The organism is Streptomyces sp. DT190 (genome assembly GCF_049846985.1).
Taxonomy (GTDB): domain Bacteria; phylum Actinomycetota; class Actinomycetes; order Streptomycetales; family Streptomycetaceae; genus Streptomyces.
The window spans coordinates 1-115343 of the sequence record NZ_JBNCNM010000023.1 but is presented as its reverse complement, the minus strand read 5'-3'; the positions used below and the strand labels follow the sequence as shown (position 1 = coordinate 115343).

Below are 115343 nucleotides of genomic sequence, written 5' to 3'. Positions count from 1 at the left end.
GGGCAGCAGGACGGTGGTGCCGCGCCGGGTGGTGGTGTTGTCCACCAGCAGGGCCGTGGCGGTGCCGTCGCCCTTGGTGTCGTGCAGGTGGACGACGATCACGTCCCGCTTCTGGGCGCCCGCGGCCGTGGCCGTGCCGGTCGCGGAGTCGTCGGAGGACAGGCCGGGCAGCTTCCCCGCGTACCAGAGGTAGCCGACGCCGCCGGCCGCGGCGAGCGCGAGGACGACGACCAGGGCGACGATCCGGCTGCGGGCGCGGCGGCGGGCCTCCTCGCGGCGCTCGGTGCGGTTCTCGGTGAACTTCAGCCAGTCGATGACGTCTTCGGAGTTGTCGTCCGGTTCCTCGACGAAGGCGAACTGCTCGGTGTGGTACTCCCGGTCGGTGTCCTGCTCCCCCTCGGCGGGGCCGGCCTGCTGCGGGATGTGCGCCGTCTGCAGGCCGGTCTGCCCGGCCACGCGCGCCTGCCCGGTCGCGCCGCCCGCCGGGGCCTGCCCGTAGGGGTCGTGGCCGCTGTCCTGCGCCGGGCCGCCCTGGTGGGTCCCGGAGGCGTACGGGTCGTAGCCGTAGGGGGCGGACTGCTGCTGCCCGGTGCCGTAGTCGTAGGCGGGCGGCTGCTGCTGCCCGCCCGTGGCGTACGGGTCGTATCCGTAACCCTGCTGGTGCTGCTGGTGCTGCTGTGCGTACGGGTCGTAGGCCTGCTGCTGGGTCTGCTGGGGCGGGACCTGCCGGTAGACAGGCTGTCCGTACTCGTCGTAGCCGACGAGTTCGTACGGGTCGGCGCCGTAGCCCGCGGCCCCCGCGTCGTATCGGTCGTTCACCGGTGCCCCTCTCGGTTCACTCGCCGCGGTACAGCTCGCGCTTGTCGATATAGCGCACGACTCCGTCCGGCACCAGGTACCAGATGGGGTCGCCCTTGGCGACTCTCGCACGGCAGTCCGTGGAGGAGATGGCCAGGGCAGGGACCTCCACGAGCGAGACGCCGCCCTCGGGAAGGCCGGTGTCGTCGAGGTGGTGGCCGGGCCGGGTCACCCCGATGAAGTGCGCGAGGGAGAACAGCTCCGCCGAGTCACGCCAGGTCAGGATCTGGGCGAGGGCGTCGGCTCCGGTGATGAAGAACAGGTCCGTGTCCGGGTTGAGCGCGCGCAGGTCGCGCAGGGTGTCCACGGTGTAGGTGGGTCCGCCGCGGTCGATGTCGATGCGGCTGACGGAGAACTGCGGGTTCTCGGCGGTCGCGATGACCGTCATCAGGTAGCGGTCCTCGGCCGGGGAGACGCTGCGGTGGCTCTTCTGCCAGGGCTGGCCGGTCGGCACGAAGACCACCTCGTCGAGGTGGAACGCCGCGGCGACCTCGCTGGCGGCCACCAGGTGCCCGTGGTGGATCGGGTCGAAGGTGCCGCCCATGACGCCCAGGCGACGCTTGCCCGGCTGCGCCGGGCTCTTTCCGGGGCCGTCGATCTGACGCCCCGCCGTGGCGGCACGGCGGGGCGCCCGGTCGCGCTCGGTGCCGCTCGCCGTGTCCGGTTCCGGGTCGTGCGGCGTCTCGCTCGCCGGACCGGTAGGCATGTCCTGCTCTCCCATGCGTGCAGACCCTACCGGCCCCGCCTGAGGGCTCCGGCCGCCCCCGTGGTCCCCGGGGCACCCCGCGCGGGGTGCCCTGCCGGGCTCAGCGGTCGCGGTTGAAGCGGGTCGTGATCCACAGCAGGAGCAGCAGGATGAAGAGGGCGGCGCCGCCGGTGAGGTAGGGGCTGAGGCTCTCGTGGTTTCCGCCGTGCTCCTCGCCCTCGGCGGCGAGGGTGACCAACTGGGCAGCGGTGCTGTGGAAGCTCATCTTCGGCAGGACCTATCGCGTGTGGGCGGGATAAAGACGTCGGCTCATCGTAAGCGGGCGCCCCCGCCGCGATCACCCCGACTCCGCCTGTTCGTGCCGCGGGCGCCCCGCGGCACCGGCACGCGCACCCGCCACCGGCCCGGTCCCGGGGCCCGACGGGGGAACCTTCGCGCCGGCTCAGTCGTCCTTCCGTCTGTAGCCGCGCAGCAGGAACCACGCGGTCACCGCACAGCCCACGATCATCACGAGGAGAACGATCCGGAGGATCCCCGGCCCCCCTTGCCGGTCGGCGGCGCTCGCGGCCTCGGCGAGCCAGGCGGCGGGGTGGTGCTCCATGTCGGTGGTTCCCTTCGCTGTACTGCCCGACCACCGTAACTCCGCCTAGGCTGGGCCCGGCCTCGGGGGAGCAAAGGGCCGCACAAGGGGCCGTAAAGGTCATCCAGACGCACCTGGGGGAAGACATGTCCGACGGCCACGACCAGGACGGGCACGAGCACGTGCCGAGCAGGCAGCGCAGGCGCTTCCCCGGGATCTCCTCGCGGACGTACGAGCACCCTGCCGACCGCTCCGCCCTGGTGGCGCTGCGCAAGCTGAGCGGTTTCGACACGGTGTTCAAGGCGCTCAGCGGCCTGCTGCCCGAGCGCAGTCTGCGGCTGCTGTTCCTGTCCGACTCGGTGCGGGTCTCCGACCAGCAGTTCGCCCACCTGAACGTGATGCTGCGCGACGCCTGCTACATCCTGGACCTGGAGAAGGTCCCGCCGATGTACGTGAACCAGGACCCGCAGCCCAACGCGATGTGCATCGGCCTGGACGAGCCGATCATCGTCGTGACGACGGGCCTGGTCGAGCTGCTCGACGAGGAGGAGATGCGGGCGGTCGTCGGCCACGAGGTGGGGCACGCGCTGTCCGGCCACTCGGTCTACCGGACGATCCTGCTCTTCCTGACGAGCCTGGCCGTCCGGGTGGCCTGGATCCCGCTGGGCAACCTCGCGATCATGGCGATCGTCACCGGGCTGCGCGAGTGGTTCCGCAAGTCGGAGCTGTCCGCGGACCGGGCGGGACTGCTGGTCGGGCAGGACCTCCAGGCGTCCATGCGGGGCCTGATGAAGATCGCGGGCGGCAACCACCTGCACGAGATGAACGTGGACGCGTTCCTCGCCCAGGCCGAGGAGTACGAGGCCGGCGGCGACCTGCGCGACTCCGTGCTGAAGATCCTGAACGTGCTGCCCCGCTCCCACCCGTTCACGACCGTCCGGGCGGCCGAGCTGAAGAAGTGGGCCGAGTCGCGGGACTACCAGCGGATCATGGACGGCCACTACCCGCGCCGCGACGAGGACAAGGACACCTCGGTCCGCGACTCCTGGCGCGATTCGGCGAACCACTACAGCACGCACGTCAAGAGCTCCAAGGACCCGCTGATGAAGCTGGTCACGGACCTGGCCGGCGGCGCGGGCGACCTGGGCGACCGGGTGCGCCGGGGATTCGGCGGCTTCACGAACTCCGCCCCGAAGCCGCCCGGGGGCTCTCAGTCGCCGGGTTCCTCGGACACCCCGGGGGACGAGGCGCCGCCGCGCGACGAGCGGTGAGAAGCGTGCCCGGGGCCGCGGAGCGCGTCCGAGCCCCGCGGGTGCGCGTCCGAGGCCGGCGGGCCCGCCCTCACACCTTCGGCTGCGCGCTCGTCGCCAGGGAGCCGCACAGGGCCGTGACGCTGCCCGTGGCGTAGGGGTCGGTGCCGGCGGGGCCGCCCTCCTTGGCGGTCTGGCCGGCGAGGAGGGGCCGCAGGTGGTGCGTGGAGTCCTCGGCGCAGGACAGCGGGCCCGCCTGGACGTAGGAGACGACCAGCTGGGCCTGGTGCAGACGCAGGTCGTCGCGGTCGAAGCGGAACTGCAGCTCGCGCCGGACGGTGAACAGGGACACCTGCGCCCCGTCCCCGGCCCCGGCGGGCCGCAGCGCGTACACGAACGTGTGATCGGCCGTGACCTCCAGCGTGGACGCGTCGGTCTCGGCGGCCTGGAGCGTGCCGTGGACCCGCACCCGCCGGTCGGCCAGCTCGGCCCGGGAGGGGTCGAGCCGCACCAGCCAGCCGGTGGGCGCGTGGCGTCCGTCCGCGGTGGGGCGGGCGAAGCTCTGGTCGAACTGGTCCAGCTGGTCGGAGTCGAGCAGCACCCGCACGGCGCGGATCTCACCACCCGTGATCACCTCGGGGTCGAGGGCGGACCGGACCACGTAGTCCTTGGCCGTGGACAGCGCGGTCACGACCTGGCTGTCCGAGAAGTGCGCGGTACGCCGCGAGGCGGGCAGCGGCACGCCCTCCGCGCCGGTCTTGAACTGCGCGGCCGGGCTGTGCGCGTACAGGTGGGCCGGGTCGGCGGCGCCGGGCACCTTGCCCTCGGGGACGAGCGGGATGACGGTCATCCGCAGCGGCTCGGCCGGCTCCCGGGCGGCGGGGGTCTGGTAGGGGTGCCGCACGCCCATGTAGATGGCGGTGCCGAAGGCGACGGCGATCAGCAGGACCAGGACCAGTGCCTGCCGGGACAGGCCCCGGCGCAGGGGCGGGCGGCGGCGCACGGCGGGCGCGTGGTCGGCCATGCGCTCCTGCGCGGAGTACTCCTGGAGGCGGGCAGCACGGACGAACGACTCGTCGAAGACGACGGATCGGTACTCGTCCTCGCCACCTCCGGGAGCGCCCTCGGGTGTCCCCTCAGGTGGGTCTCCAGGCCCGCCCATATCTTCAGGGTAGGTTGCCGGAAGCCCGGGTAAACGCTGAGCTGCTCCACAAGTTCTGACAGCTCCTCACCCGGACGGCGGCTTCCGGTCAGGGGCTGCGGGGGATCACCGAGACGGCCGGCTGGGAGTAGTCGGCGGAGGCGGAGGGGGCCACCCCGCCGCCCTGTTCCAGCCCGGTCGAGGCGGGCGGCGGCACGGGGCCCTCGCGGTGGGAGGACGCGCCGCGGTAGACCGCCGTGAAGGCGAGCGCGACCATGCCGATCCCCATCACCAGGGCGAGCAGCCAGGCGACCGGGCGGTGCCAGCGCACCTGTTTGGAGTACGGCCCCGTGTCGCCGTAGTGGTCCTCCAGGAGGTCGGGCTCGTCCAGGTCGTCGAGGTCCGGATCACGGCCGAAGGCGCTGGGGCCGTCGGGGCCGTACCCGTCGTCGTACCGCTCGCCCCTGAGGTGGGCGCGGCGGGCGGCCTCCGCCTCGGAGGCCTCGGCTCTGGCCTGCGCGGCGGCCAGGAGGCGCTCCACGGCGGTCGGCTCGTGCACCACGGCCGCGCTGACGAAGGCCTCGTCGAAGACCACGGAGGCGAACTCTTCGTCCGACACCCCGCGGTCGTGGTCGTCGTCGGGCTCCCGGCCGTCCGGAAACGGCGTGCCCCCCACGTCCTCCGGCACGGATCCAGAGTAGACCTGGGGGGTCATTTTGGGCAGACGGTATGGAAATTCATCCACCGGTCGAGACGGCTCGCGCGCCCGGGCGCGCGGTCAGCGGCGGATGTGCCCGTCCCCGGTCACGATGTACTTCGTGCTGGTCAGCTCCGGCAGGCCCATGGGGCCGCGGGCGTGCAGCTTCTGCGTGGAGATGCCGATCTCCGCGCCGAAGCCGAACTGGCCGCCGTCGGTGAAGCGGGTGGAGGCGTTGACGGCGACGGTGGTCGAATCGACCAGTCGGGTGAAGCGGCGGGCCGCCTGCTGGGAGGTCGTGACGATGGCCTCGGTGTGGCCGGACGTCCACAGCCGGATGTGCTCGACGGCCTTGTCCAGGGAGTCGACCACGGCGGCGGCGATGTCGTACGAGAGGTACTCGGTCTCCCAGTCCTCGGCCGTCGCCTCGACCACGGTGGCCTTGGACTCCTTGGCGTAGGCCTGCACGCGCTCGTCGGCGTGGACGGTGACCCCGGCCTCCGCGAGGGCGTCCAGGGCGCGCGGCAGGAACGCGGCGGCGATGTCCTGGTGGACCAGGAGGGTCTCGGCGGCGTTGCAGACGCCGACCCGCTGGGCCTTGGAGTTGATCAGGATCTCGACGGCCATGTCGAGGTCGGCCTCCGCGTCGACGTAGACGTGGCAGTTGCCGGTGCCGGTCTCGATGACCGGGACGACGGACTCCTGGACGACCGTGTTGATCAGGGAGGCGCCGCCGCGCGGGATGAGCACGTCGACCAGGCCCCGGGCGCGCATCAGCTCGCGCACGCTGTCGCGGCTCTCGCCGGGGACGAGCTGGATGGCGTCGGCGGGCAGCCCGGCCCCGCCCACGGCGTCGCGCAGGACGCGCACCAGGGCGGTGTTCGACCGGTACGCCGAGGAGGAGCCGCGCAGCAGGACGGCGTTGCCGGACTTCAGGCAGAGGGCGGCGGCGTCGACGGTGACGTTGGGCCGGCCCTCGTAGATGATGCCGACGACGCCGAGCGGCACCCGGACCTGGCGCAGGTCGATGCCGTTGGGCAGCGTGGAGCCGCGGACCACCTCGCCGACCGGGTCGGGCAGGGCGGCGACGTCGCGCACGTCGGAGGCGATGGCGCGGATCCGCTCGGGGGTGAGCGTGAGCCGGTCGATCATGCCCTCGCTGATGCCGGCCTCACGGGCCTTGGCGACGTCCTGGGCGTTGGCCTCGACGATCTCGCTCGTGCGGACCTCCAGCGCGTCCGCGATGGCGAGCAGCGCGTCGTCCTTCTCGGCCCGCGGCAGCGGCGCGAGGCTCGCGGCGGCGGCCTTGGCGCGGTAGGCGGCCTCGGTGACCGGGGACATGGAGTCGTACGGCGAAAGCGTGGTCATGAGGGAAGCGTAGTCCGCCGGGCCGGCGGGTTCCTCGCGCGTTTCACACCCCGAGACACCCCGGGACACCGCGCGAGACCGCCCCCGGCCGGGTCAGAACGGGTGGACGCCGACGGGCGAGGCCGGGGGCGGCCCGTACCCCTCGGCGATGCGCTGGTGGTAGGTCGCGCGGTCGATGACCTCCAGGCCGACGATCTCCCAGGGCGGCAGTCCGGCGGTCTGCCGGTGCTCGCCCCACAGCCGGAGGGCGACGGCAGCCGCGTCGTGCAGGTCGCGGGCCTCCTCCCAGTAGCGGATCTCGGCGTGGTCGACGGCGTAGCGGCTGGTGAGCAGGAAGGGGTGGTCGTGGGCCAGCTGCTCCAGGGCGCGCCGGACCTCGGGGAGCGGCGCCTCCTTGCCGGAGACGCTGAGGGTGACGTGCCACAGGCGCGGAGTGTCCGCGGGTTGCTCGCCCTCGAAGCGGTCGCCGGCCGCCACGCTGCTCAGGGCCCGCTCCTCACCGGCCGCGCGGGAGCCGGTACCACCACGGGACGCGGGCGTCCCAGGGCGCACTCGTCTCACGACGGCCTCCTTCGTTCAGTGGCGCCGCTTGTGGCGCTGCTGCGGAACAGTTCCCCGAGACAAAGTTGAGCAGGCCGCAAGGGATCGTGGGGCGGTTTTGCGGAACGTCCACCACCGAGGGCGGACGTTTCGGCCCATTACGGATGCAGGACCACCAGGTCGTCCCTGTGTACGACCTCGCGTTCGTACGCGGGTCCGAGGTCGCGGGCGAGCTCCCGGGTGGAGCGGCCGATCAGCCGCGGGATCTCCTTGGAGTCGAAGTTGACCAGCCCGCGGGCCACCGCGTGCCCGGTGCCGTCCCGCAGCTCGACCGGGTCGCCGGCGCTGAACTCGCCCTCCACGCCGGCGATCCCGGCGGGCAGCAGCGACTTACGGCGGTCCACGACGGCCTGGACGGCGCCGTCGTCGAGGGTCAGGGCGCCCTGCGGGGTGGAGGCGTGCTGGAGCCACAGCAGCCGGTCGGCGGAGCGCCGGCCGGTGGGGTGGAAGAAGGTGCCGGTGTCCTGGCCGGTCAGGGCGTCGGCGGCGTGCACCGCGCTGGTGAGCACGACGGGGACGCCGGCGGCGGCCGCGATCCGGGCGGCCTCGACCTTGGTGACCATGCCGCCGGTGCCGACGCCGGCCTTGCCCGCGCTGCCGATCTCGACGTGGGCGAGGTCGGCAGGGTCGCGCACCTCGGCGATGCGGGAGGTGCCCGGCCGGCCCGGGTCGCCGTCGTAGACGCCGTCCACGTCGGACAGCAGGACCAGCAGGTCGGCGTGGACGAGGTGGGCGACCAGGGCGGCGAGCCGGTCGTTGTCGCCGAAGCGGATCTCGTCCGTGGCGACGGTGTCGTTCTCGTTGACGATCGGGAAGGCGCCCATCGCCAGCAGCTTGTCGAGGGTGCGCGAGGCGTTGCGGTGGTGCGCCCGGCGGCTCATGTCGTCGCTGGTCAGCAGCACCTGCCCGACGCGGACGCCGTAGCGGGCGAAGGAGGCGGTGTAGCGGGCGACCAGCAGGCCCTGGCCGACGCTGGCGGCGGCCTGCTGACGGGCCAGGTCCCTGGGGCGGCGGCGCAGGCCCAGCGGGGCGAGACCGGCGGCGATGGCGCCCGAGGAGACCAGGACGATCTCGCGCTCCCCGCCGCCCTCCCGTCTCCCGCCACCACCCTCAACCGAGGCCCTACGGGCCGCCCCCTGGTTTCGTACCTTGGCGAGCACGTCGACCAGCGCGTCCACGCGGTCCGCGTCCAGGCCGCCCGAGGCGGTGGTCAGCGAGGAGGACCCGACCTTGACGACGATCCTGCGGGCCTCGCCCACGGCCTGCCTTGCCCCTGCCACGTCGCCGTCCGTCCCCTCGCTGCGTTCCGGTCGCTCACCGGGAAATCTACGGGACGCGCGGGGACGGCGCCGAGCCGGTCCACGCTACGGACGGTGCGGGCGGCGTCACGGGAGGACGACCGCGATGCCTCCGGCCGGCCTCCTGACCACCCGCCCCACGACAGGAACGCGATATTCCGCTACCGTCCGACGGCGCGACGGGGCGTCCTCGCCCACCGCGGCCCGAGGACACGCGCGTGTCGTCCGGAGGTCGCCACGCGTTAACCCGGACGGCCGACCTGCGCCGAACCGACGCCCTGGAGTGACCGCAGTGCCCGTACCTCTTCCCCGCCCGCCGGCCCTTCTGAAGGGGCTGGTCACCGTCGTCCTGGCCGCCGCGTCCGCCGCCCAGGCGGTCGCGGCGCTGCTGCCCCACGTCCCGCTGCTGCTCGCGGCGACCGCCGTGTCCCTGGCCGTCGAGGGCGTCCTGTACCGGTGGCAGCGCGGTGTGCTGTCGCTGTTCGCCAAGTCGCACGCGGACATCACCGTGCGCCACGTCCTGCGGGACCTGCTGCTGGTCGTGGCGCTGCTGCGGATCGGCGAGCAGGACCGGGAGACGGTGTACGCCCCGCTGGTGGGCGGGCTGCTCGGGTTCTACGTGCTGCACTGCGCGATCCAGGCGGTCTCCGTGCTGGTGCGCCGCACCCGCACGCTGCCGGTGGTGACCCGCAACATCGACGCCTCCGAGCTGCGGCTCTCCCCGGCCCCGGCGGTGCTGCTGCGCCGCCCCGGGCTGCGGCTGCTGGTGTTCGGCCTGCCGGCCACGGCCGGGCTGCTGGCCGGGGCGGCGGGCGACCGGCCGGTCCTCGCGGCCGCGGGCATCGGGCTGTCCCTGCTGCTCGCCCTGGGCGGCCTGGGCGCGCTGCTGCTGCGGCTGCTGCCGGGGCGCCGGCCGGCCGACGAGCAGCGGGTGCTGGAGTGGTTCGACGCCTGGCTGGCCTCCTACCGGCCCACGGTCGGCCTGTACTTCTCCGGCGGCGCCTCCTCGGCCTACCAGGCGAACATGTGGCTGGAGCCGCTCGCCCAGCTGGACGGCAGGCCGGTGATCGTGCTGCGCGAGCGGTTCATGGTGCAGAAGATCGCAGCGACGGACGTGCCGATCGTGTGCCTGCCGAAGGTGTCCACGCTGATGCGCCTGGAGCACTCCACGCTCCAGGTCCTCATCCACCCCTCGAACTCCGGCAAGACCTCCCAGGTGCTGCGCATCCCCACGATCAAGCACACCTTCGTCAACCACGGCGAGAGCGACAAGCTCTCCTCGTGCAACCCCTACGCGAAGGCGTACGACGAGGTGTGGGTGGCCGGGCCGGCCGCGCGCGAGCGGTACGCGCTGGCCGAGGTCGGCGTCGAGGACAAGGACGTGGTGGAGACGGGCCGCCCGCAGCTCGACGGTGTGCTGCCGTACGCGGGGCCGCCGGCCGGGGCGTGCACGACCGTCCTGTACGCGCCGACCTGGGAGGGCTGGGACGGCAACCCCGGCAACACGTCGGTGATCGCGGCGGGCGAGAACCTGGTGCGGGCGCTGCTCGCGGACCCGGCGGTGCGGGTGCTGTACAAGCCGCATCCGCTGACGGGGTCGGTGGACCCGCGCGCGGGCGCCGCCGACCTGCGCATCCGGGAGCTGATCCGCGCGGCGAACCGGGAGCGGGCGGGTGCGCGCGGGCCGGCCGGAGCCGAACTGGCCCTGCGCACCGCCGAGCTGGACCGGCTCACCACGTCCGACTTCCGGTCCGGGGCGGACACGGTGGAGCGCATGCTGGTGCAGTCGGCGCCGGAGCCGGGCCGCGCGCGGGCGGTGGCACGGGCGACGGCCGCCTGGGAGGAGGCCTACTGGGCGTCCCTGCCGGAGGGCGAGCACCAGATCATCACGGACGTCCGGCCCGCGCTGTACTCCTGCTTCAACGTCGCCGACCTGCTGATCAGCGATGTGTCCAGCGTGATCAGCGACTTCCTGGCCAGTGAGAAGCCGTACGCGGTGGCCAACACCAGCGGGCTGCCCGAGGACGCCTTCCGCGCGGCGTTCCCGACGGTGGCGGCGGCGACCGTGCTGACGCCGGACGCGGCCGGGGTGCCGGCCCTGCTGGAGGCGGTACGGCACCCGGAGAAGGACGAACTCGCCGAGGCCCGGGCCGAGCTGAAGCTGCGTCTGCTGGGCCCGGCCGAGCCGTCGTCGCAGGAGCGTTTCAACGAGGCCGTGCGGGCGCTGTGCGCGAGGGCCCGGGACCACCGGGCGCGGGTGGCGGAGCGGCTGGCCGCGGAGCTGCCCGGCCAGCGCACGGAGACGGCGGTCCCGGCCGCGCCGCGCTGACGGCAGCGCGGGACGCGCGACGAGGCGGGGCCGGGGGGAGCCCGGCCCCGCCTCCGTTCAGGCCGCCGTCCGCACCTCACGGGACGTCAGCACACGCCGCGCCTTGCGCACGGCCCGCCGCACCAACGTGTCGACGCCGCCCTCGCGGTAGCCCGGGAACGTGCGGGCCTCGCGTGGCCCGGCGAGATAGACCGCGTCCGGGACGCCCGCCGCCCGGTCGCGGAAGTGCGGATAGGCCAGGTAGACGCGGCGGCCCCTCTTCTCCAGCAGGGCGGGTGCCTGCTTCTTGGCCTTCACGAACCGCACCACGTCCAGGAGCAGGTCCGGGCGCTGCTCGGCGACCAGGTGCAGCCGCAGCCGCTCGTGGACCTTCAGGCGCTCGGCGACGCCCTCCGTCCAGTAGGTGTCCATCAGGGGCTTGGCCAGCTCCAGCTTGTGGCGGCGGACCTCCTCGCTGTCGGTGGCGAACTTCGGGCCGAACTGCGGCAGCAGCGTGACCAGGAAGGGCCGGAGCATGAGCTGGTCGCGCCGGCCGCCCGCCGGGACGAGCTCGGCGATGAGCTCCATCAGGGCCCGCGCCGAGTCGAAACGCAGCGTGTAACTGCCGCTCTTGGTCACGTGCTTGCCGTCGTCGCGGCCGACCAGGTAGTAGCAGGTGTGGTCGGCGACCACCGAGACGCCGTTCGCGCGGAGGTAGGCCTCCATCGTGAACAGCGCGTCCTCGCCGGTGAACAGCGACTCGTCGAACCGCATGCCGTGCCGGTCCAGCAGCTCGCGGCGGAACAGCTTCTGCGCGCTGAGCGTGAACTTGATGTTGGAGGAGAAGACGTCCGTCCGCTCCACCGTCTTCCCCCACATGGACTTCGGGGCCGAGCGGTTGACGCCCTCGACCTTGCCGAGGACGACGTCCGTGCCGGCGCGGTCGGCCATGGCGACCATCCGCTCCAGCGCCTCGGGGCCCAGCCGGTCGTCGGCGTCGAGGAAGAAGACGTAGCGCCCGCTCGCCTTGCCCAGGCCGACGTTGCGCGGGCCGCTGGGGCCGCCCGAGTTCTCCTGGCGTATCACCAGGACGTGCATCGGAGCCCGCTCGGCGAACTCCTCCAGGTACTCCCCCGTGCCGTCCGTCGATCCGTCGTCCACCGCGATGACCTCGATGCGCCGCGGATCGATGGTCTGTGCCTCGACGGACGAGAGGCACTCGATCAGATACGGCATCGCTTCGTACGCCCCGATGATCACGCTCACATCAGGCTGCGCCACGGTCACGTTTCCCCCTAGTCAATGGGATATTCCCCCCGTATCGCCTCATTCGCTACTTGGTAGACGGGTGATCGAGGCAAGCGGTTGCCTCGCACACCGGTGTTAGTGGGACACGTCACATGGTGAACGGACCGGAAACGGGAGCATAAAAGGGCTCGGCCCCCGAGGGACTCCTCGGGGGCCGAACTCTCAAATGATGGGCGGCAGTTCAGCCCGTGCCGACACCGTCCGTGTCACCGGCCGTGGACACCCGCTGCCCCGGCACGGCGTTCGCCAGCTCCGGGTCCGCACCGGCGGCCGCGGCCCGTGTCTGCTGGCCGAGGTTGCGCGTCTCGGCCTTGAGCGCGAGGTTCGCGACGGCGGTGTTGAACTGCTCCAGCGAGGTCGGCTCGTCCGGGCCCAGCAGGTACTGCTTGAGCTCCTTGCGGTCCTCGGCCAGCGGGTCGGCGGCCGGGTCGCGCACGGCGCCCAGCAGCTCGCCCAGCTCGTGCGCGCTGTTGGAGAGGATCACCGCGGCGCGCACCGCCGTGTTGTTCCGCTTGAACTCCTCGACACCCACCTCGGCGGAGTCCGTCACCGCGTACGGCTTGCCGCTGGCGATGAAGTCGGAGACCACGCTGGAGATGTCGGAGACCATCGCGTCGGAGACGTTGAAGCAGTCGTACAGCCGCGGCTCGGCGCCGGTGATGACCCGGTGCTCCCAGCTGGGGAAGGAACGCCAGTAGGCGTCGTTCCACTCGGCGCGCAGCCGGGCGGCCTCCTCGTGCCGGGCGACGTCGACCAGCCCCTCACGGGTCGCCTCGGCCTCGTCGCCGCGGTCGCCGCCGGAGCCGGACAACTGCGCCAGCCGGGCCTCGATCCGGGCCAGTTCGTCCTTGGCCTGCGCCTGCACGGCGGTGTCGGCGACGAAGCGCGGGTCGAGGGCGCGCTCGGCCGCGGCCTTGCGGACCAGGGCGGTGATGCGCTGGTGCGCGGCGCCGGCCTCCTTGCTGACCGTGCCCGTGAAGGGGTGCGGCTTGTACAGCACGCGCACGGGCGGGTCCGCCGCGACCAGCTTCCGCACGATGTTCTCGCCGGCCAGCACGATCGAGGTGTTGCCCGGGTTGCCGTCCCAGCCCTCCCAGGTGGGGGCGTACAGCACCGTGGGGATACGGCCCTCCGGCACGCCCTGCCAGGTCTGGATGGGGGCGAGCTGGGGGCGGCCGACCTCGACGATGTCGTCGTCGCGGACACCGACGTCGGCGATGGCGTAGCGGTCGCGGCCCGCGCGGCCGGCCGTCCACACCTCGTCGTAGACCTTGCTGTACGGGTTGACGCTGGCGAGCTTGTCGCTGTCGCCGTGGCCGATGAAGACGTGCTTCATGGTGGGCACGCGCAGCAGGTGGATGTTCTTGCCGACGTTGGCCGCGTACAGCGCGACGCGCACCGTGGACAGGTCCAGGTTCATCAGGTGCACCCCTCCGGGCACGCAGATGACGGGGACCGTGGTGGGCGCCAGGTTGTTCAGGATGACCCGCTCACGCAGGATGATCAGCGGCTTGGAGTCCAGCTTCTCCATGGTGTCGAGCCACATGTTGACCTGGTACGCGGAGTCCTTCGAGCCGGAGAAGTACAGCACCGTCTCCGGCTTGTACTCGCCCAGCCAGTCGTCGACGGCGGCCAGCACGCGCTCGGCGTTCGGCGGGATCCTCCGGCCGCGCACGTACGGCATCAGCGCCAGGACGTACAGGGTGGCGAGGGCCACCGTGAGGCCGATGCCGGCGAAGCCGATCAGGGAGGACTCCAGCTGCGCGGCGAGCAGGATGCCGACGACCGCCGCGAGGTCGAGGTGGAGCATCTTCTCGGCGGAGCGGTGCAGCAGCCGGCGCGGCGGGGCGTCGGGGATGCGGATGCGGGACTTCAGGTCGACGTTGCGCGTGGCGACCGGCATGCGGCGGCGGTTGCGGATGAGCTGCACCAGCGCGCCGTGCGGGGCCTGCAGGCCGTAGAAGGCGATGAAGCAGGCGATCGCGCCGTAGTAGATCAGGTTGTCCGCGAGGGACAGCCGGGCCAGCAGCAGGACCAGGAGCAGCTGCCGGATCAGGAAGCGGATCGACAGCCCGGCCCGGACCTTGCCGAGGCGGTTGATCAGGTAGCTGCCCTTGCGGTGCAGATAGTGGTCCGCCAGGTACGTCACGGCGGCCGCTGCCGCGAAGGCGGGAACGCTCGGGACGAGCGCGGCCAGCATGAGGGCGGGGAAGCCCGCCACCATGAGGACCGCCGCGGCCAGCTCGGCCGCGCTGCCCACCCGGGCGACGCGAATAGCGGTGGATATCACGGAGAAACCTGCTCTTGGGAGGGGTGTGCCGGTCTTGGTTCTGAATGCGGCTGGTCTGTGAATATTCGCGGGACTGTATGGATTCAGGCCCCTGCGAACACTCCTGATGACGGATCCCCGTGAACAGGAGGGCGCAGAGGCCTGAATTACCGAAGTCTAATTGGCGCCAATTATTACACGCCGTCCTGCCGGTCCAGCACCGAGGCCAGCGCCTGCTCGAAGCCGGACGCACGGGCCGCGCCGGCCGTCGGGTCCTGCTGGCGGACGTCGATGACGTGCCCGGTCAGCTCGGACAGCAGCACGTCGAGCGACGTACGGGCGACCGCCTCGGAGGACAGCAGGGAGCCCGCGGGCTCCTGGCCGAAGGCCTTGGTGCGCATGGGGGTCGCGGTGCGCTCGGGGTTGATGCAGTTGACGCGGACGCCGTCGCCGGCCCACTCGTCGGACAGGGCCTGGGTGAGGTTCACCATCGCGGCCTTGGTCGAGGAGTACAGGCTGTACTCGGCACGGCCGCGGGTGTAGCTGCTGGAGGTGTAGAGCAGCAGCTGGCCCTTGGTCTCGGACAGGTACTTGTACGACGAGCGCGCGATCTGCACCGGGGCCAGGTAGTTGACCTTCAGCGCCTCCTCGATGGTGGCGTTGTCGGTCTCGGCGAGCTTGCCGATGCGCAGCACGCCCGCGGTGTTCACCACGTAGTCGATCCGGCCGGTCTCGGCGTACGCCTTGGACAGCGCGTCGTCGACCTCCTCCGGGTTCTCCACGTGGGTGCCGGTGGTGGAGCGACCCAGGGCGTAGACCGTGGCGCCGTAGGACCCGGCGAGCTCGGCGATGTCCTTGCCGATGCCGTAGGAACCGCCGAAGACGACGATCGTCTTGCCGGTCAGCAGCTCGCGGTAGGCCTCCTCGGAGACCTGCTCGGGCGCGGCCGTGGAGGCGAGCTGGAAGAGCTTGTCGGCGATGAAGACGTCGACGGGCTGGGTGACCTTCATGTTGTACTCGTCACCGGCGACGACGTGGATCGGCACGTCCGGCAGGTACTTGAGCACGACGGAGCAGTCGTCGGTGGCCTGGAAGTTGGGGTCGCCCGCGGCGACCTCGTAGGCCCGCTTGATCGTGGACAGCTTGAAGGCCTGCGGCGTCTGGCCGCGGCGCAGCCGGGAGCGGTCCGGGATCTCGGTGATGAACTCACCGTCCTGGCCGTGCGTGCGCGTGACGATGATGGTGTCGGCGGACGGGATGGCCACGTCGACGGCCTGGTAGCGCTCCAGCGCGGCGACGCAGTCGTCGATGACGCGCTGCGACAGCAGGGGGCGCACGGCGTCGTGGAAGAGGACGTTGACGTCCTCGCCCTCGGCGAGACCCTCACCGAGGGCCGCGATGGCGCGCTCGGTGGTCTCGTTCCGCGTGGAACCGCCCTCGATGACCTTCGAGACCTTCTTGAAACCGGCCTTCGCGACGATCTTCTCGATGTCGGGCACGTAGCCCTGCGCCATCAGCACGATGATGTCGTCGATCGAGTCGGCGTTCTCGAAGGTGGTCAGCGTGTGCTCGATGACTGCCTTGCCGGCGATCTTCAGCAGCTGCTTGGGGATCGACAGACCCACCCGCTGACCGGTGCCACCGGCCAGGATCACTGCGGTGGTACGGGGCTTGGCTATGTGCTGGGACACAGGTGACCTACCTTGGGGCGACAGGGAACTTCGAAATGGTCCCACTCTTGGTTACCGCAGTGCAAGGTGAGCGCCCTCCACCGCATATGTGCGCGCAACCTGTCATTCACCTGGCACTGCTGGTGATTGGCGAGACGGTTCCCACGGCGCCCCGGGCGCCTCGACAATTGCTGTGAGTAACTCCACAAGGAGTTCCGGGTCAAGATTCCGCAGCATTTCGATCTCGGTGCGGGCAAGGCATCCGGGCACTCACGGCCGGGTGGCCCTCCCGCACGGCAGGAGCCCGGGACTCCGAAGAGTCCCGGGCTCCTGTGTGCCGCCGGTGTACGGGTGTTGTGGTCAGACGACCTCCACGCCCGGCCGGCCGGCCTCGACCCGCAGGCGGGCCAGCGTGCTCGGCGTGGCCTGCGGCTGCCGGACCGTGTCGACCACCCGCACCTGGGCGTCGATGGCGGCCCGGCGGATGTCGAAGAGGTGGTAGCCGCGGTGCGCGTCGAGCAGCTTCCAGTGCGGGTTGTCCGGCCGCCGCGGGTCCCACTCCCGCCGGAAGGCCTCCTGGTCCTGGTCGCCGTTGCTGGAGATGGAGGTGCCGACGAACTCGGCGCCGACGACCGCGGAGTCCGGGTCGGCGTAGTCCTCCTTGAGGTCGCTGATCATCGTCAGATGCCGGTCGCCGGAGAGCACCACCGGGTTGCGGACCTGCTTGAACTCCTGCAGGAACCGGTTGCGTTCGGCCTGGTAGCCGTCCCAGGCGTCGTAGAACCAGAGCTTGCCCTCACCGACCTTGAGGTCCGTCTCGGCCATCATGATCTGGGACGCGACGAGGTTCCAGCGGGCGGGCGAGTCCTGCAGGCCGTTCAGCAGCCACTGCCTCTGGCGCGCGCCCAGCATGGTCAGCGACGGGTCCTGGGCGCCTTCCTGGCTGGTGGCCTGGTCGCTGCGGTACTGCCGGGTGTCCAGGACGTTGAGCCGGGCCAGGCGGCCGAACTCCAGGCGGCGGTACATCCGGATGTGGGGGCCGTTCGGCACGGCGGTGGCGCGGACCGGCATGTGCTCGTAGAACGCCTGGTAGGCCGCGGTCAGCCGGGCCACGAACGCGTCGTGCGGCTGCTTGTCGGGGTCCTGCGGGATCTCACCGGCGAAGTCGTTGTCCACCTCGTGGTCGTCGAAGCTCACCACGAAGGGCGCGTTCGCGTGCATCGCCGCGAGGTCGGGGTCGGTGCGGTACTGGGCGTACCGGTTGCGGTACTGGACGAGGCTGAACGGCTCGCCGGTGCCCTCGTGCCGGCGCAGGGCCGTCGCCGAGGGCGTGGACTCGTAGATGTAGTCGCCGACGAACACCACGACGTCCGGGTCCTGGTCGAGCATGTCCGCGTATGGCGTGAAGTAGCCGTGCTGCCAGTTCTGGCAGGAGGCGAGGGCCACGCGCAGGGAGCCACCGGCGCTGAAGGGGTGGGGCGCGGTGCGGGTGCGGCCGACGGGCGAGAGCTGGCCGCCGGTGCGGAAGCGGTACCAGTGGGTGCGGTCCGCGCGCAGTCCGCGTACGTCCACGTGAACGCTGTGCCCGTACTCGGGCCGGGCCTGGGCGGTGCCGCGGCGGACGACCCTTCTGAAGCGGTGGTCCTCCGCGATCTGCCACTCCACGGGCACCACCCGGTCCGGCATGCCGCCACCGTTCAGCGGGTCCGGAGCGAGCCTGGTCCACAGCACGATGCCGTCCGGGAGCGGGTCCCCGGAGGCGACGCCGAGGCTGAACACCCCGTCCGGCAGCGGCGTTTCGGCCGCGTGCGCGGCGGCCGGGAGCCACAGCTGGGCGGAGGCCGCGGCACCGAGCACCGCGGCGCCCCCGGTCAGAAAGCGGCGTCGGTCGGGGGATACTGCTCCGGTCATCGGCTGACTCCCTTACCTCGCTGACCACTTGGACAGGGGAAGCTTCACGCTCGCGGGCGGCCCGCCCGCTGAACGCCGGGGTTCGCGTACATGACAACTAAGCAGACAAAAGAAGACCCGCCGCCAGCGCTGGAACAAGCCGTTGCCGGGGCGGGTCTGACAGGTGATCGGTCAGAGCCGGTGAGCGGTGCTCAGAAGGGCTTGAAGTCGTCGAACTCCTGCTGCGCCTCGTCGCGTTCGGCCTGCCGGTCCCTGCGGCGCTGCGCGGCCGGACGCGACTCCTCGAAGCGGTGGTCCTCACCGCGGCGGCCGAGCATCTCGGCGCCGGCCGTCACGGACGGCTCCCAGTCGAAGACGACCGCGTTCTCCTCGGGGCCGATGGCGACGCCGTCGCCACCGCGGGCGCCGGCCTTCATCAACGCCTCCTCGACACCGAGCCGGTTGAGCCGGTCCGCGAGGTAGCCGACCGCCTCGTCGTTGTTGAAGTCGGTCTGCCGCACCCAGCGTTCGGGCTTCTCGCCGCGCACCCGGAACACGTCGTCCTCGCGGGTGACGGTGAAGCCGGTGTCGTCCACGGCCTTGGGCCGGATGACGATGCGCGTGGCCTCTTCCTTCGGCTTCGCGGCGCGCGCCGCGGCCACGAGCTCGGCGAGCGCGAACGACAGCTCCTTGAGCCCCAGGTGCGCCACGGCCGACACCTCGAACACGCGGTAGCCGCGCGCCTCCAGGTCGGGCCGCACCATCTCGGCCAGGTCCTTGCCGTCCGGTACGTCGATCTTGTTCAGGACGACCAGCCGCGGCCGGTTGTCCAGCCCGCCGTACTGCCGCAGCTCCTCCTCGATGATGTCGAGGTCGGAGAGCGGGTCGCGGTCCGACTCCAGCGTGGCGGTGTCCAGGACGTGCACGAGCACGCTGCACCGCTCCACGTGGCGCAGGAACTCAAGACCCAGGCCCCTGCCCTGGCTGGCGCCGGGGATCAGGCCGGGCACGTCGGCGATCGTGTAGACCGTCGAGCCGGCCGTGACGACGCCGAGGTTGGGCACCAGCGTGGTGAAGGGGTAGTCGGCGATCTTCGGCTTGGCGGCGCTCAGCACCGAGATCAGGGACGACTTGCCCGCGCTCGGGTAACCGACGAGCGCCACGTCGGCGACCGTCTTCAGCTCCAGGACGATGTCCTGCATGTCCCCCGGCTCGCCGAGCAGCGCGAACCCGGGCGCCTTGCGCCGGGCGGAGGCCAGGGCCGCGTTGCCGAGCCCGCCCCGGCCGCCCTGCGCGGCGACGTACGAGGTGCCGTGGCCGACCAGGTCGGCGAGGACGTTGCCCGCCCCGTCCAGCACGACCGTGCCGTCCGGCACCGGCAGGACGAGGTCCTGCCCGTCCTTGCCGGAACGGTTGCCGCCCTCACCGGGCTTGCCGTTGGTGGCCTTGCGGTGCGGGGAGTGGTGGTAGTCGAGCAGCGTGGTGACGGACTGGTCGACGGTGAGGATCACGTCCCCGCCGCGACCGCCGTTGCCGCCGTCGGGCCCGCCCAGCGGCTTGAACTTCTCACGGTGGACGGAGGCACAGCCGTGGCCTCCGCTACCCGCGGCGACGTGCAGCTCGACGCGGTCCACGAAGGTGGTCATGGTGGGTGCCTCCAGAAGTACGAACGAGATTTACTTGTTCAACAAGCGAAAGGCGGACCCGCCTTCCCGCACGGGAAGTGAGGTCCGCCTCGCGAGAGTGTCCGATCAGGCGACCGGAACGATGTTCACGACCTTGCGGCCACGGTGCGTGCCGAACTGCACCGAACCGGCCTGCAGCGCGAACAGCGTGTCGTCGCCGCCACGGCCGACGCCCGCACCCGGGTGGAAGTGGGTGCCACGCTGACGGACCAGGATCTCACCAGCGTTGACGACCTGACCGCCGAAGCGCTTCACGCCGAGCCGCTGGGCATTGGAGTCGCGACCGTTCCGAGTGGACGATGCGCCCTTCTTGTGTGCCATTTCTCCTCAGTCCCTTACTTCGCAGCCGTGGGGATCTCGGTGACCTTGATCGCCGTGTACTGCTGGCGGTGGCCCTGGCGACGGCGGTAACCGGTCTTGTTCTTGTAGCGCAGAATGTCGATCTTCTGCCCCTTGTGGTGGTCCACGACCTCGGCCTGGACCTTGATGCCGGCCAGCACCCACGGGTCGCTGGTCACGGCGTCGCCGTCGACAACGAGCAGGGTCGAGAGCTCGACCGTGTCGCCAACCTTGGCAGTGGAAATCTTGTCAACCTCAACGATGTCGCCGACAGCAACCTTGTGCTGGCGACCACCGCTGCGCACGATGGCGTACACGCGGAACTCACTCTCTCGCTCGGGAAACGGCACCCCCGCAGGCCAGCCACCCGGCAGAGCAGGCGGCCTCTCCTGGGCGCCCGGCGCCCGGAGGATGAGGTTTACGGGGATGTGACGCGTCAGGGGACACGCCGACGGTCAAGGTTACGGGGCCGCGGTCGAGGGGGTCAAACCGAGCCGGGCCCCCGGCCTGTGCGTCCGGTCACTCGGACCCACGGGCCGGCGCCCCGGGGCGTACGCGTCGCCGCGCACGCCCCGGGGGACGCCGTACGGGTCAGCCCTCGTCGGTGGAGGCCGTGACGGAGGAGAGCGTCTGCTCGGCCGCCGCGGTCTTCTTCGACGTGGTCTTCTTGGCGGCCGTCTTGGTGGTCTTCGCCGCCTTCTTGGCCGTCGTCTTCTTGGCCGCGGTCTTCTTCGCCGCGGTCTTCTTGGTGGCGGCCTTCTTCGCGGTGGCCTTCTTGGCCGTCTTGCGGGCCGTCTTCTTGGCCGCGGCGGGCTCCTCGCCCGTCCCGGCCGTCCCATCCGCGTCGTCACCCGCGCCGGCGGCCGGAGCACCGGTCTCCGCCGCGGGCTCCTCCGCCGGGGCCGACGGGACGACCACGACGGCCGCCTCCTCGGACGCGGTGGGCGCCGTGGACTTGCGCACGGCCCGGCGCCGCGGACGGGCCGGGGCCGCGGCCTCGGCGGGCGCCTCGGCGCCCTGCTCCGCGACCGGCTCGGGCTGTCCGGCCTGCCCGGCCGCCTCGGTCTGCGGGGCCTCGGACACCGCGGGCGCGGTCTCGGCCACCGTCACCACGGCCGCCTCGGCACCCGCCGGGGAACCGGCCGGAGCGGACACCTTGCGGGTGGCCCGCCGCCGGGTGCGGCCCTTCGGCGCGGCCTCCTCGGCCGGCGCGGTCTCGACCACCGGGTCCTCCACGGCCATCGGCTCGGCCTGCGCCTCGGCGGCCGGCTCCGGCTGCACGGGACGCGCGACCTCCTCAGCCGCGGTCACGTCCTGGGCGGTGGGCGCCCCGGCCTGCTCGGCCACGTCCGTGTCCGCGTCCGCGACGGGCTCGGCCGTCCTGCGCTCCGCCCGCGCGGACTCGCCGCGCGGCGCGCCCGCCGGGGCCGACGCCCGCCGGCTCGCCCGGCGCCGCGAACGGCCCCGGGTGGCCGCGGCCTCCGCCTCGGCGGCGCTGCTGTACAGCTCCTCGTCGGGTTCGAAGGCCGGCTCGGGCAGCGCGATCGGCTCTGCGGCCTCGGCACCGACCTCGGCCTCGGTCTCCGCCTCCTGCTCGGCCGTCTCGACCGCCGCCTCGTGGACGTGCGGCTGCTCGGCGGCACCGGCCCGCGCGCGCTTCTTGCGCTTGCCGCCGCCCCCGACGGAGGTCGGCTGCTCCATGTGGACGATGACGCCGCGGCCGTTGCAGTGGACGCAGGTCTCGGAGAAGGACTCCAGCAGGCCCTGGCCCACCCGCTTGCGGGTCATCTGCACGAGGCCCAGCGAGGTCACCTCGGCGACCTGGTGCTTCGTACGGTCCCGGCCCAGGCATTCCAGCAGGCGCCGCAGCACCAGGTCCCGGTTGGACTCCAGCACCATGTCGATGAAGTCGATGACGATGATGCCGCCGAGGTCGCGCAGCCGCAGCTGGCGGACGATCTCCTCGGCCGCCTCCAGGTTGTTCCTGGTGACGGTCTCCTCGAGGTTGCCGCCCTGGCCGGTGAACTTGCCGGTGTTGACGTCGACGACGACCATCGCCTCGGTCCGGTCGATCACCAGCGAACCGCCGCTGGGCAGCCAGACCTTGCGGTCCAGGGCCTTGGCGAGCTGCTCGTCGATCCGGTACGTGGCGAAGACGTCGACCTCGGAGGTCCACTTCTGCAGCCGCTCGGCGAGGTCCGGCGCGACGTGCGAGACGTAGCCGTGGATCGTCGACCACGCCTCGTCGCCGCTGACGACGACCTTGGAGAAGTCCTCGTTGAAGATGTCGCGCACGACCCGGACGGTCATGTCCGGCTCGCCGTACAGCAGCGTCGGCGCGTTGCCGTTCTTGGCCTTCTTCTGGATGTCCTCCCACTGCTGCTGCAGCCGCTCGACGTCCCGGCGCAGCTCGTCCTCGCTCGCACCCTCGGCGGCGGTGCGCACGATGACGCCCGCGTCCTCGGGGACGATCTTTTTGAGGATGGTCTTCAGCCGGGCCCGCTCGGTGTCGGGCAGCTTGCGGCTGATGCCGGTCATGGAGCCCTCGGGCACGTACACGAGGTAGCGGCCCGGCAGGGAGACCTGGCTGGTCAGACGGGCGCCCTTGTGGCCGATCGGGTCCTTCGTCACCTGGACGAGCACCGACTGGCCGGACTTGAGGGCGGACTCGATGCGCCGCGGCCCGTGGGCCATGCCCAGCGCCTCGAAGTTGACCTCGCCGGCGTACAGCACGGCGTTGCGGCCCTTGCCGATGTCGATGAACGCGGCCTCCATCGACGGCAGCACGTTCTGCACCTTGCCGAGGTAGACGTTGCCGACGTACGAGACCGCCTGCTCCTTGTTGACGTAGTGCTCGACGAGCACGTCGTCCTCGAGGACGCCGATCTGCGTGCGGTCGCCGTGCTGGCGGACGACCATCACGCGCTCGACGGCCTCCCGGCGGGCCAGGAACTCGGCCTCGGTGATGATCGGCACGCGGCGGCGGCCCTGCTCACGGCCTTCGCGGCGGCGCTGCTTCTTGGCCTCCAGACGGGTCGAGCCCTTGATGGACTGCACCTCGTCGGACGGCTCGGAGCCCTTCTCACGGGCGGGCCGGGGCTCGCGGACCTTGACGACCGTGCGCTCGGGGTCGTCGTCGGTGGGCTCGGGGTCGAGGCCGGAGTCACCGGCGCGGCGACGGCGGCGACGGCGCCGGCGGCTGCTGCTGGAGCCACCCCCGCCGGACGAGTCGTCCCGGTCGGAGGCCTCGTCGGCGTCCTCCTGGTCCTCCTCGGTCTGCTCGGCGGTGTCCTCGGCGTCCTGCTCGGCCTGGGCGGCGGCGATGTCGTCGGAGTCGTCCGCGCCCTCGCCATCGTTCTCGGCGGACTCGCCGCGCCGGCGGCGGCGACCGCCCCGGCGGCGGCGCCGGCGCGAACCGGGCTCCTCGGCGTCGTCCTGGTCGTCGCCCTCGGCCTGGTCCTCGGCGGCGTCCTCGGCCTCCTCCGGCTCCTCGGCGGACTGGGCCTCGGGCTCCTCGCCGCCCCGGCGCCTGCGACGGCGGCGGGATCCGGAGGTCTGCTCGTCCCGGTCGGACCGATCCTCGCGTGCGTCCGGCGCGTCCGGCGCGGGCTGCGCGTCCTGCGTGAGGTCCTCGGGCTCCTCGGCTTCCCCGACCGCCTCGGCGGCGGCCGCGGCGGCGGCCCGCTCCGGGGTCTGGAACTGCGGCTCGGTGAAGACCGGCGGCTGGAAGAGGGCGACGGCGGGGCGCGCGGGGCGCGAAGGTCCCTCGCTCTCGGCGGCGGCACCGGCGGCGCGCCGGGCGGGCTGGGCGGGCTCGGCGAATCCGCCGGCGGCCCGGCGCACGACCCGGCGGCGACGCCGCGGGGCGCCGTCCTCGGCGGGCTCGGCGGCGGGGGCCTGGGCGGCGGTTTCGGCGGGGGCCTCGGACGCGGCAGGGGTCTGGTCGGCGGCGGCCTGCGCGGCAGGCGCGGCCTCGGCGGCCTCGGCGGGCGCGGCCGGCTCGGCGGCGGCCTTGGCGCGGGACCGGGACCTGGACTTGCGGGCCGGTTCGGGAGCGGGGTTCTCGGTCACAGGGGCCTTCGCCTCCTCGGGCGATTCCGCGGGCGCCTCGGCGGACGCGGCGGTGGAGCCGGACGGACCGGCGTCGACACCGGAGTCGGCCGCTTCGGCGGCCGCGGGCGCCCCGGCGGGCGCGGACACGCGCCGCGTGGCACGCCGGCGGGTGCGGCGCGGAGCGGCGTCGTCCTCGGTGGTCCCGGCACCGGCGGTACCGGGGGTGCCGGCCTCGACGGGCTCGGTGGCGGCCGGCGCGGCGTCGACCGGCGCGGTCTGCGCTGCCTGGCCGGACTGCGCGGGCTGGTCGGTCTGCGGGACGGCCTGCGCGGAGGCGGCGGTCGGCGAGGTGACGCTGCGGGTCGCCCGGCGCCGGGTGCGGCGCGGAGCGGCGTCCTCGGCGGGAGCGGGGGTCTTGGCCTGCTCCGGCGCCTCGGGGGCGGGAGCGGCAACGGTCGCGGGCACCACGGTCTCGGCGGCGGCCTCGGCGGCGGCCGGCCCGGCCGGGGCGGAGGCGCGGCGCACCACACGGCGCCGCTTGCGCCCGGCGGACGCGGCGTCCTCGGCGGGCTCCGCCGCCTCGGTGACGGCCTCGGCGGCGGTCTCCTCCGCGGCGGTCTCCTCGGTCCCCTCGGCGTCGGCCGCGAGTTCCTCGGCCTCGGCGGCCGGTATGGCCGGCGCGACGGTCTCCGCCGCCGCGTCGGCCGCACCGGCGGGCGGACCCGCCGGGCGGGACGCGGCACGGCGCCGCCGGCGGGGCGGCAGGGTGTCGCTGGGGGTGTTCTGTTCTGAGCCCTGCGAGGACTCCGTGGGTTCGGTCGGTTCGAGCATGCGGGCTTTTCTCCCGTCAGGCTCCCGGGCGCCGCGCCTGGTCCGGCTGTGCCGGTGACGTCCGCGGCTCGCGCTGTGCGCGTCGCCGCCGTCCGGGGCGCGGGCGCCGCACGGGAGCTTTCCGTGTCCTGTCTCGCCGGTTCCGTACGCCGAATGCGCACGGCCTGGCGAAAGTCTTCTGGTCGGTACGCTGCCCGACCCAGGTGGCTCCCGAGTCCGAGGGCGGCGCTACGACGTCCGTCCCTACGCGGGACCTTCCTTACGCCGGCGCCGTCGCGGTGGCAGGCGATGCGGCCGTTGAGTGGGCCTGCGCTGCCTCGCGGTCGGGCGCGAGCGGGTCGGTCACCGTGCCGGTCTCTTCATCGAACAGCCCCTGCGCCAGCCTGGTCACCGCTGCGGGGACCGGCGGCGCCAGGTCGGCCACGGCGCGGAGACCGGACAGGACGTCGTCGGGTCGTACGGCAGGCGTCACGTGCCGAACAACCAGCCGCAGTATCGCACAGGGCTGGTCGGTCGGCCTATCAGCCTGCGAACTCCGCGTTTCTGCGAGGTCGCCGCTCTCCAGGCTCACGACGGCGGAGCGGGCGTCGAAGGTGCGCACGCCGTTCTTGGCGAGGCGCTGGACCTCGACGGTCTCGGCCGCGGTGAAGGCGTCCACCGCACGGCGGGCCTCCTCCGGCGACACGCCGTCCAGGCGCAGCTCCCACACGGAAGCCGTCAGCCGGTCGGCGAGGCCCGGGGTGCGGGCCTCGACCGCCTCGACGATGTCGAGCCCGGCGGGCATCGACGCGTCGAGGAGGACCCTGAGCTGCTCCGGGTCGCGGGGCGCGGTGAGCGCGATCTCCAGGTACTCCGCCTCACTGCCCGTGCCGGTGGGTGCGGCATTGGCGTACGACACCTTCGGGTGCGGCGTGAATCCGGCCGAGTAGGCCATCGGCACCTCGGCACGGCGCAACGCACGCTCGAAGGCGCGCTGGAAGTCACGGTGGCTGGTGAACCGGAGGCGGCCGCGCTTGGTGTAGCGCAGTCGGATGCGCTGCACCGCGGGTGCGGGCGGCGGGCCTTCGGGCTGTCGCTTGCCCAGTGTCGTTCAGTCCTTCGTGAGAGCGGTCGTACTGCTACCAAGAGTACGTGCCTCGCGGCCGGAAGGTTCCCTCCGGGCAACCGGAGCGGGCCGCCCCGGCTCCCCGAAGAGCATCCGCCGCACGTCGGCGCGGGTCTGCCGGACGGTGTCGCGGGCGGCGGCCAGGGCCTGCCGGGTGGCGCGTCCGGCGCTGCGGGCGGCCTCGGCGGCGGGCCGCAGGAGGGTGTCGCGCAGGACGTGCCCGACGGGCGTCAGCACGCTGCGGTACGCCCAGCGCACCGGCTCGACGAAGATCCACCGCAGGAGCGTGCCGAGGAACCGCCCGACGGCGAGCGAGACGTGGCCGGCGACGCGCCAGGCGTGGCCGAGGGCGTCCCGCACCTCCCGTCCGACGACGGCGAGGACGCGTCCGACGGGGGCGAGGATCCACCGCCACAGGGCGAGCGCGGGCAGGACGAGCAGGATCCGCGCGATCCAGTACAGGGCCGTTCCGACGCCAGTGACGATCGTGCCCACCAGCCACACCAGCCCCTTGCCGCACCACAGCAGGGCGCGTCCGACGGGCGCGAGCACCCAGGTGTACAGCAGGACGGCCGGTACGACGACCAGGTACCGGGCGAGCCACGCCACGGCCGTCCAGACGCCGAGCCCCAGCGCGGCGAGCCCGGCCCCGATCCCCCTCAGGACCCACGTCACGGCGTGCCCGACGGGGGTGAGCAGGTGCGCGTACACCCAGCCGAGCGCGGCGCCGACGCCCCGCCCGGCCCAGGCGATCGCGTGTCCCAGCGGCGTCAGCACGGACCGGTGGAACCACACCAGCGGCACGACGACGAGGACGTGCGCGAGCCGGGCGAGGGCCGTGCCGAGCGGCACCGCGACGTACCGCCACAGTCCCACGAACGGCCAGACGAAGACCGCCCGCCCCAGCCACAGCAGGGCCCGTCCGAGGGGCCGGAGCAGGGTGTCGTTCAGGAACCGGCCGGTGACGACGAGCGCGTCCCAGACCATCCGTACGGGGACGACCAGCACGAGCACGACGATCCGCACCGGGATCCGGATCGCGACGGCGAGGCATCCCTCGGGTGCCTCCGGCTGCCGCCGCACGGCCGGTCCGGCCGGTCCGGCCGCTCGCCTGCCCGGTTCGACCCGCTGCTCGGAACCCTCACGGGGCGGTTTCTCCAGATCCATACCGGCGAAGACGCATCGGCGCCCCGTCCGGATCCCGCCCCGCGCAGTCCCGGTCCGTTCTCCCGCGGATCCGCCGCCCGGGCCGAGGATGATCCGCTCCGGACCGGATGACGCCGCCGCCCCGGACGAGCACCGGACGGTGGAGCCCTCCGGCGTCGCCCGGCGAGCGCGCTCAGATCTCGGGCCCCTCCCCGTCCGTCTCGAAGCGCAGCAGGTCGCCCGGCTGACACTCCAGCACCTCGCAGAGCGCGGCGAGGGTGGAGAAGCGGACCGCCTTGGCGCGGCCGTTCTTGAGGACGGCCAGGTTGGCCGGGGTGATGCCGACCCGGTCCGCGAGTTCCCCCACGGACATCTTCCGCTTCGCCAGCATCACGTCGATGTCGACGGCGATCGGCATCAGATGACCTCTTCCAGCTCGGCCCGCATCCGGGCCGCCTCGATGTCGCGGGCGACGGCCTGCGCCAGCAGCATCCGCAGCACCAGCACGACGAGCGCGACCCCGAGCACCGCCAGAGCGACCCCGCCCAGCAGCAGCACCACCCCCGGAGCGACGGCCTCACCCGGCGCGAGCACCACCCCGAGCGCGAACACGAGACAGGCGGCGGACACGAAGGCGCCGATCACGATGTGCACGTACCGGAAGGCGCCCGGGGAGAACACGGTCCCCCGCCGCACCATCGTCACCAGCCGCCACACGCAGACCAGCACCACCTGGGCCGATACGACACCCAGCACCAGGATCACCAGGATCGGCGTGCGCAGATACGCGTACTCGGGCTTGAGCCCGTTCATGTCGACGGCCAGCAGCGGGACCATCACGCCCTGCACGAACAACGAACCGGCGAGCAGCACCACAAGCACCGCACGCAACGCGGCCACGGCCAGCTTTCCCATCCCCGACGCCCCATTCCCTCGATCGAACTACGATGGAAATCTATCGACATTCGATAGGGTCGGCAAGTGGGCAGGCATGCCCGGCCCCACACCGGGCAGGTGAGGGAGGCATGAGAGGTGGGGGCATGACAGCGGAACGGCAGAACGGCTCCCCCAGCACACAGTCTGAACTGAGGGAGCCTGGCGGGGCCGATCCCCCAGGGGAGCGTCACCGACTCCGCCTCCTGAGCGGGTCCCCCAGGACCGCGGTGTCTCACCCCCCGGCCCCGCCCCGAGGCCGCCGGCTAGCGGTGGATCACCGAACCGTCGTACACGTGGTCCGGGGTGGCGACCGCCGTGACCGCCCGGGCGAGCGACGTGGACGGCTCCTGCCCCTCGGCCACGACATCCGTGTTGATCATGATGACCAGGGTGGCCCGCCGCTGCGGCAGATACACCGTCACGGTCTCGTAGCCCGGGATCGAGCCGTTGTGCCCGATCCACCCGTCGGTCTCGAAGATGCCCAGGCCGTACGTCGTACCGGGGTAGCCCGTCGGCAGCGTCCTGAGCCGCTGCGCCTGGGTCTCGGGGCTGAGCAGCCGGCCCGTGGCGAGGATCGGGGCCCAGCGGCGCAGGTCGTGCAGGCCGGAGATCATCGCCCCGGCCGCCCACGCCCAGCTGGGGTTCCAGTCGGTGGCGTCCTCCACCTCCCCGCTCAGCGTCTGGTTCGTGTAGCCGCGCGGATGCGGCTCAGGGAACTCGCCGCCCTGCGGGAAGAGGGTGTGGTGCAGTCCGGCCGGGCGGAGCACGCGCTCGTGGATGAAGTCGGCGAGCCGCCATCCGCTGACCTTCTCGATCACCAGCCCGAGCAGGACGAGGTTCGTGTTGGAGTACTCGAACTCCTGCCCCGGCGCGAAGGTGTTCGCGTGCCGGAAGCCGTACGCGAGGACCTGGCGCGGGGTGAAGGAGCGCTGCGGGTGGCTCAGCAGTTCCCGGATGAAGTCGGGGTCCGCGGTGTACGGGAAGAGCCCGCTGCGCATCCCGGCGAGGTGCCGCAGCGTGATCCGGTGCCCGTTGGGCACGCCCGTGACGTACCGGGAGATCGGGTCGTCCAGCCCGATCCGGCCGTCGTCCACGAGCATGAGCAGCGCGGTGACGGTGAAGGTCTTGGTCTCACTGCCGATCCGGACGTACGAGTCGACCGCCATCGGTTCCCCGGTCCGGGTGTCGGCCACCCCGAAGGCACGGACGTAACACCCCCGGCCCGGGATCCACAGCCCGACGACGGCCCCGGGAATGCCCGCCTCCCGCCGGGTGTCCTCGACGGCCTCGTCCAGCCGGGCGGTGAGCTCCCGCCCGAACCCGTGGGGCGGACAGTCGGAGTCGTGCCGGTCGAGGGCCGCGGCACGGCCGGCCAGGGCGGGCGTCGCCGCCAGGGCGGCCAGCGCCGCGGCGAACGTTCGGCGGGACGGAGTACGTCGAGCAGGTCGCATGGGGGCGCCTCTTCCGGAGGGGGTGGCGAACCCGAGGATCATCACCACTCACCCCTCGCCCGCGGCCTGCTGCCGACCCGGCCGGAGGGGAGTCCACTCGTTCGGGGGCAGCAATGAGCCCCCTCCGCGCCGGGAGGGGGCTCGACCGGCTCTCCGTCAGTGGGCGTGCCCGCTGGGCGCGGGTGCCGCGTTCTTGACCGTCAGCGGCAGCAGCTTCTTGCCCGTCGGGCCGATCTGGATGTGGGTGTCCATCTGCGGGCACACGCCGCAGTCGAAGCACGGCGTCCAGCGGCAGTCCTCGACCTCCGTCTCGTCGAGGGCGTCCTGCCAGTCCTCCCAGAGCCAGTCCTTGTCCAGGCCCGAGTCGAGGTGGTCCCAGGGCAGGACCTCCTCGTAGGTGCGCTCGCGGGTGGTGTACCAGTCGACGTCCACGCCGAACGGCTCCAGGGCCTTGTCCGCGCACGCCATCCAGCGGTCGTAGGAGAAGTGCTCGCGCCAGCCGTCGAAGCGGCCGCCGTCCTCGTAGACCGCGCGGATGACCGCGCCGATGCGGCGGTCGCCGCGGGAGAGCAGGCCCTCGACGATGCCGGGCTTGCCGTCGTGGTAGCGGAAGCCGATGGAGCGGCCGTACTTCTTGTCGCCGCGGATCTTGTCCCGGAGCTTGGCCAGGCGCGCGTCGGTCTCCTCGGCGGACAGCTGCGGGGCCCACTGGAAGGGCGTGTGCGGCTTGGGGACGAAGCCGCCGATCGAGACCGTGCAGCGGATGTCGTTCGAGCGGGAGACCTCACGGCCCTTGGCGATGACCTTGGTCGCCATGTCCGCGATCTGCAGCACGTCCTCGTCGGTCTCGGTGGGCAGGCCGCACATGAAGTACAGCTTCACCTGCCGCCAGCCGTTGCCGTACGCGGTCGCGACCGTGCGGATCAGGTCCTCTTCCGAGACCATCTTGTTGATGACCTTGCGGATGCGCTCCGAGCCGCCCTCGGGGGCGAAGGTCAGGCCCGAGCGCCGGCCGTTGCGGGTCAGCTCGTTGGCCAGGTCGATGTTGAACGCGTCCACGCGGGTCGACGGCAGCGACAGGCCGATCTTGTCGTCCTCGTAGCGGTCGGCGAGGCCCTTGGCGATGTCGCCGATCTCGCTGTGGTCCGCTGAGGACAGCGACAGCAGGCCGACCTCCTCGAAGCCGGTCGCCTTCAGGCCCTGCTCGACCATGTCGCCGATCCCGGTGATCGAGCGCTCCCGGACCGGACGGGTGATCATGCCGGCCTGGCAGAAGCGGCAGCCGCGGGTGCAGCCGCGGAAGATCTCCACCGACATGCGCTCGTGGACCGTCTCGGCCAGCGGGACCAGGGGCTGCTTGGGGTAGGGCCACTCGTCCAGGTCCATGACGGTGTGCTTGGACACCCGCCACGGGACACCGCTGCGCTGGGGCACCACGCGGGCGATCCGGCCGTCGGGCAGGTACTCGACGTCGTAGAAGCCGGGCACGTACACCCCGCCGGTCTTCGCCAGGCGGAACAGCAGCTCCTCGCGGCCGCCCGGGCGGCCCTCGGCCTTCCAGGCGCGGACGATCGCGGTGATCTCCAGCACGGCCTGCTCGCCGTCGCCGATCACGGCGCAGTCGATGAAGTCCGCGATCGGCTCGGGGTTGAACGCGGCGTGACCGCCGGCCAGGACGATCGGGTCGTCCAGGCCGCGGTCCCGGGACTCCAGCGGGATGCCCGCCAGGTCCAGGGCCGCCAGCATGTTCGAGTAGCCGAGCTCGGTGGAGAAGGAGAGGCCGAGCACGTCGAAGGCCTTCACCGGCCGGTGGCTGTCGACCGTGAACTGCGGGACGCCGTGCTCGCGCATCAGCTCCTCGAGGTCCGGCCACACGCTGTACGTGCGCTCGGCGAGGACGCCCTGCTGCTCGTTGAGCACCTCGTAGAGGATCTGGACGCCCTGGTTGGGCAGACCGACCTCGTACGCGTCGGGGTACATGAGAGCCCAGCGGACGTCGCAGGACTCCCAGTCCTTGACCGTGGAGTTGAGTTCTCCGCCGACGTACTGGATCGGCTTCTGCACGTGCGGGAGCAGAGCTTCGAGCTGCGGGAACACCGACGCAGCGACTTCGGCAGGCATGTCGCGCACCTTCGTGAGCTGGACTGGACTGACAGGGGTGACCATCCAGCCTAACGCGACCGCGGGGCACCTCCGTACGCCGTGAGGCTCACAGGCCCGCCGCCGCGCCCCTGATCTCCTTCCACAGCCCGGGCAGCTCGGCCTCCGTGCGCAGGGCCCGCTGCTCCTCGCGCTCATGGAGCAGGCCGTAGGTGAAGGCGCTCTCCCCCGCCGCGTGGGCGACCGCGGACAGCTCGCGGAGGGTCTGCCGGGCCATCACGCTGTCCTGGTGCTCGCCGAGCAGCTTCTGCAGCGTCTTCATGGACTTGACCATGGTCTTGGCCGGCTTGCCCAGGGCCGGTTCGGCCGCCTCGGCGGCGTAGCGGGCCCGCTTGGCCTTCTTGCGGGCCTCGTGCACGGCGACGTCCCGTTCGGTGCCGGGCTCCAGCTCCAGCGCCCGCTCGACCAGCCGGGACACCTTGCGGAAGTCCTTCTGCACGGCCTTGCTGAGCGGCTTGCCGGGCTTCTTCCCGGCCGTCCTCAGCAGGGGCGGCGTCGCGACCAGCGCGTCCAGGGTGTCGAGCAGGGCGAGGTAGCGGCGGGAGTCCAGGATCCCCAGGAGCCGGCCGCGGGCCGTGTGGTGCTCGGCGCTCGACCAGCCGCGCAGGCGCTCCGCCACGGGTCCGCGGACCAGCTCGCCGGGGATCTCGCCGAGGGCTGCGGTCAGCCGTGCGGCCAGCACCTCGCGGTCGCGGTCCAGGCCCAGCTCACCGGCCAGCCACTTCAGCTCGTCCGCGACCGGGTCGGTGACGTCCCGGTCGAGGATGTCCCCGAACGACTTGAAGGTGCTGCGCAGCCGCCGGGTGGCCACGCGCATGCTGTGCACGGCGTCCTCGGCGTCCCTGCGGACGGCCGGGTCGTACGCGACGATCGCGTCGCGCTGGGTGCGTACGTAGGCGAGCACGTGGTCTCCGGCGGTCGAGGGGTCCCCGGCGGCCGCGGTCGGGCGCCGCCTCTCCGGCGCCGTCTCGGCCAGCGCCCGGGCCAGCTTGGACGCCGACTTCGACGGCCGTACGCCCGCCTTGCGCAGCCGCTTCTCCACCGTGTCGAGGAAGGCCGGGTCGCCGCCGTCGGCGAGTTCGACCTCCAGCTCGGTCCACTGGGCCGCGCCGTGGCCGCCGGTGAGCCGCTCGGCGTGCACGGCGTCCACGCTGACCTCGGCGAGCAGCCGCCCGTCGGCGTCGACCAGGTGGCGCACGTCCCGCTCGGAGCGCAGCCGGACCAGGGGGAGCAGCTCGTCGTCGCGGACGCGGGAGCGGACGAGCCCGGCGAGTTCACCGGGGAGGGTCTCGGAGAGCGGGGCGTGGATCTCGTCCCGGGCGTCCGGGCCGGCCGGGAACTTCAGGTGCCAGCCCGCGTCCGAGCCGCCGGTGCGGCGGCGCAGGGTGACCGATGTCGCGGCGAGGCGTTGGTCGACGGTGTCGTAGTAGGTCGCGTCGAGGTGGGCGACCCCCTGGTCGACCACGTCCGCGACCCCGGCCACACCGGTCAGGTCCGGCAGCCCGCCGTCCTTGGTCTCGTACTTCCGCTCGATCTCACGCTTGGTGTCCGCCATGCACCGAATCTAGTGGTCCCGGGCGCGGGGCGGCAGGGGGCCACCCCGCGCGATGTCATGCTGACATCGGTCGCTGCACTCTGATCGACTGCAGCAGTCCCACCGCTATCCACACGGCGAACATCGAGGAGCCGCCGTAGGACACGAACGGCAGCGGCAGGCCCGTGACCGGCATGATGCCGAGGGTCATGCCGATGTTCTCGAACGACTGGAAGGCGAACCAGGCGACGATCCCTGCGGCCACGATCGTGCCGTACAGGTCGCTCGTCTCCCGGGCGATCCGGCAGGCCCGCCACAGCACGATGCCGAGGAGCAGGATGATCAGGCCGCCGCCGAGGAAGCCCAGCTCCTCCCCCGCCACCGTGAAGACGAAGTCCGTCTGCTGCTCGGGGACGAACTGGCCGGTGGTCTGCGAGCCGTGGAAGAGACCGGAGCCGGTCAGTCCGCCGGAGCCGATGGCGATGCGGGCCTGGTTGGTGTTGTAGCCGACGCCGGCCGGGTCGAGCTCGGGGTTGGCGAAGGCGGCGAAGCGCGCGATCTGGTAGTCGTCGAGCACTCCGAGCTGCCAGACGGTGATCGCGCCGGCCGCGCCCGTGCCCAGCAGGCCGAACACCCACCGGTTGGTGGCGCCGGAGGCGAGCAGCACACCGAGCACGATGATGACCATGACCATGACCGACCCGAGGTCGGGCATGAGCATCACGATCACCATGGGCACGGCGGCCAGACCGAGGGCCTGCACGACCGTGCGGTGGTCGGGGTACTGCTTGTCGCCCGCGTCGACCCGGGCCGCCAGCAGCATCGCCATGCCCAGAATGATCGTGACCTTCACGAACTCCGAGGGCTGGAGCGAGAAGCCGCCGGGGAGCTTGATCCAGGAGTGGGCGCCGTTGATCGTCGAGCCGAGCGGCGTGAGCACCAGCAGGATCAGCAGCACCGAGAGGCCGTACAGGACCGGCACGGCCGTGCGCAGGGCGCGATGGCCGAGCCAGATCGTGCCGGCCATCAGGCCCAGGCCGATGCCGGTGTTCAGCAGGTGCCGGACGAGGAAGTAGTACGGGTCGCCCTGGTTGAGCTCGGTGCGGTTGCGGGTCGCGGAGTAGACCAGGAGCGTGCCGAGCAGCGACAGGGCCAGTGCCGACAGCAGGATCGGCCAGTCGAGCCGCCGCGCCACCGAGTCACGGGCCAGCAGTCGCGTCCAGCCGGTGCGCTCGGGCCCGTAGCCGGAGACCTGGAAGCTGTTCACACCGCCGGTCATGACGGCACCCTCCGGCTTCCCCGACGGCGCCGGCGCCGTCGGGTGTCGCGGTTCTCCGGCGTCGGCGGGGCCGCCGTCGCCGGCTGGAGCGGGTCGGCCGGGGCGTTCGGGTCCTTCTTGTTCGCCTGCTGGTCCTTGGCCGGGTCCTTGGAGACCTTCGGGGAGGTGATGGTGCCGTCCGTCTTGATCTTCGGCAGGGTCTTCTGCGGGGCGGGCAACAGGGCCTTCTTGCGGTCGATCTCCCCGTCCGGGGACACGCCGTACAGCGCGTTGTAGATGTTGCGCACGGCCGGTCCCGAGGCGCCGGAGCCGGTACCGCCCTGGGAGATCGTCATGACGACCGCGTAGTCCTTGGTGTACGTGGCGAACCAGGAGGTCGTCTGCTTGCCGTAGACCTCGGCCGTACCCGTCTTGGCGTGCATCGGGATCTTGTCCTGCGGCCAGCCGCCGAACCTCCAGGCGGCCGTACCGCGGGTGGCGACTCCCGCGAGGGCATCGCTTATCTCGCTGCGCGTCTTCTGGCTCATCGGCAGCTTGCCGTGCGTCTGGGGCTTGATCGGCGTGACGGTCTTGCCGTCGGCGCTGATGACGGCCTTGCCGACGGAGGGCGTGTACATCGTGCCGCCGTTGGAGATGGCGGCGTAGATGGTGGCCATCTGGATGGGCGTGACGAGCGTGTCGCCCTGGCCGATGGAGTAGTTGACGGAGTCACCGGCGCGCAGACGGTTGCCTTCGAGGCAGTTCTCGTAGGCGATCTTCTCGGCGTAGCTGCCGTCGCGCTTGCCGGTGCGGCACCAGGCGTCCTTGTTGGCCTTCCAGTAGTCCAGCTTCCACTGGCGGTCGGGGACGCGGCCGGTGACCTCGTTGGGCAGGTCGATGCCGGTCTCCTTGCCGAGGCCGAACTGGTGGGCGGTCTTGTAGAACCAGTCGTTGGCGTTCTTCTTCGGCTTGGTGCCGCCGTCGCGCTTCCACTCCTCGTGCGAGAGCCGGTAGAAGACCGTGTCGCAGGAGACCTCCAGGGCGCGGCCGAGGCTGATCGCCCCGTAGCCCTTGGACTCGAAGTTCTTGAAGACCTGGCCGCCGATGGAGTACGAGCTGGAGCACTCGTAGGGGCCGTTGAAGGAGTAGCCGGCGTTGACCGCGGCGGCCGTGGGGATGACCTTGAAGATGGAGCCGGGCGCCGACTGGCCCTGGATCGCGCGGTTGAGCAGCGGGTAGTTGGACTTCTTGCCGGTGAGCCTGGCGTAGTCCTTGGCGGAGATGCCGCCCACCCAGGCGTTCGGGTCGTACGTCGGGTTGGAGGCCATGGCGACGACGCGGCCGGTCTTGGCCTCCATCACGACGACGGCGCCGGAGTCGGCCTTGTAGTTCGTGCCGGTGTTGCGGTCGTGCTCCTTGCGGGCCTGCTTCATCGCCTCGTTCAGCTCGTACTCGGCGATCCGCTGGACACGTGAGTCGATGCTGGTGACGAGGTTGTCGCCGGGGTGCGCGGGGTCGGCCTCGGCCTGGCCGATGACGCGGCCGAGGTTGTCGACCTCGTAGCGCGTGACGCCGGCCTTGCCGCGCAGCTGCTTGTCGTACTCGCGCTCCAGGCCGGAGCGGCCGACCTGGTCGGAGCGCAGGTACGGCGAGTCGGTGTTCTGCGCCTTCTTGATCTCCTCGTCGGTGACCGGCGAGAGGTAGCCGAGGACCTGGGCGGTGTTGGCCTTGCCCGGGCTCGGGTAGCGGCGCACGGCCTGCGGCTCGGCGGTGATGCCGGGGAAGTCCTCGGCGCGCTCGCGGATCTGCAGGGCCTGCTTGGGCGTGGCCTCGTCGGTGATGGGGATGGGCTGGTACGGCGAGCCGTTCCAGCAGGGCTGGGGCGTCTTGGCGTCGCACAGCCGGACCTTCTCCATGACCTCCTTGGGGGTCATGCCCAGGACGCCGGCGAGCTTGGTGAGGACTTCCTCGCCGTCGTCCTTCATCTTCAGCAGGTCGGTGCGGGAGGCGGAGACCACCAGGCGGGTCTCGTTGTCGGCGAGGGCCACGCCGCGGGCGTCCAGGATGGAGCCGCGGACGGCGGGCTGGACGACCTGCTGGACGTGGTTGCCGGACGCCTCCTTGGCGTAGGCCGCGCCCTCACGGATCTGGAGGTACCACAGGCGTCCGCCGAGGGTGAGCAGGAGGGACAGGACCAGGACCTGGATGACGACGAGCCGGATCTGGACCCTTGGGTTCCGCCCGGTCTCGGGAATGTTGGTCACTGCGGCTGCCTCCCCCTCTCCCTGCGTGTACGGATGTGCGAGTGCGACGGTCTGTCCGCACAGGTGTGTGCAGTCATGAGTGAGGAACGACGGGCCCGGGCACCGGCGTTCCTGCCGGACCGCCCCGTTCGGGTGAACTTCCCCGGCTTCACAGCCGCTTGACCCCCTTGATGCGCCCGGCCCGCGCCATCCGGGCCCGGGCCGCCTTCACCCGCAGTCCGTTGCGCTGGCTGCCGATCCTCAGGCCCGTGCCGCCGGAGAGCCAGCCGGAGGAGATGTCCGTGGCCTTGGCGGCGGCCGACGTGGACTCGGCGAGCGGATCGTTCTCGGCGCGCCGGGCCAGGGCCATGACCCCCGGCACCACGAACGGCGCGAGCAGCAGGTCGTACAGGGCGGCCGTGAACAGCAGGCCGCCCAGGCCGACATGGCGGGCGGCGGTGTCCCCGACGAGGGACCCGACCCCGGCGTACAGCAGGGTCGAGCCGACCGCGGCGGCGACCACCACGACCATGGGGCCGGTCGCGGACTTCAGCTGGCCGGTCTCGGGCTTCACCAGGCCCGCGAGGTAGCCGATGACGCACAGCACCAGGGCGTACCGCCCGGCGGCGTGATCGGCAGGCGGGGCCAGGTCGGCGAGCAGACCCGCGCCGAAGCCGACGAGGGCACCGCCGACGTGCCCGTACACCAGCGCCAGGCCCAGGACGGTGAGCAGCAGCAGGTCGGGTACCGCGCCCGGCAGGTGCAGGCGGGCGAGGACGCTCACCTGGATCACCAGGGCGACGACGACCAGGGCGGAGGAGAGCAGGATCCGGTTGACGCGCATGGGGGTGACAGCTCCTACTGCTCTTGCTGGTTCTGGCCGTCCACGGGGGCCTCGGCGGACGGCGTCACGGTCACCGTCACCGTCGGCCTCGGGGTCGGCTTGGGCTTGGGCGGGAGCACCGTGTCACGCGGGTCCTTCTTCGGGGACTCGACCACGACACCGACGATGTCGAGCTTGCTGAACGCCGCGTAGGGCGTGACGTAGAGCGTGCGGGTCAGGCCGCCGCCGGAGGGGTCGACGCGGGAGACCACGCCGACCGGGACGCCGGGCACGAACGGCCGGTCGGCCTGCGAGCCGAAGGTGACGAGCCGGTCGCCCTTCTTCACCTCGGCCTTGCCGTTGAGGAGTTCCACGCGCAGCGGGCGGTCGCCCTGCCCGGAGGCGAAGCCCAGTTCGTCGCCGGACTCCATGCGCGTGCCGACGGTGAAGTCGGGATCGCTGGCGAGCAGGACCGTGGCGGTGTTCGGCCCGACGGTGGTGACGCGGCCGACGAGCCCGTCGCCGTTCAGGACGGTCATGTCGCGCTTGATGCCGTCGTTGGCGCCGACGTCGATGGTGATGGTCCAGGAGAAGCCCTGGGCCGCCCCGATGGCGATGACCTCGGCGCCCTTGATGCCGTACTGGCCCTGCCCGGCGACCTTCAGCATCTTGTCGAGCTGCTTGAGGCGGCTGCGGGCGCGGTCGTCGCTGCCGAGGCGCGCCTTCAGGGCCGCGTTCTCCTTCTCCAGCAGGGCGAGCCGGTCGTGCCGTTCGCCGGAGTCGCGGATGGCGGAGACCGCGTTGCCGACCGGGTCGACCGCGGACGACACGCCGCTCTCGATCGGGCCGAAGACCGTCGCCGCGGCTTGCCGGGCACCGTCGACGGGTGAGTCCTCCCCGCCGCGGATGTCCACCGTGATCAACGCGAACGCGATGGCGATCAGCAGCACCAGGAGCAGCCGGCTCTCTCGTGTGTCCCTCACGTGCGGCGGCCGTGCCCTTCCTCATAGGAATTCGGGAAGCCCCAGGGAATACCGAGGGGCTGCTTCGGGGAGCTTATGCCTCTATATCAACGATCCGCCGTACGAGAGGAGATCGTCCCGTACGGCGGAATCGAAGAGTTATGTCATCTGCGCGGCTGGGCGTCCAGAACCTGCTGCAGCGCCTCGAACTCCTCGACGCACTTTCCGGATCCGAGCGCCACACTGTCCAGGGGGTCCTCGGCGATGTGGATCGGCATGCCGGTCTCCCGGCGCAGCCGCTCGTCCAGGCCCCGCAGCAGCGCTCCGCCGCCGGTCAGAACGATTCCTCGGTCCATGATGTCGCCGGACAGCTCCGGCGGGCACTTGTCGAGGGTCGTCTTGACGGCGTCGACGATGGCGTTGACCGGTTCCTCGATCGCCTTGCGGACCTCGGCCGCGGAGATGACCACGGTCTTCGGCAGACCGGAGACCAGGTCCCGGCCGCGGATCTCGGTGTGCTCGTCGGTGTCGAGGTCGTACGCCGAACCGATCGTGATCTTGATCTGTTCGGCCGTCCGCTCACCCAGCAGGAGGGAGTACTCCTTCTTGATGTGCTGGATGATCGCGTTGTCCAGTTCGTCGCCGGCGACACGGATGGACTGGGCGGTGACGATGCCGCCGAGGGAGATGACCGCGACCTCCGTCGTGCCGCCGCCGATGTCGACCACCATGTTGCCCGTGGCCTCGTGGACCGGCAGGCCGGAGCCGATGGCCGCGGCCATGGGCTCCTCGATGATGTGCACCTGGCGGGCGCCGGCCTGGGACGACGCCTCGATGACGGCACGGCGCTCGACGCCCGTGATGCCCGAGGGCACACAGACGACGACCCGCGGACGAGCCAGATACCGCCGCTTGTGGATCTTCAGGATGAAGTAGCGGAGCATCCGCTCGGTGATCTCGAAGTCGGCGATCACACCGTCCTTCAGCGGACGAACGGCAACGATGTTGCCGGGCGTGCGCCCGATCATCTTCTTCGCTTCGGCGCCGACCGCGAGGATGCCACCGGTGTTGGTGTTGATCGCGACTACGGACGGCTCGTTGAGTACGATCCCGCGACCCCTGACGTACACCAGCGTGTTGGCGGTCCCGAGGTCGACAGCCATGTCACGGCCGATGAACGACATTGAGTTCCCCATCAGGATTCGTCTGGCCTTCCCATGAGCTTTTGAGGGCTTTTCAGGTCGGCAAAGGTGGGTGCTGTGACGTGAAGGCTTCCATGGTAGACGCGCCTTCGCGAACACTGCGGGAGGGTCTCCGCCATTGTCAGCAGAAGCCGTGCGCGTTCGCTTGTGGAGACGGGCGTATGGGGGCGATCGTTCCCTCGTACGCCACGCATATGCCGCAAAGCCCGGGGGCCGACGCCCCCGGACCCGCCGTTTGTGCTGGTGGGGTGCGGACCCTACGCGCGGCCGGGGAAGAAGATCTTCACCTCGCGCTCGGCGGACTCCTCGGAGTCGGAGGCGTGGATCAGGTTCTCCCGGACGATGACGCCGAAGTCGCCGCGGATGGAACCGGGCGCCGCCGCGATCGGGTCGGTCGGGCCGGCCAGCTGGCGCACGCCCTCGATGACGCGCTCGCCCTCGACGATCATCGCGACGACCGGGCCGGAGGCCATGAACTGGACCAGCGGCTCGTAGAAGGGCTTGCCCTGGTGCTCGCCGTAGTGCTGCTCCAGCGTGTCCTGGTCCAGGGTGCGCAGCTCCAGCGCGGTGATCGTCCAGCCCGCCTTGCGCTCGATGCGGCCGATGATCTCGCCGGTCAGGCCACGACGGACGGCGTCGGGCTTGAGGAGGACGAGGGTGCGCTGGGTCACGACGGGGCTCCTTATGCGTGAAGGCTGTGCGGTGATGCGGTGGTGCGGTGATCCGGTGGGACGAGGTTACCCGGCGTGTCGGGGCGCCTGTTACGCAGCGTCAGGTGTGGAGGAGCCGGCCTGGGCGGCGAATCTCGCCTTCGCCTCGTCCACCTTCCGCCCGTAGTGCACGGACGCCCACCACAGGGCCGCGAAGATCGCCCCCAGGAAGAACATGGTCGGCACGATGAAGCCGGAGGCGATCAGGGCGATCTGCAGCGCCCAGCCGAGCGCGACCCCGCCGGGGCGCGTCACCAGGCCGCACAGCACCACGCACAGGAACATCGCGATGCCGCTGACCGTCCACACGGTGGTCATGGACAGGTCGGGGTCCTTCATCGCGACCAGTCCGGCGAAGCCGATGACGAAGAACTCGCCGATGAGAGTGGAAGAACAGAGCGTACGCATGGGATCTCAGCCCCTCCCCAGGAGCAGTCGGGCCTCGCCGACGGTGATGACCGAACCGGTGACGAGCACACCGCCGCCCGCGAACTCGCCCTCCTCCTCGGCCAGTGTGATGGCGGCCTCCAGCGCGTCGGGCAGCCGCGGCTCGACCTGGACGCGCTCCTCGCCGAACACCTCGACGGCGATGCCCGCCAGCTCGTCGGCGTCCATCGCCCGGTGGCTGGAGTTCTGCGTGACGACGACCTCGGCGAACACCGGCTCGAAGGCCTCCAGCAGCTCCCGCACGTTCTTGTCGCCGCTCGCGCCGACCACGCCGATGAGGCGGCTGAACTGGAAGGCCTCCCCGATCGCCTCGGCGGCGGCCCGGGCTCCGGCCGGGTTGTGGGCGGCGTCCAGCACCACCGTCGGGGAGCGCCGCACGACCTCCAGCCGGCCCGGCGAGGCCACGGCGGCGAACGCCTTGCGGACCGTGTCCAGGTCGAGCGGGTCGGGGCGCTGCGCGCCGACGCCGAAGAACGCCTCGACGGCGGCGAGCGCGACGGCCGCGTTGTGCGCCTGGTGCGCGCCGTGCAGCGGCAGGTAGACCTCCCGGTACTCGCCGCCCAGCCCGCGCAGCGTCAGCAGCTGGCCGCCGACGGCCACCTGCCGGTCCACGACACCGAACTCCAGCCCTTCCCGGGCCACCGTCGCGTCCACCTCGACGGCCTTCTTCAGCAGCACCTGCGCCGCGTCGACCGGCTGCTGCGCCAGGATGACGGTCGCGTCCTGCTTGACGATGCCGGCCTTCTCCGTGGCGATCTCGGCGTGCGTGCCGCCGAGCCGGTCGGTGTGGTCGAGACTGATGGGCGTGACCACGGCGACGTCGCCGTCGATCACGTTCGTGGCGTCCCAGGAGCCGCCCATGCCGACCTCGACGACGGCGACGTCCACCGGGGCGTCAGCGAACGCCGCGTACGCCATGCCGGTGAGCACCTCGAAGAACGACAGCCGGTAGTCCTGCTGCGCGTCGACCATCTCCACGTACGGCGTGATGTCCCGGTACGTCTCGATGAAGCGCTCGGCGGCGATGGGGGCGCCGTCCAGGCTGATGCGCTCGGTGATCGACTGCACGTGCGGCGAGGTGTAGCGGCCGGTGCGCAGCTCGAAGGCGCCCAGCAGGGCCTCGATCATGCGGGCGGTGGAGGTCTTGCCGTTGGTGCCCGTGATGTGGATCGACGGGTACGACCGCTGCGGCTCCCCCAGGACGTCCATCAGCGCGGCGATCCGGCTGACCGAGGGCTCCAGCTTCGTCTCGCCCCAGCGCGTGGCGAGCTCCGCCTCGACCTCGCGCAGGGCCTTGTCGACCTCGGGGTCGGCGGGCCGGGCCGGGATGTCGGCCTCCGGCGGTCCGCCCTGGGTGCGCAGGGTGCGGCTGCCCGCCTCGATGACCGCGAGGTCGGGGTCGCGGGTGGTCTCCTCGGCGATGATCTCGTCGAAGGCGTTGAGGGGGTCGGGCTGGTCGTCGGCGCTGTGGTCCGGAGGGAGCTCGCTCACGGGGCCAGTCTACGGAGCTGGGGTGACAGAGGTCGGGGGTGGTTTGTGTCGTCGTGTGCGTGCGGGTCGTGTGTGGCTGGTCGCGCAGTTCCCCGCGCCCCTGGAGTGCGTGGATGCCCCGGCGCCAAGCAGCACCGGGGCATCCACGACCGTACGAACCCTTACGCCTGCGGCAGGCGCTCCAGCTGGGCCTGGATGCGGGCGATGTCCTCCTCCGCCTTGGCGAGGCGGGTGCGGATCTTGTCCACGACGTGGTCGGGGGCCTTCGACAGGAACGCCTCGTTGCCGAGCTTGGCGTTCGCCTGGGCCTTCTCCTTCTCGGCCGCGGCGAGGTCCTTGGCGAGGCGCTTGCGCTCCGCCGCCACGTCGATCGTGCCCGAGAGGTCGAGCGCGACCTCGGCGCCGGCGACCGGGAGGGTCGCCGTGGCGGTGAAGGACTCGCCCTCCGGCTGCAGGCGCAGCAGCTGCCTGATGGCGGCCTCGTGGGGCGCGAACGGCGTGCCGTCCAGGGTGAGACGGGCCGGGACCCGCTGGCCGGGCTGGAGGCCCTGGTCGGCGCGGAAGCGGCGGACCTCGGTGATGACCGACTGGAGGGAGGCGATCTCGCGCTCGGCGTCGGCGTCCCGGAAGCCACTGTCCTTCGGCCACTCGGCGATGACGACCGACTCGCCGCCGGTCAGCGTCGTCCAGAGCGTCTCGGTGACGAACGGGACCACCGGGTGCAGCAGCTTCAGCGTGACGTCGAGGACCTCGCCCAGGACGCGCTTGCTGACCTCGGCCGCCTCGCCGCCCGCCTGGAACGTCGTCTTGGACAGCTCGACGTACCAGTCGAAGACCTCGTCCCACGCGAAGTGGAACAGGGCGTCGGACAGCTTCGCGAACTGGTAGTCGTCGTAGTAGGCGTCGACCTCGGCGACCACCGAGTTGAGGCGGGAGAGGATCCAGCGGTCCGTGGGCGACAGCTTCGACGCGTCCGGCAGCGGGCCCTCGACCGTCGCGCCGTTCATCAGCGCGAAGCGGGTCGCGTTCCAGATCTTGTTGGCGAAGTTGCGCGAGCCCTGGACCCAGTCCTCGCCGATCGGGACGTCGACGCCGGGGTTGGCGCCCCGGGCGAGGGTGAAACGCAGGGCGTCGGAGCCGTACTTGTCCATCCAGTCCAGCGGGTTGACCGCGTTGCCGAAGGACTTCGACATCTTCTTGCCGAACTGGTCGCGGACCATGCCGTGCAGGGCGATGGTGTGGAACGGCGGGGTGCCGTCCATCGCGTACAGGCCGAACATCATCATCCGGGCGACCCAGAAGAAGAGGATGTCGTAGCCGGTGACCAGGACGGAGTTCGGGTAGAACTTCGCGAGCGACTCGGTCTGCTCGGGCCAGCCGAGCGTGGAGAACGGCCACAGGCCCGAGGAGAACCAGGTGTCGAGGACGTCGGTGTCCTGGCGCCAGCCCTCGCCGCTCGGCGGCTCCTCGTCGGGTCCGACGCAGACGACCTCGCCGTCGGGGCCGTACCAGACCGGGATGCGGTGGCCCCACCACAGCTGGCGCGAGATGCACCAGTCGTGGAGGTTGTCGACCCAGTCGAAGTAGCGCTTCTCCATCTCCTGCGGATGGATCTTGACGCGCCCGTCGCGGACGGCGTCACCGGCCGCCTTCGCGAGCGGGCCGACCTTGACCCACCACTGCATGGACAGGCGCGGCTCGATGGTGGTCTTGCAGCGCGAGCAGTGGCCGACGGAGTGGACGTAGGGCCGCTTCTCGGCGACGATCCGGCCCTCGGCGCGCAGCGCGGCGACGATCGCCGAGCGGGCCTCCAGCCGGTCCAGGCCCTGGAAGGGGCCGTGGGCGGTGATGACCGCGTGCTCGTCCATGATCGTGATGGCCGGCAGGTCATGGCGCTGGCCGATCTCGAAGTCGTTCGGGTCGTGCGCCGGGGTGACCTTGACGGCACCCGTGCCGAACTCGGGGTCGACGTGCTCGTCGGCGACGACCGGGATGGAGCGGTCGGTCAGCGGCAGCTTGACCAGCTTGCCGATCAGGTGCCGGTAGCGCTCGTCGTCGGGGTGGACGGCGACGGCCGTGTCACCGAGCATCGTCTCGGCACGGGTGGTGGCGACGACGATGGTGTCGTCCCCGTCGCCGTACTTCATGGAGACCAGCTCGCCGTCGTCGTCCTGGTACTCGACCTCGATGTCCGAGATGGCCGTCAGACAACGCGGGCACCAGTTGATGATGCGCTCGGCGCGGTAGATCAGCTCGTCGTCGTAGAGGCGCTTGAAGATGGTCTGGACGGCCTGGGACAGGCCCTCGTCCATCGTGAAGCGCTCACGCGACCAGGCGACGCCGTCGCCGAGGCGCCGCATCTGGCCGCTGATCTGCCCGCCGGACTCGCCCTTCCACTGCCAGACCCGCTCGACGAAGGCCTCACGGCCCAGGTCGTGCCGGGACTTGCCCTCCTTGCCGAGCTCGCGCTCGACGACGTTCTGCGTGGCGATGCCGGCGTGGTCCATGCCCGGCTGCCACAGCGTCTCGTGGCCCTGCATGCGCTTGCGGCGGGTCAGGGCGTCGATGAGGGTGTGCTCGAAGGCGTGCCCGAGGTGCAGGCTGCCCGTGACGTTCGGCGGCGGGATGACGATGGTGTACGGCGGCTTGTCGCTCTTGGCGTCCGCCTCGAAGTAACCCCGCTCTACCCAGCGCTCGTACAGCGGCCCCTCCACGTCGGCCGGCGCGTACTGGGTCGGCAGGTCGGTGCTGGGCGCTGGTGGCTGCTGCTGAGCGTTCTCGGTCACGGGGGTCAGTTTAGAGGTGTCACGACCCCGTCCCGAAACGCGTTTGTCTTGTAACGGTGCGGGCCCCGATGCCATGCACACGGCGGGTCTGCGCCAGGATGTCGGAAAGACATAAGCATCTGGAGGGGAACCCAGAACATGAGTTACAACCAGCCGGGCCCGTACGGCGGGCAGCCCCAGCAGCCCGGACCGTACGGCCAGCCGGGTCCGTACGGCCAGCAGCCGCAGGCACCCCAGCCCGGCTACGGCTACCCCCAGCAGGCCCCTCCGCCCCAGCCCGGCTACGGCTACCCGCAGCAGCCCCCGCAGGGCGTCCCGCCCCAGCAGGGCTACGGCCAGCAGCCCCCGTACGGCCAGCAGCCGCCCTACGGCCAGGCCCCCTACGGCATGCCCCAGCCCCCGGCCCCGGGCGGCGGCAAGAAGAAGACGGGCATCATCCTCGGCGCGGTCGCCGTCGTGGCGGCGATCGGCGTGGGCGCGTACTTCGTGCTCGGCACGGGCGGCGGCGCGGGCGCCGTCGAGGACGACGGCCCGCACAAGCTGGCGACGCCGGCGAAGGTGCTGAGCGAGTACAAGCGCTTCAGCAAGGACGGGCAGACGGCCGGCGACGACTCCACCAAGGAGCTGGAGAAGAGCGGCGTCAAGAACGCCAAGTCGGTGGTGGGCTCCTACTCCACCGCGGACCTGAGCAACTACGACCCGACCGACCCGTCGTCGGCCGCCCAGATGGCGACGGCCAAGGGCGTCACGTTCGTCGGCCTCTACGGCGAGATCTCCGACCCCGAGGCGGCGCTGGACACCTTCTTCTCCAACTTCAAGAAGTCGGCCCAAGAGGGCTCTTCGGGCAGCAGCGGCAGCAAGACCGAGCTGATCGGCGAGCCCGAGGAGGCCGACCTCGACGGCGCGGTCATGAAGTGCCAGGCCGCCAAGGGACAGGACCCGGCGACCAAGAAGGAGAAGACCGACTGGTTCTGCGCCTGGTCCGACTACAGCACGATCGTGCTGGTGTCGCCGGGTGAGGTCAGCGGGAACGTCTCCAAGGACGTCGCGATCGACATCACCACCAAGCTCCGCCCGGAGATCCGCGTCAAGGCCTGACCGCCACGCGCTCCACGGACATGACGAAGGGCCCCGGTCGTCGACCGGGGCCCTTCCGTCACGTCTGCCGGATCACGCCGTCTTCTGCTCGCCCGGCCCGCGGCCGCGCGCGTCGCGCGGGATCAGGGTCGGGTTGACGTTCGACTGGACGACGTCCGCCGTGATGACGACCCGGGCCACGTCCTTGCGGGACGGGACCTCGTACATCACGCCCTGGAGGACTTCCTCCATGATGGCGCGCAGGCCGCGCGCGCCGGTCTGGCGGAGGATGGCCTGGTCGGCGATGGCCTCCAGCGCCTCGCGCTCGAAGTCCAGCTCCACACCGTCGAGTTCGAACAGGCGCTGGTACTGCTTGACGAGCGCGTTGCGCGGCTCGACGAGGATCTGCAGCAGCGCCTCGCGGTCGAGGTTGTGGACCGAGGTGATCACGGGGAGGCGGCCGATGAACTCGGGGATCATGCCGAACTTGACCAGGTCCTCCGGCATGACCTCCTGGAACTGGTCCTTGGACTCCATCTCGCGCTTGGAGCGGATCTGCGCGCCGAAGCCGATGCCCTTGGCGCCGGCCCGGGACTCGATGATCTTCTCGAGACCGGCGAAGGCACCGCCCACGATGAACAGCACGTTCGTCGTGTCGATCTGGATGAACTCCTGGTGCGGGTGCTTGCGGCCGCCCTGCGGCGGGACCGACGCCGTGGTGCCCTCCAGGATCTTCAGCAGGGCCTGCTGCACACCCTCGCCCGAGACGTCGCGGGTGATCGAGGGGTTTTCACTCTTCCTCGCGACCTTGTCGATCTCGTCGATGTAGATGATCCCGGTCTCGGCCTTCTTGACGTCGTAGTCGGCGGCCTGGATCAGCTTCAGGAGGATGTTCTCGACGTCCTCGCCGACGTAGCCGGCCTCCGTCAGGGCCGTGGCGTCGGCGATGGCGAAGGGGACGTTCAGCATGCGCGCCAGGGTCTGCGCGAGGAGGGTCTTGCCGGAGCCCGTGGGGCCGAGCAGGAGGATGTTGGACTTCGCCAACTCGATGGCGTCGTCACGGCCGTTGCCCCCGCCGTTCTCCCCGGCCTGGACCCGCTTGTAGTGGTTGTACACCGCCACGGACAGGGCCTTCTTGGCGGCCTCCTGGCCGACCACGTAGCCCTCGAGGAACTCGTAGATCTCGCGCGGCTTCGGGAGTTCCTCCCAGCGGACCTCGCTGGTCTCCGCCAGCTCTTCCTCGATGATCTCGTTGCAGAGGTCGATGCACTCGTCGCAGATGTACACACCGGGCCCTGCGATGAGCTTCTTGACCTGCTTCTGGCTCTTGCCGCAGAACGAGCACTTGAGCAGATCGCCGCCGTCACCGATGCGTGCCACGGTGTGCTTCCCCTTCGCCTGGGAGACTCCTGGACGTCGACGTCCAGCGGACTCCTGGTGCTGCCTTATGTCCGACGGTACCTTGCCGGGCCCCTCGTCCGGGCCCCCCTTGGCGCGGTTCGCTTTGACGTGAACCGTGCCAAACCGTGCCAAGGGGCGGCAGACGATACAGCCTCACGCCTAGCGCAGGCTCGAGTTGTCCATCTTCCGGGTGGTGATGATCTGGTCGATCAGCCCGTAGTTGAGCGCGTCCTCGGCCGTGAGGATCTTGTCACGCTCGATGTCCTCGCGGATCTTGTCGATCGCCTGGGTGGAGTGCTTGGCCAGCATCTCCTCCAGCTGCGTCCGCATCCGGAGGATCTCGTTCGCGGCGATCTCCAGGTCGGACACCTGGCCGCGGCCGGTCTCGCTGTACGGCTGGTGGATCAGCACGCGCGCGTTCGGCAGGGCCATGCGCTTGCCCGGCGTACCGGCGGCCAGCAGCACGGCGGCGGCGGAGGCCGCCTGGCCCATGCAGACCGTCTGGATGTCCGGCTTCACGTACTGCATGGTGTCGTAGATCGCCGTGAGCGCCGTGAAGGAGCCACCGGGGCTGTTGATGTAGACCGAGATGTCACGGTCGGGGTCCATCGACTCCAGGCACAGCAGCTGTGCCATGACGTCGTTGGCGGAGGCGTCGTCGATCTGGACGCCGAGGAAGATCACGCGCTCCTCGAAGAGCTTCGCGTACGGGTCGTACTCGCGAATGCCCTGGGAGGTGCGCTCGACGAAGCGCGGGATGACGTAGCGGGACTCGGCCTGCGGGCCGGTGTAGCGGCCCTGCGAGCCGCTCGTGTCCTGCGCGGCCTGCATGCGGTCGTAGATCCCGCTGCCGGGGAATGCGTTCACGGTGTCTCCTGAAAGGGGCTGAGGCGGTCGGCTGGGGCTGCTGGGGCGCCCCGGGCCCTCACGGGCCCGGGCGGGGTCCTACGGGGCTCGTGGAGCCGCGTGGGACCTGTCAGGCCCCGGTGCCGCCGCCGCCCGGCATGCCGGCGGCCGTGGGGATCACGTCGTCGATGAGGCCGTACTCCTTGGCCTCGAAGGCGTCGAACCAGCGGTCGCGGTCCGAGTCGCGGGTGATCTGCTCGACCGTCTGGCCGGTGTGCTGGGCGGTGAGCTCGGCCATGCGCTTCTTGGTGTGCAGCAGCCGCTCGGCGTGGATCTTGATGTCCGAGGCGGAGCCGGCGAGGCCGGCGGAGGGCTGGTGGATCAGGATCTCGGCGTTCGGCAGCGCGAAGCGCTTGCCGGGGGTGCCCGCGCTGAGCAGGAACTGGCCCATGGACGCCGCGAGACCCATGGCGATGGTCACCACGTCGTTCTTGATGAACTGCATCGTGTCGTAGATCGCCATGCCGGCCGTGATCGAACCGCCGGGGCTGTTGATGTACAGGTAGATGTCCTTGTCCGGGTCGGCGGCAAGGAGCAGCAGCTGTGCGGTGATCTTGTTGGCGATGTCGTCGTCGACCGGCTGGCCGAGGAAGATGATCCGCTCGTTGAGCAGCCGGTTGTAGACCTGGTCGCCGAGGCCACCACCGATGGAAGGCTCGCCGGCGGCTGAAGGCATCAGATTCGTCACGTATCCACCTGCTCGTCTTACGACGGCGCCGGGCCGTCTCACGTGTTCCCTGCGGGGCGGGAGCCGTATCGGAGACTCCACTGCCCTGGTATTCATGGACCCTAACGCGCGGGTCCCTTCGGGGAATCCCGGAGATGGGAGTGTTCGCCGGGGGCGTAGCGCGGCGGGCTCCGCCGGTGGGGCCGTGCCGTCTCGCCGGGGGCTTCGGGGCCGTGGGCGGCTGCGGGCGCGTGGGGGCTTGTCGCGCAGTCCCCCGCGCCCCTGAGGTGAGCGTCCCCTCGCGGGGAGCGAGAAGGCCCTGGGGCGTGCCCCAGGGCCTTCTCGGTGACTTACGACGACCGGGGTCAGCCCTCGGTCTTCTCCTCGGCGGACTCGGCCGGGGTCTCCTCGGCGGAGGCCTCGGTGGTCTCCTCGTCCTCTTCGTCGTCGAGGTCGATGATCTCGCCGTTGGTGTCCTTGACCGTGGCCTTCTCGACCACGACGGCCAGGGCCTTGCCGCGGGCGACCTCGCCGACCAGGAGCGGGACCTGGCCGCCCTCGACGACCGCCTGGGCGAACTGGTCGGGGGACATGCCGGAGGAGGCCGCGCGCCGCATGAGGTGCTCGGTGAGCTCCTCCTGGTTGACGTTCAGCTTCTCCTGCTTGACGAGCTCGTCGAGGACGAACTGGGTCTTGATGCCCTTGACCGCGGCCTCACGGGTCTCGGTCTCGAACTCCTCCTCGCTCTTGCCCTGGATCTCCAGGTACTTGGCGAGGTCGAGGCCCATCTGGCCGAGCTGGTGGTGCTCCAGGTTGTGCTTGCGGGTGTTGATCTCGTCCTCGAGCAGCTTCTCGGGGACGGGCACCTCGACGAGCTCCAGCAGCTTCTCCAGGACGCGCTCCTGGGCCTGCGTGGCCTGGTCGTACTGCTTCATGTTCTCCAGGCGCTTGCGGCTGTCCGCGCGCAGCTCCTCGAGGGTGTCGAACTCGGAGGCGAGCTGCGCGAACTCGTCGTCCAGCTCGGGCAGTTCACGCTTGGCGACCTGGGTGACCTTGACGGTGACCTCGGCCTCCTTGCCGGCCGCCGAGCCGCCCTTGAGCTCGGAGGTGAAGGTGGCCTCGCCACCGGCCTCCAGGCCCTTCACGGCGTCGTCGATGCCGTCCAGCAGCTCGCCGGAGCCGATGGTGTAGGAGACGCCGTCGGCGACGCCGTCCTCCAGGACCTCGCCGTCGACCTTGGCCTGCAGGTCGATCGTCACGACGTCGCCGTCCTCGGCGGCACGCTCGACCGGGGCGGTGGAGGCGAAGCGCTCGCGCAGCTCCTCGACGGCCTTGTCGACGTCCTCGTCGGTGACCTCGACGGCGTCGACCTCGACCTCGATGCCGGAGTAGTCCGGGATCTCGATGGCCGGGCGGATGTCGACCTCGGCGGTGAAGTTCAGCGTCTCGCCGTCCTTCAGCTCCGTGATGTCGACCTCGGGCTGGCCCAGCGGGCTGAGCTCGGCCTCGTTGACCGCGTCGGTGTAGAACTTCGGAAGCGCGTCGTTGACGGCCTCCTCCAGCACGGCACCGCGGCCGAACCGCTGGTCGATGACCCGGGCCGGGACCTTGCCCTTGCGGAAGCCCTTCACCGTGACCTGCTGGTTGATCTTCTTGTACGCCGCGTCGAGGCTGTCCTTGAGCTCCTCGAAGGGCACCTCGACAGTGAGCCGAACCCGAGTCGGGTTCAGGGTCTCCACGGCGCTCTTCACGGTTCGGTCTCCTTGTGGCTGACTTCTTGGTTTCTGCCGGGGCCAGAACGGCCCGGCGGATTTCGCCGCCCGGAGGACTGCAGACGATGAGACACACGGGCGTGCAGCTTGCATAGTAACGGCAGCGACTACACCGCCCAAAAGGCGATCACGCGAGTGACCGGGCAACGATCACCCGAGGTGGTCGGGTGGCTGGTCGGGGTGGCGGGATTTGAACCCACGGCCTTCCGCTCCCAAAGCGGACGCGCTACCAAGCTGCGCCACACCCCGTCTGGTGCGACACGTAGGGTACATGCCGACAGGCCGTGCGGCCGCCGCATTTCCACAGGCCGGGCGGCGCGTCGGCGCGGGCCTGAAATGCGGTGTGCGTACGGCGGGCCCGACCCGCTACGATGCCTTCAGTGCCGCGGTCCCCGCCGACCTGCGGCGCGCGCTGTGCGGGCGTAGCTCAATGGTAGAGCCCTAGTCTTCCAAACTAGCTACGCGGGTTCGATTCCCGTCGCCCGCTCCCGGACCTCGGGCCCGGTTCCTCGGAACCGGGCCCGAGGTGTTTTTCCGGCGGGCCCTGCGGGTCACAGGTCGCGCACGTCCACCGTGTAGACGGAGCGGACGCCGTAGGGGACGTAGAGGGCGTCGCCCACCAGGACGAGGGGGGCGCCCCCGGAGGTGAACAGGTTGTTGACGCGGCCGCCGTCGTCGCGGCCGGGGCGGGTGCCCTCGACCTTGCCGGTGCGCGCGTTCAGGGCCGCGAGGCGGCCGCTGGGGGACGCCATGTACACGTGGGTGGCCGAGGCGGTCGGGGGTCCCGGCTGTTCCACGGAGGAGTTCGCCTCCCACAGGGTCCGGCCGGTCCGCGGCGAGACCGCGCGGACGCCGCCGCTGGCCGCCGTGAAGTAGATCGTGCCGCCCGCCAGGTGCGCCTCGGCGTCCGCGGGCCGGGGCTCGGCGAGCCGGCGCACCGTGAGCACGTGCGAGGAGACGTCGATGAGGGTCAGGGGGCGGTCCGGGTCGAGGGTGTCCGCGAGCACCAGGCGGCCGTCGTGCCGGCCGAGCACCTGCGCGGTGCCCTTGACGTCGACGGTCCAGCTCGCCTTCCCGGTGGCGGCGTCGATCTCGATGACGGTGGTGCGGCCGGTCTCGCCCTCGTTCTGCGTGGTCGTGCAGACGAAGTAGGCGCGGTCGGCCGCCGAGCTCAGCAGGCAGTCCGGGGCGGCGGCGGGCTTCGGCCGCTTCCAGCGGACGTCGCCGGTGTCGGCGTCGAGCAGGGCGTACTGGTCGCCCTGGGGCCCGTAGAAGGTGACGACGCCCTCGGGGACCGCCGTGGCCGTGCCCTGCGTGCTGTCGGGTTCGACCGCCGTCTCGCCGGAGCCGGTGGTGGTCCGCCAGAGCACCTTGCCGGTGTCGGCGGCCAGGGCGTGGACCGCGTACGAGCTCCGGATGCCGAGCGCGCTGTCCTGCTCGTCGGCCTCGTAGCCGTAGACCCGGCCGTCGCCGGTTCCGATGAGTGCGCCCTCGTTGCCGGAGGAGCCGTTCGGTGTGCGGTCGACGGGAAGGGACCAGGTGTTGCGGCCGTCGGCGAGGGCGAAGCGGGTCGCCGAGAGGTCGGCACCGGCACACACCAGGGAGCTGTCGACCGCGGCGCAGCCCCTGAGGGGACTGTCGGGGCCGCCCAGGACGCGCTCGCTGCCCGGCGCGGCCTTCGCCGACCGCGCCCAGGGCTTCCAGCCCTCGGGGAGGTCGCTGCCGACGGGGGCCGACGGCTTGGTGGTGGGGCGGCCGTCGCGGGTCAGGGCGATGGTGGTGGTGACCAGCGCGGCGAGTGCGACCGCCGCGGCGGCCCAGACCAGCAGCAGGCCGTGCCGGTGGCGGCCGCGGGGGCGCCCGGTCCGGGGTGGCGGGGGGCCGGCCGGGTCGCGGGGCGGCTCGTCCCGCTCGGCCGGGCGCCGGGCGGAGGGCTCGTGCCGCTCGGCCGGGCGTCCGGCGGAGGGCTCGTCCCGCTCGGCCGGGCGTCGGACGGGAGGCTCGTTCGGTTCGGCCGGCGGTCGGGGCAGGGGGGGCGTGCCGGTCGGTGTTCGGCTCGGACGGCGGGGGGAGCGGAGGTGCGTCCCGGTCGGTGGCCGCCGCGTCCGGCCACGGCGTCAGCGCGGGCTCGGTCGGGCGGGCGCCCGGGCCGGGGCGGGCCGGGCGGGGCGGGGCGGTGCCCGCCGGTGCGCCCTCGCGGAGCAGGGTGAACAGGTCGTCGGCCGTGGGGCGGGACGTGCGGTGCTTCTCCAGGCAGGAACGGATGACGGGGAGCAGTTCGGCCGGGACGCCGGAGAGGTCCGGCTCGCCCTCGACGACGCGCAGGGCCGTCTCGTAGGGGCTGGGGCTGTCGAAGGGGCCCCGGCGGGTGGCCGCGTAGGTGAGGACCGAGCCGAGGGAGAAGATGTCGGCGGCCGGGCCGACGTCCTGGGGCGAGGCGAACTGCTCCGGGGACATGAAGGGCGGCGTGCCCATGACGCGGCCGGTCTGGGTGAGGGCGTCGGAGGCGGCGAACTCGGCGGCGCGGGAGATGCCGAAGTCGATGACGCGGGGGCCGTCCTCGGCGAGCATCACGTTGGCCGGTTTCAGGTCGCGGTGCACCACTCCGGCACGGTGGATGTCGCGCAGCGCCTCGGCGAGGCCGGCGGCGAGTTCGCGCAGCCGGGGCAGCGGGAGCGGGCCCTGCTCGCGGACGTGGGTGCCGAGGTCCGCGCCCGGTATGTAGAGCGTGGCCATCCAGGGGCGGGGCGCGGCGGCGTCCGCGTCGACGACGGGGGCGGTGAAGGCGCCGCTGACCTGGCGGGCGGCGGCCACCTCACGGCGGAAGCGGGTGCGGAACTCGTCGTCGTCGGCGTACTGCCCGTGCACCACCTTGATCGCCAGGCGTCGGCCGGAGGCCGAGCGGGCGAGGTAGACCACGCCCATGCCGCCGGATCCGAGGCGGTCCTCGATGCGGTAGCCACCCACCTCCGGCGGGTCGGAGTCGCGCAGCGCCATCCCCGTACGTTCCCCCCGTCACGCACCGTCCTGTGGTCGGGGCGAGCGTAACCGTCCGCGCCTCGGGCCCGCGGCGCGGGGGCTCGGGTGGCGCGGCCGCGTGCGGTCCGTCAGAAGCTGATGGAGTTGATGGTCTCCGCTATCGAGTTGAGGAACCGGTTGATCGACGGGGCCATGCCGGTGGAGGCGAGGAAGAAGCCGAAGAGGATCGCCACGATCGCGGGACCTGCCTTGATGGACCCCCCTCTCAGCAACACCACAAGGATGATCGCCAACAGCAGCACCACAGACAGTGAAATGGCCACAACTGATCACACCCTCGGTCGGTCCGCTCTCCCGGCCCGGGGACGCGACCCCGCGCACCCCGCCAGAACCATCGTGCCACCAACCCGGCCGGGCTATGCGGCGGCTGACGCATCGACCACCTCCGTGTTGTCCCGACGGGCCCGCGTTGGGCGGGGGCCCGGGCTCAACGGCGGGTGCTCGTACGGCATTTCGAAGGGGCACCCGCACGGGGAATTCGACCGGATCGTTTCCGTCTCCACACAACGCGTTCGCCATGAATTCGAATTGTTGCCAGGGCCTCATCAACGACCCTGCGAGGCGGCCCTGAAGAGCGCTGAAGCGGACATTCCGCAGGAGTCGCCTGCTGGACTTATGCACCCCTTAGTCCGGAAGTATCCTGACAAGACGGTCCCGGTCGGTGCACACGGACCGTCATCGGCCGGTGTGTTGGCCATCACTCCGGCGGAGATGTCAACTTCGCCTAATCCGGGGTACCCGCAGCGAATAGCCAGGATTCACATCCGGCGTTTTACGAATAGCTGCAGGGAACGCTAGGGTGCCTCAGATGTTCCACGCTGCCTCGTCCCCCGTCAGCGCAGCGAGGTCCCGGATCGTCTCCCCGAGCTCCTGGTGGGAGGGTCTGTGACGAACTCGCTGCGACCGAACGGCGACCGCAAGGCGCCACTTCCCCCGGCCCAGCCGACGGCCGACGGAGTGCCGAGCCCGCGCTCGCCGCACAGCCCGCAGAAGAAGCAGAACGGCAAGCAGCGCGACGCGTTCTTCGACAACGCCAAGTACCTCGCGATCGTGCTGGTGGCCATGGGCCACGCCTGGGAACCGCTCAAGGGCGACAGCCGCATACTGGAGGCCGCGTACCAGGTCGTCTACGCGTTCCACATGCCGGCGTTCATCATCATCTCCGGCTACTTCTCCCGCAGTTTCGACATGCGGCCCGACCGGCTGAAGCGCCTGATCACCGGCGTCGCCGTGCCGTACATCGTCTTCGAGACGGCCTACCCGCTCTTCAAGCGCTGGATCGACGACGACCCCGGCCAGGACATTAGCCTCCTCGACCCCTGGTATCTGACCTGGTTCCTGGTCGCGCTGTTCGTCTGGCGGCTGACCACGCCCATCTGGAAGCTGGCCCGCTGGCCGCTGCCGCTCGCGCTCGGTCTCGCCATGCTGGCGACCGTCAGCCCCTCGATCGGCGACGACCTCGACCTCCAGCGCGTGCTGCAGTTCCTGCCGTTCTTCGTGCTGGGCCTGTCCATGAAGCCCGAGCACTTCCACATGGTGCGCCGCCGTTCGGTGCGGATCGCGTCGGTGCCCGTGTTCGCGGCGGCGCTCGCCGTCAGCTGGTGGGCGGTGCCGCGGATGAACACCGCGTGGTTCTACCACCGCGACTCCGCGCAGGAGCTGGGCGCGCCGTGGTGGACCGGCCCGGTCATGGTGCTCGCGCTGTTCGGCTGCTCCCTGGTGCTGACCGCGTGCTTCTTCGCCTGGGTGCCGCGCCGCCACATGTGGTTCACCGCCCTCGGCGCCGGCACGCTCTACGGCTACCTGCTGCACGGCTTCCTGGTGAAGGCGGGCGACTACCAGGGCTGGTTCGAGGCGTCCTGGCTGCAGCACCCGGCCGGTCAGATCGCGGTGACCGTCCTCGCGGCCGCCGCCGTCACCGTGCTGTGCACCAAGCCGGTGCAGCGCATGTTCCGGTTCGCGATGGAACCCAAGATGGAGTGGGCCTTCAAGCGGGACGCGGCCGAACTGGCCCGCGAGCGCCAGAGCGCCGAGCGGCGCGAGCGCGAGCGCGAGAAGGTCGACGCCTGACCCGGCCGGGCGGCTCGGCCGGCCCGGCAGGCAGGCGACTCAGCCGACGAGACCGAGGAGTGCGCGCATCCGCGCGTACTTCTCGGTCAGTCGTGTGCGGGTCGCCTCGTCGAGGACCGCGAGGCGCTCCGGGTCCGCGTTGTGCGCCAGGTCCGCCTCCTTCACCAGCAGCGCGCCGGGTGTGGCCAGGATGCGCGCCGCGTACGCCTCGGGCGGCTCGCCCGGCCGCTTGGTGACCGCGCGCACGATGTCCTTCGTCCGGCTGCTCAGTGCCGCCTCCTCCAGCCACCACGCCGGGAGGGCGTCGTCCTCGACGGCGTCGTGCAGCCAGGCCGCCGCGATCTGCTCCGCGTCGCCGCCGCGCGCCCGGACGCCCTCCGCGACGGCCCGCAGGTGTTCCTCGTAGGGCCGTCCGGCCTTGTCCCTCTGGCCGGCGTGCGCGGCGCGGGCGGTGGCCTCGACCTCGGCCGGGGTCAGCGGGGTTCGGGATGTCTCGGTCACGGCTCCAGTGTGCCCCGGCGGGCGGCGGCGCCTCAGCGCGCGGCGGCGGCCGTGGGTCCCTCACGGCAGATCAGCAGCAGGGCCCGGTCGTCGTTGACGTCCTTGGCGACCGCCTCGATGAGGTGCCAGGCGGCGCCGTGGAAGCCGCCGGCCACATAGCGGTCGGCCTCGCCGGTCAGCCGGTCGATGCCCTCGACGATGTCGCGGTCGGAGGTCTCCACCAGGCCGTCGGTGAACAGCATCAACACGTCACCGGGGCGCAGCGAGCCCTTCACCGGGTCGAACTGGGCGCCGTCGTACACACCGAGGAGCGGGCCCTCGGCCGCCTTCTCCTCCCAGCGGCCGGTGCCGGCGCTGAGCTGGAGGCCCGGCGGGTGGCCCGCGGAGTAGAGCTCGTAGTCGCCGGAGTCCAGGTCCAGTACCAGGTGGATGGAGGTGGCGAAGCCCTCGTCCCAGTCCTGGCGGAGCAGATAGCCGTTGGCGGCCGGCAGGAAGGCGTGCGGCGGGAGGGAGCCGAGCAGGCCGCCGAACGCGCCCGACAGCAGCAGCGCGCGGGAGCCGGCGTCCATGCCCTTGCCGGAGACGTCGGTGAGGACGACTTCGAGCGTACGGCCGCCGTTGGTGCGGGCCGCGACCACGAAGTCGCCCGAGAAGGACTGGCCGCCCGCCGGGCGCAGGGCCATCTCGCGGTGCCAGCCGTCCGGCAGGCCGGGCAGCTTGCTCTGCACCCGGATGCGCTCCCGCAGGTCGAACAGCATGGTGCCGCCGCGCCGCCAGGGCACGCCGACCCGGCTGCGGAACTGCGCCAGCAGCAGCCCGAAGAACCCGCAGGCCGCGACCACCAGCACCACGCCCGGCGTGACCCGGGACGGGCCTTCCGTGTAGGGGCCGAGCTGCACCGACTCCACGATCAGCGCCGTGGCGGCCGCCGCGTACAGGCCGAGCAGGCTCGCCGGGCGCAGCAGCAGGCCGCCCACGACGACCGGCAGGACCAGCGCGGCCGGGGAGAACCACACCGAGTTGGCGAGGGTCGCCGCCGCGATCACCGGAACCATCATCAGCAGGCCGGCCAGGGCGATCCAGTCCGAGCCGTCGCCGCGGAAGTAGTCCACGGCGGCCCGGCGCATGCCGACGCGGGCCCGGTGCCACTGCTTCTTCAACCGGGCCGTGAACGTCTCGGCTTCCGCGCGCCGCTCTCGTCCTGATGCCATTAGTTCGGGACCCTATCCATCGGACCAGCCCCTTGGCACGGGAGGTCCCACTTGTCCCCCGTCCGAGGGCGCACGTCACAGTGAACTTCACCGCGCGCCGTCCCGCCGTCGCCCGGGAGAAATTCCCTCGCTCGTCCCGCAATGCCCTGGTAGGCATGGTGCATGGCGACTGACGTGACCGGCTCTGCGGCCGACCTGCGGGTGCTCCAGCGGGACGAATGGGACAAGTTCTACGACGCCCTGCTCCGGGGTTTCGGCGGGGTGCCGGAGTCCGCCGAGGAACGGGAGTTGTGGAACGCGCTGACCGAGTTCGACCGTTCACTCGGCGCGTGGGACGGCGGCGAGTGCGTGGGCACGGCCGGGGCGTTCTCGTTCCGACTGACCGTGCCGGGCGGGGCGTCGGTGCCGGCCGCGGGCGTCACGATGGTGAGCGTGGCCGCCACCCACCGCCGGCGCGGGGTGCTGACGTCGATGATGCGCCGGCAGCTGGACGACGTGCGGGCGTGGGGTGAGCCGCTGGCGGTGCTCACGGCCAGCGAGCCGGCCATCTACGGCCGGTTCGGGTACGGCAACGCGACCTACCACCTGAACGCCGAGATCGACACCACCCGGGTGCGGCTGTCGGTGCCGCCCGGCACGGACGACGTACGGCTGCGGTTCGCGGCTCCGGCCGATGTCCTCGACGCGTGCGAGGCGGTGTACGCCCGGCTGGTGCCGTCGCGGCCGGGGATGCTGGCGCGGCAGCCCGGCTGGGAGCGGGTCGGGGTGCTCGACCCGGAGAGCGACCGGGGCGGGGCGTCGCCGCTGCAGTGTGTCCTCGCCGAGCGCGACGGCGAGACCGTCGGCTACGCCCGGTACCGGATCAAGCCGGACTGGGCGACCGCCGGGCCCGAGGGGACCGTGGTGGTGGAGGCACTGGCCGCCCTGGACCCGGCGGCGGACGCGGCGCTGTGGCGCTTCCTGTTCGAGATCGACCTGACGTCGAAGGTGGTCGCGCGGGGGCGGCCGGTCGACGACGCCTGGCAGTACCTGGTGTCCGACATACGCCGGTGTCTGCCGCGGCTGCGCGACTCGCTGTACGTCCGGCCCGTCGAGGTCGGGGCCGCGCTGGAGGCGCGGACGTATCAGACGCCGGTGGACGTGGTGTTCGAGGTGGAGGACGCGTTCTGCCCCTGGAACACCGGGCGTTGGCGGCTCAGCGGGGACCAGAAGGGCGCGTCCTGCGAGCGCACGGCGGACGCGGCGGATGTCGTGCTGTCGGTGCGGGAGTTGGGGGCGGCGTACCTCGGGGGCGTGTCGCTGGCCGAGCTGGCGGCGGCGGGACGCGTGCGGGAGGTACGGCGGGGGGCGCTGGCCGAGGCGTCGCTGGGGTTCCTGGGCGGCGGCGTCGGCGGGGGCGGCGGTTCGGCGCCGTGGCTGCCGCACGGGTTCTGACGGGGGCGCGGCGCCGTGGGGCGCCGCGGGCTCAGCCTCGCTGGCAGGTGGGGCACCAGAAGAGATTGCGGGCGGCGAGGTCGGCGGTGCGGATCTCGCCGTGGCAGACGTGGCAGGGCAGGTTGGCCCTGCGGTAGACGTACACCTCGCCGCCGTGGTCGTCCACGCGGGGCGGGCGGCCCATCGCCTGCGGGGTGTGTTCCGGGCGGACCGTGTCGATGCGGTTGTTGCGCACGCCCTCGCGCATGAGCGTGACGAGGTCGGCCCAGATCGCACGCCACTCGGCGGGGGTGATGTCCCTGCCGGGGCGGTACGGGTCGATGCCGTGCCGGAACAGCACCTCGGCGCGGTAGACGTTGCCGACGCCGGCGATGACCTTCTGGTCCATGAGGAGGGCGGCGATCGTCGTACGGCTGCGGCTGATGCGGCGGTACGCGAGCTCCGGTTCGGCGTCGTCGCGGAGGGGGTCGGGGCCGAGGCGGTCGTGTATCGCCTGCTTCTCCGGGGGCGTGATCAGCGCGCAGGTGGTGGGGCCCCGGAGGTCGACGTAGGCCGTGTCGTTCGTGAGGCGGAGACGGACGGTGCCGGTGGGCGGGGGCGCGGGGGCCGGGCCCGCGGTGACCTTGCCGAACAGGCCGAGGTGGATGTGGACCCAGCGGGTGTCGCGGAAGCCGAGGAAGAGGTGCTTGCCGTGGGCGTCCGTGGCGGTGAGTTCCGTGCCGGTGAGGAGCGTGGCGGCCGGGGTGAACGTGCCCTGCGGGCTGCTGATGTGGGGCGTGGTGCCACGGAAGGCGCCGGCGTAGTCCTGCGCCAGGCGGTGGATGGTGTGGCCTTCCGGCACGGTGCTCCCTGTGGTCGTTGACGCTTCCGCCCGCCGCCCGGCACGGTCGGACGGCGGGCCCGGCTCGACGCGGGGCGCCGCCTTCCGCGTCCTGGCGCCGGGCCCCGGCCGGCCGTCGGCTACTGCTGCGGGTGGTGCGGGGGGATCGGGGGGAGGTCCGACGTCGTCTCGTACGCCGACAGCATGTCGATGCGGCGGATGTGACGTTCGTCACCGGAGAACGGGGTGTTGAGGAACACCTCGACGAACTTCGTCGCCTCGTCCTGGGAGTGCATGCGGGCGCCGACGGCCACCACGTTCGCGTCGTTGTGCTGGCGGCCCAGGGACGCCGTCTCCTCGCTCCAGGCGAGGGCCGCGCGGACGCCCTTGACCTTGTTCGCGGCGATCTGCTCGCCGTTGCCGGAGCCGCCGATGACGATGCCGAGGGAGCCGGGGTCCGCGGCCGTGCGCTCCGCGGCGCGCAGGCAGAACGGCGGGTAGTCGTCCTGGGCGTCGTAGATGTGCGGGCCGCAGTCGACGGGGTCGTGACCCGCCTCCTTCAGCCACTCGACGAGGTGGTTCTTCAGTTCGTAGCCGGCATGGTCCGAGCCGAGGTACACGCGCATGGGACGAGTGTGACACGGGTGTTTCGGGGAAAGCGCGCGGGGTGGCGCTCAGGAAAACGTGAGCCGAATGTGAGCCACATTACGGAAGCTCAGGAAAACCTCAAGTAACAATCTGGATTCAAAGGTTCTCCTCAACGTTCGCCTCCGATTCACTGGACCGGCTCGTACACCGCTCGTACGAGCGCCCGTACATCGTCACGCCGCGACACACCCCGTTCGTACGGCGTGATCAGTTCACGTGCGGAAGTACCACTCCCCGGCGCAAAGGAAATCCGCTCCATGACCTCGCAGCCGACGAAGACAACCGGAAACGAACCACAGGTCCCCGGAGAACCCGGGGCGCACGGCTCCGGGCTGCAGGCCGGACTCAAGAACCGGCACCTTTCGATGATCGCGATCGGCGGTGTGATCGGCGCCGGCCTCTTCGTGGGGTCCAGCTCCGGCATCGCCACCGCAGGCCCCGGCATCCTGCTCTCCTACGCCCTCGTCGGCACGCTCGTGGTGCTGGTGATGCGGATGCTGGGCGAGATGTCGGCGGCCAATCCGACCTCGGGTTCGTTCTCCGCCCATGCCGACCGGGCGCTCGGTCCCTGGGCCGGCTTCTCCATCGGCTGGCTGTACTGGTTCTTCTGGGTCGTGGTGCTCGCGGTCGAGGCGACCGCCGGTGCCGTGATCCTGGAGGGCTGGATACCGGCCGTGCCGCAGTGGGCCTGGGCGCTGATCGTGATGGTCGTGCTGACCGCCACCAACCTCGTCTCCGTGGGCTCCTACGGTGAGTTCGAGTTCTGGTTCGCGGGCATCAAGGTCGTCGCCATCGCGGCGTTCATCGTCATCGGCGGGCTGGCCGTGTTCGGCCTCCTGCCGGGTGTGGACAGCGAGCAGGCCGGGCTGGCCAACCTCACCGAGCACGGCGGCTTCCTGCCCAACGGGGCCGGGGCCATCCTCACCGGTGTGCTGCTCGTCGTCTTCTCCTTCATGGGCAGCGAGATCGCCACCCTCGCGGCCGGTGAGTCGGAGAACCCGCAGCAGGCCGTCACCAAGGCCACCAACAGCATCATCTGGCGTGTCGCCGTCTTCTACCTCGGCTCGATCTTCGTGGTCGTCGCCCTGCTGCCGTGGGACAGCAAGTCCATCACCGACGACGGCTCCTACGTCGCCGCGCTCGACTCGCTCGGCATCCCGCACGCCGGTCAGATCATGAACTTCATCGTGCTGACCTCGGTGCTGTCCTGCCTCAACTCCGGCCTCTACACCGCCTCGCGCATGGCCTTCTCGCTGGGCCAGCGCGGGGACGCGCCGAAGGCGTTCGCCCGCACGACCTCCAACGGCGTGCCGCGCACGGCGATCCTCGCGTCCGTCGCGTTCGGCTTCGTCGCCGTGTTCTTCAACTACAAGTTCCCGGACTCCGTCTTCCTGTTCCTGGTGAACTCCAGTGGTGCGGTCGCCCTCTTCGTGTGGCTGGTGATCTGCTTCTCGCAGCTGCGCATGCGGAAGATCATCCAGGCCGAGGCGCCGGAGAAGCTCGTCGTGAAGATGTGGCTGTACCCGTACCTGACCTGGGCGACGGCCGCGCTGATCGTGTTCATCCTCGGCTACATGCTCACCGACACCGAGCACGACGGGCGCACCACGATCTCGCTGTCGCTGCTCGTCGCGGCGGTCGTGCTCGTCATCGCCTTCGTCAAGGAGAAGATGCGGGGCGGGCGGCGGGACGCCGACGCCGGTGCGGTGCGCGAGGAGGAGCGGAACGAGGTCTCGGCCGGCTGAGCCCCTCCTCCCCCTGACGCACTCGCCGTTCGCGAACCTTCCGTGCACGGCCGGGCCTGCGGCGCGGTGCCTTCGGGCACGCGCCGCAGGCCCTTTTCGTTGCCCTACAGCACCGTGAAACTGTCCTTGACCTTCTCGTAGGTGCGCAGGGCCTCCGTTTCGACGGAGGCGTCGTACCAGGTGTTGACCTGGTACGACGTCCCCTTCACGTTGAAGCCGAGCAGACGGGCGTGCCAGTGGACGCCCTTCAGGGTGAAGGTGTACTCCCAGACGACCGCGGGGTGGCCGCGGAACGTCGTCTCCTCCAGGCGGATCTTGCGGTAGTCCTGGCCCTGCTGGGCGTTGCGCTCGGAGGTCTGCCAGGTCTGCAGCAGGTCGCCGCGGGCCAGGGACGACTTGCCGACCAGTTCCTGGGAGCCGTCCGGCGAGGTGTAGTGCACCTCGGCGCCGGTCTTCACGTCCCGCCGCCAGCCGTCGGGGGTCGCCCAGGCGAAGCCGCCCGCTTCCCGGTGGGTGCCGGGCGGCAGGCTGTGCGGCCTGGCGGTGCCCTCCACGGTGGGTGACGGGGTGGGTGACGGGGTGGGGGACGCGGAGGCCGTGGAGCCCGCGCGGGTGGGTGTGCCGTCCGGCGGGGTGGAGGAGGTGGCCAGCAGGATCGCCACGACGGTGCCGGCGGTGGCGACGGTGGCCGCCGCTGCCGCGAGGGCCGTGCGGCGGCGACGGTGGTGGTGCCGTGTGCCGGGGCGGCGGCGGGGGGTCGCGGGGCCCGGGAGTTCACCGGGCGGCAGGGGGGCGGGACTCGGCGTCGGCCCGGGGCGGGGACGGCGCTCGGTCTCTGCTTGCGCGCGGGTGAGGGAGACCGCGCGAGTTCCGGGCTCACGCCCGGCCCGGACACCGGGCAGACCCTGCCCGGGCCCCGGAGTCAGGCCCTGCCCCGGATCCGGGCGTGGACCCGGTGCCGTTTCCGGGCGCTGTCCCGGGTCCGGGGCCGGGGCCCTATCCGGGCCCGGTGCCGTTTCCGGGCCCTGCCCCTGGTCCGGGGCCGGGGCGCTGTCCAGGGCCCGGGCGCTGTCCGGGGCCGGGGGCCTATCCGGGTCCGGGGCCGGGTCCGGGGCCCTGTCCGGGGCCCTGTCCGGGTCCGGCGCCCTGTGCATGGCCGGGGCACTATCCGGGGCCAGGGCACTGTCCGGGGCCAGGGCACTGTCCAGGGCCAGGGCACTGTCCAGGGCCAGGGCACTGTCCAGGGCCGGGGCACTGTCCAGGGCCGGGGCACTGTCCAGGGCCGGGGCACTGTCCAGGGCCGGGGTGCGGTCGAAGCCCGGCTTCGGACTCGGTGGGTCCGGCGGAGCTCCGGTCGACGCCGGGCCGGAGGCGCCCGGCTCCGGTGTGCGCACCGCCACCGTGGGGGTCGGTGACGGGAACGCCACCGGCTCCAGGGCCGTTTCCAGGTCCTCCAGGGTCGGGCGGGTCGTCGGGTCCTTCTCCAGGAGGGACCTGAGGATCTCGCGCAGCGGGCCCGCCGTCACCGGGAGTTCGGGCTCCTCGTAGAGGACCGCGTGCAGGGTCGCCAGCGTGGTGTCGCGGGAGAACGGGGAGCGGCCGCCCAGGGCCGCGCAGAGGGTCGCGCCGAGGGACCAGATGTCGGACGGCGGGCCCTGGGGGCGGCCGGAGATGCGCTCGGGGGCCATGTAGTCGGGCGAGCCGACCAGCATGCCGACCATGGTGAGCGCCTTGGCGTCCTGGATCGCGGCGATGCCGAAGTCCGTGAGGACCACGCGGCGGGCGCGCGAACGGGCGCGGAGGGCTGAGACGTTGCCCTCGGCCCGTCCGGATCCGGCCACCGCGCCCGCGTTCTCCACCAGGACGTTCCCGGGCTTGATGTCCCGGTGCAGCACGCCCCGTTCATGCACCTGCCTGAGCGCCGCGACCAGGCCGAGTCCGATCCGGGCGGTCTCGAAGGGGCCGAGCGGGCCCTCCTCGGCGAGGACGCGTTCCAGGGAGCGGCCGTCCACCAACTCCATGACGATCCACAGGCGTTCGCCCTCGTCGACGACGTCGTAGATCCGCACGACGTTGGGATGGTCGATGCGGGCCGTGGCCCGGGCCTCGCGCAACGTCCGTTCGCGGCGCGTCCTGCTGTCCTCCGCGTCGAGTCCGTCGATGCGCATTTCCTTGACGGCGACCTGCCGGTCGAGTATTTCGTCGGCGGCTCGCCACACCCGCCCCATTCCCCCCTGGCCGATACTTTCGACCAACCGATAGCGTCCCGTCACCAATACCCCTGGAACACCGCCGCTGTTCGTATTCCCCGGCAATCCGCTGCCCCCCTCCACGACGCCGCGACCGACTCCAGTGAAACACAACGGTCACACTTCGTGCCGCACCAGGATAGTGCGGCGAAATCTTGTGGTACCTCTTTCATTGCTGCGAATTCAGGCGCAGCCCAGGGGGACGCAAGGGGGGACGAACATGAGTTCTCGTCGTAGGGCCGTGGTCGCGGGACCGCTGGTCGCGGCATCATTCTCAGCGGTGCTGATCCTTTCGGGCACCGCCGGCGCGCAGGACGAAGGGCCTGCGAGCAGCAAGGGGGGAAAGGTCGTCGACAAGGCACCGGACGGGGTGGATCTCACCACGCTGCTGCCGGAGAAGATCTCGGTCGACAACGGTTCGGAAAAGACGGCCATTACCGCCACGGTGAAGAACGAGGGGACCAAGGACAGCGGACCGATCAGGCTGTTGGTCGTCGGATTCGACGGGCTTGCCGTCAAGAACGTCGAAGGCTGTTCCGCGATAGCCGAGAAGGACCTTCCGGAGGGTTCGAACAGCGGTTTCGCCTGCCCGCTCGACAATCTCGCGGCGGGTAAGTCGCAGTCGTACGCCGTCGACGCGACGTACGACCTGGGAAAGGCCGGGAAGATCTGTCTGCCCGTGCAGACGAGCGAGGGGAAGAAGACGTTCTGGCAGCAGGGTCCGGTGCCGTTCGGCACGACCAACCCGTCGCCGGACGCGCCGGCCACTCCCCTGCTGCTCGGCACGGACAACGAGCCGGCGGGCCCGGGCCGCAAGGAGCTTCCCAGGACGGGTCCGGCGCGTGATCTGCTGCCGCTGGGCGCGGCCGGCACGGCGCTGCTGGGCGCGGGCGTGGCCGGTCTGTGGTGGTCGCAGTGGCGGCGGTCCGCGGTGCGGGAGGGCTGATCCGGCCCCTTCGCGGGGTGACGAAAGGAAGAGGCCCACCGGGACGGTTCGTCCCGGCGGGCCTCTTCCGGCTCGCGTGAGGCCGGCGCGGCGCGCGAGGTCAGCGCTTGTTCGCGAACTTCCACGCCGTCGGCAGCGCGCCCATCGCCAGGGCGGCCTTCAGCGCGTCGCCGATGAGGAACGGCGTGAGGCCGGCCGCGATCGCCGCGGTGGCGGACATGCCGGTGGCGAGGGCCAGGTAGGGCACACCGATGGCGTAGATGATCGCCTCGCCGACGAGCATCGTGCCGGCCATGCGCCACACCGAGCGGTCGGCGCCGCGGCGGGCCAGGGCGCCCACGACGGTCGAGGCGAGGATCATGCCGAGGATGTAGCCGAAGGAGGGGGCGACGCCGGAGGAGGCGCCCGCGAACCACGGCACGCCGGCGATGCCCGCCACCGCGTACAGCGCCAGGGCGAGGAAGCCGCGGCCGGCCCCGAGGGACGTGCCGACGAGCAGCGCGGCGAAGGTCTGGCCGGTCACCGGCACCGGGGAGCCCGGCACGGGCACGGAGAGCTGGGCGGCGAGGCCGGTGAGCGCGGCGCCGCCGAGCACGAGGGCCGCGTCCCGGACACGGGAGGCGGGGAGCAGGTCGGCGAGGACCTGTCCGGTGCGGGCGGACGTGGCGGCAGCGGTGCTCATGGGGACTCCGCGAGGGTGAGGGCCGGTGGGACACCGTGACGCTATCCCAGCGCCCTCGGCCCGATCACCGTCAGCGGTCGACAAAGGCGCGAACCGGCACTTGGTCGGCTCCGTACAAAGAGTGGGGGTTACACCGAGTACGGCGTGACGCCGGTCACGGTGCTCGGGTGCCGTGCGACACGGGTGGGGCGGGGGGCCCGTCTGTAGGTTTCCCACCAAAGGCGCCGGGACGCCGTGCCCCGGGTCGCGACGGGCACGACCTCGGGGCGCACCGCCGCGCGCCGGGGGTGCGGTCGCCGCGCGAGCACACTGAGCGACGTCGCCGTCCACATCGTGGGATGCCCCTTCGCGCAGATGGGGGCGCGTTCGAGACTGGCGGCGTTTTGCCCTCGCACGCCCCTCACGCATTGGACGAGCCGCGCCCATGCCCAGCAGCACCACCACGAAGACGCCGACCGGCACGGACGGCGTCTCCCTCTCCCACGGCCTCAAGCAGCGCCACCTGTCGATGATCGCCCTCGGCGGCGTGATCGGCGCCGGACTGTTCGTCGGCTCCGGCGCCGGCATCGCCGCGGCCGGTCCGTCGATCGTGATCGCCTACGCCCTCTCCGGTCTCCTCGTGATGCTGGTGATGCGGATGCTGGGCGAGATGTCGGCCGCGTATCCCTCCTCGGGTTCCTTCTCCGCGCATGCCGAGCGGGCGATCGGCCCCTGGGCCGGGTTCACGGCCGGCTGGTCGTTCTGGGTCCTGCTGTGCACGGCGGTCGGTCTGGAGGGCATCGGCGCCGCGAAGATCGTCAGCGGCTGGCTGCCGGGCACGCCGGAGTGGGCGTGGGTGGCGCTGTTCATGGTCGTCTTCTGCGGCACGAACCTGGCGGCGGTGAAGAACTTCGGCGAGTTCGAGTTCTGGTTCGCGGCGCTGAAGGTCGCCGCGATCACCCTGTTCCTGGTCCTCGGCGTCCTGGCGATCCTCGGTGTGCTGCCCGGCACCGACTCGCCCGGCGCGGGCAACCTCACCGACTTCCTGCCGCACGGCGGCGAGGGCCTGGTCATCGGCCTGCTCGCGTCGGTCTTCGCCTACGGCGGCCTGGAGACGGTGACCATCGCGGCGGCCGAGTCGGAGAACCCCGTCCAGGGCGTGGCGCGCGCGGTCCGCACCGCGATGTGGCGCATCGCGCTGTTCTACATCGGCTCCATGGCCGTCATCGTCACGCTCGTCCCCTGGGACTCGAAGGAGGTCGTCGAGAAGGGCCCGTACGTCGCCGCCCTCGACGAGCTCGGCATCCCCGGCGCCGGCCAGCTGATGAACGTGGTCGTGCTGGTGGCCCTGCTGTCCGCGATGAACGCCAACATCTACGGCGCCTCCCGCATCGCCTACTCGCTGGTGGAGCGCGGGCAGGGCCCGAAGGGGCTGGGCCGGGTCTCGGGCGGGGTGCCGCGGATCGCCGTCCTGGCCTCCTCCGTGTTCGGGTTCCTGTGCGTGCTGCTGAGCTACTGGCGGCCGAACGACGTCTTCGCGTGGCTGCTGAACATGATCGGCGCGGTGATCCTCGTCGTGTGGATCTTCATCGCCGTCTCGCAGCTTCGGCTGCGCCGCCGGATGGAGCGCGAGGCGCCCGAGAAGCTGGTCGTGCGGATGTGGGCGTTCCCGTGGCTGACGTGGCTCGCCCTGGCCGGCATGGCCGCGGTCTTCGTCCTGATGGCCCGGGAGCCCGGCACGCGGGTGCAGCTGTACTCGACGGGCGGGATGACCCTGGCCCTCGCGGCCGTCGGCTACGCCTGGCAGAAGGCGCGCGCCCGGCGGTAGACGTCCGGACGCGTCAGGCCCCCGCGGGACACGCGGGGGCCTTTTTGCGTGCCCTGGGCAGCCGCCGGCGCCCTATTGCTGCTAGCGTGCAGTTGCAAGCCTGTTGCAATAAGAGGTTCGGAGGGGACCCCGCCCATGCCCGTCTACACGCTGCCCGACCTGCCGTACGACTACGCGGCACTCGCCCCCGTGATCAGCCCGGAGATCATCGAGCTGCACCACGACAAGCACCACGCGGCCTATGTGAAGGGCGCCAACGACACGCTGGAGCAGCTCGCCGAGGCGCGGGACAAGGAGGCCTGGGGGTCGATCAACGGGCTGGAGAAGAACCTGGCCTTCCACCTCTCCGGGCACATCCTGCACAGCATCTACTGGCAGAACATGACGGGCCCGAAGGACGGCGGCGGCGAGCCGCTCGCGCAGGACGGCGTGGGTGAGCTCGCGGACGCGATCACCGAGTCCTTCGGCTCCTTCGCCCGTTTCAAGGCCCAGCTGTCCAAGGCCGCCGCGACCACGCAGGGCTCCGGCTGGGGGGTGCTCGCCCACGAGCCGCTGAGCGGCCGGCTGATCGTGGAGCAGGTCTACGACCACCAGGGCAACGTCGGCCAGGGCGCGACCCCGATCCTGGTCTTCGACGCCTGGGAGCACGCCTTCTACCTGCAGTACCGCAACCAGAAGGTGGACTTCATCGAGGCGATGTGGCAGGTGGTCGACTGGCAGGACGTGGCCCGGCGCTACGAGGCCGCGAAGTCCCGGGCGGACGTGCTGCTGCTGGCCCCGTAGCCGCCGAGGCCCCGAGCCTCCCGTGGAGCGTCCTGCCTCGTGATCGTCTTCTCACCCTTCACGAACGGCAGGCGGAGTGAGGGAGACCCCCGCGAGGACGTGACTCGCGGGGGTCTTCCGTGTCTACGGCGCGTCCGCCTCACAGGGCACGTTGAGGGAGAGGAGCGCGGCGGAACCGTCGGTGTGCAGGCGCAGTTCGCTGATCGCCGCGTTCCGCAGCCGCGGGAAGACCCTGCGGTACTCCTTCGCGGGGATCGACAGCAGGCTGCACAGCACCAGGCGGAGCAGGGTGTTGTGGGCGACGACCAGGACGCGTCCGCCCGGGTGCGCGGCGGCGATCTCCCGCAGGGCGCGCACCCCCCGGGCCGCCGCCGCGGCCGGGTCCTCGGCGCCCGGGAAGGAGTTGGCCACCGGGTCGGCGCGGTAGGCCGCGGCCCATTCCGGGTCCTCGGCCTCGAACTCGGCGAGCGTGCGGCCCTCGACCACGCCGAAGTCGCACTCGCGCAGGTCGGGTTCGAGCTGCGGGGTGAGGCCGAGGGCACGGCAGGCGGGGTCGGCGGTGGCGACGGCCCGGGACAGCGGGGAGGTGCGGATCGCGTCGACCGGGTGGGCGGCGGCCCAGCGGCCGAGGGCCTGCGCCTGGGCGCGTCCGGTGTCGGTGAGGCCGATGTCGCTGACGCCGGCGTAGCGGTTCTCGGCGTGCCAGACGGTCTGCCCGTGCCGGGCCAGCAGGAGGGTCGTGGTCATGGGCCGGTCCGTTCGCGTGCGGTCGGGCGGTCGAGGCGGGGCGGCACCGGCGGTGCCGGCACGCCGGGGCGGGGCCGCACCAGGGTCCAGGTCATGACTGCCCCGTGTCCAGATGCGGCCGGCTCCGGGCGTGTTCCGCCACCGGGGCGGACAGCCGGGCCCGGAGGGCGTCGACGGGGCGCGCGTGCGGCTCGGCCGAGGCGGCCGTGCGGGTGGGGCGGGGGCGCGTAGGTGACCTGGTCAGGACCGCCCGTGCCCAGGCGTGACCGGGACCGCGCGTACGGCTCGGCCAGGGCAGCCGTGCGGGCGGGGCGCACCAGCAGGGGCCCGATCACCACTCCCCCGTGTCCAGGTGCGACCGGGACCGGGCGTGTTCCGCCACCGGGGCGGACAGCCGGGCCCGGAGGGCGTCGGCGGGGCGCGCGTGCGGCTCGGCCGAGGCGGCCGTGCGGGTGGGGCGGGGGCACGCCTGCGGAGGGCTGGTCATGGCTGGCCCGTGTCCAGGCGCGACCGGGGCCGGGCGGGTTCCGCCACCGCCGCCGACGGCCCGGAGGGCGTCGGCGGGACGCGCGTGCGGCTCGGCCGAGGCGGCCGTGCGGGTGGGGCGGGGGCACGCCTGCGGAGGGCTGGTCATGGCCGGCCCGTGTGCAGGTGCAGTCGGGACCGGGCGTGTTCCGCCAGCGGGGCGGGTAGCCAGCCGCGGTCTCGGAGGGCGTCGAGCAGACGCCCGTACGGCTCGGCGAAGGCGCTCGTGCGGGCGGGGCGGGGTTCGAGGACGGTGCGGACGCGGACCATGCGCTCGGCCACGTCGGCGAGCGTGCCGGCCCTCGACGCCCCGAACGCGGCCAGCGCCGCCATCCCCAGTGCCGGTTCCGTCTGCTCGGGGACCCGGGCCGGGCGGCCCAGGATGTCGGCGCGCAGCTGGTTCCAGTACGGGCTGCGCGCGCCGCCGCCGGTGAAGGTGAGCGGGCCGTCGAGGGGGGCGCCGAGGTGGTGCAGGTAGTCCAGGCAGAGCCGTTCCGCGAAGCCGACGCCCTGCAGGAGCGCGGCCCACCGGTCGGCGTCGTCCGCCGGGTCGCCGAGCAGCAGGGCGGTGGCCTGCGGCGCCCGGAACGGGAACCGCTCCCCCGGCGAGACGAGCGGGTAGGCGATCGCGCTCGACGGCTCGAACGCCCGGGCCCGCTCGTCCAGCAGGGCCGGGTCGGCCTGCGGGAAGTGCGCGGCGAGCGCCCCGGCGCCGACGCTGGAGGCCCCGCCGGGCAGCCAGCCGCCGTCCGGGGCACGGTGGTTGTAGACCACGCCCGTGGGATCACGGACGGGGTCGCGGGCCGCGCCCTTGAGCACGAGGGTCGTGCCCAGCACCGAGTTCCAGGAGCCGGGCCGCAGCGCGCCCGAGGCGATCTGGGCCGCGCAGCCGTCGGTCATCCCGGCGAACACGGGCGTGCCGGCGGGGATGCCGGTGGCGTCGGCGGCGGCCGGGCCGACCTCGCCGAGCGGGGTGCCCGGGCGGACCACGTCCGGCAACAGGCCCTCGGGCACGCCGAGTCCGGCCAGTACGGACTCCGGCCAGGCGTCGTGCTCCACGTCGTAGCCCGTCTTGAGGGCGTGGCTGGAGTCGGCCGGGGGTGGTGCGCCGGTGAGGCGGGTGACGATCAGGTCGGGCTGGTGGGCCAGCCGCAGGCCGGGCCCGTACTCCCCCACCAGCCACAGCGCCTTCGGCAGCGCCCAGGTGTCCTGGACCGCGAGCCCCGCCTCCCTGACCCGCGCCGCCTCCCGCGCGGCGCGTCCGTCGTCGTACATCAGCGCCGGGCTCACGGGCCGGCCCGAGGCGTCCGTCAGCAGCACCGTGCCGGAGGTGCCGCACACCGCGAGCCCGCCGACCGGCGTGCCGGAGGGCGCCGCGCCGAGGGCCGCCCGGGACGCCGTGCACAGCGCGGCCCACCAGCGCACCGGGTCCTGCTCGTGCCGCACCCCCTCGCGCCGTCCGGTCAGCGGGGCCGAACCGCTGCCGAGGACCGTGCCGTCGGTGGTGACGAGCAGCACGCGGACGCTCTGCGTGCCCAGGTCGACGCCCAGCCAGGCCGCACCCTCGTCCGCCATCCGGAACCTCCCACGCCGTCGCAGCCGGATCTGTGAACTTCTCACTGTGCCCCGATATTTTCCCGTGCGCGAGGGATTGACGCCCAACTTCAGCCGTTCCACTCTCTGTTAGCGAGTCGACTCGACGTGTTAACCAGGCTCCACTCGGAGGTACGGATGGACACGCACGTGCACGACCGCCGGCGCTTCCTCGCCCTCGCCGCCGGGGCCGCCGCCGCCCCGCTCCTGACGGCCTGCGGCGCCGGTTTCGGCGGGAACGACAGCAAGAGCGACGGGTCCGCCGCCGACGACGTCACCGGCTCCTTCGACTGGCGGCGGGAGAAGGGCACCACCGTCAAGGCGCTGCTCAACAAGCACCCGTACACGGACGCCCTCATCGCCGACCTGAAGTCCTTCACCGCGAAGACCGGCATCGAGGTCGAGTACGACGTGTTCCCCGAGGACAACTACTTCGACAAACTCACCGTCGACCTGTCCAGCGGGCGCGCCTCCTACGACGTCTTCATGCTCGGCGCGTACATGGTCTGGCAGTACGGGCCGCCGGGCTGGCTGGAGGACCTCGGGCCCTGGATGCGCAACTCCGCCGCCACCGGCGCCGAATGGGACCGGGCGGACTTCTTCCCGAACCTGCTCCAGGCCGGCCAGTGGTCGCTGAAGGCGGGCGCGCCGCTCGGCCGGGGCGGGCAGTACGCGCTGCCCTGGGGCTGGGAGACCAACGTCGTCGCCTACAACACCGAGGTGTTCGGCAAACTCGGCCTGAAACCCGCCGAGTCCTTCGACGAGCTGACCGAACTCGCCGCCACCCTCAAGCGGAAGGCGCCGGGCGCCGGTTACGACGGCATGTACGGGATCGCCGTACGCGGGTCCAGGAGCTGGGCGACCATCCACCCGGGCTTCATGACGATGTACGCCCGCAACGGGCTGAAGGACTTCACGGTCGACGGCGGCAAGCTCACACCGGCCATGAACAGCCCCGAGGCGGTGGCCTTCACCGAGGACTGGGCGCGGATGGTGAAGCGGGGCGGACCGCCGTCCTGGACCTCGTACACCTGGTACCAGTGCTCCAGCGACCTGGGCGCGAAGAAGGCCGGGATGCTGTTCGACGCCGACACGGCCGCCTACTTCCAGGCCGTGGAGGGCGCGAGCCCCGCCTCGGGGAAGATCGCCTTCCACCCCGGCCCGAAGGGACCGGACGGCTCGCTCGCCACCAACATGTGGATCTGGTCGCTCGGCATGAACGCCAAGAGCAAGAAGAAGAGCGCCAGTTGGCTGTTCCTGCAGTGGGCGACCGGCAAGGAGCACCTGCGCAGGAGCGCGATCACGCACAACCACATCGACCCGGTGCGCAGGTCCGTCGCCGAGGACCCCGCCTACAAGGACAAGATGCGGTCCCTGCCGGGCTTTTTGGAGACCTTCGAGGCGGTCGTCGACCAGACGAAGATCCAGTTCACCCCGCAGGCGCAGTTCTTCGACGCGACGACCAGCTGGGCGGCGGCCCTGCAGGAGATCTACGGCGGCAAGGGCGCGCAGTCCGTCCTGGACGGGCTGGCGGGCGACCTCGCCGGCAAGGTGGGCTAGCCGATGGGGTGGCGGCTCACCCTGCGCCCGTATCTGCTGATCGTCCCCGCCCTGCTGCTGACCTGCGGGATCCTCTACCCCTTCGGGCTCGGGCTGTACTACACGCTGTTCGACTTCTCGGCGAGCAAACCGCAGCCGGACCTGGTGCGGTTCGACAACTACAGAGCCGTCTTCACCCAGGAGGCGTTCTGGAACTCGGCGTGGGTGACCGTGCTGTACGCGGTCGGGGCGGCGCTCTCGGAGACGGTCCTCGGCGTGACCGTCGCCCTGCTGCTGCACCGCTCCACCCTGATCGGCCGGGTGCTGGAGAAGATCCTGATCCTGCCGCTGATGATCGCCCCGGTGATCGCGGCGATCATCTGGAAGCTGATGCTCCAGCCGTCCGTGGGGGTCGTCAACCACCTGCTGCGGCCCTTCGGCCTGGGCGGGGTGCAGTGGACCGACACCCCGACGGGCGCCCTGCTGTCGTCGATCGCCGTGGACGTGTGGGTCTACACCCCGTTCGTGGCGATCCTCGCCCTGGCCGGTCTGCGGTCGCTGCCCGCCTCCCCCTTCGAGGCGGCGGCCGTGGACGGCGCGGGGTGGTGGTACACCTTCCGCCGGCTGACCCTGCCGATGCTGTGGCCGTACGTGCTGGTCGCGGTGATCTTCCGGTTCATGGACTCGCTGAAGGTGTTCGACATCATCTACGCCCTGACCGAGGGCGGGCCAGGCGACTCCACGGTGGTGCTGCAGATCCGGGCGTACCTGGAGGCCATCCGCTTCCAGCGCTACTCGTTCGGCATCTCCTACACGATCGTGCTGTGGGCCGTGGTGTACCTGGCCGCGATGGTGCTGGTGAAGCACCTGGGGAAGATCCAGCGGAAGGCCGCGGAGGTCACCACATGAGGAAACGCGTCCCGGGGTGGCTGTGCGACACCGCCCTCGTCCTCTACTTCGTCTTCGCGCTGTTCCCGATCGCCTGGATGGTGATCCTGTCGCTGAAACCGGCCGACCAGCTGTTCTCCACCTACTTCTCCTTCTCCCCCACGCTCGACGGCTACCGGACGGTCCTCGGCGACAGCGAGGGCATCCCGTTCGTGCGGTTCTTCGTCAACAGCCTGGTGGTCTCCGTGGGGGCGGTCGCGCTGTCGCTGGTGGTGGGCCTGCCGGCGGCGTACGCCTCGGCCCGGTGGCGGTTCAGGGGCTCGGAGAACCTGATGTTCACCCTGCTGTCGTTCCGCTTCGCACCCGAACTGACCGTGATCATCCCGCTGTTCGTGCTGTACCAGAAGCTCGGGCTGTTCGACACGTACGTCGGCATGGTGTGGGTGCTGCAACTGGTGACGCTGCCGCTGATCGTGTGGATCATGCGGTCGTACTTCGCCGACCTGACGCCCGAGCTGGAGCAGGCCGCCCTGCTGGACGGCTACACCCGCAAGCAGGCCTTCTTCAAGGTGGCCCTGCCGCTGGTCAAGCCGGGCATCGCCGCCGTGTCGCTGCTGGCGTTCATCTTCGCCTGGAACAACTTCGTCTTCCCGCTGATCCTCACCTCCAACGAGGCCCAGACGGTGACCGTGGGCGCCCTGTCCTTCCTCGGCGGCGACCGGCCCAAGTACAACCTCACGGCCGCCGCCGCGCTCGTCTCCGTCGTACCGCCGCTGCTGCTGGCGCTCACCATCCAGCGCTACCTGGTGCGCGGCCTGTCGTTCGGGGCGGTGAAGTCGTGATCGCACTGAGCGGGATACGGAAGGCGTACGGGAAGACCCTCGCGCTCGACGGGCTGGAACTGGAGGTGCGGGAGGGCGAGTTCTTCTGCCTGCTGGGCCCGTCGGGCGCCGGCAAGACCACCACCCTGAAGACCGTCGCGGGACTCGAACAGCCCGACGCGGGCACGGTCGCGCTCGACGGCAGGGACATGCGGGGCGTCGAACCCTACGACCGGGGCGTGGCGATGTGCTTCGAGAGCTACGCCCTCTACCCGCACCGCTCCGCCTACGACAACCTCGCCTCGCCCCTGCGCTCGCCGCGGCACCGGCTGCCCGCCGCCGAGGCCCGGGAGCGGATCGGCGCGATCGCCGAACTGCTCGGCATCTCCGGGCTGCTGGACCGGCCCGTGGGCCGGCTCTCCAACGGCCAGCGCCAGCGCGTCGCCCTCGGCCGGGTCCTGGTGCGCCCCGCCCGGGCGTTCCTGCTGGACGAGCCGCTGTCCCACCTCGACGCCAAGCTCCGCCAGCAGATGCGGGCCGAGCTGAAGGCCATCGGGGCCGTGCAGCGCACCACCACCCTGTACGTCACCCACGACTCCGTCGAGGCACTGGCGCTCGGCGACCGCATCGGGGTCATCCGCGAGGGGCGGATCGTCCAGACGGGCACCCGCGAGGACATCTGGTACCGGCCCCACGACACGGAGGTCGCGCGGGCCTTCGGCCGGCCCCGGATCAACCTGCTGCCGGGCGTGGTGACGCAGAGCGGGGTGCGCGCGGACGGCGGTGTGGAGCTGCCGCTGCGCGCGCGGGCCGCGCCGGGCACGGACGTCCTGGTCGGCCTGCGCCCCCGGGACCTCGCCCTGCGCGGAGAGGGCCACGAACTGACCGGGACCGTGTACGTCACGGAGGTGCTCGGCCGGTCCGTCGAGGTCACCGTCCGCCTCGGGACCGGGGAGCGGCGGGTGTCGCTCGTGGCGCCCCGGGCGGACGCGGCACGCCTTCGTCCGGACGATCCCGTACGGCTCGTGGTCCGGCCTGAGAACCTGCTGCTGTTCGAGGCCGACCGGCCGGAACGACCGGGACGACGGATAGAGACACAGCCATGAGCAACAGCAGCGGTGGACAGCAGGGGCCCGCGGCGCGGCAGGCCGCCATGGCCGAGCAGGTGCTGGCCGACGGCTCGGCGACGGCGGCGGAGCTCGCCGAGCGGTTCGGGGTGAGCCTGATGACCATCCACCGGGACCTGGACGAGCTGGAACGGCAGGGCGTCGTACGGAAGTTCCGCGGCGGGGTGACCGCGCAGCCGTCGGGGGTGTTCGAGTCGAACGTGCAGTACCGGCTGAAGACCATGCGCGCCGAGAAGGCCGCCGTCGCCGGGCACGCCCTGCGGATGGTCGAGCCCGGCATGGCGATCCTGCTGGACGACTCGACCTCCACCCTGGAGATAGCCAGGCGGCTGCGCACCGGCGAGGTCACGCCCCTGACGGTCGTCACCAACTTCCTGGAGGCGATCAACCTGCTGGCCGACCAGCGGGGCATCCATCTGATGGCCCTGGGCGGCGACTACGACCCACTGCACGCGTCGTTCCTCGGGGTGTCGTGCGTGGAGGCGGTCGAGCAGCTGCGGGTCGACGTGTGCTTCGCGTCGACGTCGGCCGTGCACGGGGGCTACGCCTACCACCAGGAACAGCACATCGTGTCCGTGAAGCGGGCGATGCTCGACGCGGCCGCCCGCAACGTCCTGCTGATCGACCACACCAAGCTGGACCGGGTCGCCCTGCACCGGGTCGTCCCGCTGTCCCGCTTCGACACGGTCCTCGTGGACGACGGGGCGTCCCCGGAGGCACTGCGGGATCTGGACGAACACAAGGTCCGTTACGAGGTTTGCGCGATGAAGGGCGGCCATGACGGGACTGGAGCTACGTGAGCTGAGGAAGACCTACCGGTCCCGGGGGCGGCCCGCCGTGGAGGCCGTGCGCGGGATCGACCTGGACCTCCGGTCCGGGGAGCTGCTCGGGCTGCTCGGGCCCTCCGGATGCGGCAAGTCGACGACCCTGCGGATGATCGCCGGGCTGGAGTCCGTCACCGGCGGCGACATCCTCGTCGGCGGGGCGTCGGTGGTCGAACGGCCCGCCCGGCAGCGCAACATCGGGGTCGCGTTCGAGAACTACGCGCTGTATCCGCCGCTGTCGGTCGCGGAGAACCTGGCGTTCGGGCTGAAGGCCCGGCGCCGGTCCGCCCGCGGCGACGTCGACCGCAAGGTGAGGGAGATCGCCGAGCGGGTCGGTCTGACCGAACTCCTGCAGGCCCGCCCGGCCGGCCTGTCCAGCGGCCAGAAGCAGCGCGTCTCGCTGGCCCGGGCCCTGATCCGCGAACCGGACGTGCTGCTCCTCGACGAGCCGCTCTCGCACCTGGACGCGGCCCAGCGCGACACCACCCGCCGCGAACTCAGACGCATCCAGAAGGACCTCGGCCACACCACCATCCTGGTCACCCACGACCAGGAGGAGGCCCTCTCGCTCGCCGACCGGATCGCCGTCATGAAGGACGGCGTCATCCAGCAGCTCGGCACGCCCTACGAGATCTACGACAGCCCGGCCAACGTCTTCGTCGCGGACTTCGTCGGCGAACCCGCGATCACCCTGCTGCCCGGCACCGCCGACGGCGACGGCCACGCCCGCCTCTCCGACGCGGTGCGCATCGCGCTGCCCGTGCCGGTGGAGCGGGGCCGTGAGGTGGTGGTCGGCATCCGCCCCGAGGACGTCCGGCTCACCGCCGGTGACGGACTGCCCGCCCGGGTCGTCGCCCACGAGCCGCTCCTGGAGTCGGGCCTGGCGACCCTCACCCTCGACGGTGTCGCCCGGCACCTGGTCGTCCTCACCGACCCCGAGGCACGGCTCGCCCACGACGAACCGGTCCGGGTCGCCGCGGACCTCGCACACACCCATGTCTTCGACGCCGAGACAGGAGACTCCCTTCGATGACTGCCGAGAACAGCGTGCGGGTCGTGGCCGCCGGTGATCACTTCGTGCTGCCGTCGCTGATCGCCCGGGCCGTGCGGCGTGAGGTGGAGCGGGCCGAGGTGCGGCAGCTGCGGCTCGGCTGGCCGCTGGAGCCGTTCGGGCCGGTCGCCGAGGTGCGCGAGGCCAGTGACGCCGAGGACGAGATGATCGAGGCGCTGACCGGTGCGCAGGTGCTGGTCACACAGATGGGGCCGGTCACCGGGAAGGTCCTGGCCGCCTGCCCGGACCTGCGGCTGGTCGTGGTGTGCCGGGGCGGGCCGGTCAACGTCAACCTGGAGGCGGCCGGGCAGCGGGACGTGCGGGTGTGCTTCGCGCCCGGCCGCAACGCCGCCGCCACCGCCGAGTTCACCCTCGGCCTGATGCTCTGCGCGCTGCGCCGCATCCCGCAGGCCCACGAGCCGCTCGCCCGGCGCGGCAGCTGGGAGGGGGCGACGTACTACACGTACGAGCAGAGCGGCCACGAGCTGGAGGACCTGCCCGTCGGGCTGGTCGGCTACGGGGCCGTCGGCAGTCGGGTCGCGCGGGTGCTGTGCGCGTTCGGGGCGCGGGTGATGGTGTACGACCCGTACGTGCACGGGGAGATCCACGGCCTGCGTGTCACCTCGCTCGACGACCTGCTGCGCCGCTCGCGGGTGATCACCCTGCACGCCCGGCTCACCCCCGAGACGCGGGGGCTGATCGGCGCCCGGGAGCTGGGCCTGCTGCCGCCCGGGGCGGTGGTGGTGAACGCGGCCCGGGGTCCGCTGCTGGACGAGGACGCGCTGTGCGACGCGCTGGAGAGCGGCCGGGTGTCGGCCGCCGCCCTCGACACCTACGAGCAGGAGCCGCTGCCGGTGGCGTCGCGGCTGCGGGGCTTCGCCGAACGCGTGGTGCTGACGCCCCACTTGGGCGGCGCCTCGCGCGCGGTGGCGGAGAAGGCCGCGCGGATCGCCGCCGCCGAGGTGGGCCGCTGGGTGCGGGGAGAGCCGCTCGCGCACTGTCTGACCTGAGGACCCGGAGGAGAGCCGCATGTACGTCGGTATCGATGTGGGCACGTCCATGGTCAAGGCGGCGGCCTTCGACGCCGCGGGCCGTCAACTGGCGGTCCGTTCCCGGCCGGTGGAGCTGTCGCTGCACGGCGGTCTCGTCGAGCAGGACATGGAGGAGGTGTACGGGGCTGTCGTCGGCGTGCTCGGGGCGCTGACCTCGGCGGTGGCGGAGCCGGTGGAGCTCGCCGGGCTCACCGGGCAGGGCGACGGGGTGTGGCTGGTGGACGGCGAGGGCCGGCCGGTGCGTCCCGCCGCCTCCTGGATGGACGGGCGCGCCCACGAACTGGTGGACCGCTGGCTGGCGGACGGCACGTTCGAGACGGTGTTCCGGCGGACCGGGGGCGCGCTGTTCCCCGGGAGCCCGGGGCCGCTGCTGGCCTGGCTCGACCGCCACGAGCCGAAGGCGCTGGACTCCGCCCGGGCCGCCCTGTACTGCAAGGACGTGGTGTTCCAGCGGCTGACGGGAGCCGGTCCGGCGACCGACGTGTCGGACGCGTCCATGCCGTTCCTCGATCCACGGACCCGGGCGTACGACGACGAGGTCGTCGCCCTGCTCGGGCTGGCCCACCGGCGGGACCTGCTGCCCCCGGTGAGCGACCCGGTCGCCACGGCCGCGGCACGCGGTGAGGGCCTGCCGTCCGGCACCCGGATCGCCAACGGCCCCTACGATCTGCCGGCCTGCGCGCTGGGCGCCGGGGTGACCTCCCCGGGTGACGGGCTGCTGATCGTCGGCACCTGCCTGGCCGGGCTGGTGGCCACGAGCGAGCTCGACCTGACCGGCGAACCGGCCGGGCTGTACATCTCCACGGACCGGCCCGGGCACTGGCTGCGGGCCATGCCCGCGATGGTCGGCACGGCGGCCCTGGACTGGGTGCTGTCCACGACCGGCGTGCGGCACGACGAGGTGGACGGCCTGCTGGCGCGGACCCCGCCCGGGGCGCACGGCGTGCGCGTACTGCCCTACTTCGCGCCCTCCGGGGAGCGCGCCCCCTTCGTGGAGCCGCGGCTGCGCGCCGAACTGACCGGCGTCAGTCTGGAGTCGACCCGGGGGGACCTGATCCGTGCCACCTGTGAGGGCATCGGCTACGCGGCCCGGCACTGCCTGGAGGCGGCGGGTCTGACGGGGACCCTCGCCGTCTGCGGCGGCGGCACCCGCAGCCCCGCCTGGATGCGGCTGCTGGCGGACGTGCTGGGGCGGCCCCTGCGGGTCGTCGAGGGCGAGGTGGGCGCGCGGGGGGCGGTGCTGGCGGCGGCGGAGCGGTTCGGGGCCGGGCTGGACGCCCAGGCGTGGACGCGGCCGACGGCCGTGGTCGAGCCGGATGTGGACCGGGCCGCTGCCTACACCCGGGGCTACGCGGAGCACTTGGAGCGGCTGGCCGGGGCGCGGGCCCGGGCGCGCGGCTGAACGTCCCACCGACGAAGGGAAGTTGCATGCAGCTCGGACGGAGAACCCTCCTGCTCGCGGCGGCCGGAGGGACGGCCACGGCCGCGGCCGGCGCCCCGGCGGCCGCGGCCGCCCCCCGTACGCGCGGCCCGGTCGTCATCGGCCACCGCGGCGCGGCCGGCTGGCGCCCGGAGCACACGGTGGCCTCGTACACCCACGCCGTGCGGACCGGCGCGGACTGGATCGAACCGGACCTGGTGCCGACGAAGGACCACGAGCTGGTGGTCCGGCACGAGAACGAGATCTCGCAGACGACCGACGTGGCAGTCCGCCCGGAGTTCGCGGGCCGGCGCACGACGAAGACGGTCGACGGCCGGGCGGTCACCGGCTGGTTCACGGAGGACTTCACGCTGGCCGAGCTGAAGACGCTGCGGGCGGTGGAGCGGCTGCCGGCGGTCCGCAACCGCAACACCGTCTTCGACGGGCGCGAGCGGATCCTCACCTTCCAGGAGGTCGTGGACCTGGCGCGGCGGCTGTCGCGCGCGCACGGCAGGACCGTCGCCGTCTTCCCGGAGACCAAGCACCCCACGTACTTCCGCTCGATCGGACTGCCGCTGGAGCCGGTGCTGGCCTCGGCCGTCCGCCGCAACCGGCTCGGGCGGCGCGAGTGCGTCGTGCAGTCCTTCGAGCCGACGAGCCTGGAGCGGATCGCCGCGGAAGGGCTGGGCGTGCCGCTGTGGCAGGCGCTGGGGACGACGGGCGGGCCGTACGACCTGGTCTCGTCGGGTGATCCGACGACGTACCGGGACATGATGAGCCCGGCGGGGCTCGCGCGGATCGCCGCCCACGCGGACTGGATCGGGCCGGACAAGTCCTCGGTCGCCGGCACCTCGCTCGTCGCGGACGCGCACGCGGCGGGGCTGCGGATCGGGCCGTACACCTTCCGCGCGGAGAACCAGTTCCTGCCGGAGCGGTTCCGGCGCGGGAGCGGAGCGAACGATTTCGGGGACGCGTTCGCGGAATACGCGCTGTACTACGACCTGGGGGTCGATGCGGTCGTCACCGACTTCCCGGACCTGGCGGTGGCGGCGAGGAGAAGCTGATGTTCTTCAAGGACAAGCACTGCCCGACCTGTCCCGGCAGCGGCACCCAGGTGTTCGCGCCGCTCAAGCCCGAGGAGAGAAAGGCCATCGGGACGCGGCGCACGGATCTGTGGCGGTGCACCGCGCCGGGCTGCCGGTGGTACCAGCCGTGGGACCACCAGGCGGCCGGGGGCCGGCTCCCGGAGGAACTGCAGAACCCGGGAGCCGGCGCCTCGGCGTGAGCCTCAGAGGTTGGAGAAGTCCGGGCCCTTGGTGCGCGTGCGCTTGATCTCGTAGAAGCCCGGCACGGAGGCCACGGCGAGGGTGCCGTCCCACAGGCGGGCGGCCTCCTCGCCCTTGGGGGCCGGGGTGACGACCGGGCCGAAGAAGGCGATCTGCTCGCCGTCGGCGCCGGGCACGGCGATGACCGGGGTGCCGACGTCCTGGCCGACCTTGTCGATGCCCTCCTTGTGGGAGGCGCGCAGCTCGGCCTCGTAGGGGGTGGAGTCCCAGTGCTCCATGAGGGAGTCGGGCAGGCCCACGTCCTTCAGGGCCGCGGCGACGGTCTCCTTGCCGTGGCCCTCGCCCTGGTTGTGGATGCGGGTGCCGAGCGCGGTGTAGAGGTCGCCGAGCACCTCGGCGCCGTGCTCCTGCTGCGCGGCTATGACGATCCGGACGGGGCCCCAGCCCGTCTCCAGCAGCTCGCGGTACCGCTCGGGCAGCTCGTCCAGCTTGTTCTCGTTGAGGACGGAGAGGCTCATGACGTGCCAGCGCACCTTGATGTCCCTGACCTTCTCCACCTCCAGCACCCAGCGGGAGGTCATCCATGCCCAGGGGCACAGCGGGTCGAACCAGAAGTCGACGGGGGTCTTGTCCGACATGTCTCTCCTCGTGAGGCAACCGTTTCTCCGGGAAACGCCCGTGTGCTCCCCGGCCATTCCCGGCTGACCGGCGTCAGGGGCTCGTGGCAGGATCGGTGCTGTTCAGCCGTATCCCACGACGCTTGAGGAGTCCCGCCCGTGCCCGGTGAGAATCTGTCCCGCGACGAGGCCCGCGAGCGGGCCGCCCTGCTGAGCGTCGACGGGTACGAGGTGTCCCTCGACCTGCGGTCCGCGGTCGGCGAGGACAGCGGTGACGGGCCCCGCACCTTCCGCTCGGTCACGACGATCCGCTTCCGGTGCAACGAGCCCGGCGCGAGCAGCTTCGCCGACCTGATCGCCCCGAGTGTGACGTCCGTCTCACTCAACGGCCGTGACCTGGACCCCGGAGAGGTGTTCGACGGCTCCCGGATCACGCTGGAGGACCTGGCCTCTGACAACGAGCTGGTGGTCGACGCCCAATGCGCCTACTCCCGCACCGGCGAGGGACTGCACCGCTTCGTCGACCCGGAGGACGGCGAGGTGTACCTGTACACGCAGTACGAGCCGGCCGACTCCCGCCGGGTCTTCGCCAACTTCGAGCAGCCCGACCTCAAGGCCCCGTACCGCTTCGAGGTGCGGGCCCCCGAGGGCTGGACGGTGTGGAGCAACGGAGCCGGTGAACGGGCCGACGGGGTGTGGCGGTTCGCGGAGACGCGGCCGATCTCGACGTACATCACCTGCGTGGTGGCGGGCCCGTACCACTACGTCACGGACACGTACACGCGCACCTTCGCGGACGGCACCACGCTGGAGATCCCGCTCGGCGCCCTGTGCCGCAAGGCCCTCGCGCCCCACTTCGACGCCGACGACGTCTTCCTGGTCACCAAGCAGGGCCTGGACTTCTTCCACGACCACTTCGACTACCCGTACCCGTTCGGCAAGTACGACCAGGCGTTCGTGCCCGAGTACAACCTGGGCGCGATGGAGAACCCGGGGCTGGTGACGTTCCGGGAGGAGTTCATCTTCCGCGGCAAGGTGACCCAGGCGTCCTACGAGGGCCGGGCCAACGTCGTGCTGCACGAGATGGCGCACATGTGGTTCGGCGACCTGGTCACCATGGAGTGGTGGGACGACCTGTGGCTGAAGGAGTCCTTCGCGGACTTCATGGGCGCGTTCTCCCTGGTCGGCGCGACCCGCTTCAGCGAGGGCTGGATCACCTTCGCCAACCGCCGCAAGGCCTGGGCCTACCGCGCGGACCAGCTGCCCTCCACGCACCCGATCACGGCCGACATCCGCGACCTGCAGGACGCCAAGCTCAACTTCGACGGCATCACGTACGCCAAGGGCGCGTCGGTGCTCAAGCAGCTGGTGGCCTACGTCGGCGAGGAGGCGTTCCTGGAGGGCGCCCGGCGCTACTTCAAGCGGCACGCCTACGGCAACACCCGCCTCGGTGACCTGCTGTCGGTGCTGGAGGAGACCAGCGGCCGGGACATGAGCGCCTGGTCGCGGTCCTGGCTGCAGACGGCCGGGGTGAACGCGCTGACGCCGCAGGTGCTGCTGGACGCCGACGGCCGCGTCGAGGAGCTGGCGGTGGTGCAGGAGGCCGCCGAGTCGCACCCGGAACTGCGCCCGCACCGGGTGGCGGTGGGCCTGTACCGGGTCGCGGACGGGGCGCTGGAGCGGTACGCGCGGGTGGAGACCGACGTCGACGGCGCCCGCACGGTCGTCGCCGAGCCGGCCGGTGCCGACGCCCCGGACCTGGTCCTGGTCAACGACGACGACCTGACCTACTGCAAGATCCGTTTCGACGAGACGTCGCTGGCCACCCTGCGCGAGCACCTGGGGTCGGTCACGGACCCGCTCGCCCGCGCCCTGTGCTGGTCGGCGCTGTGGAACATGACCCGGGACGCGCTGCTGCCGGCGCGGGACTTCGTGGACCTGGTGCTGCGGTTCGCGGGGCGGGAGTCCGGGATCGGCGTGCTGCAGATGCTGCACGCCTGGGCGGAGTCGGCGGTCACCCACTACGCGGCGCCGGCCCGTCGGGAGACGGCCGCCCGGCTGCTGGCCGAGGGCGCGCGGCGCGAGCTGTACGCGGCGGAGGCGGGCAGCGAGCACCAGCTGGCCTGGGCGCGCTTCTTCGCCCGGACGGCCACCGCCGAGGCCGACTTCGAGCTGCTGGGGGACCTGCTGCGGGGCACGGCGACGGTCGAGGGCCTGGAGCTGGACCAGGAGCTGCGGTGGGCGTTCCTGGAGCCGCTGGCCGCGCACGGGGCCGTGGACGAGAAGGTGCTGGCCGAGGAGCTCGCCCGGGACGACACGGCCTCCGGCAAGCGGCACCAGGTGCGCTGCCTGGCCGCGCGCCCGTCGGGGGCGGTCAAGGCGCAGGCGTGGGCGCAGGTCGTGGAGTCGGACGCGCTGTCCAACGCCATGGTCGAGGCGACCATCGCGGGCTTCTCGCAGGGCTCGCAGCGGGAGTTGCTCGCGCCGTACACCGAGAAGTACTTCACGGCGATCGAGCGGGTCTGGGACGAGCGGTCGATCCAGATCGCCATGCACGTGGTGCAGGGCCTGTTCCCGTCGCTGCAGCAGTCCCGGCGGACGCTGGACGCCACGGACGCCTGGCTGGAGGCCCACCGGGAGGCGGCCCCGGCGCTGCGCCGGCTGGTGCTGGAGGCCCGGGACGACCTGGCGCGGGCGCTGCGCGGACAGGCGTGCGACGAGGCCGCTGACCAGTAGCTTTGGCCTGAGATCGGGGCGTTCCGGCTTCGTTACGAACTGCGTGCCCGATGAGCCGTAACCCCTGGTCCGCACCCGAACGGACCAGGGGCTTTCGGCATCCGAACATTCGTCCTTTAGTGCTGGGTTGTCCGTGTTTGTCGACGGAGCTGTAACAGCGGTTCAAGGACGCCCCGGACGCGGGAAATTGCCGGTCATGACCCACAACACCCCGCTCTCCCCGCGCCCCCTGCACGACCTGTCCGCCGGCGGCCGGCCCCGCGTCATGACGGCGGCCCAGCTCCGCTCGCGCGGAGTCTCCACGGCCGAGACGAACGAGCAGTGCCGCCCCGGCGGCCCCTGGCAGCAGCTCCTGCCGGGCGTGGTCCTGCTCCACCCGGGCCCGCCCACCAGCGAGGAGCGGCTGCACGCGGTGCTGATGTACGCGGCGCGGGAGCGCGGCACCGGGGTTCCCGTCCAGCCCGGCGCGGGCACGGCACACGCCCCCGCCTACCCGGAGGTGATGATCACGGGGCTGGCCGCGCTCACCCTGCACGGCTTCTCCTCCACGCCCCCGCTGCCGTCGCTGGACGCGTTCGACGTGCTGGTCCCGCGCATGCGGCGGCTGCGCTCCACCGGCTGCGCGCGGATCGTCCGCACTCCCGCGCTGCCCGACCCGGAGCAGGTCACGGGCGTGCCGGTGGCCCCGGTGGCCCGGGCCCTGGCCGACGCCGTGGCCGGACTGGCGGACGCGGGCGTGGTGCGCCGGCTGATGACGGAGGCGGTGCGCGGCGGCCACTGCGACCCGGCCTCCGTGGTGCGCGAGCTGACCCAGGCGCGGCTGCTGAGCCGTCCGCACGTGGTCGACGCGGTGGACTCCCTGCTGGCCGAGGGCCGCTCCATCGCCGAGGACCGCCTGTACCGGATGGTCCGCGAGTACGGCCTGCCCGACCCGGCCTGGAACGTGGACCTGCGCCTGCCCGGCGGCCCCTACCTCGGCGGCCTCGACGCGTACTGGCCCGACCACGCGGTGGCGGTCGAGCTGGACACCCGGGCGCCCCGGCAGCACGACGACGCCGTGTGGTCGGAGTACGCCCGCAAGCGCGAGCACCTGGAGCGGCTCGGGATCACGGTCGTCCACATCACGCCCAGGAAGCTGCGCGACTCCCTGGAACAGCAGGCGACCGTGGTCCGCACGGCGCTGATGGCGTCGGCCGACCGCGAACCGGCCGCCTACGTCCTGGTCCTGCCCCGGTAGGGGGCGTCGCGGGTGTCAGCCCTTCTTCAGGACCAGTTCCGTGTTGCGGTCCTTGGGGTTGCCGCCGAGGGTCGTGCTCGCGCCCGGGGCGTTGAGGGACAGCTCGCGGTAGAGGGCGGCCAGGCCGGTCTGGGAGAGGTCGGAGAAGTCCGTGCGGTGCGGGGCCGAGGACTCCACCAGCGTGGTGAACAGGGAGATCGTGCCGTCCTTGTTGTCGGCCAGTTCGATGACCCGGGCGAGCTGCGGGAAGTCGACGTGGGAGGCGGTGGAGATCTCCCAGAAGGAGCGGCCGTCGGGCGCGGAGTGCGGCGTGATGACGTTCTTGTGGATGTGGCCGTTCACCCAGGCCAGCACGTTGCGGTGGCTGCCGAGCAGGGCCAGCAGCTCCGGGCCGCCCAGGCGCCGCTCGCCGGGACGGGCCGGGTCGGGCCGGGTGTTGGTCATCGTCTTGCTCGTGTGGTGGCTGAAGACGACCGCGTAGGAGTCCTTGTTCTCCCGCAGGGTCCGGTCGAGCCACCTCAGCTGGGCCGAGCCGATGGAGCCCTCGTAGTGGCCGCCCGCGTCGGTGGTGTCCAGGCTGATGCCGATGACGTCGTCGGAGATGCGGAAGGCGTAGTACTGGGTGCCGGCGTCCAGGTTCGCCGAGGAGTAGCCGTGGCCGACGGGGCCGACGCCCCGGAAGGCCGGGTCCAGGTGCGCCCGGACGTACTCGGCGGTCGTGAAGGGTGCGCGCCGTTCGTCGGGGGTGACCGGACGCATGGCGCGCGCGTGGGACTTCAGGAAGTCGTGGTAGCGGACGCCCTGCGGGTCGCGGGCCTTCTTGATGAGTGTCTGGAGCTGCTTGGCCTCCGCGGCCGTCACGTCCATCAGCTTCCTGCCGCCGACGGCCAGGTCCGTGAGGTAGGAGTCGCCGTGGGAGGCGTAGCAGCCCATCGGCAGGGAGTCGTGGTTGCCGACCGTCGAGTACCAGGGCAGGTTCAGGCCCGGGCTCTGCACCTCGCGGATCGCGGCCTTGAGGAAGCCGTCCAGGCGGGGGAAACCGGCCTGCTTGTCGCTGTCGCGCAGCGCGGCGTCCGGCTGCCAGTACAGCTTCAGACCGCTGTTCTGGACGCCCTCGTAGCGGCGCGGGTCGCCGGTGTTGGGCGTGATGCGCCCGCCGCTCATGATCTTCAGGAACCACTCCAGCTCGGACTTGGCGTTGTTGTCCGTGTTGTCGCCGGTGGTCATGGCGAAGTGCAGCGGGGCGCCGGTGACGGGGGCGCCGCGCAGCGCGTTGATCCGCTCCACGAGCGCGATCGCGCCCTGCACGGTGAGCGCCTCGTGCGGCCGCCAGGCGTGCACGTCGGCCGAGCGCAGGTACTCCAGGCGCAGCGGGTGCTGGGCGTCGATGATGTGCAGGTCGGTGAGCTGCACGAACGCCGCGAGCGCGGTGCGGCGCCCGGCGCGGCCGGACTTGGGCGCGGCCAGCTCGGAGCGCACCACCCGCTGCCACCCGGGCCCGTCCCCCAGGCGCCGGTATCCGGCTCCGGCGCGCGGGGTGGCGACGGACGCCACGGTGGTGCCCTTGGTGTAGGGGGCCAGTGGAGCGGCCGGTGCCTGCCGCGAGGAGGCGGCGACGGCCTCGGTGGCCTGACCGGCGGTGGCGGCCTGGCTGTCGCTGGGCCGCAGGGCGTAGCCGGCGCCTGCGGAGAGGGCGACCGCGCCGGTGGCGGCGAGGACGGAACGGCGGTGGATGCCCTGGCCGGAGCCGGCGGCTGAGCGTGTGCGCGACATGCGCTTCTCTCCCCGAGTGCGAACGCGTCGGCAGTGGTCGCGGGGCGTTCGTGACGTGCACACCCCGCTCGTACTGGATCGTTGGCACCGGGAATGACCTGCGCGTGAACAAGGCGGCAACGCGCAGCGCAGTTCACCGTACGTGGATCTCCGGCCACCCCGCGCGTCGTCGACCGCTCCGGGAACGGCCCGGAGCCGGTCACGCGGCGTTCATCTTCCGGGGTACCCGGCCTACTCCAGGGCGCCGGCCAGCCGTCCGGTCACCGGGCGCTCCCGCCACATGCGCAGGGCGATGTCGACCAGCGACACCCGGACCAGACCGGGCACCGCGTCCAGGTCCTGCCAGGCGGCGAGGTCGGTGGAGCCGTTCACCTCGTAGCGCAGTTCACCGCCGGTGACGCGGCCCTCGTAGACGAACCGGACGGCGTGGTGGTCGGTGGTGCGTCCGAAGCCGTCGCGGAAGACACGGCGGGAGGAGTCCACGCCGAGCAGCCCGGTCACGTCGATCCGGTAGCCCGTCTCCTCCTCGACCTCGCGCCGGACGGTGTCGTACGGATCCTCGCCGTGTTCCATGCCGCCGCCGGGCACGACCCACTCGGGGGTGCCGTCCAGGGCGGGTGAGCGGGCCAGCAGGATCTGTCCGTCGCGGACGCATATGGCGTAGGCCGCCACCCTCAACTTCTGTCGCACTCCGGGACGTTAACCGATTTCGCCGCCTTCGGGACTGATACCCGCAAAACGCACCGGGGGTTTTCCCCATACATCCATTTCGTTTCGGTCAACCCTCCCCAAAGAACTTCCCCTTGCGTAAGGCTGTGCGATCGTCCGGGCTCGCCGTTCCGGACCGTGACGACCGGGACCGATCGGCTCCGGTCGCTCCCGCTCGTTCCTTTACCAACAAGGGATGCCGATGACCCTCACCCCCCAGCGTGACCCGATATCGGGCCGGAGACGCGTGGCGCGCATCGCCGTGGCCGCCGGACTCGTCGCCGCGCTCTCCGCGGCCGGGCCGGTCCCCCTGGTCCTCGCGGCGGACGGCCCCGGCGCCAGCGCCCCGGCCGACCCGGACGTCAAGTCCGCGCACGACAAGCTCGGTTCGGACGACGCGGACCTGCTCGCCGAGGCCAAGGCCGACGGCGACAAGACCGTCACGATGATGATCGCCACCGCGCCCGGGCGGACCGAGCAGGTCTCCGGGCAGCTGGACGCGGTCAAGGGCGGCCTGGTGGGCCGGGCCGACGACAAGCTGGGCTACGTCCGCGCCACCGTCCCGACCTCCCGGGCCGACGCGGCCATCGCGGCCGCCGCCAAGCTCTCCTCCGTGCACGGCATCGACCTGCGCGAGGAGATCCCGCTGGACGACCCGACGCCGAGCGCGGACGCCGCCAAGGGCGCCGCGGCGACGGGCACGTACCCGGCGCCGGGGAAGAAGACCCCGGCCGAGAACCCGTACAACCCGTCCTTCGAGACGGGCGCGGTCGACTTCGTGGAGGACCACCCGAAGGCCGACGGCCGCGGCATCACCATCGGCATCCTGGACTCCGGCGTCGACCTCGGCCACCCGGCGCTGCAGAAGACCACCACCGGCGAGCGCAAGATCGTCGACTGGGTGACGGCGACGGACCCGGTCGTCGACAACGACAACACCTGGCGCCGGATGGACACCTCCGTCGCGGGCCCCACGTTCACGCACGGCGGCGCGGCCTGGACGGCACCGGCCGGCTCCTACCGGATCAGCACCTTCAAGGAGTCGTACACCACCGGCGGTGACGCGGCGGGCGACGCCAACCGCGACGGCGACACGACCGACGACTGGGGCGTGCTGTACGACCCGGCGGCCGGCACGGTGCGGGTCGACCTCAACGACAATCACGACTTCACCGACGACACCGCGATGAAGCCGTACAAGGACGGCTTCCAGATCGGGTACTTCGGCACCGACGACCCGAAGACGGACGTCGCCGAGCGCCAGCCGTTCGTGGTCGAGATCCGCAAGGACGTCGTCCACAACGCCGCCGGCGCGAAGTCCGACTACGTCAACATCGGCGTCATCGAGTCCGAGCACGGCTCGCACGTCGCCGGCATCACCGCCGCCAACGGCCTGTTCGGCGGGAAGATGAACGGTGCCGCCCCCGGCGCCAAGCTGGTCTCCTCGCGCGCCTGCACCTGGTCCGGCGGCTGCACCAACGTGGCGCTGACCGAGGGCATGATCGACCTCGTCACCAAGCGCGGCGTCGACATCGTCAACATGTCGATCGGCGGCCTGCCGGCGCTGAACGACGGCAACAACGCGCGCGCCGAGCTGTACACCCGGCTCATCGACACCTACGGCGTGCAGCTGGTGATCTCCGCGGGCAACTCCGGCCCCGGCGCGAACACCATCGGCGACCCGGCCCTGGCCGACAAGGTCATCTCGGTCGGCGCGTCCGTCTCCAAGGAGACCTGGGCCGCCAACTACGGCTCCGTCGTGGAGAAGAAGTACGCGATGATGCCGTTCTCCTCGCGCGGCCCGCGTGAGGACGGCGGCTTCACCCCGACCCTGGTCGCCCCGGGTGCCGCGATCAACACCATCCAGACGTGGCTGCCGGGTGCCCCGGTCGCCGAGGCGGGCTACTCCCTCCCGGCGGGCTACGGCATGCTGCAGGGCACCTCGATGGCCTCCCCGCAGGCCGCCGGCGCCGCCGCGCTGTTGCTGTCGGCCGCGAAGCAGAAGGGGATCGACCTCACCCCGGCGACCCTGCGCACGGCCCTCACCTCGACCGCCGACCACATCAAGGGTGTGCAGGCGTACGAGGAGGGCGCGGGACTGATGAACATCGAGGACGCCTGGGACGCCATCCGCGACGGCGCCACCTCGCACGCGTACACGGTCAAGGCCCCGGTCGACACCGCGATCGACCAGTTCCTGAAGACCCCGGGCTACGGCACGGGCCTGTACGACCGTGAGGGCGGCCTGAAGGCCGGCCAGAAGAAGACCTACGAGGTCACCATCACGCGTACGTCCGGCGCCGACAAGGCGATCCGGCACGAGCTGCACTTCGAGAACAACGCGGGCGGCACGTTCCGGATCGTCGGCTCCGACGAGGTGAAGCTGCCGCTGAACCAGCCGGTGACCGTCAAGGTCCAGGCCGCGCCGAAGTCCGCGGGCATCAAGAGCGCGATCCTGGAGGTCGACGACCCGCGCACCGAGGGCATCGACAAGCAAATCCTGCACACCGTGGTCGTCGCGCAGCCGCTGAAGTACGACTTCTCGGCGGCGGGTTCGGTGCAGCGCAACAGCTCGCAGCACTACTTCGTCACGGTCCCCGAGGGCGCCAGGACCCTGGAGGTCGCCCTCAGCGGGCTGAAGGACAAGAGCCAGACCCGGTTCATCTCCATCCACCCGTACGGCACGCCCGCCGACCCGACGTCGACGATCAACTGCTACCCGAACTACCCCAACCCGGCGAACACCTGCCGCCCGGACGTGCGGTCCTACGCCGATCCGCAGCCCGGCGTGTGGGAGATCGAGGTCGAGTCGCGCCGTACGTCGCCGCTGCTGGACAACCCGTACAAGCTGGACGTCGCCGTCCTCGGCGCGGTCTTCGAGCCGGAGACCGTGACCGTGCCCGAGGCGAAGGTCGGCACCCCGGCCACCGCCTCCTGGAAGGTGACGAACGGCTTCGCCGCCATCGACGGCAAGCTGGCCGGCGGCCCGCTGGGCTCGGCCAAGACGGCCCGCCCGTCGATCGAGCAGGGTGAGACGCAGACCACGACGGTCGAGGTCCCCGCGGGCGCGAAGTCCCTGGACGTCGCCATCGGCAACGTCTCGGACGCCGCCGCCGACCTGGACCTGGCGGTCTACGACGCGGCCGGCAAGCAGGTCGGCAGCTCCGCCGACGGCGACTCGGAGGAGTCGGTCTCCGTGCCCTCCCCGGCCGCCGGCACGTACACCGTCGAGGTCGTCGGCTACGGCGTGCCCGCCGGCACCACCGCCTACGACTACCGGGACGTGTTCTTCTCCGCCTCGCTGGGCAGCGTCAGCGTCGACGGTTCCGCGGTGAAGCTCGGCACGGGCGACTCGGCGACGGTCTCGGGCAGCGTCACCGCCGCGGCGGCCGCTCCCGAGGGCCGTGAGTTCTTCGGTCAGGTCCAGCTGGTCACCGCGCGCGGCACGGTCGCGGGCCTGGGCAGCGTGAAGATCGAGAAGGTCGTGCCGTAACACCCGGGACGACGTACGAGGGGCGGGTGGCCGACCGGGCACCCGCCCCTTCCCCGTGTCCGCTCACCCCTCACCGCAGGTGGTCCGGTCCGCCGCCGGCAGGGCCGACGTGATCCAGGCCCGCTCCCGTGCGATCTGCTTCTCCCCCCGGGCCCAGAGGTCCGGGGTCGCCGCGCCGGGCCGGATGCCGACCAGCAGGTGGTCGCCCTCGGCCGGCAGGGGCCAGGAGCCCTTCGTCAGGGTGAAGGTGATCTCGTCCTCGCCCCGGGCGGGCTTGTAGGAGCGGGTCACGTCCAGCGTGACGCGGTCCTCGTCGCCCTCGGGCAGGGGCGTCACGGAGCCGACCGTGCCCTCGACGACCAGCTCGGCGCAGGCCAGATAGGCCGGTCCGCGCGGGGAGGCGGCCTTGTCCGCCGTGCTTCCGGCTTCGCCGCTCGCCGCGGAGGTGTCGGCCGAGCTCCCCTCGTGCGTGGCGAGCCGGCCCAGGCCCAGTGTCGTGCCGACGAGAGCGGCCGCGACGGCCATCCCGAGGGCGGCGGCCTTGAACCCCGGATGCCGGGACCACGCCCCGGCACCTGCCGCGGTCCGTGGACCCGCGCCGCCCCCGCGCCCCGGCCCCTGCCCGGCGCCCCGCGGGCCGCGCCCGGCGACGCCCCGCCGGGGCCACGGACGCGGACGCGCCGCGCGCGGTGCCCCGGGCGGACGCGCCGCCTCCCCCGCGTCCGCCAGCGCGTCCCCGATGATCCCCAGCTGCTCGCGCAGCAGGGCCACGTCCGCGCGGGCCGCGCGGTGCTCCGCCCGGGCGGCGGCATCGGCGTCGGACCGCAGCGGCTCACCGGTGAGGGCGGCCGTCAGCGGGTCCCTGTCCGCGCCGTCCGCCTCGCTGTCGTAACCGGACACGTCACACCACCTCGTCCTCGTGCAGGCGGGCGCGCAGCGCACGTACCGCCGTGTGCAGCCGGCTCTTGACGGTGCCCTCCGGCACGCCGAGCTGCTCGGCGATGGAGCGGACCGGCAGATCGGCGTAGAAGCGCAGGACGACGACCTGCCGCTGGGCGGCGGGCAGCTCGTCCAGGCCCTGGGCGACCGCCAGAGACAGCACGCTGGTGTCCTCGCCGGAGGGGTGTTCCAGCTGGCGCAGGGCGGCCAGCCGCTCCCCGAGCCGCTCCTGGCGGCGCTTGGCCCGGTGCCAGTCCATCGCCAGGTTGGAGGCGACGACCGCCGCCCACGCCGAGACGTCCCGCGGCGCTTCCCGGCCGCTCGCCGCCCGTTCCAGCAGCCGCAGGCGGACCTGCTGCACCCCGTCCGGCAGGTCCGCCTGCGGCACCCCGCCGAGTGCGAGCACCGCCCGCACCCGGCGTTCCTGTGCCGCGTCCAGCGGATCGTCGTCGGCGTGCCCCTCCCGGCCGCGCCGGGCCCTTCCGCGCAGCAGCACAAGCCACCCCCCTCACCGTGTTTGTCCTACGACGCCGGCGGGGCCCGGAACGTTCGGCGCTGCGCCCGGACGTTTCCTGTGGGACGGCCGAGGCATACGTCACACTCCCGTGTGGCCGGGACCGGCATGGGCAGGCGAGCTTGCGGCGCACGGCCCCCACCGGACGAATTCCTCCAGCTCAGCGGGGTCGGAACCGCAGGTCCGCAACCCTGGGACGGGACACCTCGTCCCACTCCCCGGACAGCGCCGGGGAAAGAAGTGGACAGACGGGGCGTGGTCGGCCGCATGATGGAAAAGCCTCGGCCAAGCAACGAGCACGTGAAGACACGCAGGAGAGGGAGTCACCGTGAGGGTCGGAATCGTCGGAGCCACCGGACAGGTGGGCACGGTCATGCGCAGGATCCTCACGGAGCGGAACTTCCCGGTCACCGAGCTGCGCCTGTTCGCCTCGGCCCGCTCGGCGGGCACGGAGCTGGACGGCGTGACGGTGGAGGACGCGGCGACCGCCGACTACACCGGCCTGGACATCGTGCTGTTCTCCGCGGGCGGTGCCACGTCCCGGGCGCTGGCCGAGAAGGTCGCCTCCCAGGGCGCCGTGGTGATCGACAACTCCTCCGCCTGGCGCAAGGACCCCGAGGTCCCGCTGGTCGTCTCCGAGGTGAACCCGCACGCGATCGCGAACCGTCCCAAGGGCATCATCGCGAACCCGAACTGCACCACGATGGCCGCGATGCCGGTCCTGCGTCCGCTGCACGCCGAGGCGGGCCTCGAGGCCCTGGTCGTCGCCACGTACCAGGCGGTCTCCGGCTCCGGTCTCGCGGGCGTCGCCGAGCTGCACGGCCAGGTGCAGAAGGTGGCCGCCGACGCCGACAAGCTCACCCACGACGGTGACGCGGTCGACTTCCCGGAGCCCGGCGTCTACAAGCGCCCCATCGCGTTCAACGTGCTGCCGCTGGCCGGTTCGATCGTCGACGACGGCCTGAACGAGACCGACGAGGAGCAGAAGCTCCGCAACGAGTCCCGCAAGATCCTGGAGATCCCCGGGCTGAAGGTCTCCGGCACCTGCGTGCGCGTCCCGGTCTTCTCCGGCCACTCCCTCCAGGTCAACGCCCGTTTCGCCCGACCGATCACCCCCGAGCGCGCGACGGAGCTGCTGAAGGACGCCCCCGGCGTCGAGCTCTCCGACATCCCCACCCCGCTGCAGGCCGCCGGCAAGGACCCGTCCTACGTCGGCCGCATCCGCGGTGACGAGACGGTGGACAACGGCCTGTCGTTCTTCGTCTCCAACGACAACCTCCGCAAGGGCGCGGCGCTGAACGCCGTGCAGATCGCGGAGCTGGTGGCCCAGGAGCTGTCCGCCCGGTAGTGACGTCGGCGCCACACGCGCAGCGGGGCGGTCACCTCCAGCCCGGGTGGCCGCCCCGAGCGCTGTCCGGGGCCCGCCGCCCCCGTCAGGGCCGGCGCACCTCGTACAGGAAGCAGCCGTACTCCACGGCCCGGACGTGCACGAGGGTCACGGCCGGGTCCGCGAAGGCCTCGGCGAAGGCCGCCGCGAAGTCCGCGGGCTCCTCGACCAGCCGCCCGCCGAGGATGCGCCCGCCGGCGGAGTAGCGGCGGACCGTGCGGTGGCTGTTCGTGAAGGGCAGGGCGTCACCGAGGTACCCCTCGCAGGGCTCGGCGTGGACGAAGACCGGCCCCTGTTCGTCGTACGGCCCCGGGTCCGCTCCCGTGGCGGACGCCCAGCGGCGCAGGGGCGCGTAGGAGACCAGGGCGATGCGCTCGCCGGGCGCGCTGCGGCGCAGGCAGCAGCGGAGCGGGGCACCACCCTCCGGGTCGGTGAAGCCGGCCGCGGGGCGGCCCGCGTCGTCGGTCGTGCGCAGTTCCTCCAGAGCCCCGGGGTCGATGGGGCGCGCGGTGTACGTCGTCATGGTCCTCAGGGTCGTGCGCACGGACCCGGGTCACCGGCGGTTTCCGGACCTCGCGTTTCCCGGGTCCGGCCGCCGCCCGAGGGGTATCCCTAGGAGACGCCCAGGTCGTCGCCTGATGGTGAGCCTCCGTGGAAAGATGTCGCAACCCACCCATAACGAGGAGATGACCGCGTGCCTGGCACAAACCTGACCCGCGAAGAGGCGCAGCAGCGGGCGCAGCTGCTCGCCGTTGACTCGTACGAGATCGAACTCGACCTCTCCGGCGCGCAGGAGGGCGGCACCTACCGGTCCGTGACCACGGTGCGCTTCGACGTCGACGCCGACAACGGCGCCGAGACGTTCATCGACCTGGTCGCCCCGGCGGTGCACGAGGTGAAGCTGAACGGGGACTCCCTCGACCCCGCCGAGGTCTTCGCGGACTCCCGGATCGCCCTGCCCGGTCTGCTGCGGGGCCGCAACATCCTGCGGGTGGTCGCCGACTGCGCGTACACCAACACCGGTGAGGGCCTGCACCGGTTCGTCGACCCGGTCGACGACCAGGCCTACCTCTACACCCAGTTCGAGGTGCCGGACGCCCGCCGGGTGTTCGCGAGTTTCGAGCAGCCGGACCTGAAGGCGACCTTCCAGTTCACCGTGAAGGCGCCGGAGGGCTGGACCGTCATCTCCAACTCGCCCACCCCCGAGCCCCAGGACAACGTCTGGGCCTTCGCGCCGACGCCGCGCATCTCGACGTACATCACGGCGCTGATCGCCGGGCCGTACCACTCGGTGCACAGCGTGTACGAGAAGGACGGCCAGTCCGTCCCGCTCGGCATCTACTGCCGTCCCTCGCTCGCCGAGTACCTCGACTCGGACGCGATCTTCGAGGTGACCCGGCAGGGCTTCGAGTGGTTCCAGGAGAAGTTCGACTACGCGTACCCGTTCGAGAAGTACGACCAGCTGTTCGTTCCGGAGTTCAACGCGGGCGCGATGGAGAACGCGGGCGCGGTGACCATCCGCGACCAGTACGTGTTCCGCTCGAAGGTGACGGACGCGGCGTACGAGGTGCGCGCCGAGACCATCCTGCACGAGCTGGCCCACATGTGGTTCGGCGACCTCGTGACCATGGAGTGGTGGAACGACCTGTGGCTGAACGAGTCGTTCGCCACCTACACGTCCATCGCCTGCCAGGCCGCCGCGCCCGGCTCGCGCTGGCCGCACTCGTGGACGACGTTCGCGAACTCCATGAAGACCTGGGCGTACCGGCAGGACCAGCTGCCCTCCACGCACCCGATCATGGCGGACATCCGCGACCTGGACGACGTGCTCGTCAACTTCGACGGCATCACGTACGCCAAGGGTGCCTCCGTGCTGAAGCAGCTCGTCGCCTACGTGGGTGAGGACGAGTTCTTCCGCGGCGTGCAGGCGTACTTCAAGGCGCACGCCTTCGGCAACACGCGCCTGTCGGATCTGCTGGGGGCGCTGGAGGAGACCTCCGGCCGCGATCTGAAGACCTGGTCGAAGAAGTGGCTGGAGACGGCCGGCATCAACGTCCTGCGCCCGGAGATCGAGACGGACGCGGACGGTGTCGTCACGTCGTTCGCCATCCGCCAGGAGGCCCCGGCCCTGCCCGCCGGCGCCAAGGGCGAGCCGACGCTGCGCCCGCACCGCATCGCCGTCGGCCTGTACGACCTCGACGCCGGCAGCGGCAAGCTGGTCCGCACCGAGCGCATCGAGCTGGACGTCGACGGTGAGCTGACCGCCGTCCCGCAGCTGTCCGGCACGCGCCGCCCGGCCGTCGTGCTGCTCAACGACGACGACCTGTCGTACGCGAAGGTCCGCCTGGACGAGCAGTCGCTGGCCGTGGTCACCGAGCACCTGGGCGACTTCGAGTCCTCTCTGCCGCGCGCCCTGTGCTGGGCGTCGGCCTGGGACATGACCCGCGACGCCCAGCTCGCGGCCCGCGACTACCTGTCGCTGGTGCTGTCGGGCATCGGCAAGGAGTCCGACATCGGTGTCGTGCAGTCGCTGCAGCGGCAGGTGAAGCTGGCGATCGACCTGTACGCCGACCCGGCCGCCCGCGAGACGCTGCTGGCCCGCTGGACCGACGCGACGCTGGCGCACCTGCGGTCAGCCGCGCCCGGCAGCGACCACCAGCTGGCGTGGGCGCGCGCGTTCGCCGCGACGGCCCGCACGCCCGAGCAGCTGGACCTGCTGGACGCGCTGCTGGACGGCTCGCAGACGATCGACGGCCTGGTCGTCGACACGGAGCTGCGCTGGGCGTTCGTGCAGCGGCTGGCGGCGGTCGGCCGGTTCGACGAGGCGGAGATCGCGGCCGAGTACGAGCGCGACCGCACCGCTGCCGGTGAGCGGCACGCCGCCACGGCCCGGGCCGCACGGCCGACCGCGGAGGCGAAGGCGGAGGCGTGGGCGTCGGTCATCGACTCCGACAAGCTGCCGAACGCCGTGCAGGAGGCGGTCATCGGTGGTTTCGTCCAGACCGACCAGCGCGAGCTGCTCGCCCCGTACGCGGACCGGTACTTCGAGGTGGTCAAGGACATCTGGGGGTCCCGCTCCCACGAGATGGCCCAGCAGATCGCGGTCGGCCTCTACCCGACGGTGCAGGTCTCGCAGGAGACCCTGGACAAGACGGACGCCTGGCTGAGCTCCGCCGAGCCCAACGCGGCGCTGCGCCGCCTGGTCTCCGAGTCCCGCGCGGGCGTCGAACGCGCCCTGCGGGCCCAGCGCGCGGACGCGGCGGCGGCCGGGCAGTAAGGCCCGGCGAACCAGCAGTCCAGCAAGGCCGGCACGGCCAACACGGCCAGCAGCAAGGGAAAGGGGCGTCCGGCGTATGCCGGGCGCCCCTTCGCCGTCCGTCCCGTGGCCCTCTCCCCCGGCCGCTCCCCTACCGCCGCGCGGTGCCGACGGCCGGGCGGGCCGCCCCCGGGCGGGAGATCCCGCCGGCCCCGTCCCGCGCCTTGCGGCCGGCCGGCCCGGGGACGTCCGGGCCGCTCCGCCCCACGAACTGCCCCGCCACCGTCGCCCCGAGCGCCAGCGCCATGCCCACCAGCTGCACCGCGGTCAGCTCCTGCCCGAGCGCCGCCCAGCCGACGACGGCCGCGGTCAGCGGGGAGAGCGGCCCGAGGAAGGTGACCTGCGTGGCGGTCATCCGGCCGATGCCGCGGAACCACAGCCAGTACGCGACCGCCGTGTTGGCGAGGGCGAGGTAGAGGTAGCCGCCGGCCGCCCGGCCGTCCAGTGCCGGGGGCGCGCCCTCGACCAGGAAGGCGAGCGGCGCGATGAGCAGGCCGCCCGCGGTGAGCTGCCAGCCGGTGAGCGCCAGCGGCCCGACCCCGGCGGGGCGTCCCCAGCGCTGGGTGAGGACCGTTCCGGCGGACATGGAGACCGTGGCGGCGAGGGCCGCCAGCAGGCCGAGCGCGTCCAGCGCCCCGGCCGCGCGCAGCACGACGAGGCTGACGCCGAATGCGGCCACGGCCCCGGTGAGCAGCGTGCGCCGGGTCGGCCGCTGCCCGAGCAGCAGCGCCGAGAGCCCCGCGACGAACAGCGGTCCCGCCGAGCCGACGACCGCCGCCAGGCCGCCGGGCAGCCGGTACGCGGAGAGGAACAGCAGCGGGAAGAAGGCCCCGATGTTCAGCGCGCCGAGCGCCGCCGCCTTCGCCCACCAGGCGCCGCGCGGCAGCGTCCGGGCGAGGGCGAGCAGGAGCAGACCGGCGGGCAGGGCGCGCATGAGGCCGGTGAACAGGGGGCGGTCGGCCGGCAGGAACTCGGTGGTGACCGCGTAGGTGGTGCCCCAGGAGACCGGGGCCAGGGCGGTGAGGGCGATGAGAGCCGGGCGGGACAGGGCCATGGGGACACCCTCCGAAGTAAGTCAGCTCGAAGTAGGCCAGCACAAAGTAGCTTAGCGCTAAGCAACTTTCCGTCAAGCTACTTTCTTGCGGGTGACCGGGAGCGAGCCGATACTCGTGCCATGAACGAACGCCCGGAGCAGCACAGGGACCCCGTCGACGCGATCATCGAGCAGTGGGCGCGGGTCCGGCCCGACCTCGACACCACCGCCATGGAGGTCTTCGGCCGGATCAACCGGATCGCGCACGCGATGGGCGAACGGGCCACGAAGGCCTACGCCGCGTTCGGCATCTCCCGCGGGGAGTTCGACGTCCTGGCCACCCTGCGCCGCTCCGGGGAGCCCTACACGCTCTCGCCCCGCCAGCTCTCGGCGACGCTGATGCTCACCACCGGCGGCATGACGGGACGGCTCGACAAGCTGGAGCGGGCGGGACTGCTGCGCCGCTCCCCCGACCCGCACGACCGGCGCGCTCTGCACGTGACGCTCACCGACGAGGGCCTCACGCTGGTCGACGAGGCGGTCGCGGCGGGTCTCGCGGTGCAGACGCAGGCGCTGTCCGCGCTCGGCGCCGAGCGGGCCGGAGTACTCGCGGACCTGCTGCGGGACCTGCTGGCGGGGGCGGAGCGCCCCTGACACCACCGAGGGCGCCGTCGCGGTGACCGCGACGGCGCCCTCGGTGAGAAACCCCTGATCAGGCCTTGACTTCGGTCCTCGCGTCGGCCTTGGTGGTGATGTTGGAGCTCGTCGGGTCCTTCTTCTTGTGCGACTTGTCGCCGACCATCACCAGTCCGGCGATGACCAGGTACAGCACGATCGGGGCCACGACGAAGAGGCCCAGCGTCTCGATGACGCTCAGGCCCGTGCCGGGGTCGTCACCGTCGTCGCGCGTGAGCGCGGAGGCGGGGGACGACATGAGCAGCATCATCAGCGTCGTTCCGGCTGCCAGGGCGCCGGCGCGCAGGGCGTTCTTCTTGTCCACGGTGTCAAAGTATCCAACGCCGCCCGGAGCCGCGCGCCCGGGGTGCCGTAAGAGGCCCGGCGTCACGGTCCGGCCTCCTTCAGCACCTCCATCAGCGCGTGCAGCCGCGGCGAGGCCGCCAGCTCCTCCAGCGTCACCGGGCGCCCCTGCGCGTCGGCCACGGGCAGGCGCCAGTTCGGGTACTGGTCCCACGTCCCCGGGAGGTTCTGCGGGCGCCGGTCACCGACCCCGTCGGGGAGCCAGACGCCGACCATGCGGGCCGGGGTGCGCAGCAGGAAGCGGTGCAGGGCCTGGATCTGTGCCTCCTCCGAGGAGGCGTCGGCGCCGCCACCGGTGCCGTGCAGCAGGCCGAGCTCGGAGAGCAGGGACAGCCACTCCGCCGTGTCGGCGGCGGCCTCGGCGCGCTCCTCGGGCAGCGGGCGGGTCAGCAGTCCGAGGCTGTCGCGGAGCTCCACGTGCTCACCGGTGAGGCGGGCGGCCGTGGAGGGCAGGTCGTGGGTGGTGGCGGTGGCCAGGCAGTCGGCGCGCCAGCTCTCGGGGGGCAGGGGACGGCCGTCGCCCTCCCAGTCGCGTTCGAACCACAGCACGGACGTGCCCAGCACGCCGCGCTCGCGCAGCGCCTCGCGCACCCCCGGCTCGACGGTGCCGAGGTCCTCGCCGATCACCAGCGCCCCGGCCCGGGAGGCCTCCAGCACCAGCACGGCGAGCATCGCCTCGGCGTCGTAGCGGACGTAGGTGCCCTCGGTGGGCGGATGGCCCTGGGGGACCCACCACAGGCGGAACAGGCCCATGACGTGGTCGATGCGCAGGGCCCCGGCGTAGCGGAACAGGGCGCGCAGCAGGTCGCGGAAGGGGGCGTAGCCGGAGTCGGCCAGCCGGTCGGGGCGCCAGGGGGGCAGGCCCCAGTCCTGGCCGCGGGCGTTGAAGGCGTCCGGCGGGGCGCCGACCGACATGCCGGCCGCGAAGTACTCCTGCTGCGCCCAGGCGTCGGCGCCGCCGGGGTGCACGCCGACCGCCAGGTCGTGGACGATGCCGACGGGCATGCCGGCCTCGCGTCCGGCGCGCTGCGCCGCGGTGAGCTGGGTGTCGGTGAGCCAGGCGAGCCGGGAGAAGAAGTCGACCCGGTCCAGCAGGCCGTTGCGGGCGCGGACCGTCTCGGCCGAACGGGGGTCGCGCAGGCCGGTCGGCCAGCGGTGCCAGTCCGAGCCGTGCACCTCCGCGAGGGCGCACCAGGTGGCGTGGTCCTCCAGGGCCTGGCCCTGCTCGGCGAGGAAGTCGCAGTAGGCGGCGCGCCTGCCGGGGCCGAGGGGGACGGCGCAGAGCAGTTCGAGCGCCTCCCGCTTGAGCTCCCAGACGGCGTCCCGGTCGATCAGCGCGCCCTTGTCCAGCACCGCCTCGCGCAGCCGTGCCGCCCGCTCCAGCAGGGCGCGCAGCCGGTCGGGGTCCGCCACGTACGCGGCCTCGGGGACGTCCTCGATCCGCAGGTGCACCGGGTCGGGGAAGCGGCGTGAGGAGGGACGGTAGGGGGAGGGGTCGGTGGGAGCGCCGGGCACGGCCGCGTGCAACGGGTTGACCTGGACGAACCCGGCGCCGAGCGACCGCCCGGCCCAGCCGGCCAGTTCGGCGAGGTCGCCCAGGTCGCCCATGCCCCAGGACCGGCGCGAGAGCAGGGAGTAGAGCTGGACGAGGAGTCCGTACGAGCGGCCCGCGGCGGCGGGCAGGCGCTCCGGCGCGACGATGAGGTGGGCGCCCGCGGTGCGGCCGTCGGGGGCCGTGGCGGTCAGCCGGTGGACGCCGGGCGGGAGCTGTTCGGCCGAGGCGCGGCTCTCGCCCTGCTCGGTCTCGACGCGCAGCCTGGTCCCCTCGGGGAGGGCGGCCAGGGCGGCCGGGGGGTTCGCGCCCCAGGCGACGACGGTCGGCGGCAGCAGCCGCGCGCCCAGGTGCCGCTCCCGGTCGGCGAGCGCGGCGCGTACGGCGCCGGGCGTGCTCGCGTCCACGCCGAGAGCGGCCAGGGCGAGGGTGATCGCAGTGCCCGAGGCCGCGACCGTGCGGTCCGGGGAGGGACTGTAGGAAGGGGCGACGCCGTGCAGGGCGGCGAGGCGGGACAGGTCCTCGGAGAGCGGTTCGGCCGGCCGGGGAGCGGTCATCTAGAGCCTCGTGCAGTCCGGGACGAAGGCGGGCGGCTCGCTGGTCAGGGGGGCGGCTTCGGCGAGCGGCGGCTCGCTGGTGAGGGGCTCGGCGTCGGGCAGCGGCGGCTCGCTGGTCAGCGGCGGCTCGGTGCAGGCGCTCTCGGAGCTGAACACGCAGTACTGCGGGTCGTGGTGGGGGGCGTCGAGGTCGGCGGACGGGTCGTCCGCCACGGGTTTGGACGGGGCCGGGAGCGGAAGGAAAGTCATCGCAGCCACGGGGCCTCCATTTCGGGGTTCGGCTTGCGGGTTATCGCAGCCCTACCCAGTCGGCGCGCCCGCAGACGCCCTTCGCCGAACATCGTGTCCCTGCTCACATCCCGCTTCCCTCCACTCCTTCCATATTCCGGCAAAAGCAGTCACATCGGCCACTCTCGTTGACACGCTCGGCGGGCGGGTGGTGGGCTCGTTCCGCCGGTCGAACACACCTGGAGGGGGCCTGTGGGACTGCGGCACGGGAAGCGGGCGGCGGCCCTCGCGGTCGCCGTCGTCGCCGGCAGCCTCGGGGGCGCGCCCGCCGCGGTGGCGGCTCCCGCCCCGCCCGGACCGGCCGCGGCGCCGGCCCCCGGCATCACCGGTCCGCTCCCGTCCGTCTGGCCGCGTCCGCAGTCCCTGCGCGGGAACGGCGCTCCCGTCGCCGTGCCGGAACGGGTCGCGCTGCTTTCCGATGCACACGCCGATCCGTACGCCCTCGACGCGCTGCGCGCGCTCCTGCGGCACGCCGGGGCACGCCGGATCACCGACACCGCGGAACCGGGCGCCCTGGTGGTGCGCGCGCGGACGCGCCCCGCCCGCCCGGGCGACCGGCACGCCCTGCCCTCCGGGGGCTACGAACTGTCCGTGGGCGGCGGCGGCATCCTGCTGACCGGCACCGGCGCGGACGGCCTGTTCCACGCCGTGCAGACGCTGCGGCAGCTGGTGCGCCCAGGGGATGCCGCCGGCGAAGGCACGATCGCGGCGGCCGTCGTGCGGGACTGGCCCGGCACCGCCGTGCGCGGTGTCACCGAGGGCTTCTACGGCACCGCCTGGACGCACCGGCAGCGCCTGGCGCAGCTCGACTTCCTGGGGCGCACCAAGCAGAACCGCTACCTGTACGCCCCGGGCGACGATCTCTACCGGCAGGCCCGCTGGCGCGAGCCGTACCCGGCGGCGCAGCGGGCCGCGTTCCGGGAGCTGACCGAGCGGGCGCGCCGCAACCACGTCACACCGGGCTGGGCGGTGGCCCCGGGCCAGGCGATGTGCTTCTCCTCCGACGAGGACGTGCGCGCGCTGACCCGGAAGCTGGACGCGATGTGGGCGCTGGGGTTCCGGGCGTTCCAGCTGCAGTTCCAGGACGTCAGCTACAGCGAGTGGCACTGCGAGGCGGACGCCGACCGGTTCGGCTCCGGGCCCGAGGCGGCCGCCCGGGCGCAGGCGCGGGTGGCCGACGCGGTCGCCCGGCACCTGGCGCGGCGGCATCCCGGGGCCGCCGCGCTGTCCCTGATGCCGACCGAGTACTACGAGGACGGCGCGACCGCCTACCGGCGGGCCCTGGCGGACGAGCTGGCCGAGGGCGTCGAGGTGGCCTGGACGGGCGTCGGGGTGGTGCCCCGCACCATCACGGGCCGTGAACTGGCCGAGGCGCGCGCGGCGTTCGGGCACCCGCTGGTCACCATGGACAACTACCCGGTCAACGACTACGCCCCCGGCCGCCTCTTCCTCGGCCCGTACCAGGGCCGCGAGCCGGCCGTCGCGACCGGCTCCGCCGCCCTGCTCGCCAACGCCATGCAGCAGCCGGAGGCGTCCCGCATCCCGCTGTTCACCGCCGCCGACTACGCCTGGAACCCGCGCGGCTACCGCCCCGGGGAGTCCTGGCGGGCCGCGATCGCCGACCTCGCGGGCGGGGACCCGCGCCGCGAGCAGGCCCTGGCGGCGCTCGCCGGGAACGACGCGTCGTCGGTGCTGGACGACGAGGAGTCGGCGTACCTGCGGCCGCTGACCGAGGCGTACTGGCGGTCCCGGGCGACGGGCGGGGCGGGCGGCGAGGAGGCCGCGCGGCGGCTGCGGCAGGCCTTCACCGTGCTGCGCGAACTGCCCGGGCGGCTGCGGGGCACGGGCCTCGCCGCCGAGGTCGCGCCCTGGGCGGAGCAACTGTCCCGCTACGGCGAGGCGGGCACGGCCGCGCTCGGCATGCTCGACGCGCAGAGCTCCGGGGACGCGGCGGCGGCCTGGCGGGCGTACCGGACGCTCGGTGCCCTGCGCGACCGCCTGGAGTCGGCCCGCGTCGAGGTCGGCACGGACGTCCTGGACGGGTTCCTGCGGCGGGCGCAGAAGTCGTACACGGCCTGGTCGGGCATCGACCACGAGCCGCCGCGCAACCCCGGCGACGGCCGCACCCTGCGTTTCCCGCGCGCCCGCGCGCTGACCGCCGTGACGGTCCTGACCGAGCCGGGGACCGAGGGCACCGTGGAGGTGCGGGTCCCGGGGCTCGGCTGGCGGGAGGCGGGCCGGCTGGCGGCGTCGGGGGCCACCGAGGTGCGGCCGCCGGGCACGGGCGCTGCGGACGGCGCGCCGGTGGTGGAGGCGGTGCGGGTCGGCGGCGCCCTGCCGTCGCGGGTGCGCCATCTCGTGCCCTGGTTCGCGGACTCGCCCGCCGTCGCGCTGGGCCTGGACCGGGACCTGGCGGAGACGGAGACCGGCCGTACCGAGCGGCTGACGGCACGGCTGGACACCCTGCGCCCCGCCGACGCGCGCGGCCGGCTCACCGTCGAGGCGCCGCCGGGCGTGCGGGTGCGGGTGCCGCGGGCCGAGTCGGTCGTGCCGCGCGGCACGACCGTCGAGCTGCCGGTCGAGGTGACCGTGGAGCGCGGTGCACCGGCCCGGTCGTACGACGTCCGGCTGCGTTTCGCGGGAGCCGCTCGCACCCTCACCGTCCGGGCGTTCCCGCCCACCGGCGGGCCCGACCTGGCCCGCACCGGGACGGCCCGTTCCTCGGCCGACGAGACGCCCGACTTCCCCGCCTCGGCGGCCACCGACGGCGACCCGGCCACCCGCTGGTCGTCCCCGGCCGAGGACGGCGCCTGGTGGCAGGTCGAGCTGCCCCGCCCGGCGCGGCTCGGGCGGCTGGTGCTCCGCTGGCAGGACGCCCACCCCTCGGCCTACCGCGTCCAGGTCTCGCCCGACGGGCGCCGCTGGCGCACGGCGGCCACCGTGCGCGACAGCCGGGGCGGCCACGAGAGCGTCCGCATGGACGAGCGGGACGTGCGCTTCGTCCGCGTCCAGGGCGAGAAGCGGGCCACTCCGTACGGGTACTCCCTGTGGTCGGCGGAGGCGTACGCCGTCACGGAATGACCCCGAGGAGCCGACGGGCGCCAGTGGTGGCCGCCGGGTGCCGCGCGCGGTGCTCGGCCGGGCCCTGCTGCTGGAGACGGCGCTGCCGCCGGCCCTCGCGATGCTGCTGGCGGGCCTGGGCGGCACGGCCGTCGGCACCTGGTACGCCCTGCTCGCCGGCCGGTGCCCTGGGCCGTCGCCCTGGTGCCCCTCGCCGCCCGCGCCGCCTGCCTGCCGGCCGCGGCCGGCTCCCTGCCCCTGCTGCGCCGCTCGGTGCGCCCCGGGGAGCTGCGGGACGCGTGAGCGGCAACGCCGGGAGGCCCGGGAGGACGGGGGTCCCCCGGGCCCGGCGGAATGCCGCGCGCCTACAGATAAGCCCGGATCGTCGTCAGGCGGAAATGCCGTCGATCCGGGCCAAGGCGTCGTCCGCGCCGTACGGCTGCAGGTAAGGCAACCAGCGCGGATCCCGATGACCGGTCCCGATGATGCGCCAGGCCAGGCCGGTGGGCGGGGCGGGTTTGTGGCGCAGCCGCCAGCCGATCTCGACGAGGTGCCGGTCGGCCTTCACGTGGTTGCAGCGGCGGCAGGACGCCACCACGTTGTCCCAGACGTGTTTGCCCCCGCGGCTGCGCGGGACGACGTGGTCGACGCTGGTTGCGACACCACCGCAGTACATGCACCGGCCCCCGTCACGGGCGAACAGCGCCCGGCGGGTGAGAGGAACGGGCCCCCGGTAGGGAACCCGCACGAATCGCTTGAGCCGGACCACGCTGGGTGCGGGGACTGTGACGGTCGCGCTGTGCAGATAGGCGCCGGACTCCTCGAGGCAGACGGCCTTGTTCTCGAGGACGAGGACGAGCGCGCGGCGGAGCGGTACGACGCCTAGCGGCTCGTACGACGCGTTGAGGACCAGGACATGCGGCACGGATGCCTCCTTGGACGCCGGCGGCGCGTGGCTCGCGCCGGGACGATTCGTAGCCAGTCTCCCCTCATGCCTGGTGGAAGCGCCACCATGTCCCCGTAACGGGCTGGGAGTGTTTTCGACCACATCCTGAGGATCCCCAGGAGCATGGCCTGTTCAAGCGCAGGTGAGTCCGGTCTCTCCTTCACACATTCGTCAAAGGCACACACAATGCCCCGTTAGTGTGGTGGTTCTGCCCCTTCGGTGACCCGGCCGTGACCTTGACCCCCCTGAACCACCGCACCGGGGCAGACCGCTGCACCTGGAGGTACCTGCCGTGTCCTTGTCCGTTGCGGACGCCGTCCTGTGGGCCGCCGGCCCGTCACCGTCGCCGACCCCGTCGGATACGCAGTCCCCGAGAGTGCCCTCGCTTGAGGACGCCCAGGAGAGCGCGACGAACGCCGCCGGCTGGGTCGAGCAGAACTGGTCGACCTGGCTCGCGATCGGTCTGCAGGTCCTGCTGGTCCTGGTCATAGCGGCCGTGCTGAGGGTCGCGGTGCGGCGGGCGATCACCAAGCTCATCGACCGCATGAGCCGCACGGCGCAGAGCTCGGACGGCAGCCCGCTGGGTGGTCTTCTGGTCAATGTCGAACGCCGCCGCCAGCGCTCGCAGGCGATCGGCTCGGTGCTGCGCTCGGTGGCCAGCTTCCTCATCATGGGCACCGCGGCCCTGATGATCCTGTCCGCGTTCAACATCAACCTCGCCCCGCTGCTGGCCTCCGCCGGTGTCGCGGGTGTGGCGATCGGCTTCGGCGCCCGCAACCTGGTCACCGACTTCCTCTCGGGCGTCTTCATGATCCTGGAGGACCAGTACGGCGTCGGCGACACGATCGACGCGGGCGTCGCCTCCGGCGAGGTGATCGAGGTGGGCCTGCGCGTGACCAAGCTGCGCGGTGACGACGGCGAGATCTGGTACGTGCGCAACGGCGAGGTCAAGCGCATCGGCAACCTCTCCCAGGGCTGGGCGACGGCCAACGTCGACGTCACGGTCGCCGCCTCCGAGGACCTGGACAAGGTCAAGGCCACGCTCGACGAGGTCGCGGAGAAGATGGGCGCCGAGGAGCCCTGGAACGAGCTGCTGTGGGGCCCGATCGAGGTCCTCGGCCTGGACAGCGTGCTGCTGGACTCGATGGTCGTGCGGCTGTCGGCCAAGACGATGCCGGGCAAGTCCCTGACCGTGGAGCGGGAACTGCGCTGGCGTGTGAAGCGGGCCTTCGACGCGGCGGACATCCGGATCGTCGGCGGTGCCACGGCGCCGGTGGAGGAGACGCCCGCGGACCCGACGGCGGGCATGGCCGCGCCGTCGGTGTACGCCAGCACCACCTCGCCCCAGTCCCAGACGGCGACGCCCCTCACCCCGCCGCCGAGCGTCACCAAGTAGCGGCCGGCACGGCACACAGGGCCCTCGGTAGCACCGGGGGCCCTTCGCCGTTCCCGCACGCCCCCGTCGCCCCCTCCACCCCGGAGCACCCGGCCCCTTGACGCGGGCCCGGCGGCGCCCTACGGTCTCCGCATCCGTTAGGTAAGTTTCCTAACAACAACCGGTGGACTTCCCTCCCCGATCACTGAGAAGCTGAGCAGCCGAAGGGCAGGTGTGGACACGCATGGCAGGAACCGCCGGAACGCCGGGCACCCCGCGCGTCCTGCGCGCCATGAACGACCGGGCCGCCCTGGACCTGCTGCTGGAGCACGGCCCGTTGTCCCGCACGCGGATCGGCAAGCTCACCGGCCTGTCCAAGCCGACCGCCTCCCAGCTCCTGGCCCGCCTGGAAGCGGCGGGCCTGGTCCTGGCCACCGGCACCACCGAGGGCCGCCCGGGCCCGAGCGCCCAGCTCTACGAGGTCAACCCGGCCGCCGGGCACGCCGCCGGACTCGACGTCACCCCCCAGCGGATCCTCGCCGCGGTCGCCGACCTCACCGGCCGCACGATCGGCCGCTTCGAACTGCCCACCCCCGGCCGGCGCACCGGCACCCCGGTCGTGCAGCAGGTCACCGACGCCCTGGACGGCGCCGTGAAGGCCGCGGGTCTGGCCCGTGACGACATCCACCGCCTCGTCATCGGCACCCCCGGCGCCTTCGACCCCACCACGGGCCGTCTGCGCTACGCCTCCCACCTGCCCGGCTGGCACTCCCCCACCCTCCTGGACGAGCTCGCCGCCGCCCTGCCGATGCCGTTCGAGTACGAGAACGACGTCAACCTGGTCGCACTCGCCGAGCAGCGCCTGGGCGCGGCCCGGGGCCACGCGGACTTCGTGCTGCTGTGGAACGAGGAGGGCCTGGGCGCCGCCCTGGTGCTCGGCGGCCGGCTGCACCGCGGCTGGACCGGCGGCGCCGGCGAGGTCGGCTTCCTGCCGGTGCCGGGCGCGCCCCTGGTCCGCCAGGTGACCAAGGCCAACAGCGGCGGCTACCAGGAGCTGGCCGGCTCCCAGGCCGTCCCGCGCCTGGCCCGTGACCTCGGCATCGACGACATCCCCCAGGGCCCGTACGCCGAGGCCGCCGCACAACTGCTGGCCCGGGCCGCGCAGGCCGGCGACGACGCCCACCGCAGCCTCCTGCGGACCTACGCGACACGCCTCGCCACCGGTCTGGCCTCCCTGGTGTCGGTCCTCGACCCCGAGCTCGTCGTCCTGGGCGGCGCGGCCCTCACCTCGGGCGGCGAGCCGCTGCGCGCGCTCGTCCAGGCCGAGCTGGAGGAACTGGCCGCGCCCCGTCCGCGCCTGGTCGTGGGCGACGTCCGTGAAGACCCCGTGCTGCGCGGCGCGCTGGAGAGCGCGCTCGCGACGACACGGGACGAGGTCTTCGACACCTCCCGCTGACCGCACCTCCCACTGACCCACCCCCTCCTCGTCCTCCCCTCCTTCCCCCGTACCCAGGGAGCTTCGCCATGCCCGGAATGTCCGGAAGAGCAGTTCTCGCCCTCGCCGCCTCCGCCTCCCTCGCCCTCCTCGCCACCGCCTGCACCGGCCAGTCCGGCGCCGGCGCGAGCGACGACGCCTCGAAGGAGACGACCCTCACCTTCTGGCACGCGTGGAGTGCGCCCTCGGAGGTGAAGGCCGTCGAGGACCTGGTCGCCGGTTTCGAGAAGGCGCACCCCAACCTCCACGTCGACGTCGTCGGCAACATGACCGACGACAAGATCAACCAGGCCCTGCGCGCCGGCGGCGGCAAGGCCCCGGACGTGATCTCGTCGTTCACCACGAACAGCGTCGGCAAGTTCTGCTCCTCCGGCGCCCTGGTGGACCTCAACCCCTTCTTCGACACGTCGGGCATCGACCCGGAGAAGACCTTCCCGAAAGCCATGAACGAGTACACGCAGTTCGAGGGCAACCGCTGCGCGGTGCCCCTGCTCGGCGACGCCTACGGCCTCTACTACAACAAGACGGCCTTCGAGAAGGCCGGTGTCACCGCCCCGCCGAAGACCTGGTCGGAGTTCGAGCGGGTCGCCGAGAAGCTGACGATCCCTCAGGGAAGCAGCTACAAGCAGCTCGGCTTCATGCCGAACTACCACGGCTGGGAGACCACCACCGAGCACTACCTGGGCCAGTTCTCCCCCACCTACTTCGACCAGGACGGCAAGTCCACCGTCGGCAAGGACCCGGCCTTCGAGAAGGCCTTCCGGATGCAGAAGAAGCTGGTCGACACCCTCGGCGGCTACCGCAGGCTGGAGACGTACCGCTCGAAGCTCGGTGACGAGTGGGGCCCCATGCACCCCTTCCACACCGGCCAGGTCGCCATGCAGCTGGACGGCGAGTGGCGCCTGGGCATGGCACTGGACACCAAGCCGGACTTCGAGATCGGCGTGGCCCCGCTGCCCGTCCCCGACGACCAGGCCGACCAGTACGGCAAGGGCTACATCACCGGCACGATCGCCGGTATCGCCGCGACCAGCAAGAAGCAGAACGCGGCCTGGGAGCTGGTGAAGTACATGACCACCGACACGGACGCGGTGGTGAACTTCTCCAACGCCATCCACAACGTGCCCTCGACCCTGGCGGCCCTGAAGTCCCCGAAGCTGAAGTACGACCCGCGTTTCAAGACGTTCCTGGAGATCGCCGCGAACCCGAACTCCACCACCGCCCCCGCCTCCGTCAACGGCGGCGTCTACCTCACCACGATCCAGCAGTTCGGCTACGACTACGAGAGCGGCAAGGCCACCGACCTCAAGGCGGGCCTGAGGAAGACGGCCGCGCAGATCGACACGGACATCGCGCAGGCGAAGTAAGCCATGAGCACGCACACGTTGCGGGCGAAACGCCGCCGCTCGGCACTGCGCACCCTGGCGTTCCTCTCCCCCTGGCTGATCGGCTTCTCGGTCTTCTTCGCCTACCCCCTGCTCTCCACCGTCTACTTCTCCTTCATGCGCTACGACGGCTTCAGGCCGCCGGAGTGGGTCGGCGCGAAGAACTGGGCGTACGTCTTCGAGCACTACCCGCTCTTCTGGCCCGCCCTGCGCAACACGCTCTGGCTGGTCGTCGTCATGGTCACGCTCCGGGTCGCCTTCGGCCTGGGCGTGGGCCTGCTGATCACCAAGGTGAAGACGGCGACGGGCGTCTTCCGCACCCTCTTCTACCTGCCCTATCTGGCCCCGCCCGTGGCGGCCACGATGGCCTTCGCCTTCCTGCTCAACCCCGGCACCGGCCCCGTCAACTCGATCCTCGAAGGGGTGGGCCTGCCGGCCCCCGGCTGGTTCAACGACCCCACCTGGTCGAAGCCGGCCCTGACCCTGCTGGCGCTGTGGGGCATCGGCGACCTGATGGTGATCTTCATGGCGGCGCTGCTGGACGTCCCGAAGGAGCAGTACGAGGCGGCGGAGCTGGACGGCACGTCCCCCTGGCAGCGCTTCCGCTACGTCACGCTCCCGAACATCTCCCCGATCGTCATGTTCGCGGTGGTCACGGGCGTGATCCAGACGATGCAGTACTACACGCAGCCGCTGATCGCCGGGAAGGTCGCCTCGGGCGTGATCCAGGGAGCGGGAACGCAGTTCGAGCCGGGCTACCCGGACCAGTCCACCCTCACCCTCCCCCAGCTCGTCTACAACCTGGGCTTCCAGCGCTTCGACTACGGCTCGGCCTGCGTGGTGGCCCTGGTCCTGTTCGCCCTCTCCATGGCCTTCACGGCACTTCTGATGCGCCGCAGGGGCGGCCTGATCCAGGCAGGTGAGCGATGACCGACGTACTCGAAAGACCCCTGGGCCTGGAGAAGGAACCCCCCACACCCGCGCGGCGCACGGCCCGCCGCAAGGCGTTCCTGGAATGGACGGCGGTCCACTCCCTGGGCATCGCCGCCGCCCTCTTCTTCACGCTCCCCTTCGTCTTCGTCCTGCTGACCTCCCTCATGAGCGACAGCCAGGCGCTCAGCCGCGACCTGGTCCCGCGGACCTGGGAGTGGGGCAACTACGCCAAGGTCTTCGACACCCCCGGCTTCCTCACGTGGTGGCGCAACACCCTGCTCTACGCGGGCCTGGGCACGGTCCTCACGGTCGTGTCCTCGATCCCCGTCGCCTACGCCCTGGCCAAGTTCCGCTTCCGCGGCCGCCATCTCACCCTGATGCTGGTCATCTCGATGATGATGCTGCCGCCGCAGGTGGTCGTCGTCCCGATGTACCTGTTCTGGGCGAAGCAGCTCGACCTGTCCGGCACGCTCTGGCCCCTGATCATCCCCATGGCGTTCGGCGACGCCTTCTCGATCTTCCTCCTGCGCCAGTTCCTCACGACGATCCCCGACGAGTACGTCGACGCGGCCAAGGTGGACGGCTGCGGCGAACTGCGCACGCTGCTCAGGGTCGTTCTCCCGATGGCCAGGCCGGGTATAGCGGCGGTGGCGCTCTTCCAGTTCTTCTACGCGTGGAACGACTACTTCGGCCCGCAGATCTACGCCTCGGAGAACCCGGGCGCCTGGACGCTCTCCTACGGCCTGGAGTCGTTCAAGGGCGCCCACCACACCGACTGGAACCTCACCATGGCCGCCACCGTGCTGGTCATGGCCCCCGTGATCCTCGTGTTCTTCTTCGCCCAGAAGGCGTTCGTCGAGGGTGTCACGCTCACCGGAGTGAAGGGTTAGGCACATGAAACTCACCGTGGTCGGCGGAGGCTCGACCTACACCCCCGAACTCGTGGACGGCTTCGCCCGTCTGAGGGACACCCTGCCCGTCGAGGAACTGGTCCTGGTGGACCCTGCGCAGGACCGCCTGGAGCTCGTGGGCGGCCTGGCCCGCCGCATCTTCGCCCGCCAGGGCCACCCCGGCAGCATCACCACCACGACCGACCTCGACGCGGCGGTCGACGGCGCGGACGCGGTCCTGCTGCAACTGCGCGTGGGCGGTCAGGCGGCCCGTCAGCAGGACGAGACCTGGCCGCTGGAGTGCGGCTGCGTGGGCCAGGAGACCACGGGCGCCGGCGGCCTGGCGAAGGCCCTGCGCACGGTCCCGGTGGTCCTGGACATCGCCGAGCGGGTACGCCGTGCCAGCCCGCACGCCTGGATCATCGACTTCACCAATCCGGTGGGCATCGTGACCCGCGCCCTGCTCCAGGAGGGCCACCGGGCGGTCGGCCTGTGCAACGTGGCGATCGGCCTCCAGCGCAAGTTCGCGGCCCTGCTCTCCGTGGAGCCGTCCGAGCTCCACCTGGACCACGTGGGCCTCAACCACCTCACCTGGGAGACGGGCGTACGCCTGGGCGGCCCCGAGGGCGAGGACGTCCTCCCCCGGCTCCTCACCGACCACGGCGCGACCATCGCGGCCGACCTGCGCCTGCCCCACCGTCTGCTCGACACCCTGGGCGTGGTCCCCTCCTACTACCTGCGCTACTTCTACGCCCACGACGAGGTCGTACGGGAGCTGCGCACCAAGCCCTCCCGGGCCGCCGAAGTGGCCGACATGGAACGGCGCCTGCTGGCGATGTACGCCGACCCGGCCCTGGACGAGAAGCCGGAGCTGCTCGCCCAGCGGGGCGGGGCCTACTACTCGGAGGCGGCGGTGGACCTGGCCGCGGCCCTGCTGGGCGGCGGCGGCACGCCGTACCAGGTGGTGAACACGTACAACGACGGCACGCTCCCGTTCCTGCCCGACGACGCCGTGATCGAGGTCCAGGCGGCCGTCGGCACCAAGGGCGCGGCCCCTCTCCCCGTCCACCCCGTCGACCCCCTCTACGCGGGCCTGACGGCCGACGTCACGGCCTACGAGCACCTGGCCCTCGAAGCCGCCCTGCACGGCGGCAGGGACCGCGTCTTCCGCGCCCTGCTCTCCCACCCCCTCATCGCCCAGTACGAATACGCCGAGACGCTCACCGACCGACTCATCGCACACAACCGGGAGCACCTGGCGTGGGCCTGACCGCACATGTCCTCGCGATCGACGCGGGCAACAGCAAGACGGACGTGGCGATCGTGACGGCCGACGGCGAGGTCCTGGCCACGGCGCGCGGCGGCGGCTTCCGCCCGCCGGCCGTGGGCCTGGACACGGCGATGCGGGACCTGGCCGCGCCCGTCACACAGGCCCTGGCCGCCGCCGGGCTCACCTCCGTCACCCACGTCTCGGCCTGCCTGGCCAACGCCGACTTCCCCGTGGAGGAGGAGCAGTTGGCGGCCGCGCTGCGGGCCCGCGGCTGGGCCGGGTCGGTGACGGTCCGCAACGACACGTTCGCCATCCTGCGGGCCGGCGTCACCGAACCGCGCGGTGTGGCCGTCGTCTGCGGCGCCGGCATCAACTGCGTCGGCATGCGTCCCGACGGCCGCACGGCCCGCTTCCCCGCGCTCGGCCGGGTCTCGGGCGACTGGGGAGGCGGCTGGGGCCTGTCCGAGGAGGCCCTGTGGCACGCCTCCCGGGCGGAGGACGGCCGCGGCACCCCCACCGCCCTGACCCGCACCCTCCCCGCCCACTTCGGCCTCCCCTCCGTGTACGCCCTCGTCGAGGCACTGCACCTCGAACACATCCCGGCGGCCCGCCGCCACGAGCTGACACCGGTCCTGTTCGCGACGGCCGCCGCCGGGGACGAGACCGCCCGCGCGCTCGTGCGCCGCCAGGCCGAGGAGGTCGTCGCCATGGCGGTGGTGGCCCTCACCCGCCTCGACCTGCTGTCCGAGGAGACCCCGGTCCTCCTGGGCGGCGGCGTCCTGGCGGCCCGTCACCCGCAACTGGACGACGACATCCGCCACCTGCTCACGGAGCGCGCTCCCAAGGCGGTCCCCCACGTGGTCACGGCGAGCCCGGTCCTGGGGGCGGCACTGCTGGGCCTGGACAGCGTGGGCGCGGACGAGGCGGCGCAGGGGCGCCTGCGCGGCCACTACGGCGTCTGAACACCGAAACCGGAAGGGCCCGACGCACGCAAGGGGCCGTGTCGGGGGGTGTCCGCCCGCAGCGGTTGGCGCGTCAACGAACAGTCAGTCGGCACGCAAGTCG

92 protein-coding genes, 2 tRNA genes and 1 pseudogene (1 of these 95 running past the window's edge) are annotated in these 115343 nt (G+C 72.2%); 34 read left to right on the top strand and 61 right to left on the bottom strand.

What is annotated here, in order from left to right; all coding sequences use genetic code 11:
- The 4 genes from ACPXCS_RS31625 to ACPXCS_RS31610 all read right to left on the bottom strand — a co-directional run.
- On the bottom strand, window positions 1-819 hold the beginning of the coding sequence (locus tag ACPXCS_RS31625; RefSeq protein ID WP_425951282.1) for an LCP family protein. The gene continues 900 nt to the left of window position 1, outside the view; only the first 819 of its 1719 coding nucleotides appear in the window; the start codon lies at window positions 817-819; its stop codon lies off the left edge, out of view.
- 16 nt (window positions 820-835) lie between these two features.
- Window positions 836-1579 (bottom strand): nicotinate-nucleotide adenylyltransferase, encoded by a 744-nt coding sequence (gene nadD, locus ACPXCS_RS31620; protein ID WP_425951281.1) that lies wholly within the window; start codon window positions 1577-1579, stop codon window positions 836-838.
- 85 nt (window positions 1580-1664) lie between these two features.
- Window positions 1665-1829, bottom strand: a complete 165-nt coding sequence (locus ACPXCS_RS31615; RefSeq protein ID WP_094057638.1) for a hypothetical protein — start codon at window positions 1827-1829, stop codon at window positions 1665-1667.
- Window positions 1830-2006: 177 nt separating this feature from the next.
- Window positions 2007-2165, bottom strand: a complete 159-nt coding sequence (locus ACPXCS_RS31610; RefSeq protein ID WP_094057639.1) for a hypothetical protein — start codon at window positions 2163-2165, stop codon at window positions 2007-2009.
- Window positions 2166-2290: 125 nt separating this feature from the next.
- Between ACPXCS_RS31610 and ACPXCS_RS31605 the strand changes: the two genes are divergently transcribed.
- Window positions 2291-3415, top strand: coding sequence for a M48 family metallopeptidase (locus tag ACPXCS_RS31605; protein ID WP_425951280.1), 1125 nt, complete (start codon window positions 2291-2293; stop codon window positions 3413-3415).
- A 70-nt stretch (window positions 3416-3485) separates the two neighbouring features.
- Here the strand turns inward: ACPXCS_RS31605 and ACPXCS_RS31600 are convergent, their stop codons facing one another.
- The 5 genes from ACPXCS_RS31600 to proB form a co-directional block, all read right to left on the bottom strand.
- Window positions 3486-4556 (bottom strand): hypothetical protein, encoded by a 1071-nt coding sequence (locus ACPXCS_RS31600; RefSeq protein ID WP_425951279.1) that lies wholly within the window; start codon window positions 4554-4556, stop codon window positions 3486-3488.
- Window positions 4557-4644: 88 nt separating this feature from the next.
- Complete coding sequence (locus tag ACPXCS_RS31595) at window positions 4645-5250, bottom strand: hypothetical protein (protein WP_425951278.1); 606 nt, start codon at window positions 5248-5250, stop codon at window positions 4645-4647.
- A 63-nt stretch (window positions 5251-5313) separates the two neighbouring features.
- Window positions 5314-6600 carry a glutamate-5-semialdehyde dehydrogenase gene (locus tag ACPXCS_RS31590; protein WP_425951277.1) on the bottom strand — a complete coding sequence of 429 codons (1287 nt, stop codon included), beginning with the start codon at window positions 6598-6600 and terminating at the stop codon, window positions 5314-5316.
- Window positions 6601-6693: 93 nt separating this feature from the next.
- Complete coding sequence (locus ACPXCS_RS31585; protein WP_425951302.1) at window positions 6694-7152, bottom strand: hypothetical protein; 459 nt, start codon at window positions 7150-7152, stop codon at window positions 6694-6696.
- A gap of 146 nt (window positions 7153-7298) precedes the next feature.
- Window positions 7299-8480, bottom strand: coding sequence for a glutamate 5-kinase (proB, locus tag ACPXCS_RS31580; RefSeq protein ID WP_425951276.1), 1182 nt, complete (start codon window positions 8478-8480; stop codon window positions 7299-7301).
- Window positions 8481-8790: 310 nt separating this feature from the next.
- On the opposite strand from proB, the gene ACPXCS_RS31575 reads away from it, so the two are divergent.
- Complete coding sequence (locus ACPXCS_RS31575) at window positions 8791-10827, top strand: hypothetical protein (RefSeq protein WP_425951275.1); 2037 nt, start codon at window positions 8791-8793, stop codon at window positions 10825-10827.
- Between the two features lie 57 nt (window positions 10828-10884).
- On the opposite strand, the gene ACPXCS_RS31570 is transcribed toward ACPXCS_RS31575, so the two are convergent.
- From ACPXCS_RS31570 to ACPXCS_RS31455, 24 genes are all read right to left on the bottom strand, one after another.
- Window positions 10885-12093, bottom strand: coding sequence for a glycosyltransferase family 2 protein (locus tag ACPXCS_RS31570; protein WP_425951274.1), 1209 nt, complete (start codon window positions 12091-12093; stop codon window positions 10885-10887).
- A gap of 202 nt (window positions 12094-12295) precedes the next feature.
- Window positions 12296-14404: a hypothetical protein gene (locus ACPXCS_RS31565; protein WP_425951273.1), complete on the bottom strand. Its 2109-nt coding sequence runs from the start codon at window positions 14402-14404 to the stop codon at window positions 12296-12298.
- Between the two features lie 173 nt (window positions 14405-14577).
- Window positions 14578-16074, bottom strand: coding sequence for a D-ribitol-5-phosphate cytidylyltransferase (locus ACPXCS_RS31560; RefSeq protein WP_425951272.1), 1497 nt, complete (start codon window positions 16072-16074; stop codon window positions 14578-14580).
- Window positions 16075-16413: 339 nt separating this feature from the next.
- A complete protein-coding gene (locus tag ACPXCS_RS31555; RefSeq protein WP_425951271.1) occupies window positions 16414-17964 on the bottom strand; it encodes an alkaline phosphatase D family protein in 1551 nt (516 codons plus the stop codon).
- A gap of 191 nt (window positions 17965-18155) precedes the next feature.
- Window positions 18156-19589, bottom strand: a complete 1434-nt coding sequence (gene obgE / locus ACPXCS_RS31550) for a GTPase ObgE (RefSeq protein WP_425951270.1) — start codon at window positions 19587-19589, stop codon at window positions 18156-18158.
- Between the two features lie 105 nt (window positions 19590-19694).
- Window positions 19695-19949 (bottom strand): 50S ribosomal protein L27, encoded by a 255-nt coding sequence (gene rpmA / locus ACPXCS_RS31545; protein ID WP_010041940.1) that lies wholly within the window; start codon window positions 19947-19949, stop codon window positions 19695-19697.
- Between the two features lie 14 nt (window positions 19950-19963).
- Window positions 19964-20284 carry a 50S ribosomal protein L21 gene (gene rplU / locus ACPXCS_RS31540; RefSeq protein WP_003990208.1) on the bottom strand — a complete coding sequence of 107 codons (321 nt, stop codon included), beginning with the start codon at window positions 20282-20284 and terminating at the stop codon, window positions 19964-19966.
- Window positions 20285-20558: 274 nt separating this feature from the next.
- A complete protein-coding gene (locus tag ACPXCS_RS31535) occupies window positions 20559-24851 on the bottom strand; it encodes an Rne/Rng family ribonuclease (protein WP_425951269.1) in 4293 nt (1430 codons plus the stop codon).
- A 259-nt stretch (window positions 24852-25110) separates the two neighbouring features.
- Window positions 25111-25893, bottom strand: a complete 783-nt coding sequence (locus ACPXCS_RS31530; protein ID WP_425951268.1) for a TIGR03936 family radical SAM-associated protein — start codon at window positions 25891-25893, stop codon at window positions 25111-25113.
- A 48-nt stretch (window positions 25894-25941) separates the two neighbouring features.
- Window positions 25942-27123 (bottom strand): hypothetical protein, encoded by a 1182-nt coding sequence (locus ACPXCS_RS31525; protein WP_425951267.1) that lies wholly within the window; start codon window positions 27121-27123, stop codon window positions 25942-25944.
- A 172-nt stretch (window positions 27124-27295) separates the two neighbouring features.
- Window positions 27296-27520: a helix-turn-helix domain-containing protein gene (locus ACPXCS_RS31520; RefSeq protein WP_425951266.1), complete on the bottom strand. Its 225-nt coding sequence runs from the start codon at window positions 27518-27520 to the stop codon at window positions 27296-27298.
- Window positions 27520-28017: a DUF2975 domain-containing protein gene (locus ACPXCS_RS31515; protein WP_425951265.1), complete on the bottom strand. Its 498-nt coding sequence runs from the start codon at window positions 28015-28017 to the stop codon at window positions 27520-27522. The genes ACPXCS_RS31520 and ACPXCS_RS31515 overlap by 1 nt, the downstream gene beginning before the upstream one ends.
- Before the next feature lie 284 nt (window positions 28018-28301).
- Entirely contained in the window at window positions 28302-29489 is a 1188-nt protein-coding gene (locus ACPXCS_RS31510; protein WP_425951264.1) for a serine hydrolase domain-containing protein, read from the bottom strand.
- Between the two features lie 156 nt (window positions 29490-29645).
- Complete coding sequence (locus tag ACPXCS_RS31505; protein WP_425951263.1) at window positions 29646-31610, bottom strand: TIGR03960 family B12-binding radical SAM protein; 1965 nt, start codon at window positions 31608-31610, stop codon at window positions 29646-29648.
- 88 nt (window positions 31611-31698) lie between these two features.
- On the bottom strand, window positions 31699-33204 hold the full coding sequence (locus ACPXCS_RS31500; RefSeq protein ID WP_425951262.1) for a CHAD domain-containing protein: 1506 nt from the start codon (window positions 33202-33204) through the stop codon (window positions 31699-31701).
- Between the two features lie 55 nt (window positions 33205-33259).
- On the bottom strand, window positions 33260-34462 hold the full coding sequence (gene rodA / locus ACPXCS_RS31495) for a rod shape-determining protein RodA (protein WP_425951261.1): 1203 nt from the start codon (window positions 34460-34462) through the stop codon (window positions 33260-33262).
- A complete protein-coding gene (mrdA, locus tag ACPXCS_RS31490) occupies window positions 34459-36705 on the bottom strand; it encodes a penicillin-binding protein 2 (RefSeq protein ID WP_425951260.1) in 2247 nt (748 codons plus the stop codon). Before mrdA ends, rodA begins: the two co-directional genes overlap by 4 nt.
- Window positions 36706-36853: 148 nt before the next feature.
- Window positions 36854-37528: a rod shape-determining protein MreD gene (gene mreD / locus ACPXCS_RS31485; RefSeq protein WP_425951259.1), complete on the bottom strand. Its 675-nt coding sequence runs from the start codon at window positions 37526-37528 to the stop codon at window positions 36854-36856.
- Between the two features lie 14 nt (window positions 37529-37542).
- Complete coding sequence (gene mreC, locus ACPXCS_RS31480) at window positions 37543-38490, bottom strand: rod shape-determining protein MreC (protein ID WP_425951258.1); 948 nt, start codon at window positions 38488-38490, stop codon at window positions 37543-37545.
- A gap of 143 nt (window positions 38491-38633) precedes the next feature.
- Complete coding sequence (locus ACPXCS_RS31475) at window positions 38634-39653, bottom strand: rod shape-determining protein (RefSeq protein ID WP_006133575.1); 1020 nt, start codon at window positions 39651-39653, stop codon at window positions 38634-38636.
- Between the two features lie 275 nt (window positions 39654-39928).
- Window positions 39929-40342 carry a nucleoside-diphosphate kinase gene (gene ndk / locus ACPXCS_RS31470; protein ID WP_425951257.1) on the bottom strand — a complete coding sequence of 138 codons (414 nt, stop codon included), beginning with the start codon at window positions 40340-40342 and terminating at the stop codon, window positions 39929-39931.
- Window positions 40343-40432: 90 nt separating this feature from the next.
- Window positions 40433-40789 (bottom strand): DUF4233 domain-containing protein, encoded by a 357-nt coding sequence (locus ACPXCS_RS31465; protein WP_309093891.1) that lies wholly within the window; start codon window positions 40787-40789, stop codon window positions 40433-40435.
- Window positions 40790-40795: 6 nt separating this feature from the next.
- Window positions 40796-42319, bottom strand: a complete 1524-nt coding sequence (gene folC / locus ACPXCS_RS31460; RefSeq protein WP_425951256.1) for a bifunctional tetrahydrofolate synthase/dihydrofolate synthase — start codon at window positions 42317-42319, stop codon at window positions 40796-40798.
- A 161-nt stretch (window positions 42320-42480) separates the two neighbouring features.
- Window positions 42481-45105, bottom strand: coding sequence for a valine--tRNA ligase (locus ACPXCS_RS31455; RefSeq protein ID WP_425951255.1), 2625 nt, complete (start codon window positions 45103-45105; stop codon window positions 42481-42483).
- 138 nt (window positions 45106-45243) lie between these two features.
- On the opposite strand from ACPXCS_RS31455, the gene ACPXCS_RS31450 reads away from it, so the two are divergent.
- Window positions 45244-46203, top strand: a complete 960-nt coding sequence (locus tag ACPXCS_RS31450; protein ID WP_425951254.1) for a hypothetical protein — start codon at window positions 45244-45246, stop codon at window positions 46201-46203.
- A 72-nt stretch (window positions 46204-46275) separates the two neighbouring features.
- Here the strand turns inward: ACPXCS_RS31450 and clpX are convergent, their stop codons facing one another.
- The 5 genes from clpX to ACPXCS_RS31425 all read right to left on the bottom strand — a co-directional run bounded on the left by clpX (window position 46276) and on the right by ACPXCS_RS31425 (window position 51177).
- Complete coding sequence (clpX, locus tag ACPXCS_RS31445; RefSeq protein WP_020271910.1) at window positions 46276-47562, bottom strand: ATP-dependent Clp protease ATP-binding subunit ClpX; 1287 nt, start codon at window positions 47560-47562, stop codon at window positions 46276-46278.
- Window positions 47563-47742: 180 nt separating this feature from the next.
- Window positions 47743-48450 (bottom strand): ATP-dependent Clp protease proteolytic subunit, encoded by a 708-nt coding sequence (locus tag ACPXCS_RS31440; protein WP_425951253.1) that lies wholly within the window; start codon window positions 48448-48450, stop codon window positions 47743-47745.
- 109 nt (window positions 48451-48559) lie between these two features.
- Entirely contained in the window at window positions 48560-49165 is a 606-nt protein-coding gene (locus ACPXCS_RS31435; protein WP_030240055.1) for an ATP-dependent Clp protease proteolytic subunit, read from the bottom strand.
- Between the two features lie 356 nt (window positions 49166-49521).
- Complete coding sequence (gene tig / locus ACPXCS_RS31430) at window positions 49522-50907, bottom strand: trigger factor (RefSeq protein WP_425951252.1); 1386 nt, start codon at window positions 50905-50907, stop codon at window positions 49522-49524.
- A 193-nt stretch (window positions 50908-51100) separates the two neighbouring features.
- Window positions 51101-51177: transfer RNA gene (locus tag ACPXCS_RS31425), tRNA-Pro, on the bottom strand.
- A 167-nt stretch (window positions 51178-51344) separates the two neighbouring features.
- On the opposite strand from ACPXCS_RS31425, the gene ACPXCS_RS31420 reads away from it, so the two are divergent.
- Window positions 51345-51415: transfer RNA gene (locus ACPXCS_RS31420), tRNA-Gly, on the top strand.
- A gap of 64 nt (window positions 51416-51479) precedes the next feature.
- Here the strand turns inward: ACPXCS_RS31420 and ACPXCS_RS31415 are convergent.
- From ACPXCS_RS31415 to ACPXCS_RS31405, 3 genes and pseudogenes are all read right to left on the bottom strand, one after another.
- Window positions 51480-52526 carry a PQQ-binding-like beta-propeller repeat protein gene (locus ACPXCS_RS31415; protein WP_425951251.1) on the bottom strand — a complete coding sequence of 349 codons (1047 nt, stop codon included), beginning with the start codon at window positions 52524-52526 and terminating at the stop codon, window positions 51480-51482.
- A 670-nt stretch (window positions 52527-53196) separates the two neighbouring features.
- Window positions 53197-53853: pseudogene (locus tag ACPXCS_RS31410) on the bottom strand (serine/threonine-protein kinase); the annotation flags it as partial.
- Window positions 53854-54035: 182 nt separating this feature from the next.
- Window positions 54036-54230 (bottom strand): hypothetical protein, encoded by a 195-nt coding sequence (locus ACPXCS_RS31405; protein WP_010041885.1) that lies wholly within the window; start codon window positions 54228-54230, stop codon window positions 54036-54038.
- 694 nt (window positions 54231-54924) lie between these two features.
- On the opposite strand from ACPXCS_RS31405, the gene ACPXCS_RS31400 reads away from it, so the two are divergent.
- On the top strand, window positions 54925-56037 hold the full coding sequence (locus tag ACPXCS_RS31400) for an acyltransferase family protein (protein ID WP_425951301.1): 1113 nt from the start codon (window positions 54925-54927) through the stop codon (window positions 56035-56037).
- A 39-nt stretch (window positions 56038-56076) separates the two neighbouring features.
- On the opposite strand, the gene ACPXCS_RS31395 is transcribed toward ACPXCS_RS31400, so the two are convergent.
- Together ACPXCS_RS31395 and ACPXCS_RS31390 are read right to left on the bottom strand one after the other, a co-directional pair.
- Complete coding sequence (locus ACPXCS_RS31395; RefSeq protein ID WP_425951250.1) at window positions 56077-56538, bottom strand: HD domain-containing protein; 462 nt, start codon at window positions 56536-56538, stop codon at window positions 56077-56079.
- Between the two features lie 32 nt (window positions 56539-56570).
- Window positions 56571-57749 carry a PP2C family protein-serine/threonine phosphatase gene (locus tag ACPXCS_RS31390; RefSeq protein ID WP_425951249.1) on the bottom strand — a complete coding sequence of 393 codons (1179 nt, stop codon included), beginning with the start codon at window positions 57747-57749 and terminating at the stop codon, window positions 56571-56573.
- 162 nt (window positions 57750-57911) lie between these two features.
- Here ACPXCS_RS31390 and ACPXCS_RS31385 point away from each other — a divergent pair, with 162 nt between their 5' ends.
- On the top strand, window positions 57912-59183 hold the full coding sequence (locus ACPXCS_RS31385) for a GNAT family N-acetyltransferase (RefSeq protein ID WP_425951248.1): 1272 nt from the start codon (window positions 57912-57914) through the stop codon (window positions 59181-59183).
- Between the two features lie 31 nt (window positions 59184-59214).
- On the opposite strand, the gene ACPXCS_RS31380 is transcribed toward ACPXCS_RS31385, so the two are convergent.
- Together ACPXCS_RS31380 and ACPXCS_RS31375 are read right to left on the bottom strand one after the other, a co-directional pair.
- Window positions 59215-60024 carry an Fpg/Nei family DNA glycosylase gene (locus tag ACPXCS_RS31380; RefSeq protein WP_425951247.1) on the bottom strand — a complete coding sequence of 270 codons (810 nt, stop codon included), beginning with the start codon at window positions 60022-60024 and terminating at the stop codon, window positions 59215-59217.
- Window positions 60025-60143: 119 nt separating this feature from the next.
- Window positions 60144-60629, bottom strand: coding sequence for a ribose-5-phosphate isomerase (locus ACPXCS_RS31375; protein WP_425951246.1), 486 nt, complete (start codon window positions 60627-60629; stop codon window positions 60144-60146).
- A gap of 279 nt (window positions 60630-60908) precedes the next feature.
- On the opposite strand from ACPXCS_RS31375, the gene ACPXCS_RS31370 reads away from it, so the two are divergent.
- The gene (locus ACPXCS_RS31370) at window positions 60909-62396 is read left to right on the top strand and encodes an amino acid permease (protein ID WP_425951245.1); all 1488 of its coding nucleotides are present in this window, start codon (window positions 60909-60911) and stop codon (window positions 62394-62396) included.
- A gap of 104 nt (window positions 62397-62500) precedes the next feature.
- On the opposite strand, the gene ACPXCS_RS31365 is transcribed toward ACPXCS_RS31370, so the two are convergent.
- Window positions 62501-64624, bottom strand: coding sequence for a protein kinase domain-containing protein (locus ACPXCS_RS31365; RefSeq protein WP_425951300.1), 2124 nt, complete (start codon window positions 64622-64624; stop codon window positions 62501-62503).
- Between the two features lie 241 nt (window positions 64625-64865).
- On the opposite strand from ACPXCS_RS31365, the gene ACPXCS_RS31360 reads away from it, so the two are divergent.
- Entirely contained in the window at window positions 64866-65591 is a 726-nt protein-coding gene (locus ACPXCS_RS31360; protein ID WP_425951244.1) for a hypothetical protein, read from the top strand.
- Between the two features lie 100 nt (window positions 65592-65691).
- Here ACPXCS_RS31360 and ACPXCS_RS31355 read toward each other — a convergent pair whose 3' ends face one another.
- Window positions 65692-66273 (bottom strand): biotin transporter BioY, encoded by a 582-nt coding sequence (locus tag ACPXCS_RS31355; RefSeq protein ID WP_425951243.1) that lies wholly within the window; start codon window positions 66271-66273, stop codon window positions 65692-65694.
- Window positions 66274-66697: 424 nt separating this feature from the next.
- Here ACPXCS_RS31355 and ACPXCS_RS31350 point away from each other — a divergent pair, with 424 nt between their 5' ends.
- Both ACPXCS_RS31350 and ACPXCS_RS31345 read left to right on the top strand, forming a co-directional pair.
- On the top strand, window positions 66698-68080 hold the full coding sequence (locus tag ACPXCS_RS31350) for an amino acid permease (RefSeq protein ID WP_425951242.1): 1383 nt from the start codon (window positions 66698-66700) through the stop codon (window positions 68078-68080).
- A gap of 135 nt (window positions 68081-68215) precedes the next feature.
- Entirely contained in the window at window positions 68216-68863 is a 648-nt protein-coding gene (locus ACPXCS_RS31345) for a superoxide dismutase (protein ID WP_425951241.1), read from the top strand.
- Between the two features lie 123 nt (window positions 68864-68986).
- Here ACPXCS_RS31345 and ACPXCS_RS31340 read toward each other — a convergent pair whose 3' ends face one another.
- The 3 genes from ACPXCS_RS31340 to ACPXCS_RS31330 form a co-directional block, all read right to left on the bottom strand.
- Window positions 68987-69610, bottom strand: a complete 624-nt coding sequence (locus tag ACPXCS_RS31340) for a histidine phosphatase family protein (protein WP_425951240.1) — start codon at window positions 69608-69610, stop codon at window positions 68987-68989.
- Window positions 69611-69941: 331 nt separating this feature from the next.
- Entirely contained in the window at window positions 69942-70097 is a 156-nt protein-coding gene (locus ACPXCS_RS31335; protein WP_425951239.1) for a hypothetical protein, read from the bottom strand.
- 143 nt (window positions 70098-70240) lie between these two features.
- A complete protein-coding gene (locus ACPXCS_RS31330) occupies window positions 70241-71710 on the bottom strand; it encodes an FGGY-family carbohydrate kinase (RefSeq protein WP_425951238.1) in 1470 nt (489 codons plus the stop codon).
- 156 nt (window positions 71711-71866) lie between these two features.
- Between ACPXCS_RS31330 and ACPXCS_RS31325 the strand changes: the two genes are divergently transcribed.
- From ACPXCS_RS31325 to ACPXCS_RS31280, 10 genes are read left to right on the top strand one after another with little or no spacing between them, the layout of a single operon-like run.
- On the top strand, window positions 71867-73288 hold the full coding sequence (locus ACPXCS_RS31325; protein ID WP_425951237.1) for an ABC transporter substrate-binding protein: 1422 nt from the start codon (window positions 71867-71869) through the stop codon (window positions 73286-73288).
- Window positions 73289-73291: 3 nt separating this feature from the next.
- Window positions 73292-74176 (top strand): carbohydrate ABC transporter permease, encoded by an 885-nt coding sequence (locus ACPXCS_RS31320; protein WP_425951236.1) that lies wholly within the window; start codon window positions 73292-73294, stop codon window positions 74174-74176.
- The gene (locus ACPXCS_RS31315) at window positions 74173-74997 is read left to right on the top strand and encodes a carbohydrate ABC transporter permease (protein ID WP_425951235.1); all 825 of its coding nucleotides are present in this window, start codon (window positions 74173-74175) and stop codon (window positions 74995-74997) included. The genes ACPXCS_RS31320 and ACPXCS_RS31315 overlap by 4 nt, the downstream gene beginning before the upstream one ends.
- The gene (locus ACPXCS_RS31310) at window positions 74994-76082 is read left to right on the top strand and encodes an ABC transporter ATP-binding protein (protein WP_425951234.1); all 1089 of its coding nucleotides are present in this window, start codon (window positions 74994-74996) and stop codon (window positions 76080-76082) included. The genes ACPXCS_RS31315 and ACPXCS_RS31310 overlap by 4 nt, the downstream gene beginning before the upstream one ends.
- Window positions 76079-76903 carry a DeoR/GlpR family DNA-binding transcription regulator gene (locus ACPXCS_RS31305; protein ID WP_425951233.1) on the top strand — a complete coding sequence of 275 codons (825 nt, stop codon included), beginning with the start codon at window positions 76079-76081 and terminating at the stop codon, window positions 76901-76903. The genes ACPXCS_RS31310 and ACPXCS_RS31305 overlap by 4 nt, the downstream gene beginning before the upstream one ends.
- Entirely contained in the window at window positions 76881-77960 is a 1080-nt protein-coding gene (locus ACPXCS_RS31300) for an ABC transporter ATP-binding protein (protein WP_425951232.1), read from the top strand. The genes ACPXCS_RS31305 and ACPXCS_RS31300 overlap by 23 nt, the downstream gene beginning before the upstream one ends.
- The gene (locus ACPXCS_RS31295; protein WP_425951231.1) at window positions 77957-78988 is read left to right on the top strand and encodes a 2-hydroxyacid dehydrogenase; all 1032 of its coding nucleotides are present in this window, start codon (window positions 77957-77959) and stop codon (window positions 78986-78988) included. Before ACPXCS_RS31300 ends, ACPXCS_RS31295 begins: the two co-directional genes overlap by 4 nt.
- Window positions 78989-79007: 19 nt before the next feature.
- On the top strand, window positions 79008-80432 hold the full coding sequence (locus tag ACPXCS_RS31290; protein WP_425951230.1) for an FGGY family carbohydrate kinase: 1425 nt from the start codon (window positions 79008-79010) through the stop codon (window positions 80430-80432).
- Between the two features lie 26 nt (window positions 80433-80458).
- Complete coding sequence (locus ACPXCS_RS31285; protein ID WP_425951229.1) at window positions 80459-81514, top strand: glycerophosphodiester phosphodiesterase family protein; 1056 nt, start codon at window positions 80459-80461, stop codon at window positions 81512-81514.
- Window positions 81514-81735, top strand: a complete 222-nt coding sequence (locus ACPXCS_RS31280; RefSeq protein WP_425951228.1) for a hypothetical protein — start codon at window positions 81514-81516, stop codon at window positions 81733-81735. Before ACPXCS_RS31285 ends, ACPXCS_RS31280 begins: the two co-directional genes overlap by 1 nt.
- A 3-nt stretch (window positions 81736-81738) precedes the next feature.
- Here the strand turns inward: ACPXCS_RS31280 and ACPXCS_RS31275 are convergent, their stop codons facing one another.
- Window positions 81739-82374, bottom strand: coding sequence for a DsbA family protein (locus ACPXCS_RS31275; RefSeq protein ID WP_425951227.1), 636 nt, complete (start codon window positions 82372-82374; stop codon window positions 81739-81741).
- 138 nt (window positions 82375-82512) lie between these two features.
- On the opposite strand from ACPXCS_RS31275, the gene pepN (ACPXCS_RS31270) reads away from it, so the two are divergent.
- The gene (gene pepN, locus ACPXCS_RS31270; protein ID WP_425951226.1) at window positions 82513-85089 is read left to right on the top strand and encodes an aminopeptidase N; all 2577 of its coding nucleotides are present in this window, start codon (window positions 82513-82515) and stop codon (window positions 85087-85089) included.
- A 196-nt stretch (window positions 85090-85285) separates the two neighbouring features.
- Complete coding sequence (locus ACPXCS_RS31265; RefSeq protein ID WP_425951225.1) at window positions 85286-86326, top strand: hypothetical protein; 1041 nt, start codon at window positions 85286-85288, stop codon at window positions 86324-86326.
- A gap of 15 nt (window positions 86327-86341) precedes the next feature.
- On the opposite strand, the gene ACPXCS_RS31260 is transcribed toward ACPXCS_RS31265, so the two are convergent.
- Both ACPXCS_RS31260 and ACPXCS_RS31255 read right to left on the bottom strand, forming a co-directional pair.
- Window positions 86342-88099 (bottom strand): TIGR03767 family metallophosphoesterase, encoded by a 1758-nt coding sequence (locus tag ACPXCS_RS31260; RefSeq protein ID WP_425951224.1) that lies wholly within the window; start codon window positions 88097-88099, stop codon window positions 86342-86344.
- Window positions 88100-88330: 231 nt separating this feature from the next.
- Entirely contained in the window at window positions 88331-88789 is a 459-nt protein-coding gene (locus ACPXCS_RS31255) for an NUDIX hydrolase (RefSeq protein ID WP_425951223.1), read from the bottom strand.
- Window positions 88790-89009: 220 nt separating this feature from the next.
- Here ACPXCS_RS31255 and ACPXCS_RS31250 point away from each other — a divergent pair, with 220 nt between their 5' ends.
- Window positions 89010-92300 (top strand): S8 family serine peptidase, encoded by a 3291-nt coding sequence (locus ACPXCS_RS31250; protein WP_425951222.1) that lies wholly within the window; start codon window positions 89010-89012, stop codon window positions 92298-92300.
- A gap of 63 nt (window positions 92301-92363) precedes the next feature.
- On the opposite strand, the gene ACPXCS_RS31245 is transcribed toward ACPXCS_RS31250, so the two are convergent.
- Together ACPXCS_RS31245 and ACPXCS_RS31240 are read right to left on the bottom strand one after the other, a co-directional pair.
- Window positions 92364-93200, bottom strand: a complete 837-nt coding sequence (locus tag ACPXCS_RS31245) for a hypothetical protein (RefSeq protein WP_425951221.1) — start codon at window positions 93198-93200, stop codon at window positions 92364-92366.
- A gap of 1 nt (window position 93201) precedes the next feature.
- A complete protein-coding gene (locus tag ACPXCS_RS31240) occupies window positions 93202-93732 on the bottom strand; it encodes an RNA polymerase sigma factor (RefSeq protein ID WP_425951299.1) in 531 nt (176 codons plus the stop codon).
- Between the two features lie 349 nt (window positions 93733-94081).
- On the opposite strand from ACPXCS_RS31240, the gene ACPXCS_RS31235 reads away from it, so the two are divergent.
- Window positions 94082-95101 carry an aspartate-semialdehyde dehydrogenase gene (locus ACPXCS_RS31235; RefSeq protein WP_425951220.1) on the top strand — a complete coding sequence of 340 codons (1020 nt, stop codon included), beginning with the start codon at window positions 94082-94084 and terminating at the stop codon, window positions 95099-95101.
- An 85-nt stretch (window positions 95102-95186) separates the two neighbouring features.
- Here the strand turns inward: ACPXCS_RS31235 and ACPXCS_RS31230 are convergent, their stop codons facing one another.
- A complete protein-coding gene (locus ACPXCS_RS31230) occupies window positions 95187-95663 on the bottom strand; it encodes a DUF1203 domain-containing protein (protein WP_425951219.1) in 477 nt (158 codons plus the stop codon).
- Between the two features lie 171 nt (window positions 95664-95834).
- Here ACPXCS_RS31230 and pepN (ACPXCS_RS31225) point away from each other — a divergent pair, with 171 nt between their 5' ends.
- Window positions 95835-98417, top strand: coding sequence for an aminopeptidase N (pepN, locus tag ACPXCS_RS31225; protein WP_425951218.1), 2583 nt, complete (start codon window positions 95835-95837; stop codon window positions 98415-98417).
- 130 nt (window positions 98418-98547) lie between these two features.
- On the opposite strand, the gene ACPXCS_RS31220 is transcribed toward pepN (ACPXCS_RS31225), so the two are convergent.
- Window positions 98548-99510, bottom strand: a complete 963-nt coding sequence (locus ACPXCS_RS31220; protein ID WP_425951217.1) for an EamA family transporter — start codon at window positions 99508-99510, stop codon at window positions 98548-98550.
- Between the two features lie 120 nt (window positions 99511-99630).
- Here ACPXCS_RS31220 and ACPXCS_RS31215 point away from each other — a divergent pair, with 120 nt between their 5' ends.
- Window positions 99631-100143 carry a MarR family winged helix-turn-helix transcriptional regulator gene (locus ACPXCS_RS31215; protein WP_425951216.1) on the top strand — a complete coding sequence of 171 codons (513 nt, stop codon included), beginning with the start codon at window positions 99631-99633 and terminating at the stop codon, window positions 100141-100143.
- A 58-nt stretch (window positions 100144-100201) separates the two neighbouring features.
- On the opposite strand, the gene ACPXCS_RS31210 is transcribed toward ACPXCS_RS31215, so the two are convergent.
- The 3 genes from ACPXCS_RS31210 to ACPXCS_RS31200 all read right to left on the bottom strand — a co-directional run bounded on the left by ACPXCS_RS31210 (window position 100202) and on the right by ACPXCS_RS31200 (window position 102894).
- Complete coding sequence (locus ACPXCS_RS31210) at window positions 100202-100489, bottom strand: hypothetical protein (protein WP_425951215.1); 288 nt, start codon at window positions 100487-100489, stop codon at window positions 100202-100204.
- A gap of 62 nt (window positions 100490-100551) precedes the next feature.
- A complete protein-coding gene (gene malQ / locus ACPXCS_RS31205) occupies window positions 100552-102636 on the bottom strand; it encodes a 4-alpha-glucanotransferase (RefSeq protein WP_425951214.1) in 2085 nt (694 codons plus the stop codon).
- Complete coding sequence (locus tag ACPXCS_RS31200) at window positions 102637-102894, bottom strand: hypothetical protein (RefSeq protein ID WP_425951213.1); 258 nt, start codon at window positions 102892-102894, stop codon at window positions 102637-102639.
- 222 nt (window positions 102895-103116) lie between these two features.
- On the opposite strand from ACPXCS_RS31200, the gene ACPXCS_RS31195 reads away from it, so the two are divergent.
- Window positions 103117-106005, top strand: a complete 2889-nt coding sequence (locus tag ACPXCS_RS31195) for a beta-N-acetylglucosaminidase domain-containing protein (RefSeq protein WP_425951212.1) — start codon at window positions 103117-103119, stop codon at window positions 106003-106005.
- Window positions 106006-106372: 367 nt separating this feature from the next.
- Here the strand turns inward: ACPXCS_RS31195 and ACPXCS_RS31190 are convergent, their stop codons facing one another.
- Window positions 106373-106909 (bottom strand): HNH endonuclease, encoded by a 537-nt coding sequence (locus ACPXCS_RS31190; RefSeq protein WP_333933352.1) that lies wholly within the window; start codon window positions 106907-106909, stop codon window positions 106373-106375.
- A 313-nt stretch (window positions 106910-107222) separates the two neighbouring features.
- Here ACPXCS_RS31190 and ACPXCS_RS31185 point away from each other — a divergent pair, with 313 nt between their 5' ends.
- From ACPXCS_RS31185 to ACPXCS_RS31155, 7 genes are all read left to right on the top strand, one after another.
- Complete coding sequence (locus ACPXCS_RS31185) at window positions 107223-108326, top strand: mechanosensitive ion channel family protein (protein WP_425951211.1); 1104 nt, start codon at window positions 107223-107225, stop codon at window positions 108324-108326.
- A 223-nt stretch (window positions 108327-108549) separates the two neighbouring features.
- The gene (locus ACPXCS_RS31180; protein ID WP_425951210.1) at window positions 108550-109761 is read left to right on the top strand and encodes an ROK family transcriptional regulator; all 1212 of its coding nucleotides are present in this window, start codon (window positions 108550-108552) and stop codon (window positions 109759-109761) included.
- Between the two features lie 68 nt (window positions 109762-109829).
- Window positions 109830-111167, top strand: coding sequence for an ABC transporter substrate-binding protein (locus ACPXCS_RS31175; RefSeq protein WP_425951209.1), 1338 nt, complete (start codon window positions 109830-109832; stop codon window positions 111165-111167).
- Between the two features lie 3 nt (window positions 111168-111170).
- Entirely contained in the window at window positions 111171-112115 is a 945-nt protein-coding gene (locus ACPXCS_RS31170) for a carbohydrate ABC transporter permease (RefSeq protein WP_425951208.1), read from the top strand.
- Window positions 112112-113008 (top strand): carbohydrate ABC transporter permease, encoded by an 897-nt coding sequence (locus tag ACPXCS_RS31165; protein ID WP_425951207.1) that lies wholly within the window; start codon window positions 112112-112114, stop codon window positions 113006-113008. Before ACPXCS_RS31170 ends, ACPXCS_RS31165 begins: the two co-directional genes overlap by 4 nt.
- Before the next feature lie 4 nt (window positions 113009-113012).
- The gene (locus ACPXCS_RS31160; protein WP_425951206.1) at window positions 113013-114278 is read left to right on the top strand and encodes a 6-phospho-beta-glucosidase; all 1266 of its coding nucleotides are present in this window, start codon (window positions 113013-113015) and stop codon (window positions 114276-114278) included.
- Window positions 114269-115240: an N-acetylglucosamine kinase gene (locus tag ACPXCS_RS31155; RefSeq protein WP_425951205.1), complete on the top strand. Its 972-nt coding sequence runs from the start codon at window positions 114269-114271 to the stop codon at window positions 115238-115240. Before ACPXCS_RS31160 ends, ACPXCS_RS31155 begins: the two co-directional genes overlap by 10 nt.
- The last annotated feature ends 103 nt before the right edge of the window (window positions 115241-115343 follow it).

Excerpts from the sequence above, each read along its gene's own strand:
- nadD (WP_425951281.1), bottom strand. The coding sequence starts at position 1,579 with ATGGGAGAGCAGGACATGCCTACCGGTCCGGCGAGCGAGACGCCGCAC.
- ACPXCS_RS31615 (WP_094057638.1), bottom strand. The coding sequence starts at position 1,829 with ATGAGCTTCCACAGCACCGCTGCCCAGTTGGTCACCCTCGCCGCCGAG.
- ACPXCS_RS31610 (WP_094057639.1), bottom strand. The coding sequence starts at position 2,165 with ATGGAGCACCACCCCGCCGCCTGGCTCGCCGAGGCCGCGAGCGCCGCC.
- ACPXCS_RS31605 (WP_425951280.1), top strand. The coding sequence starts at position 2,291 with ATGTCCGACGGCCACGACCAGGACGGGCACGAGCACGTGCCGAGCAGG.
- ACPXCS_RS31600 (WP_425951279.1), bottom strand. The coding sequence starts at position 4,556 with ATGGGCGGGCCTGGAGACCCACCTGAGGGGACACCCGAGGGCGCTCCC.
- ACPXCS_RS31595 (WP_425951278.1), bottom strand. The coding sequence starts at position 5,250 with ATGACCCCCCAGGTCTACTCTGGATCCGTGCCGGAGGACGTGGGGGGC.
- ACPXCS_RS31590 (WP_425951277.1), bottom strand. The coding sequence starts at position 6,600 with ATGACCACGCTTTCGCCGTACGACTCCATGTCCCCGGTCACCGAGGCC.
- ACPXCS_RS31555 (WP_425951271.1), bottom strand. The coding sequence starts at position 17,964 with ATGACCGGAGCAGTATCCCCCGACCGACGCCGCTTTCTGACCGGGGGC.
- obgE (WP_425951270.1), bottom strand. The coding sequence starts at position 19,589 with ATGACCACCTTCGTGGACCGCGTCGAGCTGCACGTCGCCGCGGGTAGC.
- rpmA (WP_010041940.1), bottom strand. The coding sequence starts at position 19,949 with ATGGCACACAAGAAGGGCGCATCGTCCACTCGGAACGGTCGCGACTCC.
- ACPXCS_RS31535 (WP_425951269.1), bottom strand. The coding sequence starts at position 24,851 with ATGCTCGAACCGACCGAACCCACGGAGTCCTCGCAGGGCTCAGAACAG.
- ACPXCS_RS31525 (WP_425951267.1), bottom strand. The coding sequence starts at position 27,123 with ATGGATCTGGAGAAACCGCCCCGTGAGGGTTCCGAGCAGCGGGTCGAA.
- ACPXCS_RS31520 (WP_425951266.1), bottom strand. The coding sequence starts at position 27,520 with ATGCCGATCGCCGTCGACATCGACGTGATGCTGGCGAAGCGGAAGATG.
- ACPXCS_RS31515 (WP_425951265.1), bottom strand. The coding sequence starts at position 28,017 with ATGGGAAAGCTGGCCGTGGCCGCGTTGCGTGCGGTGCTTGTGGTGCTG.
- ACPXCS_RS31510 (WP_425951264.1), bottom strand. The coding sequence starts at position 29,489 with ATGCGACCTGCTCGACGTACTCCGTCCCGCCGAACGTTCGCCGCGGCG.
- ACPXCS_RS31505 (WP_425951263.1), bottom strand. The coding sequence starts at position 31,610 with ATGCCTGCCGAAGTCGCTGCGTCGGTGTTCCCGCAGCTCGAAGCTCTG.
- ACPXCS_RS31500 (WP_425951262.1), bottom strand. The coding sequence starts at position 33,204 with ATGGCGGACACCAAGCGTGAGATCGAGCGGAAGTACGAGACCAAGGAC.
- rodA (WP_425951261.1), bottom strand. The coding sequence starts at position 34,462 with ATGACCGGCGGTGTGAACAGCTTCCAGGTCTCCGGCTACGGGCCCGAG.
- mreD (WP_425951259.1), bottom strand. The coding sequence starts at position 37,528 with ATGCGCGTCAACCGGATCCTGCTCTCCTCCGCCCTGGTCGTCGTCGCC.
- ACPXCS_RS31475 (WP_006133575.1), bottom strand. The coding sequence starts at position 39,653 with ATGTCGTTCATCGGCCGTGACATGGCTGTCGACCTCGGGACCGCCAAC.
- ACPXCS_RS31465 (WP_309093891.1), bottom strand. The coding sequence starts at position 40,789 with ATGCGTACGCTCTGTTCTTCCACTCTCATCGGCGAGTTCTTCGTCATC.
- ACPXCS_RS31450 (WP_425951254.1), top strand. The coding sequence starts at position 45,244 with ATGAGTTACAACCAGCCGGGCCCGTACGGCGGGCAGCCCCAGCAGCCC.
- ACPXCS_RS31435 (WP_030240055.1), bottom strand. The coding sequence starts at position 49,165 with ATGCCTTCAGCCGCCGGCGAGCCTTCCATCGGTGGTGGCCTCGGCGAC.
- ACPXCS_RS31390 (WP_425951249.1), bottom strand. The coding sequence starts at position 57,749 with ATGGCATCAGGACGAGAGCGGCGCGCGGAAGCCGAGACGTTCACGGCC.
- ACPXCS_RS31385 (WP_425951248.1), top strand. The coding sequence starts at position 57,912 with ATGGCGACTGACGTGACCGGCTCTGCGGCCGACCTGCGGGTGCTCCAG.
- ACPXCS_RS31375 (WP_425951246.1), bottom strand. The coding sequence starts at position 60,629 with ATGCGCGTGTACCTCGGCTCGGACCATGCCGGCTACGAACTGAAGAAC.
- ACPXCS_RS31370 (WP_425951245.1), top strand. The coding sequence starts at position 60,909 with ATGACCTCGCAGCCGACGAAGACAACCGGAAACGAACCACAGGTCCCC.
- ACPXCS_RS31365 (WP_425951300.1), bottom strand. The coding sequence starts at position 64,624 with ATGGGGCGGGTGTGGCGAGCCGCCGACGAAATACTCGACCGGCAGGTC.
- ACPXCS_RS31360 (WP_425951244.1), top strand. The coding sequence starts at position 64,866 with ATGAGTTCTCGTCGTAGGGCCGTGGTCGCGGGACCGCTGGTCGCGGCA.
- ACPXCS_RS31355 (WP_425951243.1), bottom strand. The coding sequence starts at position 66,273 with ATGAGCACCGCTGCCGCCACGTCCGCCCGCACCGGACAGGTCCTCGCC.
- ACPXCS_RS31350 (WP_425951242.1), top strand. The coding sequence starts at position 66,698 with ATGCCCAGCAGCACCACCACGAAGACGCCGACCGGCACGGACGGCGTC.
- ACPXCS_RS31345 (WP_425951241.1), top strand. The coding sequence starts at position 68,216 with ATGCCCGTCTACACGCTGCCCGACCTGCCGTACGACTACGCGGCACTC.
- ACPXCS_RS31340 (WP_425951240.1), bottom strand. The coding sequence starts at position 69,610 with ATGACCACGACCCTCCTGCTGGCCCGGCACGGGCAGACCGTCTGGCAC.
- ACPXCS_RS31335 (WP_425951239.1), bottom strand. The coding sequence starts at position 70,097 with ATGACCAGCCCTCCGCAGGCGTGCCCCCGCCCCACCCGCACGGCCGCC.
- ACPXCS_RS31330 (WP_425951238.1), bottom strand. The coding sequence starts at position 71,710 with ATGGCGGACGAGGGTGCGGCCTGGCTGGGCGTCGACCTGGGCACGCAG.
- ACPXCS_RS31325 (WP_425951237.1), top strand. The coding sequence starts at position 71,867 with ATGGACACGCACGTGCACGACCGCCGGCGCTTCCTCGCCCTCGCCGCC.
- ACPXCS_RS31320 (WP_425951236.1), top strand. The coding sequence starts at position 73,292 with ATGGGGTGGCGGCTCACCCTGCGCCCGTATCTGCTGATCGTCCCCGCC.
- ACPXCS_RS31315 (WP_425951235.1), top strand. The coding sequence starts at position 74,173 with ATGAGGAAACGCGTCCCGGGGTGGCTGTGCGACACCGCCCTCGTCCTC.
- ACPXCS_RS31305 (WP_425951233.1), top strand. The coding sequence starts at position 76,079 with ATGAGCAACAGCAGCGGTGGACAGCAGGGGCCCGCGGCGCGGCAGGCC.
- ACPXCS_RS31300 (WP_425951232.1), top strand. The coding sequence starts at position 76,881 with ATGACGGGACTGGAGCTACGTGAGCTGAGGAAGACCTACCGGTCCCGG.
- ACPXCS_RS31295 (WP_425951231.1), top strand. The coding sequence starts at position 77,957 with ATGACTGCCGAGAACAGCGTGCGGGTCGTGGCCGCCGGTGATCACTTC.
- ACPXCS_RS31290 (WP_425951230.1), top strand. The coding sequence starts at position 79,008 with ATGTACGTCGGTATCGATGTGGGCACGTCCATGGTCAAGGCGGCGGCC.
- ACPXCS_RS31285 (WP_425951229.1), top strand. The coding sequence starts at position 80,459 with ATGCAGCTCGGACGGAGAACCCTCCTGCTCGCGGCGGCCGGAGGGACG.
- ACPXCS_RS31280 (WP_425951228.1), top strand. The coding sequence starts at position 81,514 with ATGTTCTTCAAGGACAAGCACTGCCCGACCTGTCCCGGCAGCGGCACC.
- ACPXCS_RS31275 (WP_425951227.1), bottom strand. The coding sequence starts at position 82,374 with ATGTCGGACAAGACCCCCGTCGACTTCTGGTTCGACCCGCTGTGCCCC.
- ACPXCS_RS31265 (WP_425951225.1), top strand. The coding sequence starts at position 85,286 with ATGACCCACAACACCCCGCTCTCCCCGCGCCCCCTGCACGACCTGTCC.
- ACPXCS_RS31260 (WP_425951224.1), bottom strand. The coding sequence starts at position 88,099 with ATGTCGCGCACACGCTCAGCCGCCGGCTCCGGCCAGGGCATCCACCGC.
- ACPXCS_RS31250 (WP_425951222.1), top strand. The coding sequence starts at position 89,010 with ATGACCCTCACCCCCCAGCGTGACCCGATATCGGGCCGGAGACGCGTG.
- ACPXCS_RS31230 (WP_425951219.1), bottom strand. The coding sequence starts at position 95,663 with ATGACGACGTACACCGCGCGCCCCATCGACCCCGGGGCTCTGGAGGAA.
- ACPXCS_RS31220 (WP_425951217.1), bottom strand. The coding sequence starts at position 99,510 with ATGGCCCTGTCCCGCCCGGCTCTCATCGCCCTCACCGCCCTGGCCCCG.
- ACPXCS_RS31215 (WP_425951216.1), top strand. The coding sequence starts at position 99,631 with ATGAACGAACGCCCGGAGCAGCACAGGGACCCCGTCGACGCGATCATC.
- malQ (WP_425951214.1), bottom strand. The coding sequence starts at position 102,636 with ATGACCGCTCCCCGGCCGGCCGAACCGCTCTCCGAGGACCTGTCCCGC.
- ACPXCS_RS31180 (WP_425951210.1), top strand. The coding sequence starts at position 108,550 with ATGGCAGGAACCGCCGGAACGCCGGGCACCCCGCGCGTCCTGCGCGCC.
- ACPXCS_RS31175 (WP_425951209.1), top strand. The coding sequence starts at position 109,830 with ATGCCCGGAATGTCCGGAAGAGCAGTTCTCGCCCTCGCCGCCTCCGCC.
- ACPXCS_RS31170 (WP_425951208.1), top strand. The coding sequence starts at position 111,171 with ATGAGCACGCACACGTTGCGGGCGAAACGCCGCCGCTCGGCACTGCGC.
- ACPXCS_RS31165 (WP_425951207.1), top strand. The coding sequence starts at position 112,112 with ATGACCGACGTACTCGAAAGACCCCTGGGCCTGGAGAAGGAACCCCCC.
- ACPXCS_RS31160 (WP_425951206.1), top strand. The coding sequence starts at position 113,013 with ATGAAACTCACCGTGGTCGGCGGAGGCTCGACCTACACCCCCGAACTC.